This window comes from Comamonas nitrativorans (assembly GCF_042654765.1).
GTDB lineage: Bacteria > Pseudomonadota > Gammaproteobacteria > Burkholderiales > Burkholderiaceae_C > Comamonas > Comamonas nitrativorans.
This window is the reverse complement of sequence record NZ_JBHSEW010000005.1, coordinates 56,253-170,593: the sequence shown is the minus strand read 5'-3', so window position 1 is coordinate 170,593 and position 114,341 is coordinate 56,253. Positions and strand designations below refer to the sequence as shown.

Annotated in this window: 102 protein-coding genes, 1 pseudogene and 1 CRISPR repeat array (2 of these 104 cut by a window edge); of the genes and pseudogenes, 56 read left to right on the top strand and 47 right to left on the bottom strand. The window is 63.3% G+C overall.

Features of this window, described 5'->3' with window-relative positions:
• A protein-coding gene (locus ACFO3A_RS07310) for a MurR/RpiR family transcriptional regulator (protein WP_377725275.1) crosses the window boundary here: on the bottom strand, positions 1-670 show its 5' portion. The gene continues 179 nt to the left of window position 1, outside the view; only the first 670 of its 849 coding nucleotides appear in the window; its start codon is at positions 668-670; the stop codon falls past the left edge of the window.
• 235 nt (positions 671-905) lie between these two features.
• Here ACFO3A_RS07310 and ACFO3A_RS07305 point away from each other — a divergent pair, with 235 nt between their 5' ends.
• From ACFO3A_RS07305 to ACFO3A_RS07290, 4 genes are all read left to right on the top strand, one after another.
• On the top strand, positions 906-2,021 hold the full coding sequence (locus ACFO3A_RS07305) for a type II asparaginase (RefSeq protein ID WP_377725272.1): 1,116 nt from the start codon (positions 906-908) through the stop codon (positions 2,019-2,021).
• Positions 2,022-2,132: 111 nt separating this feature from the next.
• A complete protein-coding gene (locus ACFO3A_RS07300; protein ID WP_377725270.1) occupies positions 2,133-4,187 on the top strand; it encodes an ATP-dependent helicase in 2,055 nt (684 codons plus the stop codon).
• A 26-nt stretch (positions 4,188-4,213) separates the two neighbouring features.
• Positions 4,214-5,395 (top strand): phospholipase A, encoded by a 1,182-nt coding sequence (locus tag ACFO3A_RS07295; RefSeq protein ID WP_377725269.1) that lies wholly within the window; start codon positions 4,214-4,216, stop codon positions 5,393-5,395.
• 144 nt (positions 5,396-5,539) lie between these two features.
• Positions 5,540-6,850 carry a Glu/Leu/Phe/Val family dehydrogenase gene (locus ACFO3A_RS07290; protein WP_377725267.1) on the top strand — a complete coding sequence of 437 codons (1,311 nt, stop codon included), beginning with the start codon at positions 5,540-5,542 and terminating at the stop codon, positions 6,848-6,850.
• A gap of 50 nt (positions 6,851-6,900) precedes the next feature.
• On the opposite strand, the gene glmS is transcribed toward ACFO3A_RS07290, so the two are convergent.
• A complete protein-coding gene (glmS, locus tag ACFO3A_RS07285; protein WP_377725265.1) occupies positions 6,901-8,799 on the bottom strand; it encodes a glutamine--fructose-6-phosphate transaminase (isomerizing) in 1,899 nt (632 codons plus the stop codon).
• A gap of 141 nt (positions 8,800-8,940) precedes the next feature.
• On the opposite strand from glmS, the gene ACFO3A_RS07280 reads away from it, so the two are divergent.
• Complete coding sequence (locus tag ACFO3A_RS07280; RefSeq protein ID WP_377725264.1) at positions 8,941-9,438, top strand: Lrp/AsnC family transcriptional regulator; 498 nt, start codon at positions 8,941-8,943, stop codon at positions 9,436-9,438.
• 7 nt (positions 9,439-9,445) lie between these two features.
• Here the strand turns inward: ACFO3A_RS07280 and ACFO3A_RS07275 are convergent, their stop codons facing one another.
• The gene (locus ACFO3A_RS07275; RefSeq protein ID WP_377725262.1) at positions 9,446-10,438 is read right to left on the bottom strand and encodes a DMT family transporter; all 993 of its coding nucleotides are present in this window, start codon (positions 10,436-10,438) and stop codon (positions 9,446-9,448) included.
• Positions 10,439-10,508: 70 nt separating this feature from the next.
• On the opposite strand from ACFO3A_RS07275, the gene ACFO3A_RS07270 reads away from it, so the two are divergent.
• Complete coding sequence (locus ACFO3A_RS07270) at positions 10,509-11,597, top strand: LysR family transcriptional regulator (RefSeq protein WP_377725260.1); 1,089 nt, start codon at positions 10,509-10,511, stop codon at positions 11,595-11,597.
• 24 nt (positions 11,598-11,621) lie between these two features.
• On the opposite strand, the gene ACFO3A_RS07265 is transcribed toward ACFO3A_RS07270, so the two are convergent.
• From ACFO3A_RS07265 to flgB, 18 genes are all read right to left on the bottom strand, one after another.
• On the bottom strand, positions 11,622-15,842 hold the full coding sequence (locus tag ACFO3A_RS07265; RefSeq protein WP_377725258.1) for a PilC/PilY family type IV pilus protein: 4,221 nt from the start codon (positions 15,840-15,842) through the stop codon (positions 11,622-11,624).
• An 11-nt stretch (positions 15,843-15,853) separates the two neighbouring features.
• Positions 15,854-16,534, bottom strand: a complete 681-nt coding sequence (locus ACFO3A_RS07260) for a hypothetical protein (RefSeq protein WP_377725256.1) — start codon at positions 16,532-16,534, stop codon at positions 15,854-15,856.
• Between the two features lie 15 nt (positions 16,535-16,549).
• Positions 16,550-17,479 (bottom strand): PilW family protein, encoded by a 930-nt coding sequence (locus ACFO3A_RS07255; protein ID WP_377725255.1) that lies wholly within the window; start codon positions 17,477-17,479, stop codon positions 16,550-16,552.
• 393 nt (positions 17,480-17,872) lie between these two features.
• A complete protein-coding gene (locus ACFO3A_RS07245) occupies positions 17,873-18,307 on the bottom strand; it encodes a type IV pilus modification PilV family protein (RefSeq protein ID WP_377725254.1) in 435 nt (144 codons plus the stop codon).
• Positions 18,308-18,319: 12 nt separating this feature from the next.
• A complete protein-coding gene (locus ACFO3A_RS07240; RefSeq protein WP_377725253.1) occupies positions 18,320-18,949 on the bottom strand; it encodes a pilus assembly FimT family protein in 630 nt (209 codons plus the stop codon).
• The gene (locus ACFO3A_RS07235; protein ID WP_377725251.1) at positions 18,943-19,464 is read right to left on the bottom strand and encodes a type IV pilin protein; all 522 of its coding nucleotides are present in this window, start codon (positions 19,462-19,464) and stop codon (positions 18,943-18,945) included. Before ACFO3A_RS07235 ends, ACFO3A_RS07240 begins: the two co-directional genes overlap by 7 nt.
• Positions 19,465-19,621: 157 nt before the next feature.
• Positions 19,622-20,842 carry an HDOD domain-containing protein gene (locus tag ACFO3A_RS07230; RefSeq protein WP_377725249.1) on the bottom strand — a complete coding sequence of 407 codons (1,221 nt, stop codon included), beginning with the start codon at positions 20,840-20,842 and terminating at the stop codon, positions 19,622-19,624.
• Positions 20,843-20,907: 65 nt separating this feature from the next.
• The gene (flgL, locus tag ACFO3A_RS07225) at positions 20,908-22,128 is read right to left on the bottom strand and encodes a flagellar hook-associated protein FlgL (RefSeq protein ID WP_377725248.1); all 1,221 of its coding nucleotides are present in this window, start codon (positions 22,126-22,128) and stop codon (positions 20,908-20,910) included.
• 30 nt (positions 22,129-22,158) lie between these two features.
• Positions 22,159-24,138 (bottom strand): flagellar hook-associated protein FlgK, encoded by a 1,980-nt coding sequence (gene flgK, locus ACFO3A_RS07220; protein WP_377725247.1) that lies wholly within the window; start codon positions 24,136-24,138, stop codon positions 22,159-22,161.
• A gap of 38 nt (positions 24,139-24,176) precedes the next feature.
• On the bottom strand, positions 24,177-25,163 hold the full coding sequence (gene flgJ, locus ACFO3A_RS07215) for a flagellar assembly peptidoglycan hydrolase FlgJ (RefSeq protein WP_377725245.1): 987 nt from the start codon (positions 25,161-25,163) through the stop codon (positions 24,177-24,179).
• Positions 25,160-26,320: a flagellar basal body P-ring protein FlgI gene (locus tag ACFO3A_RS07210; RefSeq protein WP_377725244.1), complete on the bottom strand. Its 1,161-nt coding sequence runs from the start codon at positions 26,318-26,320 to the stop codon at positions 25,160-25,162. The genes flgJ and ACFO3A_RS07210 overlap by 4 nt, the downstream gene beginning before the upstream one ends.
• A gap of 21 nt (positions 26,321-26,341) precedes the next feature.
• Entirely contained in the window at positions 26,342-27,055 is a 714-nt protein-coding gene (locus tag ACFO3A_RS07205) for a flagellar basal body L-ring protein FlgH (protein ID WP_377725243.1), read from the bottom strand.
• Positions 27,056-27,161: 106 nt separating this feature from the next.
• The gene (gene flgG / locus ACFO3A_RS07200; protein ID WP_377725241.1) at positions 27,162-27,944 is read right to left on the bottom strand and encodes a flagellar basal-body rod protein FlgG; all 783 of its coding nucleotides are present in this window, start codon (positions 27,942-27,944) and stop codon (positions 27,162-27,164) included.
• Between the two features lie 57 nt (positions 27,945-28,001).
• Positions 28,002-28,742 (bottom strand): flagellar basal-body rod protein FlgF, encoded by a 741-nt coding sequence (gene flgF, locus ACFO3A_RS07195; protein ID WP_377725240.1) that lies wholly within the window; start codon positions 28,740-28,742, stop codon positions 28,002-28,004.
• 34 nt (positions 28,743-28,776) lie between these two features.
• The gene (gene flgE, locus ACFO3A_RS07190) at positions 28,777-29,997 is read right to left on the bottom strand and encodes a flagellar hook protein FlgE (RefSeq protein WP_377725239.1); all 1,221 of its coding nucleotides are present in this window, start codon (positions 29,995-29,997) and stop codon (positions 28,777-28,779) included.
• Between the two features lie 36 nt (positions 29,998-30,033).
• Complete coding sequence (locus ACFO3A_RS07185) at positions 30,034-30,744, bottom strand: flagellar hook assembly protein FlgD (protein ID WP_377725238.1); 711 nt, start codon at positions 30,742-30,744, stop codon at positions 30,034-30,036.
• A gap of 31 nt (positions 30,745-30,775) precedes the next feature.
• The gene (flgC, locus tag ACFO3A_RS07180; protein WP_377725236.1) at positions 30,776-31,180 is read right to left on the bottom strand and encodes a flagellar basal body rod protein FlgC; all 405 of its coding nucleotides are present in this window, start codon (positions 31,178-31,180) and stop codon (positions 30,776-30,778) included.
• Positions 31,181-31,214: 34 nt separating this feature from the next.
• Positions 31,215-31,640, bottom strand: a complete 426-nt coding sequence (gene flgB, locus ACFO3A_RS07175; RefSeq protein WP_377725235.1) for a flagellar basal body rod protein FlgB — start codon at positions 31,638-31,640, stop codon at positions 31,215-31,217.
• A 207-nt stretch (positions 31,641-31,847) separates the two neighbouring features.
• Here flgB and flgA point away from each other — a divergent pair, with 207 nt between their 5' ends.
• From flgA to ACFO3A_RS07145, 6 genes are all read left to right on the top strand, one after another.
• On the top strand, positions 31,848-32,585 hold the full coding sequence (gene flgA / locus ACFO3A_RS07170) for a flagellar basal body P-ring formation chaperone FlgA (protein WP_377725233.1): 738 nt from the start codon (positions 31,848-31,850) through the stop codon (positions 32,583-32,585).
• A 104-nt stretch (positions 32,586-32,689) separates the two neighbouring features.
• On the top strand, positions 32,690-33,022 hold the full coding sequence (gene flgM / locus ACFO3A_RS07165; RefSeq protein ID WP_377725230.1) for a flagellar biosynthesis anti-sigma factor FlgM: 333 nt from the start codon (positions 32,690-32,692) through the stop codon (positions 33,020-33,022).
• A gap of 117 nt (positions 33,023-33,139) precedes the next feature.
• Positions 33,140-33,508: a hypothetical protein gene (locus ACFO3A_RS07160; protein WP_377725229.1), complete on the top strand. Its 369-nt coding sequence runs from the start codon at positions 33,140-33,142 to the stop codon at positions 33,506-33,508.
• Positions 33,509-33,538: 30 nt separating this feature from the next.
• Positions 33,539-34,741: a deoxyguanosinetriphosphate triphosphohydrolase gene (locus ACFO3A_RS07155; protein WP_377725227.1), complete on the top strand. Its 1,203-nt coding sequence runs from the start codon at positions 33,539-33,541 to the stop codon at positions 34,739-34,741.
• Positions 34,742-34,776: 35 nt separating this feature from the next.
• Complete coding sequence (locus ACFO3A_RS07150; RefSeq protein ID WP_377725226.1) at positions 34,777-35,403, top strand: DUF1415 domain-containing protein; 627 nt, start codon at positions 34,777-34,779, stop codon at positions 35,401-35,403.
• Positions 35,390-36,280 carry a class I SAM-dependent methyltransferase gene (locus tag ACFO3A_RS07145; protein ID WP_377725225.1) on the top strand — a complete coding sequence of 297 codons (891 nt, stop codon included), beginning with the start codon at positions 35,390-35,392 and terminating at the stop codon, positions 36,278-36,280. Before ACFO3A_RS07150 ends, ACFO3A_RS07145 begins: the two co-directional genes overlap by 14 nt.
• A gap of 89 nt (positions 36,281-36,369) precedes the next feature.
• Here the strand turns inward: ACFO3A_RS07145 and ACFO3A_RS07140 are convergent, their stop codons facing one another.
• The 7 genes and pseudogenes from ACFO3A_RS07140 to groES form a co-directional block, all read right to left on the bottom strand.
• The gene (locus ACFO3A_RS07140; protein WP_377725224.1) at positions 36,370-37,827 is read right to left on the bottom strand and encodes a DASS family sodium-coupled anion symporter; all 1,458 of its coding nucleotides are present in this window, start codon (positions 37,825-37,827) and stop codon (positions 36,370-36,372) included.
• A gap of 155 nt (positions 37,828-37,982) precedes the next feature.
• Positions 37,983-38,420 (bottom strand): annotated as a pseudogene (locus ACFO3A_RS07135) (TOBE domain-containing protein); the annotation flags it as partial.
• A gap of 69 nt (positions 38,421-38,489) precedes the next feature.
• Complete coding sequence (locus ACFO3A_RS07130) at positions 38,490-39,401, bottom strand: M48 family metallopeptidase (protein WP_377725221.1); 912 nt, start codon at positions 39,399-39,401, stop codon at positions 38,490-38,492.
• Positions 39,394-39,861: a YbjQ family protein gene (locus tag ACFO3A_RS07125; RefSeq protein WP_377725219.1), complete on the bottom strand. Its 468-nt coding sequence runs from the start codon at positions 39,859-39,861 to the stop codon at positions 39,394-39,396. Before ACFO3A_RS07125 ends, ACFO3A_RS07130 begins: the two co-directional genes overlap by 8 nt.
• A 15-nt stretch (positions 39,862-39,876) precedes the next feature.
• Positions 39,877-40,200, bottom strand: coding sequence for a YbjQ family protein (locus ACFO3A_RS07120; RefSeq protein ID WP_377725217.1), 324 nt, complete (start codon positions 40,198-40,200; stop codon positions 39,877-39,879).
• A gap of 228 nt (positions 40,201-40,428) precedes the next feature.
• Positions 40,429-42,072 carry a chaperonin GroEL gene (gene groL / locus ACFO3A_RS07115; protein ID WP_377725215.1) on the bottom strand — a complete coding sequence of 548 codons (1,644 nt, stop codon included), beginning with the start codon at positions 42,070-42,072 and terminating at the stop codon, positions 40,429-40,431.
• A 90-nt stretch (positions 42,073-42,162) separates the two neighbouring features.
• Positions 42,163-42,453 carry a co-chaperone GroES gene (gene groES, locus ACFO3A_RS07110; RefSeq protein ID WP_377725213.1) on the bottom strand — a complete coding sequence of 97 codons (291 nt, stop codon included), beginning with the start codon at positions 42,451-42,453 and terminating at the stop codon, positions 42,163-42,165.
• A gap of 252 nt (positions 42,454-42,705) precedes the next feature.
• Between groES and ACFO3A_RS07105 the strand changes: the two genes are divergently transcribed.
• From ACFO3A_RS07105 to cas2, 14 genes are all read left to right on the top strand, one after another.
• Positions 42,706-43,788, top strand: a complete 1,083-nt coding sequence (locus ACFO3A_RS07105; RefSeq protein WP_377725212.1) for an RAMP superfamily CRISPR-associated protein — start codon at positions 42,706-42,708, stop codon at positions 43,786-43,788.
• A gap of 10 nt (positions 43,789-43,798) precedes the next feature.
• Positions 43,799-46,852, top strand: a complete 3,054-nt coding sequence (gene cas10 / locus ACFO3A_RS07100) for a type III-B CRISPR-associated protein Cas10/Cmr2 (RefSeq protein WP_377725210.1) — start codon at positions 43,799-43,801, stop codon at positions 46,850-46,852.
• The gene (locus ACFO3A_RS07095) at positions 46,849-48,351 is read left to right on the top strand and encodes an ATP-binding protein (protein WP_377725208.1); all 1,503 of its coding nucleotides are present in this window, start codon (positions 46,849-46,851) and stop codon (positions 48,349-48,351) included. The genes cas10 and ACFO3A_RS07095 overlap by 4 nt, the downstream gene beginning before the upstream one ends.
• Positions 48,348-49,484, top strand: a complete 1,137-nt coding sequence (locus tag ACFO3A_RS07090) for a type III-B CRISPR module-associated Cmr3 family protein (protein ID WP_377725206.1) — start codon at positions 48,348-48,350, stop codon at positions 49,482-49,484. The genes ACFO3A_RS07095 and ACFO3A_RS07090 overlap by 4 nt, the downstream gene beginning before the upstream one ends.
• Before the next feature lie 29 nt (positions 49,485-49,513).
• A complete protein-coding gene (gene cmr4 / locus ACFO3A_RS07085) occupies positions 49,514-50,410 on the top strand; it encodes a type III-B CRISPR module RAMP protein Cmr4 (protein WP_377725204.1) in 897 nt (298 codons plus the stop codon).
• A 4-nt stretch (positions 50,411-50,414) separates the two neighbouring features.
• Positions 50,415-50,774, top strand: coding sequence for a type III-B CRISPR module-associated protein Cmr5 (gene cmr5 / locus ACFO3A_RS07080; RefSeq protein WP_377725203.1), 360 nt, complete (start codon positions 50,415-50,417; stop codon positions 50,772-50,774).
• A 187-nt stretch (positions 50,775-50,961) separates the two neighbouring features.
• Positions 50,962-52,119, top strand: coding sequence for a type III-B CRISPR module RAMP protein Cmr6 (gene cmr6 / locus ACFO3A_RS07075; protein ID WP_377725201.1), 1,158 nt, complete (start codon positions 50,962-50,964; stop codon positions 52,117-52,119).
• Positions 52,116-52,997, top strand: a complete 882-nt coding sequence (gene cas6 / locus ACFO3A_RS07070; protein ID WP_377725199.1) for a CRISPR system precrRNA processing endoribonuclease RAMP protein Cas6 — start codon at positions 52,116-52,118, stop codon at positions 52,995-52,997. The genes cmr6 and cas6 overlap by 4 nt, the downstream gene beginning before the upstream one ends.
• A gap of 227 nt (positions 52,998-53,224) precedes the next feature.
• On the top strand, positions 53,225-53,518 hold the full coding sequence (csx16, locus tag ACFO3A_RS07065) for a CRISPR-associated protein Csx16 (RefSeq protein WP_377725197.1): 294 nt from the start codon (positions 53,225-53,227) through the stop codon (positions 53,516-53,518).
• Between the two features lie 5 nt (positions 53,519-53,523).
• Positions 53,524-54,681, top strand: a complete 1,158-nt coding sequence (locus ACFO3A_RS07060; RefSeq protein ID WP_377725195.1) for a Card1-like endonuclease domain-containing protein — start codon at positions 53,524-53,526, stop codon at positions 54,679-54,681.
• Complete coding sequence (csm6, locus tag ACFO3A_RS07055; RefSeq protein ID WP_377725193.1) at positions 54,678-55,781, top strand: CRISPR-associated ring nuclease Csm6; 1,104 nt, start codon at positions 54,678-54,680, stop codon at positions 55,779-55,781. The genes ACFO3A_RS07060 and csm6 overlap by 4 nt, the downstream gene beginning before the upstream one ends.
• A 358-nt stretch (positions 55,782-56,139) precedes the next feature.
• A complete protein-coding gene (locus ACFO3A_RS07050; RefSeq protein ID WP_377725192.1) occupies positions 56,140-56,418 on the top strand; it encodes a CRISPR-associated endonuclease Cas2 in 279 nt (92 codons plus the stop codon).
• Positions 56,419-56,466: 48 nt separating this feature from the next.
• Entirely contained in the window at positions 56,467-57,462 is a 996-nt protein-coding gene (cas1, locus tag ACFO3A_RS07045; protein WP_377725189.1) for a CRISPR-associated endonuclease Cas1, read from the top strand.
• A gap of 53 nt (positions 57,463-57,515) precedes the next feature.
• Positions 57,516-57,848 carry a CRISPR-associated endonuclease Cas2 gene (gene cas2 / locus ACFO3A_RS07040; protein ID WP_377725188.1) on the top strand — a complete coding sequence of 111 codons (333 nt, stop codon included), beginning with the start codon at positions 57,516-57,518 and terminating at the stop codon, positions 57,846-57,848.
• A 191-nt stretch (positions 57,849-58,039) separates the two neighbouring features.
• Positions 58,040-60,513: direct repeats of the CRISPR family, unit length 36 nt; unit sequence GTTTCAAGCTTGCCCTGATCACAAAGGGATTAAGAC.
• 236 nt (positions 60,514-60,749) lie between these two features.
• Here the strand turns inward: cas2 and ACFO3A_RS07035 are convergent.
• On the bottom strand, positions 60,750-61,232 hold the full coding sequence (locus tag ACFO3A_RS07035; RefSeq protein WP_377725187.1) for a winged helix-turn-helix transcriptional regulator: 483 nt from the start codon (positions 61,230-61,232) through the stop codon (positions 60,750-60,752).
• Positions 61,233-61,360: 128 nt separating this feature from the next.
• Here ACFO3A_RS07035 and ACFO3A_RS07030 point away from each other — a divergent pair, with 128 nt between their 5' ends.
• Both ACFO3A_RS07030 and alr read left to right on the top strand, forming a co-directional pair.
• The gene (locus tag ACFO3A_RS07030) at positions 61,361-62,662 is read left to right on the top strand and encodes a D-amino acid dehydrogenase (protein ID WP_377725185.1); all 1,302 of its coding nucleotides are present in this window, start codon (positions 61,361-61,363) and stop codon (positions 62,660-62,662) included.
• Positions 62,659-63,717: an alanine racemase gene (gene alr, locus ACFO3A_RS07025; protein ID WP_377725183.1), complete on the top strand. Its 1,059-nt coding sequence runs from the start codon at positions 62,659-62,661 to the stop codon at positions 63,715-63,717. The genes ACFO3A_RS07030 and alr overlap by 4 nt, the downstream gene beginning before the upstream one ends.
• Before the next feature lie 27 nt (positions 63,718-63,744).
• Here alr and ACFO3A_RS07020 read toward each other — a convergent pair whose 3' ends face one another.
• The gene (locus ACFO3A_RS07020) at positions 63,745-64,710 is read right to left on the bottom strand and encodes a LysR family transcriptional regulator (protein ID WP_377725182.1); all 966 of its coding nucleotides are present in this window, start codon (positions 64,708-64,710) and stop codon (positions 63,745-63,747) included.
• A 109-nt stretch (positions 64,711-64,819) separates the two neighbouring features.
• On the opposite strand from ACFO3A_RS07020, the gene ACFO3A_RS07015 reads away from it, so the two are divergent.
• From ACFO3A_RS07015 to ACFO3A_RS06995, 5 genes are all read left to right on the top strand, one after another.
• A complete protein-coding gene (locus ACFO3A_RS07015) occupies positions 64,820-65,323 on the top strand; it encodes a cyclophilin-like fold protein (protein ID WP_377725180.1) in 504 nt (167 codons plus the stop codon).
• A 130-nt stretch (positions 65,324-65,453) separates the two neighbouring features.
• A complete protein-coding gene (locus ACFO3A_RS07010) occupies positions 65,454-66,536 on the top strand; it encodes an alpha/beta hydrolase (RefSeq protein ID WP_377725178.1) in 1,083 nt (360 codons plus the stop codon).
• Complete coding sequence (locus ACFO3A_RS07005) at positions 66,533-67,735, top strand: MFS transporter (protein ID WP_377725175.1); 1,203 nt, start codon at positions 66,533-66,535, stop codon at positions 67,733-67,735. The genes ACFO3A_RS07010 and ACFO3A_RS07005 overlap by 4 nt, the downstream gene beginning before the upstream one ends.
• Positions 67,736-67,748: 13 nt before the next feature.
• On the top strand, positions 67,749-68,738 hold the full coding sequence (locus ACFO3A_RS07000) for an aldo/keto reductase (RefSeq protein WP_377725173.1): 990 nt from the start codon (positions 67,749-67,751) through the stop codon (positions 68,736-68,738).
• A gap of 105 nt (positions 68,739-68,843) precedes the next feature.
• A complete protein-coding gene (locus tag ACFO3A_RS06995) occupies positions 68,844-69,890 on the top strand; it encodes an NAD(P)-dependent alcohol dehydrogenase (RefSeq protein ID WP_377725171.1) in 1,047 nt (348 codons plus the stop codon).
• Positions 69,891-69,898: 8 nt separating this feature from the next.
• On the opposite strand, the gene ACFO3A_RS06990 is transcribed toward ACFO3A_RS06995, so the two are convergent.
• The 4 genes from ACFO3A_RS06990 to metK form a co-directional block, all read right to left on the bottom strand.
• Positions 69,899-70,963 (bottom strand): bifunctional nicotinamide-nucleotide adenylyltransferase/Nudix hydroxylase, encoded by a 1,065-nt coding sequence (locus ACFO3A_RS06990; RefSeq protein WP_377725169.1) that lies wholly within the window; start codon positions 70,961-70,963, stop codon positions 69,899-69,901.
• A 364-nt stretch (positions 70,964-71,327) separates the two neighbouring features.
• Positions 71,328-72,749: a hypothetical protein gene (locus ACFO3A_RS06985; protein WP_377725168.1), complete on the bottom strand. Its 1,422-nt coding sequence runs from the start codon at positions 72,747-72,749 to the stop codon at positions 71,328-71,330.
• An 86-nt stretch (positions 72,750-72,835) separates the two neighbouring features.
• Positions 72,836-73,954 (bottom strand): helix-turn-helix transcriptional regulator, encoded by a 1,119-nt coding sequence (locus ACFO3A_RS06980; RefSeq protein WP_377725166.1) that lies wholly within the window; start codon positions 73,952-73,954, stop codon positions 72,836-72,838.
• 32 nt (positions 73,955-73,986) lie between these two features.
• Entirely contained in the window at positions 73,987-75,168 is a 1,182-nt protein-coding gene (metK, locus tag ACFO3A_RS06975) for a methionine adenosyltransferase (RefSeq protein WP_377725164.1), read from the bottom strand.
• Between the two features lie 125 nt (positions 75,169-75,293).
• On the opposite strand from metK, the gene ACFO3A_RS06970 reads away from it, so the two are divergent.
• Both ACFO3A_RS06970 and ACFO3A_RS06965 read left to right on the top strand, forming a co-directional pair.
• Positions 75,294-76,154: a lysophospholipid acyltransferase family protein gene (locus tag ACFO3A_RS06970; RefSeq protein ID WP_377725163.1), complete on the top strand. Its 861-nt coding sequence runs from the start codon at positions 75,294-75,296 to the stop codon at positions 76,152-76,154.
• A complete protein-coding gene (locus tag ACFO3A_RS06965) occupies positions 76,151-77,026 on the top strand; it encodes a lysophospholipid acyltransferase family protein (protein ID WP_377725161.1) in 876 nt (291 codons plus the stop codon). The genes ACFO3A_RS06970 and ACFO3A_RS06965 overlap by 4 nt, the downstream gene beginning before the upstream one ends.
• A gap of 84 nt (positions 77,027-77,110) precedes the next feature.
• Here ACFO3A_RS06965 and yihA read toward each other — a convergent pair whose 3' ends face one another.
• Entirely contained in the window at positions 77,111-77,833 is a 723-nt protein-coding gene (yihA, locus tag ACFO3A_RS06960; RefSeq protein WP_377725159.1) for a ribosome biogenesis GTP-binding protein YihA/YsxC, read from the bottom strand.
• 73 nt (positions 77,834-77,906) lie between these two features.
• Between yihA and ACFO3A_RS06955 the strand changes: the two genes are divergently transcribed.
• The 6 genes from ACFO3A_RS06955 to ACFO3A_RS06930 all read left to right on the top strand — a co-directional run bounded on the left by ACFO3A_RS06955 (position 77,907) and on the right by ACFO3A_RS06930 (position 83,957).
• Positions 77,907-78,509: a c-type cytochrome gene (locus ACFO3A_RS06955; RefSeq protein WP_377725157.1), complete on the top strand. Its 603-nt coding sequence runs from the start codon at positions 77,907-77,909 to the stop codon at positions 78,507-78,509.
• Between the two features lie 128 nt (positions 78,510-78,637).
• A complete protein-coding gene (locus ACFO3A_RS06950) occupies positions 78,638-80,755 on the top strand; it encodes a cytochrome c biogenesis protein ResB (protein ID WP_377725155.1) in 2,118 nt (705 codons plus the stop codon).
• A gap of 1 nt (position 80,756) precedes the next feature.
• Positions 80,757-82,109, top strand: a complete 1,353-nt coding sequence (gene ccsB / locus ACFO3A_RS06945) for a c-type cytochrome biogenesis protein CcsB (protein WP_377725154.1) — start codon at positions 80,757-80,759, stop codon at positions 82,107-82,109.
• A 102-nt stretch (positions 82,110-82,211) separates the two neighbouring features.
• On the top strand, positions 82,212-83,132 hold the full coding sequence (locus ACFO3A_RS06940; RefSeq protein WP_377725152.1) for an SPFH domain-containing protein: 921 nt from the start codon (positions 82,212-82,214) through the stop codon (positions 83,130-83,132).
• A complete protein-coding gene (locus ACFO3A_RS06935) occupies positions 83,129-83,422 on the top strand; it encodes a hypothetical protein (RefSeq protein ID WP_377725150.1) in 294 nt (97 codons plus the stop codon). The genes ACFO3A_RS06940 and ACFO3A_RS06935 overlap by 4 nt, the downstream gene beginning before the upstream one ends.
• A gap of 40 nt (positions 83,423-83,462) precedes the next feature.
• Positions 83,463-83,957 carry a YbhB/YbcL family Raf kinase inhibitor-like protein gene (locus ACFO3A_RS06930; protein WP_377725148.1) on the top strand — a complete coding sequence of 165 codons (495 nt, stop codon included), beginning with the start codon at positions 83,463-83,465 and terminating at the stop codon, positions 83,955-83,957.
• A gap of 300 nt (positions 83,958-84,257) precedes the next feature.
• Here the strand turns inward: ACFO3A_RS06930 and ACFO3A_RS06925 are convergent, their stop codons facing one another.
• Positions 84,258-84,899, bottom strand: a complete 642-nt coding sequence (locus ACFO3A_RS06925; protein WP_377725146.1) for a histidine phosphatase family protein — start codon at positions 84,897-84,899, stop codon at positions 84,258-84,260.
• Positions 84,900-85,199: 300 nt separating this feature from the next.
• On the opposite strand from ACFO3A_RS06925, the gene bioB reads away from it, so the two are divergent.
• Positions 85,200-86,204 (top strand): biotin synthase BioB, encoded by a 1,005-nt coding sequence (gene bioB / locus ACFO3A_RS06920; protein WP_377725144.1) that lies wholly within the window; start codon positions 85,200-85,202, stop codon positions 86,202-86,204.
• On the opposite strand, the gene ACFO3A_RS06915 is transcribed toward bioB, so the two are convergent.
• Together ACFO3A_RS06915 and ttcA are read right to left on the bottom strand one after the other, a co-directional pair.
• Entirely contained in the window at positions 86,179-86,874 is a 696-nt protein-coding gene (locus tag ACFO3A_RS06915) for a DUF4136 domain-containing protein (protein ID WP_377725141.1), read from the bottom strand. The genes bioB and ACFO3A_RS06915 overlap by 26 nt on opposite strands.
• Before the next feature lie 26 nt (positions 86,875-86,900).
• Entirely contained in the window at positions 86,901-87,872 is a 972-nt protein-coding gene (gene ttcA / locus ACFO3A_RS06910; RefSeq protein WP_377725139.1) for a tRNA 2-thiocytidine(32) synthetase TtcA, read from the bottom strand.
• A 198-nt stretch (positions 87,873-88,070) separates the two neighbouring features.
• Between ttcA and ACFO3A_RS06905 the strand changes: the two genes are divergently transcribed.
• Entirely contained in the window at positions 88,071-90,896 is a 2,826-nt protein-coding gene (locus ACFO3A_RS06905; RefSeq protein ID WP_377725138.1) for a bifunctional diguanylate cyclase/phosphodiesterase, read from the top strand.
• On the opposite strand, the gene ACFO3A_RS06900 is transcribed toward ACFO3A_RS06905, so the two are convergent.
• Genes ACFO3A_RS06900 through ACFO3A_RS06890 form a run of 3 tightly spaced genes read right to left on the bottom strand, consistent with a single transcriptional unit; the run spans position 90,868 to position 92,545 of the window.
• Positions 90,868-91,254 (bottom strand): dihydroneopterin aldolase, encoded by a 387-nt coding sequence (locus tag ACFO3A_RS06900; protein ID WP_377725135.1) that lies wholly within the window; start codon positions 91,252-91,254, stop codon positions 90,868-90,870. The genes ACFO3A_RS06905 and ACFO3A_RS06900 overlap by 29 nt on opposite strands.
• 56 nt (positions 91,255-91,310) lie before the next feature.
• Positions 91,311-91,724, bottom strand: coding sequence for a dihydroneopterin aldolase (locus ACFO3A_RS06895; protein WP_377725133.1), 414 nt, complete (start codon positions 91,722-91,724; stop codon positions 91,311-91,313).
• Complete coding sequence (locus tag ACFO3A_RS06890; RefSeq protein ID WP_377725132.1) at positions 91,721-92,545, bottom strand: SDR family oxidoreductase; 825 nt, start codon at positions 92,543-92,545, stop codon at positions 91,721-91,723. Before ACFO3A_RS06890 ends, ACFO3A_RS06895 begins: the two co-directional genes overlap by 4 nt.
• 44 nt (positions 92,546-92,589) lie before the next feature.
• Here ACFO3A_RS06890 and ACFO3A_RS06885 point away from each other — a divergent pair, with 44 nt between their 5' ends.
• The gene (locus tag ACFO3A_RS06885) at positions 92,590-93,684 is read left to right on the top strand and encodes a class I SAM-dependent methyltransferase (RefSeq protein ID WP_377725131.1); all 1,095 of its coding nucleotides are present in this window, start codon (positions 92,590-92,592) and stop codon (positions 93,682-93,684) included.
• Between the two features lie 17 nt (positions 93,685-93,701).
• Entirely contained in the window at positions 93,702-93,914 is a 213-nt protein-coding gene (locus tag ACFO3A_RS06880; protein WP_377725130.1) for a DUF2905 family protein, read from the top strand.
• Positions 93,915-93,940: 26 nt separating this feature from the next.
• Here ACFO3A_RS06880 and ACFO3A_RS06875 read toward each other — a convergent pair whose 3' ends face one another.
• Both ACFO3A_RS06875 and ACFO3A_RS06870 read right to left on the bottom strand, forming a co-directional pair.
• On the bottom strand, positions 93,941-95,275 hold the full coding sequence (locus tag ACFO3A_RS06875) for a heavy metal sensor histidine kinase (protein ID WP_377725128.1): 1,335 nt from the start codon (positions 95,273-95,275) through the stop codon (positions 93,941-93,943).
• A gap of 2 nt (positions 95,276-95,277) precedes the next feature.
• Positions 95,278-95,958 (bottom strand): heavy metal response regulator transcription factor, encoded by a 681-nt coding sequence (locus ACFO3A_RS06870; RefSeq protein ID WP_377725127.1) that lies wholly within the window; start codon positions 95,956-95,958, stop codon positions 95,278-95,280.
• Between the two features lie 146 nt (positions 95,959-96,104).
• On the opposite strand from ACFO3A_RS06870, the gene ACFO3A_RS06865 reads away from it, so the two are divergent.
• From ACFO3A_RS06865 to ACFO3A_RS06845, 5 genes are all read left to right on the top strand, one after another.
• On the top strand, positions 96,105-96,443 hold the full coding sequence (locus ACFO3A_RS06865) for a DUF4148 domain-containing protein (protein ID WP_377725125.1): 339 nt from the start codon (positions 96,105-96,107) through the stop codon (positions 96,441-96,443).
• A 639-nt stretch (positions 96,444-97,082) separates the two neighbouring features.
• Complete coding sequence (locus ACFO3A_RS06860; protein WP_377725123.1) at positions 97,083-98,336, top strand: TolC family protein; 1,254 nt, start codon at positions 97,083-97,085, stop codon at positions 98,334-98,336.
• On the top strand, positions 98,303-98,923 hold the full coding sequence (locus ACFO3A_RS06855; RefSeq protein WP_377725120.1) for a hypothetical protein: 621 nt from the start codon (positions 98,303-98,305) through the stop codon (positions 98,921-98,923). The genes ACFO3A_RS06860 and ACFO3A_RS06855 overlap by 34 nt, the downstream gene beginning before the upstream one ends.
• Positions 98,920-100,032 carry an efflux RND transporter periplasmic adaptor subunit gene (locus ACFO3A_RS06850; protein ID WP_377725117.1) on the top strand — a complete coding sequence of 371 codons (1,113 nt, stop codon included), beginning with the start codon at positions 98,920-98,922 and terminating at the stop codon, positions 100,030-100,032. Before ACFO3A_RS06855 ends, ACFO3A_RS06850 begins: the two co-directional genes overlap by 4 nt.
• Positions 100,033-100,041: 9 nt before the next feature.
• A complete protein-coding gene (locus ACFO3A_RS06845) occupies positions 100,042-103,161 on the top strand; it encodes an efflux RND transporter permease subunit (RefSeq protein ID WP_377725116.1) in 3,120 nt (1,039 codons plus the stop codon).
• Between the two features lie 81 nt (positions 103,162-103,242).
• On the opposite strand, the gene ACFO3A_RS06840 is transcribed toward ACFO3A_RS06845, so the two are convergent.
• On the bottom strand, positions 103,243-104,490 hold the full coding sequence (locus ACFO3A_RS06840) for a multifunctional CCA addition/repair protein (protein WP_377725114.1): 1,248 nt from the start codon (positions 104,488-104,490) through the stop codon (positions 103,243-103,245).
• Positions 104,487-105,188, bottom strand: coding sequence for a glutathione S-transferase family protein (locus ACFO3A_RS06835; protein ID WP_377725112.1), 702 nt, complete (start codon positions 105,186-105,188; stop codon positions 104,487-104,489). Before ACFO3A_RS06835 ends, ACFO3A_RS06840 begins: the two co-directional genes overlap by 4 nt.
• Before the next feature lie 68 nt (positions 105,189-105,256).
• Between ACFO3A_RS06835 and queC the strand changes: the two genes are divergently transcribed.
• A complete protein-coding gene (gene queC / locus ACFO3A_RS06830; RefSeq protein WP_377725110.1) occupies positions 105,257-105,952 on the top strand; it encodes a 7-cyano-7-deazaguanine synthase QueC in 696 nt (231 codons plus the stop codon).
• A 24-nt stretch (positions 105,953-105,976) separates the two neighbouring features.
• On the opposite strand, the gene ACFO3A_RS06825 is transcribed toward queC, so the two are convergent.
• Entirely contained in the window at positions 105,977-107,227 is a 1,251-nt protein-coding gene (locus ACFO3A_RS06825) for an HD-GYP domain-containing protein (protein WP_377725108.1), read from the bottom strand.
• Between the two features lie 96 nt (positions 107,228-107,323).
• Between ACFO3A_RS06825 and recG the strand changes: the two genes are divergently transcribed.
• The 5 genes from recG (at position 107,324) to ubiA (ending at position 113,794) form a co-directional block, all read left to right on the top strand.
• On the top strand, positions 107,324-109,456 hold the full coding sequence (gene recG / locus ACFO3A_RS06820) for an ATP-dependent DNA helicase RecG (protein WP_377725106.1): 2,133 nt from the start codon (positions 107,324-107,326) through the stop codon (positions 109,454-109,456).
• Between the two features lie 71 nt (positions 109,457-109,527).
• Positions 109,528-110,490 (top strand): LysR substrate-binding domain-containing protein, encoded by a 963-nt coding sequence (locus tag ACFO3A_RS06815; protein WP_377725105.1) that lies wholly within the window; start codon positions 109,528-109,530, stop codon positions 110,488-110,490.
• 158 nt (positions 110,491-110,648) lie between these two features.
• Positions 110,649-111,236, top strand: a complete 588-nt coding sequence (locus ACFO3A_RS06810; protein ID WP_377725103.1) for a Dps family protein — start codon at positions 110,649-110,651, stop codon at positions 111,234-111,236.
• Positions 111,237-111,463: 227 nt separating this feature from the next.
• Positions 111,464-112,795 carry a porin gene (locus tag ACFO3A_RS06805; protein ID WP_377725102.1) on the top strand — a complete coding sequence of 444 codons (1,332 nt, stop codon included), beginning with the start codon at positions 111,464-111,466 and terminating at the stop codon, positions 112,793-112,795.
• A 114-nt stretch (positions 112,796-112,909) separates the two neighbouring features.
• Positions 112,910-113,794, top strand: coding sequence for a 4-hydroxybenzoate octaprenyltransferase (gene ubiA / locus ACFO3A_RS06800; RefSeq protein ID WP_377725100.1), 885 nt, complete (start codon positions 112,910-112,912; stop codon positions 113,792-113,794).
• A gap of 106 nt (positions 113,795-113,900) precedes the next feature.
• Here ubiA and ACFO3A_RS06795 read toward each other — a convergent pair whose 3' ends face one another.
• On the bottom strand, positions 113,901-114,341 hold the 3' portion of the coding sequence (locus tag ACFO3A_RS06795; protein ID WP_377725099.1) for a helix-turn-helix transcriptional regulator. 351 nt of this gene lie beyond the right edge of the window; the window shows 441 of its 792 coding nt (coding positions 352-792); the start codon falls outside the window, past its right edge; it ends in the stop codon at positions 113,901-113,903.

Genomic DNA, 114,341 nt, shown 5'->3' with positions numbered 1-114,341 from the left:
GGATGGTGCAGGCCCGGGCCAGCGGGGAGTTGCTGGCCGTAATCGCAATGGTGGTGGCCCCGGCCTGGGACGCCAGTTCGGCGGCAGCGATCAGGTCGCGCGTGAGGCCGGAGTTGGAAATGATCACCGCGCAATCGCCCCGGCGCAACAGGGCGGCGTTCATCAGCTGCACGTGGCCGTCGCTGCAGCTCATGCTGGTCAGGCCCAGGCGGAAGAATTTGTGCTGCGCATCGTCGGCCACGATGCCGGAATTGCCCGCGCCGAAGAACACCACGCGCTGGTGCTGGCGCCAGGTTTGCAGAATGGCCTGCGCCGCCGCCTCCAGCGCCTTGGGCGCAGCAGCGTTGCGGTATTCGAGGAAGGCAGCGACGGAGTTGTCCACCACCTTGACCAGCACGTCGGCGGGTTTGTCGTCCACGTCCACGCTGCGGTGGATGAAGGGCACGCCTTCGCTGACGCTGCCGACCAGCTTGAGCTTGAAATCCGCCAGCCCGTCGTAGCCCATGCTGCGGCAGAAGCGCACCACGGTGGGTTTGCTCACCTGGGCCTGTTCGGCCAGGGTGCGCACCGGCAGGCGGGCAAAGGCCGACGGGTCGTGCAGCACCAGACGGGCCACGCGCTGTTCCGCCGGGGCCAGAGAGGGGAGAGAGGCAGCAATACGCTCAAGCATGGGGCAACCAAAGAATCATCGGCAGGGCAGCCGCAATCAGGAAATGGCCGCCATTGTGCGGCCAAGCAGCAGCAAACCGGGCCAAACGGCGGCAATTCCGGCCCCACCGGGCCGCGAATCCCGCGAATCGCCTCTCCACACCGTGCGCGGGTTTGTCCTAGTGAACGAGAAGCAATCCTTCAGGCATCTTCCGCCCCCTTGGTCCACAAGATCGCTTTTTTTGTAAGGAATACCCATGACCTTCCCCCGTTTTCAAAAATCCCTGCTGGCCGCCGCCGTGGCCCTGGCCGGTTTTACCGCTGCCCCGGCGGCCCTGTGGGCGCAAACCGCAGCGCCTGCCGCTGCTGCGGCAGCACAGACGGCCAAGCCCCATGTGGTGGTGCTGGCCACCGGCGGCACGATTGCCGGTGCCGGCGCATCGGCGGCCAACAGCGCGACGTACACCGCCGCCAAGGTGCCGGTGGACAAGCTGCTGGCCGGGCTGCCCGAGCTGGCCAACGTGGCCAACGTGACGGGCGAGCAGGTGTTCCAGATCGCCTCCGAAAGCTTTACCAACGACAACCTGCTGACGCTGGCCAAGCGCGTTTCGGCCCTGGCCAAGCAGCCCGACGTGGACGGCATCGTGATCACCCACGGCACCGATACGCTGGCGGAGACGGGCTATTTCCTGAGCCTGACGGTGCATACCGACAAGCCGATCGCCATGGTCGGCTCCATGCGTCCGGGCACGGCACTGTCGGCCGACGGGGCGCTGAACCTGCTCAATGCCGTGAGCGTGGCCGCCTCCAAGGATGCCCAGGGCAAGGGGGTGCTGGTCACCATGAACGACCAGATTCAAAGCGCCCGCGACACGAACAAAGACGTGAACATCGAAACCCGCGCCTTCCAGAGCCAGTGGGGTTCGCTGGGCATGGTGGTGGAAGGACGCAACTACTGGTTCCGCGCCCCGGTGAAGCGCCACACCACCGGTTCGGAATTCAATATCGACAACATCGCCAGCCTGCCGCAGGTGGACATCGTCTACGCCCACGGCAATGTGCAGCCCACCGCCGTGCAGGCGCTGGTCGCCAGCGGGGCCAAGGCCATCATTCACGCGGGCACGGGCAATGGCTCGGTGGCCGACCGCATGGTCAAGCCCCTGCAGGATGCGCAGGCCAAGGGGGTGACCATCGTGCGCTCCTCGCGCGTGCCCTATGGCTTTGTGCTGCGCAATGCCGAGCAGCCCGATGACAAGTACGACTGGGTCGTGGCCCACGACATGCGCCCGGAAAAAGCCCGCATCCTGACCATGCTGGCCCTGGCCCAGGGCGCGGACACCAAGACGCTGCAACGCATGTTCTGGGAGTATTGAACCCGCGCCGCGCCGCCAGCGCGACAGCCACAGAAGCGCCCCGGCCCGGGGCGCTTTTTCGTTTTCGCTACCATGCGCGGTTTGGTCTTGCTTACGCCCCCCACACTCCCCATGTCTGGTCTGAACCGCGCCCAACTCCAAGCCGTGCATTTCATCGATGGCCCCTGCCTGGTGCTGGCCGGGGCCGGCTCGGGCAAGACACGGGTGATCACGCACAAGATCGCCCACCTGATCGACACCGGCCTGGCCCCCCGGCGCATTGCCGCCATCACCTTCACCAACAAGGCCGCTGCCGAGATGCGCGAACGCGCCAGCGGGCTGATCGGGCGGCGGGCCAAGGAGGTGCTGGTCTGCACCTTCCACGCCCTGGGCGTGCGCATGGTGCGCGAAGACGGCCATGCGCTGGGGCTGAAGCCCAACTTCAGCATCCTGGACGCCGACGATGTGACCAGCATCCTGAAGGACTGCGCGGGCGGCACCACCGACGCAGCCACGGCCCGGCAGTGGCAATGGGGCATCAGCGCCTGGAAGAACCAGGGGCTGAACGCCCGCCAGGCGCTGGCCCTGGCCAAGGACGACCATGCCCGCAGTCTGGCCATCATCATGCAGCGCTACGAAGAGCGGCTGACCGCCTACCAGAGCGTCGATTTCGACGACCTGATCGGTATGCCCATGCGCCTGTTGAAAAACCACCCCGAGGTGCGCGAGAAGTGGCAGAAGCTGCTGGGCCACGTGCTGGTGGACGAATACCAGGACACCAACGCCACGCAGTACGCCCTGCTCAAGCTGCTGGTGGGCGAGGCCGCCCGCTTCACCGCCGTGGGCGACGACGACCAGAGCATCTACGGCTGGCGCGGCGCCACGCTGGACAACCTGAAACGGCTGCCGCAGGACTACCCGCAACTGCAAGTCATCAAGCTGGAGCAGAACTACCGCTCCACCAGCGCCATCCTGCGGGCGGCCAACCACGTCATCGGCCCCAACCCCAAGCTGTTTCCCAAAACCCTTTTTAGCGAGCTGGGCGAGGGCGAACCCGTGCGCGTGCAGGCCTGCGACAACGAGGAACACGAGGCCGAACGCGCCGTGGCCCGCATCCTGACCCTGCGCTCGGCCAGCAACCCGCCGTCGGCGTGGAAGGACTTCGCCATCCTCTACCGCGCCAACCACCAGGCCAAGCCGTTCGAGAAGGCGCTGCGCAAGGCCAATATTCCGTACAAGGTTTCGGGCGGCACCAGCTTTTTCGACCGGGCGGAAATCAAGGATTTGTGCGCCTGGTTCCGCCTGTGGAGCAACAACGACGACGACCCCGCCTTCCTGCGCTCCATCACCACGCCGCGCCGGGGCATCGGCCACACCACCCTGGGCAAGCTGGGCGAGTTTGCCGCACTGCACAAGGTGAGCATGTTCGGCGCCCTGTTCAGCCCCATGTTGCCTGCACTGCTGCCCAAAAAAGCGCTGGATGGCCTGATGGAATTTGGCCGCAGCATGAACGACCTGGAATACCGCGCCCGCCACTGCCTGGGCCACGAGGCCAGCCGCCGCTTTCTGATGGACTGGCTGACCGACATCGGCTACGAGCAATACCTGTACGACAGCGAGGACAGCGAAAGCGTCGCCGCCGCCCGCTGGAGCAACGTGCTGGAGTTCTGCGACTGGATGGCGCAACGCGCCGGCGGCCAGATCGAGGATGCGGCGGGCACCACCACGCAGACCGAAATCAAAAGCCTGCTGGAAGTGGCGCAGAACATCGCCCTGCTCTCGACCATCTCCGAACGCGAAAGCGAGCAGGACCAGGTCGTGCTGTCCACCCTGCACGCCAGCAAGGGGCTGGAATGGCCGCACGTACAACTGGTGGGCGTGACCGAAGGGATGCTGCCCTTCAAGCTGGACGACGACGAGGGCCGCCAGGAAAAAATCACCGACGACACCGCCGCCCGCCTGCAGGAAGAGCGCCGCCTGATGTACGTCGGCATCACCCGCGCCCAGCGCACCCTGGTGGTGAGCTGGACCAAGCGCCGCAAAAAGGGCCGCGACACCGTACCCTGCCAGCCCAGCCGCTTCATTGCCGAAATGCAGCTCGATGCCCGCACCGCCACCGAAAACCCGCGCGACAAACTGCGCCAGCTGCGGGCCGAATTTGCCGCCCGCCAGACCGACCCGTCCTGACCCCTGCGCACCTGGACCCCATTCTTATGACTGCCTGCCGCTTGCTTCTTCACACCCTGGCGTGGGCCGCCGGCCTGACCGCCCTGCCCCATGCCCAGGCCGCCGCCGTGACCCCGCCGCCGCCCCTGGAGCCGGACACCTGGCGCCTGTGCGCCGCCACCACCGACAACCAGGCCCGCCTGGCCTGCTTCGACGAATGGGCGCAGCAGCAGCAACCGCTGACGCCCCCGCCCGCCACCCAGTGGAGCCGGCCCGATGCCACGGCACAGGCGGCCAGTGCGAATGCCGATACCGATGCTGCCGACATGGCCGCCGCCCCGGCACTGGCCCTGCCGGCCACGCCCACCAACGGCGGCTGCCGCGATGCCCGGTACAGCGAAATCTCCCGCTACTTCGAGCTGGAACCCGGCTCGGACTGCGGCACCTTCAACCTGCGCGGCTACCGGCCCCTGACCGTCTCCGTGGTACAGGGCAGCCGCGTCGACGGGCAGCCGGTTTCGCCCAGCCGGGGCGCGGCGACGGCGCGGGACTACCAGCGCCACGAAATGCGCATCCAGGTCTCGGCCCGCACCAAGATCGCCCAGGGCCTGCTCACCGGCCCGCGCTCCAGCGGCAAGGATTCGCTGTGGTTCGGCTACACCCAGCAGTCGTACTGGCAGTTGTTCAACGGGGGGCTGTCGCGGCCCTTCCGCTCCACCGACCATGAGCCTGAGGTGTTCTACGTCTACCCCACCGACGCTCCCCTGCCCGGAGGCGGGCGCTGGCGCTACAGCGGCATCGGCCTGGTGCATCAGTCCAACGGCGAGAGCAATCCCCTGTCGCGCAGCTGGAACCGCTGGTACCTGATGACCGGCGCCGAGTGGCGCAGCGGCTGGCAGCTGCACCTGAAAGCCTGGAAGCGCGTGGCCGAAAAGGCCGAGAACGACGACAACCCCCACATCCAGGACTTCGTGGGCCGGGGCGAGGCCCGGCTGTTCTGGAACGTCAATGACCGCCACACCCTGGGCCTGACCGTGCGCGGCACCCCGGGCCGGGGCCGGGGATCGGGCCGCCTGGAATGGCTGCACCCCCTGGGCGAAGGCTGGAACGGCCACAAGAGCAACCTGCGCCTGCACGTCCAACTGTTCAGCGGCTACGGCGACAGCCTGCTGGACTACAACTACAAGCGCACGGTACTGAGCGTCGGCCTGAGCCTGCTCGATTTCTAGCCCCCGCCTGCAGCGGCGCGAAATTGACAGATATGTGCCAGCCGCATAACCCTGAAACACACCGGCCTTGGACAGCGTGCGAGCGCAGGCATAAGCTCTCCGGCCTGTTCAATGCCTGAACTGACTTCCTACAAGGAACCCTCCATGTCTTCACACGCTTCCACGCCCGCCGCAGGCTCCGCGCACACCCTGCCGTCGTACCTGCAGGCCGACAACCTCGGCCCCTGGGGCATCTACCTGCAACAGGTCGATCGCGTCACGCCCTATCTGGGGCACCTGGCCCGTTGGGTCGAGACACTCAAACGCCCCAAGCGGGCGCTGATCGTGGACGTACCGATCGAACTGGACAACGGCACCATCGCCCACTTCGAGGGCTACCGCGTGCAGCACAACACCTCGCGCGGGCCGGGCAAGGGTGGCGTGCGCTTCCATCAGGACGTGACGCTGTCGGAAGTGATGGCCCTGTCGGCCTGGATGAGCATCAAGAACGCCGCCGTCAACGTACCCTACGGCGGCGCCAAGGGCGGCATCCGCGTGGACCCCAAGACGCTCTCGATGGGTGAGCTGGAACGCCTGACGCGCCGCTACACCAGCGAAATCGGCATCATCATCGGCCCCACCAAGGACATCCCCGCGCCCGACGTGAACACCAACGGCCAGATCATGGCCTGGATGATGGACACATATTCGATGAACGTGGGCGCCACCGCCACCGGCGTGGTCACGGGCAAGCCCGTGGACCTGGGCGGCTCGCTGGGCCGCGTGGAAGCCACGGGGCGCGGCGTGTTCACCGTGGGCGTGGAAGCGGCCAAGCTGACCGGCCTGGCCATTGAGGGCGCACGCGTCGCCGTCCAGGGCTTTGGCAACGTGGGCGGCACGGCGGGCAAGCTGTTCGCCGAGGCGGGCGCCAAGGTGGTAGCCGTGCAGGACCACACCGGCACCATCTACAACGGCAAGGGCCTGGACGTGCCCGCCCTGCTGGCCCACGTGAAGGCGAACGGCGGCGTGGGCGGCTTTGCCGGCGCCGACAGCATGAACCCCGGCGAGTTCTGGGGCGTGGACTGCGAAATCCTGATCCCCGCCGCGCTCGAAGGCCAGATCACCAAGGACAACGCGGGCCAGATCAAGGCCAAGCTCGTCATCGAAGGCGCCAACGGCCCCACCACCCCCGAGGCCGACGACATCCTGCACGACAAGGGCGTGCTGGTGCTGCCCGACGTGATCGCCAACGCGGGCGGCGTGACGGTGAGCTACTTCGAGTGGGTGCAGGACTTCTCCAGCTTCTTCTGGAGCGAGGACGAGATCAACGCCCGCCTGGTGCGCATCATGCAGGAGGCCTTTGCGGGCGTCTGGCAAGTGGCCCAGGAACACAAGGTGAGCCTGCGCACCGCCACCTTCATCGTGGCCTGCCAGCGCATCCTGCATGCCCGTGAAATGCGCGGACTGTATCCATAAGCCTCCAAACCGCGCCATTCGGGCGCTACGCGCCCCAAGCGCGTGCCGGTCTACTCGACCGTCACACTCTTAGCCAGGTTTCTGGGTTTGTCCACATCCGTCCCGCGTGCCACGGCGGTGTGGTAGGCCAGCAGTTGCAGCGGCACGACGTGCAGGATGGGCGACAGCGCCCCGTAATGCTCCGGCATCCGAATGACGTGCAGGCCCTCGGCGCTTTCGATGTGCGTGTCGGCATCGGCCAGCACGTACAGCACGCCGCCGCGTGCCCGCACTTCCTGCATGTTGCTTTTGAGCTTTTCCAGCAGTTCGTCGTTGGGCGCCACGGTGACGACCGGCATGGCGGCATCGACCAGGGCCAGCGGGCCGTGCTTCAGCTCCCCGGCAGGATAGGCTTCGGCGTGGATGTAGCTGATTTCCTTGAGCTTCAAGGCCCCTTCCAGCGCAATCGGGTAGTGGCGGCCCCTGCCCAGGAACAGGGCGTTCTGGCGCTTGGCAAAGTCTTCGGCCCAGCTGACGATTTGCGGCTCCAGCGCCAGCACGGCCTGCAAGGCCATGGGCAGGTGGCGCATGGCGGTCAGGTACTCCTGCTCCTGCGCCTCGGTCAAACGCCCTTTGCTTTGCGCCAGCGCCAGGGTCAGCAGGAACAGGCCGGCCAGCTGCGTGGTGAAGGCCTTGGTGCTGGCCACGCCGATTTCCACCCCGGCGCGGGTGATGTAGCGCAGCTTGCACTCGCGCACCATGGCGCTGGTGGCGACGTTGCAGATGGTCAGCGTCTGCTCCAGCCCCAGGCTTTGCGCGTGGCGCAGCGCCGCCAGGGTGTCCGCCGTTTCGCCCGACTGGCTGATGGTGACGACCAGGGTGCGCGGCTCGGGCACGCTGGTGCGGTAGCGGTATTCGCTGGCCACTTCCACGCTGCAGGGGATGCCGGCGATGGCCTCCAGCCAGTATTTGGCGGTGCAGCCGCTGTAGTAGCTGGTGCCGCAGGCCAGGATCAGCACGCGGTCGATGTCCTTGAACACCCGCCAGGCGGCGTGACCGTCCGCGCCGTCGAACAGCTCGGGCACGATGGCGCTGATACCGTCCAGCGTGTGGGCGATGGCGTCGGGCTGCTCGAAGATTTCCTTCTGCATGTAGTGGCGGTACGGCCCCAGTTCCACCGCGCCGCTGAAAGCCTGCACGGTTTTCACCGGGCGCTGCTCGGGCAGCAGGACGTAGCCGGTTTTGTCAGCCAGCCAGTAGCGGCCCGGTTGCAGATCGACCAGATCGCCTTCTTCCAGATAGACGATCTGGTCGGTGACGCCGGCAATCGCCATCGGGTCGCTGGCCAGGAAGAACTCGCTCAAATCCCGGCCCACGCCCAGCACCAGGGGCGAACCGGCGCGGGCGCCGACCACGCGGTGCGGCTCGTCCTTGTGCAGCACGGCAATGGCATACGCGCCACGCAGCTCGGCGCGGGCGGCTTTCACGGCCTCGAACAGGTCGCCGTTGTACAGGCTGTCGACCAGATGACCGATGACTTCGGTATCCGTCTGGCTGGCAAACACATAGCCCTTGGCCTGCAACTGGCGGCGCAGTTCCTCGTAGTTTTCAATGATGCCGTTGTGTACCAGGGCAACGCGGGGGGGCACGCCGCTGCTGGCATCCAGGCCGGGGCCGTAGCTGAAATGCGGATGGGCGTTGGCCACGGCCGGCGCCCCGTGCGTGGCCCAGCGGGTGTGGGCGATGCCGGTCAGGCCCTGCAAATCGTCCTGCCGCACCTGCTCCAGCAGCTCGGCCACCCGCGCCGTGCTGCGGGCGCGGTGCAGGCCCTGGCTGATGGGCGAGCCGGTGACCATGCGATGCACGGCCACGCCGCAGGAGTCATAACCCCGGTATTCCAGGCGCTGCAAGCCCTGCACCAGCAGGGGCACGATATTGCGATTCGAGACGGACGCGACGATGCCACACATAAAAAACAATCCCTTCAAGCACGATAGGCAGATGCCGCCATCCTAGAAGCAGTGAAAAGAAATAATTTTTCTTATTTCATAAAATTATGAAATTTATCAATACACGTAATAGTATTTGAAAAATTATTTCATAATTAAACGATGAATGAAATCAAAATCATCGATCTTGACCCCGTCGATTTGCAATTGCTAACACTGCTGCAAACCGACGCCAGCCGCAGCAACCAGGACGTGGCCGCCGCCCTGGGCATCTCCGCCCCCACCTGCCTGCGCCGCACGCGGCGGCTGGTGCAACTGGGGGTGATCGAAAAGCAGGTTGCCATCGTCCAGCCGCAGACGCTGCCCGGCTACGGGCCGGGCCTGCAGGTGCTGGTGGAAGTGACGCTGGAGCGCCAGTACACCGAAGCGCTGGACGCCTTCGAGGCGCTGGCCTGCGCCCACCCGGCCGTGCAGCAGTGCTGGCGCGTCAGCCCCGGGCCGGACTTCATGCTGGTGCTGGCCTGCCGGGACATGCCCGATTACCTGCGCGTCAGCCAGGAACTGTTCACCCAGCCCGCCAACGTGCGCAACGCCAAGGCGTTTTTCGCCACCAAACGCGCCAAGTTCGGCACGCAGTGGCCGCTGCACCCGGCGGGGTAAGCCGAACTCAGCGGCAGGCTGTAGAAGCAGGCGGCGCAGACGCCGCCTGCGGTGCCGCCGGGTCGCATGGACGGCGCTGCTGGCCCTTGGTCATGCCGATCAGCAGCACGCCCGACAGCACCAGCGCTGCGCCGCCCAACTGCCACCAGGACAAGCCCTCGTCCAGCAGCCAGGCGCTGAAGAAAATCGTCATCACCGGCCCCAGCGAACCGACCAGCGCCGTGCGCCCCGCGCCGATATGGCGGATGGCCGCCGAGGTCATCAGCACCGGCAGCACCGTGGAGAACACCGCCATGCCCAGCGCATGGCCGTACACCGGCAGCGGCTGCTGCAAGGCCGCCAGCGGCTGGGTGGCGGCAAAGTGCAACAGGGTGGCAAAGGTGGACACCAGCAGCGCCAGGGCGCTGAAACGCATGGCCCCCAGCCGGGCAATCGCCGGTTCGCTGCCCGCCTGATAAAAAGCGTAAGACAGGGCCGAGCCCAGCACCAGCGCTGCGCCCAGCAGCACGGTGCGCATGTCGGCAGCCAGATGCAGGTCGTGGGCAAAGGCCAGCCCGATTCCGGCATACGACAGCAGCAGCGCCGCGCCCTCCTGCCAGCGCAGGCGCTTGCCCAGGAACAGCACGCCGATCAGGATGGTCAGCGTCGGGTAGGTGAACAGAATCAGCCGCTCCAGACTGGCGCTGATGTATTGCAGGCCCAAAAAGTCCAGAATGCTTGCGCCGTAATAGCCCAGCAGCCCCAGCGCCAGCACCCACAGCAGGGTGCGACGGTTCAGCTCCGCGCCGCCCGCAGCCCGGTGCGCACGCCAGCCCATCCAGGCAAAAAACGGCAGCGAAAACGCCATGCGCAACGCCAGCAGCGTCACCGCATCCACGGCCACCGGCTGAGGCGCGGCATAGGCCAGCTTGACAAAAATCGCTTTGAACGAAAAACCCAGCGCCGCCAGCACGGCAAGCGCCAGCCCGAGGCGTTCGGCAGACCAATGTTTCCAAGGCATACGAAAAAATGCAAAAACAATCCGGAAAACATCCGCCTGCAAACCGGCGGATATACGATGGAAACGAATGGTGCCCGCCCGCCACCCACCGCACAATTGCGAATCGCCCAGCACAGGATTCGTCAACACCGAACGATCAAAAACCGCCATGCACTACGACCTGACCGACCTGCGCCTGTTCGTCGCCATTGCCGAAGAAGGCAACCTCACGCGCGGCGCAGCGCGGGCGTTTCTGGCCCCGTCCTCGGCCAGCCACCGCCTGCAGCGGCTGGAAGCGGCGCTGGGCGCCCAGCTGTTCGAACGCCGGGCCCGGGGCGTGGCCCTGACCCGCGCCGGTGAAACCCTGCTGTGCAACGCCCGCCAGGTGCTGGCCGCGCTGGAGCAGATGCACGCCAACCTCTCGCCCTTTGCCAGCGGCATTCGCGGCCACGTCAGCCTGTGGGCCAACACCCACGCCACGCATACCTTTCTGCCGGACGATCTGGCCAGCTTTTTGCGCCAGCACCCCCAGGTCAGCGTGACGCTGGAAGAGCGCACCAGCGGCGACATCGCCCTGGCCGTGGCCCACGGCGAAATCGAACTGGGCGTGCTGGCCGACAGCAGCACGATCGACGCCAGCAGCGTCGATCTGCTGTCGTACCGACGCGACCGGCTGGTGCTCATCACCCCCCAGGGCCACGCCCTGGCCGGGCACGGCCCGCTGCGCTTTGCCCAGGTGCTGGAACACCCCTTCGTCATGCTGCATACCGGCTCGGCCATCCACACCTTCACCATGAACGCCGCCGCCGCACTGGGCCAACATCTGGACGTGCGCATCCAGGTGCGCAGCTTCGAGGCCGTCTGCCGCATGGTCAGCGCCGGCGTAGGCATCGGCATGGTGCCGCGCAGCGCCCTGCCTGCCACCAGCGTGCGCGAGCAACTGGCCGTGCTGGCGTTGCAAGAGCCCTGGGCGCAGCGCGACCTGCATATCTGTACGCGCAAAGGCCACCAGCTTGGCGGGTTTGCCGCCACGCTGGTGGCCCACCTGCGTGCCTGTGCGCAGACACAAGGGGCAGCCCGGAATGAGCAACCTCACCGCGCTCAAGAAAAAACAGCGCCGTTGCGGGGCTCCCACTTGCGTGGGAATGACGGCGGAGGAATAACCGTACGAAAAAAATAATTATTTTTAGCCATTCACCCTTACTCAATCGACCGTAAAAGTTTCTCGCCAGTTGAGTATCTGTAGCGCCGTTCCGCCCCCCGAAACGATATCAGGAAGAGCAACCGGAGCGCCATCATTGTTGGGATCGCGGCCAGCGGCATTCACACTCAGTTTTCCATCTTTGTTCACCAGTTGAACACTGATCAAACTGTAGCCGTACTCCAGAAAACTCTCGCCGCTTGACCATGCAGTCCGCCCACTCCCGAACTGCACGGCATACAAGCGACTACGGCCACTGGGATTGCAGGCATCGCCGCTGGTCAGCGTGCTGATAAAGGCCACGACGCCATTGGCCGCATCCATCTCATCGACCATGCGCCAACCAATCCCGGTGGCATTGTCTTTGCCCAGATCGTGGTACCAGCCCTTTACGTCCAGCGCTGTCTCCCCCGTCCCCAGCGTATAGCCCTGGGTCAGATCGGTCACGGCCTTGAGAGCGCTGCGCGTCACTGGCGTGTCATGCGCAGCAAAATGTGCGATACCGCCATCCTTGATGGCAAAGAACGATTGCACCTGGGTGGATGCAATATCCACCGTATCCAGCAATTGCCCGGTTCCCACCATCACATAGCGCACCCGCGTTGCAGGATCGATCACGACCAGGGGAGGAGTGGTAATGGGCAAGGCATTACCGGCTGCATTGTTTAACTGGGCAATTTTCTTGCCCGCGGGATAAGCAGCAGCGCTATCCTTCTGCGTCAAATCAAAACGCCATAGCTGTCCGTTCAAATCACCGGCATAGACAGCGCTGACCGTGCCATCGCCCACATCTGCGCCATATGCCGAAGCATGGGTCAAACCAGGGGCTGCCGCGCTGGTAGCGATCTTTTCAATCAACGCTCCGGTTTTTGGATTGATCAGAAATATCAGCCCCGCAGTCGAACTGCTGCCATAACCCGAGGTCAGGATAATTACCCAACCATATTTGGCGGTTTTCACTGCCCAGGGTCGCCCAAAGCTATACCCCATTTCAGACAGATCGGTTTCCCACAGTACCTTGCCTGCGACGGCGGCCTCTGTCGTCATGGCTGACGGGTCGGTCACATCCAGTGCGTAATAGCTTTTACCACCTTTACCCAAGCCGCCAATCAACACGGAGCGCCAATCCGGATCTGCACCTTCCGCGCTGCCTTGTATTTTGCTGAAATCCACATCGACCACCACGGGGGCTGCATCCACCATATAGCGGTGTTCGTAATTGGGATTGCCATAATTGGCCAGCAGGCTATCGGACAAGCCGCCTGCCGCCTTGAACATATCCCCCGGTACATAGGCAAAAATCTCTTGGCCATCCGCCCCGTTGAAAGCATGGAGCATCCCGTCATTGGCACCGGCATATACCACGGTAGCGCGGGCCTTGTAGGTATTCTTGAATGCCCCGTAGCCAGGGTTGCGGGCTGTAATCAAAGGAGCGCTGGGCGGGCCAACTGCCGTCAGCTTGGCATTGACAATATCGCCCAGCAAAGTATCGCGGGCACGATATCGATGCAGGCTGTCCGCTGCGGTCGAATTGTATTCATCCTTGCGACTGCCACGCAGATAGTTCAAATACACTGCACCATCATCCTCCGCCACATAACTGGTATTCAAACTGCTTTTTTGTGTGGCACTGAGCTGGTCATAACGGAAAGGCACCCCCTTGGTATCGCTCCCGCCCCAGGTCACGATACGCCGCTGGGTATTCCAGCCCGCGCCGCTATCCGCCGCCACCTGCTGGGCCAGGGTGGTGTCGGTTCGCCACACCTCCGTGACGGTCGGATTGCCTGTGGCCGGGTAGCTAATCGTGCGCCCCAGAACAGTCCCCGACCAATTATTGGAGTCGTATTGCGAAGCATAGGCCATATCCCCGGACGTAATATTTGGACTGGTATACGCCAGAGCAGTCGTATAGGATTTCACCGCCGCTGCAATGCTCTGAAATGCCTCGCGCAGCCCTGCCACCATGTCATCGGGCTGGCCTGCCGTAAAATAATTGTTCGGTTTATCTTGGCCACCAATTTTCTTTCCATTGGTACTCCACCAGTCCAGGGGAATTTCTCCATCGAACGTATAAGGATCAAACCCTGTCGGCAGTTTACTGCGATCCAGCCCCCCAAATTTTCCCGTCAGATAAAACTTGTTGTTGGTCACAAAGCCATTTTCCAGCACGTCCACCCAATAAGTCTGCACGGTTTGCTTGCCAATCGAGTTCGGTGTGTTGGCATTGTCCGGGCGAATATCACGAGTATTGGCTTCAAACGCTAACCCGGCCATATAGTCGTTGGACATATTCGAGCCGGTGCTGGCATTTGCCTTATTGCTTCCCATGCCTTGGAGCTTTTTCAGATTGTTGGTGGATCGGAAGGCATCGAAGAACGTGGCATCCGCACCAAAGTCCGGAGTGCTCGGTGTGCCGTCCGGGTCGGTCGTACCCGGCACGTTTTTATCGCTGTGGGTGTTGATATCGCCAATACCCAATACAAAATTGCGCTGACAGGAATAAAGAATCGGATCCTGGGCTGTCCAGTCCCGGACGATGGGAAAACCGTCCAGCCATTTCTTTTTGTCGGCGGTGGAAGTACCGTCGGCAATATTGCTCCAAGCATCGATATTGTCCAGCCCCCGGAAGTAACGCAAGGTGGCATAGTACAACTCATTGACGGGGTCGTTGCTTTTGTAATTGCCATCGATGATTTGGCCGAATCCATTCAGATAGCCAATCACCCCGCTGTCCTGCACCCGGTCATTGCCGGTCAACCCCGCCCAGGTATTCGTACTGGTGGCATCGGCGGAATCGGGATTCCTGACAAACGTTCCATCCGTTGCACTCCATTCTTTCAGCGTATTGGCAACGGGGTTTTGTCCAGGCTCGGGTTTGGTCGGCCCGACAAACTTCTGACGAGCCCGCAATACACCGCCATCGCGGCCATTGCCGTCCTGGTTCATATAGCCAAAAGCCGAGAAGCGCATCCGCTGTGCATATTCCTGCACCAACCCTTCTGGCTTCCAATTGCTGCCATATTGAACGCAATTTGCTTCTACCCCGCCTGCGGCGGCTGAGGGGTCGCAGACTTTGACACGCACCACAGCGTCATAAATGCTTTGCAGAGTGCTGCCACCGTTGTAGTTCGCTTCGGTATAGCTGATGCTGCCATAGGAGAAATCCTGCCAATCATTCCAATGGCTGGCTGTGCCGGTATTGCAGCTATTGGCACTGGTGTTCTTGCACCGGCGCCATTGCAGGTAGAGGGAAGCGCCACCACCGGTATCGACGTGTTCGATTTTGAAATTCACCGTACCGGACTTGGGCCCGACACGATTGGAGGTAGTCCAATTACCGCTGTCGATGCCCTTCCAACCGACAGCTTTGATGACTTCATCACCGCCGACATACAGGGTGGCATTATCGTCCTGAACCATCCGGAACTGGTAATAACTGTCATTTGGAGCAGTGAAGCTACCTGTCCAGCGCGAGGAAAAATCGTTGCTTACGCCTGCACCTGGCGAGCCAGGCCACGATATTTTGATAACAGGCTGGCGCTCGGTATAAACCGGCGTACCGTTAAAGTTACCACTGGTGTTGTTGAAGTATTCGACCTGGAAGCCGACGATGGGCCAGAAGCGCATTTTGTAGCCCCGTCCGTTCACGGAAATACGCATCCCGCCGTCTGCATCGCTCGAACTAAATGGCGTGGCCCCTGCGATCAAGCCGGCAGGCAGGGTGCGGTCTGGAAACAAGTTGCCCTGGCCCGAGTGACGGCCTTTTTCCAGAATGGTTTCGGTGGCTGTATCGACCACGCGGCGGCCCCCGGTCATGGCCCAGCGAAACGGGTCAATGGCAGCGTGGGTGGCCCAGTTCAGAAAATTCCCACTCCATTTACCAGTGCACGTATGGTTGTTGGCCAAGCCCGCAGGGGCAAAGTAGCTGGTCTCCGGACTACTGGTATTGGCTTGGTAGGTGTAGCACTTCTTGGGGTCAAAGTGGCCTAGAAATTCTTTGTCGGGAGTGTAAACATCGGTATGGGCTACGCGAGTGACCGTGGGATATTCCACAGACAGCGCCAATGCCAGATTACCCGCCACCTGAGAAGAGGCAAACACCGGCTGATCGGCCAATGAGACCGTTTGTGCAGCTGCCCCCAATGCTGTACCTGCCAGCCATACCGTCAGCGTATGGCGTGCAAAGGCCGCTAACATAGAAAACATTTTGTATTTTCCCAACATAATGAAATCTCTCATTCTGGCTTGATGATCGATGCTTGAATAAATACCTGAGTATCGCGCGGCCCGGTAACACGAATATTCACACGGTAAACAATATTTGTTGGCACATCGAGCTTAGGCCCTCCCGTCAGCATCCCTGCATTCTCGCCACCACCTGCCGCAGATGATCTAATACAATAATTTTTGCTTTCAGCCTGGGAAAATTCACCGGCATCCTCACACAGACGCTCAATCAAATAGCGGATCGTCGTTCCACGCAATCCAGCTTTGATTGCATCATCCAGTCCGGCAGTATTTTCTGTGATGTCATTGTTGGCACTACCCCGCGTCGCAAATTTAGTGTCGTCCAGCAAAGCCTCTGGAATACCTTCTGCATTGCCAGGCAGCATGACGGCAGAATAATTAAGGCTGGCATTGCTGCTACCTCCCAAATTATCCAAGGTACCCCCTGGCTGCATACGGCTCATCAGGTCGGCCAATACCAGTTCCCCCTGATTGACCATATCCCGGCGAAACGCCAGATTCCCGGCATTGACCATCGAGGTATTCATGGACTTGACGACGGCAGCAGCACCGATGAACAAAATCACCATCACCATCAGCGCAACAATCAAAATCACGCCGTGCTGACGGCGTATCTGTTGACGGCGGCATCTACGAAAAGCAAGGATTGGCTGACTGAAAAAAGACATGGCAATAAGCGTTCTTTAAAACCGTGGATCTGTCGCCAGCAGCGCATTGCGCAGGGGAATCGTGGCCTCATAAACCCGGTGGCGGTAATGGCGGGCGTCGGCCAGCCCGGTGTTGGCTTGGGTCAGTTCAAAATCCTCTTCCAGCGTGTCATAGCTCTGAAACAGGGTCAGGCTCTCAGGAGCAACCTCCTCCTTTTCGCGGATGGGGCTGCGCACCACCAGCGCAATGCGCAGGGCCATGATGCGTTTGAGTCTGTCTAGCCGAGCCGTGTTGGCTGGACTGGTCAGCTCGCTCAGCGTGTAGTCTTCTCCGCCGGCCTGTTGCGGGGATACCCAGGCATCCAGGACGCCATCGTCGTCGGAGTCAATGCCATAGGCAGCACGGAAAACCACCACACCGTCGGCCAGAATCAGGTCGTTGTCGGCTTCGGTATCACCGGCCAGTTTCAGCAAGTCATAACGGTGCAGGTTGGCGCCTTGGTCTATCCCCAGCATGTAGAACTGCACGTTGGAGCCATCCCCCGTACCGGTCGGCTCCAGGCTGCCTAGCGCAGCCATGTACCCCTGGTTGCCTCCAGCCGTCTTCACCGCCCCCAAAGTGGTAGTGACTACGCCACGCTGGACGCTCGGGGTGTAGTAGCGGGTGTTGGCTGCCGTCTCCAGCTCAACGCTGCGATCGCCTGGCAGGGCTTTGACCTGCTGCAACAGGCAATCGGTATGGTCGGGATTGCCGACCACCACCAGATCGTGGACGCGGAAACCCAAGTCGGTCGCCAGCATCCATTCATGGTCGGCCCCTAGGCTGGCATCCTCCACAGTGCGTACAACATCTCCGGCCCCGGCATTGCCGCGCATGGCAATCAGCACATCGGAGTTGCGCGGCCCGACATCTTCGGCAATCAGCAGTGGGGCCAGTGTCAGGTTACCGGTTGCGCCTTCCAGCACTTTATCGAAAGGTGCCGGCCACGCCGCTGTACGTGGCAATATGGCGTCAGCCCCATTTCCCGCCGCCAGATAACAACCCAACAAACCACTTTGCAAATAACCGGAACCCGCGCTGCGCAGCATGGCGTCCAGTTGCACCAAGGCATAATTGGCGCCGATTTCCATGTCATTGGTGGAAGTTAATTGGCGCTTATGCCGCTCCCCAAAAATAACAAGATTACTAATAATTGCCGCAATGACCAGTGATATAATCAGTGCAACCAGTAATTCAACTAACGATAAACCACTGGCTTTATTTAGCGGGTAGCGGGTAGCGGGTAGCGGGTAGCGGGTAGCGGGTAGCGGGTAGCGGGTAGCGGGTAGCGGGTAGCATTATGACTTTATGAAAAATAATTAAGGAATAATAGCTACCGTCGTATGACGCGCAGGCTGGTCCGGGGTATTTGTAGGCGTCCACTCCACCGTCACTGCGACAATGTTGTCGGCTACTTCATCAATTTTAAATTCACCGTCCGGCAAACCGCCCGTCAAAGTATCTGCAGCACGCTCCTGCAACGCATCCAATACGGTACCCTCCGGTATTTGGCGCATTAGCTGCATGGTGCTGACAAAATCATTTACCAACAATGCTGCACGACTGCGGTCTTCCGCCGAGACCGACATGCTGGTGGCCTTGGCCTGCAGTCCCACCAAACCCAAAAGGCCGAGAGAGACGATCAAGACGGCCACCAGCACCTCCAGCAAGCTGGAGCCATGCTGATGACGAAGGCTGGACTGCCAGAAGCGGCAGCTCTGCGGCAATGGTGTGGGCATATTCTTGCTGTCCATGCGTTGAAGAGATCAATCAGGGCAGGCGTCCAGGCGGTCTGCGGCTGCATTGGGATCACACATCAAAATCCGCCCGCCTACGCCCACTTCCACCCGAAGGCTGCGGGCATCGACGCCGTCCATGTCCACAACGTACCGGGCCGGAATGTCGGCGCTGTCGCAACTGGCGTCTCCCACCCCTGCTGCTGCATTGGTGCGCGTCACCAGCCGCCCAAGGGAGTTGAAGCAAATGGCGGCGGGCCCGGTGATACGGGCGGCCCGGCCCGAATTGTCCTGCAAACCGGCTTCGATAAATTCGGCGTCGGCCCCTGTACGCCGGGTGGCGAATATGCCCCAGTGGGGGGCTTCGGTCGCTACCTCCAGGTCATCGGGGTCTGCGCTTTCGGCAAATGTCGTGGTGCCGGTCAATGCGAACATGACGGTACGGCTACGGCGCGTAGCCTCGGCCTGCGCTTGGCGCAAACCGTTTTGCAACACGTCGGCGGTGCTGCGTACACGGTTGTTGTTGATCCACTCCTGCATCGGATACATGGCCAACATGGCCAATGCCACCAGCAACGCCAGCATCACCATCAGTTCAATCAGCGTAAAGCCTTGAACATGCTGGCGTGCTGGAACGGCAGCAGATCGGGAGGTCAACATGCCTGGCCTTTTTTGCTCATCCACCGCGTGGCGCACGTATTCCACCCGGAACCGGTAGCCACCGCTGTGGTGCTGCGCTGATTGGCTTGATTGACCTTGAAGGTAAAGCCATTGGTCGGGCCGCTGCCGACGGCTTGCAAGACATAGGCCGTTCCGGTCGGTGTACCGTCGCACGACAACTGGAAAGTCCCCATCTTGCGCTGGGCTGCATTCACCAGGCACGGAGAGGTAAAGTCTCCAGTACTGTTATAGGTCCGATTGTCCTGAAAATAGCGTTCCATATCGGCACGCATCGCATCAAGGCTGGTATGCGCTTCTACGATTTGCCCGCGCAGCACATAGTCGCGGTAACTGGGTAATGCCACCGACGCCAGAATACCGACAATGGCCACGACAATCATGACCTCAATTAAGGTAAAACCTGTCATTCGGCTACGCAAAGAAAAAAGGCGGACTGGATAATTCATAAAACGGGGCATAAGAAGAAAAAACGAGAAAACCAAACCAGCAACCATGACCCCGGGTGATTTGACAGGAAACCGCACCTGCTGTCTACCGTCGGCTGCTGGTTCCGAATGCAAAAGTAGAGTGTTTTCCGCTGGTATTGGCTGCGTGGCGCAGTTAATCCGCCAGCGCCATATTCGGCGTCCAAAGCTCTGTATTTTGAAGCACTCACCAGCGCGGCTGCTGACTGTGCCAGCTGTTCATCAGGCGCAGCAGGGTGCGGTTGACGGTTTCCAGGTTCATGCCGTACTGCGTGCACAGGTCACGCACGGCCTCGGCGCCGTTTTCGTTTTCCAGGGCGATGGCCATTTCCAGGCTGGAGGTATACGGCCCTTCCTGGCGCAGCGCGGCGTCGGGAATGCGTTCGGACAGGGGCAGGCGGCCCAGGCTGTCTTCCAGGGGCTCGCCCAGGATGTCGTCCAGGCGGGAGAACAGGCCGCACAGGTAGACCTCGCTGCGCAACTCCTGGCTGACGCCGGCATCCAGCAATAGCGAGGTGAGCTGCGCCCGATGCACCATGGACTGGCGCACGGGCTGCAAGTCCGGCTCCTCGCAGGCATGGACAAGAACATTGCTCAGCCACTTTTGCAAAGGCCCGTAGCCCATCAGCACCAGGGCGCGGCGCAGGGAATCGATGGGATGGCGGGCGCCCAGGGCCGCCGAGTTGGCAAACAGCATCAGGCGGTAGGCCAGCAGGGGGTCTTCGCTCAGGATGTCCTCGAAACTGTCCAGCGGCTGGTCGGCATCGACGGCCTTCATCAGGCGCAGCACGTGGGCATGGGAAGGCTGCAAGGCCTTGGCCCCACGCAGGTTGAAGAGTACGTCCTCATCGGGCCAGCCGGCAATGGCGCTGGCGTTGTAGCGCTCCAGGCAGCAGCGCAGCATCATCTGGCTGTGCAGATCCTCGTACATCTGGCGCTCCAGCAGAAAGGCACAGACCTGGGGCTGGGCGGGAGTACGCAGAAACTCCAGCGCATCTTGGGGATCAACGCTGAGCAGTCCGCTGGCAAACAGGTTGGCGATAGCGGTATCGGGCAGGGCGTCGCGGCGGCCGCGCCAGATCAGGTGCACCTGCTTGCGGGCAGCGTTCTCGACGTAGGCCAGCAGGCTGGCATCCCAATTGAGCCACTCGCCGCGCACTTCCAGCGCCCAGAACGGGCACGGCTGGATGTGTGCCAGCAGGTTCTTCAGCAACCCGGGCGACTGCGGCGACAGCAGCAGCCGGGGCGCGGTGGGCGACCAGGTTTCCCGCAGGATGCGCAGCAGGTGGGCGACATCGACCGGCTCGTCCGGGCTGTCGTGCAGAAACAGTTGCACCCCGGAGAGCAGGCGGTCGCTGCTCCACAGCGGACGGTACCCCATGACCAGTGCGTTCAAAGCGTATTGCACGGCAACCTCGTCTTCGGCCCCAAGCCAGGCCCAGTAATAGTTAAGGATAGATCGTAGATACGTTCTTAGCTGATGTAGTTGAACAACGACAGCTTCTGGATCGAAGCATACGACTGTAGCGCCGCCGATACCGCCGTTTGCTGCGTCTGCATTTGCGCGATGGCCCGCACCATGCCTTCGGCGTCGTACTGCTCGGCCGCCACGCGCTGGGCTTCGGTCTGCTCCTCGCGGGCCAGCAGGGTGGCGCCCATGCGTTCGGCCTGGACGAGCAGGTCGCCCGCCAGCCCGCGCACGGTGGAGACGCGGTTGAGCGCCGTATCCAGCTCGGTCAGCGATTGGGTGATGCCGTGGGCCAGCGTGCCGTAGGCGGTGCTGCCATCGGCATTCGCATTGTCACGCACGGCGGCAATGGCGCGATCCAGCGCCTCGAAGGTGGAAATGGTGGTGCTGGGCTTGATGGTGAAGCCGTCGCCTGCAGCCGGTTCGCCCTTGATGACCACTTCCATCCCGGCCACTTCGATGGCCCCCCCGTTTTTGTAGGCCGCCCAGGTCGTGCCGCCATCCACGGAATACTCCATCACGCCGGCGTTGTCCTGGAAGGTGATTTCGATCGGCGTGGTCACCGCCGCAGCCGCAGCCGGGTCTTTGATGACGCCGATGTCGGCATGGGCCTTGCCCTGGTTGGGCACGCCTGCGGCATGGGAGTAGGGGTCGATTTCCAGCACGCCGTTGCCGGTTCTGCCGCTGAAGAAGGCTTGCACGCCATTCAGGGTATTGGCGATGAAGAACTCGCCATTGTTGGCCTGGCCGGACTGGATGCCCTCCTGGTCGTTGGGAAAGGGCATGCCGGTCGCGGTGTCCAGCCCCCGGAACAGGGGCAGGCCGTTGCTGTCGGTGCGATTGGCGTATTTGGCGATCTGATCGCGCAGGCTGGTGAGCTGCTCGACCAGGGTGTCGCGCTGCACCTGGTTGTAGACGCCGCTGCCGGCCTGCACCATCAGCGCACGAAATTCCTGCAGCGCATCGTTGATTTCGCCCAGCGTCGATTCGCCATAGGTGATGGTGGCCGTCTGGGCATCCAGCCCACGCTGGTCGCTGGCAATGCGCTCCAGGCGGTTGCGGGCACGCTCGGCCTGGGCGGCGGCCACCGGGTCGTCGCTGGCGCGAATGACGCGCATCCCGGCCGAGGTGTGTTCCATCTGGTCGGCCAGCTCGCTTTGCTGCTTGTTGATGTTGGTGATGGTACGGTCGTACATATTCGCCGTACCCAGGCGTGAAATCGACATGGTTGAACTCCTTGAAGCGATTGGCGACTATCAGCGGCCGACAGCGTTCAACACGCTGTCGAACAGGCTCTGGGCGATTTGAATGACCTTCGACGAGGCCTGGTACGCCTGCTGGTACTGCAACAGGCGGGCGGCCTCTTCGTCCAGGTTCACCCCGGAAACGGCGGTGCGGTCCAGCTCCAGGTTCTTGGCGACGGTGCTGGAGAGCTTGGCCGCCAGCTGGGCGCTTTGCGTGCGCGTCCCCACCACGGCCATGGCAGCAGAGAAGCCGTCCGTCAGGGTGGTGCCCTCGTCGAACAGCACCTGGTCGCGCATGTTCAGGAACGCCCCGGCATTGCCCGCATTCAGGCGGTAGGCCTGATCGAAGTCCCGGGCATTGGCCACATCGACCGTATCGCCTGCTGCGGGGGTGCCGGTCAGGACGATGCTCCAGCCGTTGATGGTCAAGGGCTGGCCGGGGGTGTAGTCCATCGGGGCGGACGCCGCGCTCCAGGTGCTGGACGCACTGTCGTACACCTGGTAGCTCACCTGGCCCGCACCGTCAAAGGTCAGGCGCACCGGGTCGTTCGGCGCGGGAATCCCGGCAAAGTCGTTCGCCCCCACCCGGCTCAGTTGCAGGGTGCCGGTATTGGCCTTGCTGATATTGGCCGTCAGGGCGCTGGCCACGGCCAGTTCGTCGGGGTTGTGCACCAGCGCTTCGATGGCGCTGGCCGCCGTGCCGAAGGGCTTGAACAACATGCTGTCGCCGTTTTGCGCCGCAGCGATGGTGGCTGCCGGCACCTGGAACTGCAGGCCATCGGCGGCATAGCCTGCGGCCAGGCTGGCAGCGTCCAGTGGCGGGGTGGAGGTGCTGTCGAACACCTTGCCGTCCGTCAGGCGGATCAGGCTGGGGTTGCCGCCCTGGAACACGATTTTGTAGTCGGAAGGCTTGAGCTTGGTGGCGTCCACCACGGTGGTGGTGCCCGCGCCGGGGCCGACATTGCTGTACCCGGCGATGTTGCTGTAGCCAGTGCTGGTGGTCGGCAGGTTGAACAGCAGGCCGCCCTGCAAACCGTTCAAGGTCAGGCCGCGCTGGTTCTGGGCATTCAGCTCGGTGCCGATGGCCATCGCCAGCCGCCCCAGCAGGTTGCGCCCTTCGGCCAGGTCGTCGTTGCGGAATTTCAGCACCCCGGCGATCTCGCCGCCGCCGACCATGGCCGCCGTCAGCTCCAGCTTCTGCCCGCCGGGCTGGCTGAAATACAGCGCCATGCGCTGGCTGCCGGGGTATTCCCTGGTTTCTTCCACGCTGAGCTGGCCGCTGCTCATGCCCAGCACCAGCGCCTGGCTGCCGCCGACGAACAGGCTGACGGTGCCGTCGTCGGCCTCGACCTGGCTGGTCTGCACGTACTGGTTGATGTCGCGGATGATCTGATCGCGGGCATCGAGCAAATCGTTGGGCTGGTGCCCCGAGGCCAGGGCACGGCTGATTTCCGAGTTCAGCTTGGCGACCTGCCCGGCCATGTCATTGACCAGCAGCACGTCGTTGCGCAATTGCTGTTCGCTGGAATAGTCCTGCTCTTCCAACATGCTGGAGGCGGCGTTGAAGCGCTTGGCCAGCTCGCTCATGCGCGTGAGCACGACGTTGCGGGCCGTGGCATCCGAAGGCGCGGCCTGCACGTCGGTGAAGGCATTCATCACGTTGTTGATGGCGTTGCCCAGGCTGCCGTCGCCGCCGCTGAACACGTCCTGCATCTGCATCAGGCCCTGCAGGCGGCTGCTGTCGGCGGCATAGGTGGCGTTGGCGACGTTGGACTGGCGGTTGAGCAAGGCGCTGTAGTTGCGCATCACGGTAGCCACCTGCACCCCTTTGCCGATGAAGCCGTTGCCCAGGTTCTGCCCGACCAGCGCCTTGGTGTAGACGGTCTGGCGCGAATAACCGGGGGTATTGACGTTGGCAATGTTGTGCCCGACGGTGGTCAGGGCTTGCTGATTGGCGTTGAGGGCAGAGACGCCGACGTTCAGGAGACTCATGACAGGTGCTCTTTCTTAAAAGAAGAAGACGGTTCGGTTCACGCCTGCCCGCTGCGCTGCACGGCGCGGGCGCTCTCGATGGCGCGGGAGAGCTTGTTGGCGTATTCGGGGTCGGTGGCGTAGCCGGCCTTTTGCAGGGCGCCGGCGTAGTCTTTGGCGTTGCCGGTGGCTTGCATGGCCTGGGCGTAGCGCGGGTTCTGGCTGATGAGGCGGGCGTAGTCGCGGAACGATTCCTCGTAGGAGTCGTAGGCGCGGAACTTGGCCTTGACCTTCTGCGGCTGGCCGTTCACGTATTCGGTGGTGGTGATCTCGGCCACCTTGCCCGTCCAGCCGCCAGTGGCCTTGATGCCGAACAGGTTGAACGAATTGGCCCCGCCCGCACCGCGAATCTCGCTTTGGCCCCAACCGGTTTCGTGCCCGGCCTGGCCCAGCATGTAGTGGGCGGGAATGCCGCTTTCGCGGGCCACGCGCTGGGCGGCGGCCTGGTGCGACTGCACGAAGTTCTCGCGCCCCTTGGGCGAAGGCGCGTAGGCGTCCAGCGCCTGCGCATTGGCCGCCGTGCCCAGCAGCCCGGCGCTGCCCGCCCATTGGGCGAAACGGCCGCTGCGGCTGGCCAGATTGACGGTGGAAGGGATGGAGAAGCTGCCGCGCTCGACACCGCCCACGGGGGGCTGCAAGCCGGCCAGCGCTTCCTTTTCGTCCACGCCCATGGAACGGGCGATCTGCGCCGTGATGGCGGCGCTCAGGCCGCCGGGCAGGCCGGCCATGTTCACCGACAGCTGCTGGTCGTACATGTCGCGGGCCAGCTCGCCACCGCCGCCTTCCTCGTCGAGCAGGCCGCTTTTCATGGTGGCCTGGCGCATGCTTTTGATCATCTCGCGCATGAACAGCGATTCGAGCTGCTTGGCCGCTTCGCGGGCGGCCTGTGGAGTTTTGTTGTTGGCTTCGTTTTTCAGGCCGTTGAGCGAATTGACGTCCGCCGCCAGCGCATTGCTGGCATTGAAGCCCATGATCTGGTTGCTCATAGCACCTCCAGCTCCGCGTCCAGGGCGCCTGCGGCCTTGAGCGCTTGCAAAATCGCCAGCAAATCCTGGGGCGTGGCGCCCAGGGCGTTCAGGGAGCGCACCACGTCCGCCAGATTGGCCGACGAGGGCATGTTCACGATGCTGCCCGGCTCCTGCGTGACCTGGATGTTGGCTTTCTCGCGCACCACGGTCTGGCCTTGCGAGAAGGCATTGGGCTGGCTGACGACCGGGGTCGAGTCGATGGTGATGGCCAGGTTGCCGTGGGCGATGGCACTGGGCCGCAGGGTGACGGCCTGGTTCATGACGATGGAGCCGGTGCGCGGGTTGATGACCACCTTGGCCGCCGGTTTGCTGCCGGTCAGTTGCAGCTCCTCGATGTCGGCGATGAAGCCCACGCGGGCGCTGGGGTCCATCGGCGCCCGCACTTCCACGGTGCGCCCGTCCAGCGCTGCGGCCGTGCCCATGCCGTGGCGGCTGTTGATGGCCTGCACCACCTTGCTGGCGGTCTGGAAGTCGGTGGCGTTCAGCCCCAGGTGGATGGTGTCGCTATCGTTGAGCGGGGTGGGCACGGCGCGTTCGACCTGCGCCCCCAGGGGGATGCGCCCGGCGCTCAGGTGGTTGATCTGCACCTTGCTGCCGCCGGCCGAGGCACCGGCGCCGCCGACGACCATGTTGCCTTGCGCCAGGGCGTAAATCTCGCCATCGGCGCCACGCAGCGGCGCGGCGATCAGCGTGCCGCCCTTGAGCGATTTGGCGTTGCCCATGGAGGACACCACCACGTCGATCTGCTGGCCGGGCCGGGCAAAGGCGGGCAGCTCGGCGGTGACGACCACGGCGGCGACGTTCTTGAGCTGGATGTTGCGGGCATTGATGTTGCCCGGCAGGGTGATGCCCATCTGCTGCAAATAGTTTTGCACCGACTGGGTGGTGTAGGGCATCTGCGTGGTCTGGTCGCCCGTGCCGTCCAGGCCGACCACCAGCCCGTAGCCGGACAACTGGTTGCTGCGCACGCCCTGGACGGCGGCGACTTCCTTGATGCGCAGCGCGTGCGCGGGGTGCCAGGCAAGGCCGGCTGCCAGGGCGGCCAGCACGGTCAGGCTACGTGCTGTACCGCACAGGAAAACGCGCAGTGAATGGGGCATGGACAGTATCTTCATACTGCCCGATTCTGGAGATTCCTAGAAAGGCAGAACGCTCAAAAAGAAGGACGCTAACCAGCCAATTGACTGGGCTGAACCCTGCTGGCCGCGGCTGCGCGACTCCACGCGCACGTTGGCCACCTGCTGCGAGCTGATGACGCTGCCCGGCTGCATGAGGTAGGGATCGACGGTGCCGGTAAAGCGCAGCACCTCCACGTTGTGGTTCACGCCGATCTGCTTCTCGCCCGCGACGACCAGGTGCCCGTTGGGCAGCACGTCCACCACGCTGGTGGTGATGGTGCCGCTGAAGGTGTTGGCGCTGCTGGTGCCGCCGCCGCCGGAGAATTTCGCATCCGACTCCACCCCCAGCCCCAGGCGCGGAGTGATGCGGCTGTTGGTCGAACCGGCCAGCAGGGGCAGTTGCGTGGCGCTGGCGCTCATCTCGTTGCTGCGATTGACGTTGGAGCTTTGCTTCTGGCTGGCCGCGACTTTCTCGACGATGCTGATCATCACCGTATCGCCCACCATGCGGGCACGGCGGTTCTCGAACACCGGGCGGTAGCGGCTGGCCTGGTACAGGCTGCCGCTGTTGCTGACCGCCTGCGCCGGGGGCGCGATGGCCGCTGCCGTCACCGGCGCGGTGCTGCCCATGTCCACGGGCGGGGGGTTGTTGAGTGCGCAGCCACTGAGCACAGCGGCGGCGGCCAGCCAGACGCAGGCCGGGCGCACGTTCAAGGCAGTCAAGGGGTACATGGCACTCTCCATAAAAAAGGAGCTGTTTGCGCTGATGAATCAATGATTTCAGATATAAAAATATCTGAAAATCAATAAATACCAGCGCAAACAGCTATCAAGATAATCAAAGCTGCACCAGACGGCCCAGCATCTGGTCGCTGGTGGAAATGGCCTTGGAGTTCATCTCGTAGGCCCGCTGGGTCTGGATCATGGTGACCAGTTCATTGACCACGTTCACGTTGGACGATTCCAGGTAGCACTGCAACACGCTGCCCATGCTGGTTTCGCCCGGCGCCCCGGTCTGCGGAGCGCCCGAGGCGGGCGTTTCGCGGTACAGGTTCTCGCCCACCGGCTCCAGGCCGGCCGGGTTGATGAAGCTGGCCAGGTTGAGCTGGCCGATCTGCTGCGGCTCGGTCTCGCCCGGGGCCAGCACGGTGACGATGCCGGTCTTGCTGATGGTGAAGCTGCGCGAATCGGGCGGCACGGTGATGCCGTCCAGCAGCGGGTAGCCGCCCGAGGTGACCAGCGTACCGTCGCCGTTCAGGGCAAAGGTGCCGTCGCGGGTGTAGGCGGTGCTGCCGTCGGGCATCTGGATCTGGAAAAAGCCGTCGCCGTTGATGGCCACGTCGTAGGCCTTGCCGGTTTCCAGCGGCGTGCCCTGCGAGAAGGTGCGCGTGGTGGCGACGGAGCGCACGCCCAGGCCCATGTGCATGCCGGTGGGCAGCTGGTTCTGCTCATCGACCTGCGAGCCGACCTGGCGCAGGTTCTGGTAGATCAGGTCTTCGAACACCGCTGTCTGGCGCTTGAAGCCGGTGGTGGTGACGTTGGCCAGGTTGTGCGAAACCGTGTCCATATTCGTCTGCTGGGCGTTCATGCCGGTCTTGGCAATCCACAGGGAATTCATCATGGCGGGAGTCCTCCTTCGCTTGTTGCGGGGCTGTGCGGGGCGGTGCGGGCGGCGCCGTCAGCCGTTCATGCCCAGCAGCTGGGCGGCGGTTTTGTCGTTGGTTTCGGCGGTGGTCAGCAGCTTCATCTGCGACTCGAACTGGCGCGAGGCGGCGATCATGCCGACCATGGTCTCCACCGCATTCACGTTGGAACCTTCCAGCACGCCGTCGGCCAGGCGGGCCGTGGCATCGGTGGGCAGGGGGTTGCCGTCGGCGGCGCGAAACAGCCCGTCGTTGCCGCGCACCAGCGGGGCGTCCGCTTCGGGCGTGATCATCTTCAGGCGGCCGATGTTGATCGGGTCCTGCCCCGGCTCGGTGGCCGAGATGGTGCCGTCCGCGCCGAAGCTGACCTTGGCGTTCTGCGGCACGTCGATCGGCGTGCCGCCGTCCGACAGCACCGCCAGCCCGTTGGCCGTGAGCAACTGGCCCTGCTCGTTCACTTCCAGGGCGCCGTTGCGGGTGTAGGCCTCCAGGCCGTCGAGGCCCTGCACGGCAAACCAGGCATTGCCCCGGGCCATGACGTCGGTCGGCTTGCCGGTGGTGATGGCCGTGCCCGGCAGGTCGGAATAGCCCGAGGTGGCATCCAGCCCGAACACCCGGGTGCTGGCCCCCGCCCCTTCCAGCGGCACCGAGCGGAAGGTCGTCAGCTCGGCACGGAAACCGGTAGTGGTGGCATTGGCCAGGTTGTTCGACAGGATGGCCTGGCGCTGCATGGCAGCGTTGGCCCCGGTCATGGTGGTGTAGATGATGCGGTCCATGGCGGGCTACTCCTTCTCTGTCACAAGCGCTGCATCAGCGCAGGTTCACCAGAGTGGAGAACACCTGGTCCTGCGTCTTGATGGTCTGGGCGTTGGCCTGGTAGGCGCGTTGCGCGGTCATCATGCCGACCAGTTCGGCGGTCAGGTCGACGTTCGATTCCTCCAGAGCGCAGCCCTGGACTTCGCCAAAACTGCCCGAACCGGCCGAGCCGTACAGCACCGGGCCGGAATCATTGGTCTGCACCCAGTTGTTGTTGCCGCTGGGCGCCAGGCCCTGGGGGTTGGTGAAGCGGGCCAGCGCCACCTTGCCCTCGGCGCGGGTCAGGCCGTTGGAGTACGAGGCCATGAGCGTCCCGTCCTTGGAGACGTTCACCCCCGTCAGCTCGCCGGAGGCATAGCCGTCCTGGGTCATCTTGTCCACGCTCCACTTGCGGTCGTTCTGCGTCATGCCGCTCAAGTCCAGCGCCACGTTGAAAGGCACCGGCGGGTTGTTCGGATTGGCGGCTGCCGGGTCGACATTCAAGGTCAGCGCAGCGGGCGTCGTGGACGTGAACTTGCCTTCGCCATCGAACTGCACCTGCCCGACCGGCGTGGCCGCCGGGTCCAGGCTGTCGTACACATCCCAGGTATTGCTGCCGTTCTTCACGAAATAGACCTCCACCGGAATCGCCACGCCCTGGCTGTCGAACACCTGCACCGAGCTGCCATAGGTATGGCGCGGAGTAACCGGCGTCTGGCTGGCGGCATCCGGCGCCGTGGCCGGCAGGTTGGCCGCCTGCATCTGCAGGCTGGTGGTCTGGCGACCAGGAATCCCGGAGCCGGTGGGAAACTGCAAATCCACCGGCTGGGTGCCCGTGGCGCTGGCATCGGCCCAGCCCTGCACCTTGTCGCCGTTGGCGGTGATGAGGTAGCCGTCCTTGTTCAGCTGGAACGCGCCGTTGCGGGTGTAGGCCACGCCGTTCGGGGTGTTCACGACGAAGAAGCCGTCGCCGTTGATGGCCATGTCCAGCCCGTTGGCCGTGGGGGTCACCACACCCTGGCTGAATTGCTGCGTGACGGCGGCAATGCCCACGCCGATCCCGGCGCCGGCGCTGCCGGGGCACTGCCCGGTGCCCATGGCGCTGGCCACCATTTCATTGAACTCGGCCCGCGACTTCTTGAAGCCGACGGTGTTGCTGTTGGCAATGTTGTGGCCGCTGACGTCCAGGCTTTTGCTGGCGGCGTTCAGGCCGGAAAGTCCGTGATAGAAACCCATGGTGCTGCTCCTTGCAGGTGCGAAATACCGAAAAACTTAGAACACAGCCTTGACGCTGCTGTAGCCGATGCTGCTGCCATTGGCCAGCTCCAGCACCATGCCCTGGTCGGTGATGCTGGTGGCCACGACCGCATTCGGCGCCAGCGAGGTGGACTTGACCACCTCGCTCCCATTGGTGGCCGTGACCTTGAAGCGCAGGTCGCTCAGGTCGCCCTCGTAGGCCGAACCGTCCCAGGTGAAGTAGTTGCGCCCCGGGTTGGCGCTGCCCAGCTGCATGGTGTCCACGAGCTGGCCGCTGCTGGTCATGATCTGCACCTGCACGTCGCTGGCCAGCCCGTCCAGGTCGAACGCCGCCGTGCCGCGTGCCGTGGGGACTTTGTTGCCGTCTTCGTCCTCGGTCTCGCCCACGACCATGCCCAGCTGGTCGCCTTCGGACAGCACGGTGCGCCCGATCAGGTTGCTGCCCTGCAGCATCTGCATGGTGGAGAACTGGCTGGTGACGCTGTTGACGGTGTCGTTGAGCTTTTCGATGCCGCTGACGGTGCTGATCTGCGCCATCTGCGAGGTCATCTGCGCGTTGTCCATCGGGCTGGTCGGGTCCTGGTTCTTGAGCTGCGCGACCAGCAGGGTCAGGAACTGGTTCTGCATCTCTGCGGCATTGGAGGCCGTGCCCCCGGTGCCGGTGGTGCTATCGGTAGTGCCTGCGCCGTTCAGGCCTCGGGTATAGACGCTCGTGCTATCAATCATGGAAATACTTTCTACGCTCCGGAGAACGTGCTTATTGGCCCAGTTGCAGCGTCTTGAGCAGCAGCGTCTTGGCCGTGTTCATGACTTCGACGTTGTTCTGGTACGAGCGCGAGGCGGAAATCATGTCCACCATCTGATCGACCGCATTCACGTTGGAGTGGCTGACGTAGCCCTGGTCGTCGGCCAGCGGATGCTCGGGCGAATACACCTTGCGCCCAGGGGTGTTGTCCTCCTTGATGCCCACGACCTTGACGCCGGCGGCCCCCTCCTCGCCCATCGGCGCGGTCTGGAACACCACCTGGCGGGACTTGTAGGTTTCGCCATCCGGCCCGGCCACGGCATCGACGTTGGCCAGGTTGGACGCAACCACGTTCAGCCGCTGGGACTGGGCGCTCAAGGCACTGCCCGAGACACTGAAAATAGAAAACATTGACATGGTGGCTTACCTCCAAAAATTCTTGCTGGCGTGCTTACTGGCCGGTAATGGCCGAAAGCAGCGTGCGCGACGAGCCGTTGACAAAGCGCAGCGTGGCCTCGTAGCGCACGGCGTTGTCGACGAAGTTGGCCCGCTCGCGGTCCATATCCACGGTGTTGTTGTCCAGCGCGGGCTGGGCCGCCAGGGAATAGCCCAGGCGCTTGTCCTTGTCCTGGCCAAAGCTGACCGTCGGCACCGGAATGTGCTTGGCATCGGTAGTGCTCAGGGTCCGCAGTTGCTCCTGCAAGGCGTTGGGGCCTTGCCTGGCGGCCTTGAGGGTCTTGGCAAAGTCGAAATCCCGCGCCACATAGCCAGGGGTGTCGGCGTTGGCGATGTTGCTGGAGATGATCCGCTGGCGCTCGGCACGCAGCACCAGTGCGTCGGTTTGGAAATCCAGGTTACCGGTGATTTTGTTGAGCATGGGATTCTTCCTTTCAGGCAATGTCCTGCACAGCCAGCCACTGTCCGGCAGGCTCCTGGACGTGCAGCGATTATGGAAATTCACCCCACCGACGAAAGCGCGAAGAAAACGCCCTTGCCCCTGTTTTTCCCGGCTTTGGCACACGGCAGGCGCACTACAGTTGCCCCAAACCAAGCGCTTGAACGACCTTTGCCCGCACCTGTCCCCATGCCTGAACCCAGCCGCCCCAGCCATCCTCTGCTTCGCCCGTTCGCACTGGCACTGCTGGGGGCGGCGGCGTGCAGCGGCGCGGCGGCGCAAAACAGCCTGCCCGCGCTCAATGCCCTGGGCGAGCAATGGGTGCAGAACGCCATCGCGCAGGAGGACGGCGGGCAAAGCCTGCCGCTGCGCCTGGAGGTCCAGGTCGGCAAGCTCGACCCCCGCCTGCAACTGGCCCCCTGCAACCAGGTGGATGCCTACCTGCCCGCCGGCTCCAAGCTGTGGGGGCGCACCCGCATCGGGCTGCGCTGCGTCGAACAAGGGGCCCGGCCCTGGAACGTGTTCCTGCCCGTCACCGTGCAGGCCTGGGGACCGGGCTGGGTACTGGCCACGAATGTCAATAGCGGCGAAACGCTGGACGCCAGCAGCGCCGTGCAGGCCGAGGTCGATTGGGCGGCCGACCTGTCGCCCATCCTCGTGAATCCCGGCGACTGGATCGGCCAGACCGCCACCCGCAACCTGATGGCGCGGCAGGTGCTGCGCCAGTCGATGGTGCGGCCTGCCGCCGTCTTCCAGAAGGGCGCAACCGTCAAACTCCTGTCCAGAGGGGCCGGGTTTGTCGTCACTTCCTCAGGAAAAGCCGTCACCGGCGCAGGCGTGGGCGAAACCGTCAAGGTCAGGATGGATAATGGGCAGCTCGTCTCCGGTACGGTCAATGCCCAGGGCGATGTGGAAGTCGGGCCGTAGCCGCCAAGCGGCACATCCCGTTGCAAAGAAACTGCTCAAGTTCCCCCACCCCCTGCCGATACCACTAGCAAATCAGCGATAAAACGCTCTACGGAGAAAAGAACATGAAGGTCGGAATCAACAACAACGTCGAAATGCTGGCAGGCAAGCTCCAGCAAGGCGCAGCCCAGAGCGCCCAGCAAAAACAAACCGGTACGGCCGCCGAAGCCGTCCAGGCCAGCGGTCGCACCGCCCAGGCCGGGGTGCCGGTCACCGTCTCCAAATCGGTACGCTCGCTTGACCAGGGCAGCAAGACCTCGGCGGACATCGACCTGGCCAAAGTCCAGGCCATGCGCGAAGCCATCGCCAACGGCAGCTTCAGCGTCAATGCCGGCGCCATCGCCGACAAGCTGCTGGCCGATGCCGGCATGTTCCTGGGCACCGCTGCCCGCACCTGATCGCCCCCCGCTATTCCTGGCCCCGCTGGCCTGCACACCGCCTTTCCGACCTTCGGCGGGCGTGCAAGGACAGCGGGGCTTTACTATTGCGGCTGTCTTTGCTTTGAGTGACCGACCATGCAACTGGAACAAGCCCTGGGCCAAATCGACGGCCTGCTCGACCTCATCACCCCCATGCTTACCGAGGCGTCGCCCGACGCCATCGCCCAGGCGATGGAACAGCTGCGCGACAGCATGACGGCGTTTGCCGGCCTGGCCCAGCGCTTCGAGGCCAGCGCCTTCACGCCACAGGCCGTCACGCACATGCAGCGCATCTCCGAGCGGCTGGCGCAAATCCGGGAATACATCGTCAAGATCGGCGCCATCAGCAACCAGCAGTTGCAGGCCCTGGTGCCCCAGCAGGGCAGTACCCACACCTACGGCGGCAGCAAGCTGCCTCCCGGGGCCGCCGCATCGGTGGCGCGGCTGTACCATGTCAGCGGTTAATCCCTGAATACACCGCCGATGCCGCTGGACTTGCACAATTTGCCCCCGCTCTCCCCCGCCCCGCTGGCCCCCTGGGCCTGCCACCCCTCTGCCACACGCGGACGCCGCTACCCGGAAGCGCCCACCCCCACCCGCAACGACCACCAGCGCGACCGCGACCGCATCGTGCATAGCAGCGCCTTCCGCCGCCTGGTCTACAAAACCCAGGTGTTCGTGAACCATGAGGGCGACCTGTTCCGCACGCGCCTGACGCACTCGCTGGAAGTGGCGCAGATGGGCCGCAGCATTGCCCGCCCGCTGGGGCTGAACGAAGACCTGGTGGAAGCCATCTGCCTGGCGCACGACCTGGGCCACACCCCGTTCGGCCATGCGGGCCAGGATGCGCTGAACGACTGCATGCGCGACTGGGGCGGCTTCGAACACAACCTGCAAAGCCTGCGCGTGGTCGATCGCCTGGAAGAACGCTACCCCGATTTCGACGGCCTGAACCTGACCTTTGAAACCCGCGAGGGCATCCTCAAGCACTGCTCCCAAACCAACGCGCAGTTGCTGGAGCAGCAGGAGCCGGGCGGCGTGGGCCGGCGTTTTCTGTTGAAGCAGCAGCCCTCGCTGGAAGCCCAGCTGGCCAATCTGGCCGATGCCATCGCCTACAACGCCCACGATGTGGACGACGGCGTGCGCTCCGGCCTCATCACCCTGGAGCAGTTGCAAGACATCCCCCTGTTCGCCCGGCACTACCGGCAGGTGCTGCGCGACCACCCCGCGCTGGCCGCGCCCGATGCCCAGCGGCGACTGCTGTACGAAAGCATCCGCCGGATGCTGTCGGCCCAGGTCTACGACGTCATCGCCACCACCCAGGCGGGGATTGCTGCGGCAGGCGTCGCCAGCGTGCAGGACGTGCGCGAGTGCGGCCAGCGGCTGGTGTCCTTCAGCGCCGAGATGCACTACGGCAGCCAGGCGCTGAAAACCTTTTTGCTGCACCAGCTCTACCGCCACCCGCAGGTCATGCAGACCATGACGGCGGCGCAGCAAGTGGTGCGCGAGCTGTTTGCCTACTACCTGGAACACCCCCAGGCCATGAAACCGCGCTTTGCCCAGCGTGCCCAGCAGGCCGCAGCGGCCGGGGATGCCACCGCCCGCGCCCGGGCCGTGGCCGACTTCGTCGCCGGCATGACCGACCGCTACGCCGCCGGGGAACACCAGCGCCTGACCGGGCAAAGGCTGTTGGCCTGACAATACGTTCCCCCTCTGTTGGAGAAACCCCGCCCATGAACACCCCCGCCCCCGGCTCCGAAGCACCGTCCTACCCCGAGGACATCGTCATCGCCGACACCGTGCGCTGGCTGGAGCAGGCCGTCATCGGCCTGAACCTGTGCCCCTTCGCCAAAGGCGTCCACACCAAGGGGCAGATTCACTATGCCGTCAGCCAGGCGCAGGACGGCGAGGGCGTCATCCTCGACCTGCACCGCGAACTCGAAGCCCTGGCCGAAGCCAACCCCGAGCAGCGCGACACCACCCTGCTCATCCTGCCGCAAGCGTTCGCGGACTTTCTGGACTTCAACGACTTCCTGGAAGTGGCCGACGCCATGATCGACGAGCTGGAGCTGGGCGGCATCCTGCAAGTCGCCTCCTTCCACCCGCGCTTCCAGTTCGAGGGCACCGAGGTGGACGACGTGACCAACTGCACCAACCGCGCCCCCTACCCCACGCTGCACCTGCTGCGCGAAGACAGCATCGACAAGGCCGTCGAGGCCTACCCCGAGGCCGAAATGATCTACGAGCGCAACATGCAGACGCTGGAAACCATCGGCCTGGAAGGCTGGCTGGACCTGGACGTCGGCCCGCGCTGCCCGGTCACCGGCCGCACCCTGCACGACACGCATGAAGAAAAATAAACCTGCAAAACCTGCCGCCCCCGTGCAGCAGGACATCGCCGCGCAGCTCGGCCTGCAACCCGGCCAAAGCCTGGAGCTGCTCAAGGCGCTGCACATCCTGACGCGCGAAGGCAAGCTCAACCAGGATTCGCGCCGCAAGCTCAAGCAGGTCTACCACCTCTACCAGTTCATCCAGCCCCTCCTTGAAGAACTGGGACAGGGCGACCACGCCGTCACCCTGGCCGACCACGGCGCGGGCAAGTCCTACCTGGGCTTCATCCTGTACGACCTGTTTTTCAAGAACCTGGGCCGGGGCACCATCTACGGCATCGAAACCCGCGCCCCGCTGGTCGAGTCCTCGCAACGGCTGGCGGCCGACCTGGGCTTCGAGCGCATGGTGTTCCTGAACATGTCGGTGGCCGATTCCACCCGCGCCGACTTCATGCCCGAGCGCTTCGACATCGTCACCGCCCTGCACGCCTGCGACACCGCCACCGACGATGCCATCGCCTTCGGCCTGGAAAAGCGTGCCAGGGCGATGGTTCTCGTCCCCTGCTGCCAGGCCGAACTGGCCGCCGCCATGCGCCAGAACAAAGCCCTGCACCTGGCCCGCACCCCGCTGGCCGAGCTGTGGCGCCACCCCATCCACACCCGCGAAATCGGCAGCCACCTGACCAACGTGCTGCGCTGCCTGTACCTGGAAGCCTGCGGCTACCAGGTCACCGTGACCGAACTGGTGGGCTGGGAACACAGCATGAAGAACGAACTCATCATCGCCCGCTACACCGGCCAGAAAAAACGCAGTGCTGCCCAGCGCCTGCACGAGCTGCTGGCCCAGTTCGGGCTGACCGAAGCGCTGGCGCAGCGCTATCCCGCGATTCAGGCGGAAGATCAATAAAAGGAGAGCTGCTTCCGCTGTCTACGCAAGGATTTCATATGTAAAACCATCTGAAATCCTGATGAATAAAGCGGAAACAGCTCCCAATATCACCAATACCCCAGCACCTTCCACCACAGGCTGCCCACCACCAGCCAGATGAGGATCAGCACCACGCTCATCACGAAACCGGTTTTCCACCATTCGCCCAGCGTGGTGTAGCCCGAGCCGAAGATGACCGGCGAGGTGCCGGTGGCGTAGTGGGTCAGCGTCATCATGATGTTGGACGCCGCCGCCATCATCAGCGCAAAAGGCAGCGCCGGTGCGCCCAGGGCCAGGCCCGCGCCGTAGAAGGCGGCGAACATGGCGGTGATGTGCGCCGTGGTGCTGGCAAACATGTAGTGGGCGTACAAATAGGTCAGCATCAGCAGGGCGCTGGCCCCCATCCAGCCCAGGCCCAGGCTGCCGATGCCGGTTTCAATGCTCTGGGCAAACCAGGCGATCAGCCCCAGCTTGTTCAGGAAGGTGGCCATCATCACCAACGCGCCGAACCAGACGATGGTGTCCCAGGCGCTCTTTTCCTTGATGACATCCTCCCAGGTCAGCACGCCGGTAATCAGGCACAGCGACAGGCCGATGAACGCCGTGGTGGTCGGATCGACCGCCGCGCCGGGGCCGAAGATGAAGGCCGGAACGCCCGCCCACAGCACCAGCAGCACCGCGAAAACGCCGAACATCGTGATCTCGCCCCGGCTGATGGGCCCCAGCTCCCGGAGCTTCTCGCGGGCGAACTGCATGGCGTTGGGCGTGCTTTTGATTTCCGGCGGGTGCAACAGGTAGATGATGAGCGGCATCAGCGCCAGCGCCACCAGCCCCGGCAGCAGCATGGCCAGCGCCCAGGTGCCCCAGCTCAGGCTGATCTGTGCGCCCGTGGCATCGGCAATCAGTTTCACCACCAGCGGATTGGGCGCGGTGGCGGTGATGAACATGGCCGAGGTGATCGGGTTGGCGTGGTAGTTGGTCAGCGCCAGATAGCGGCCCATACGCCCCTGCGTGCCCTTGTCGGGGTCGGAGTCGTAGCTGCCCGCAATGGCCCGCATGATGGGGTGGATGATGCCGCCGCCACGGGCCGTGTTGCTGGGCGTGACCGGGGCCAGGATCAGCTCCGACAGCGCCAGCGAATAGGCGATGCCGATGGTCTTCTTGCCCCACACGGCGATGAACAGGTAGCCGATGCGTGCGCCCAGCCCGGTCTTGATGATGCCGCGCGAGATCATGATGGACACGCCGATCAGCCAGATCAGCGAATTGGAGAAGCTGCTGAGCGCATCGTTGATCGCACCCGCCGCCTTGTCGTTGGTCACGCCCGTGACCGCCACCAGCGCAATGGCGATGATGGACAGCGCCCCGATGGGCAGCGCCTTGCCGATGATGGCCGCGATGGTGCCGACGAACAGCGCCAGCAGATGCCAGGCATTGGGCGTGACCCCTTCGGGCACGGGAATGACGAAGCCGATGATCAGCCCCAGGGCCACCGCAATGGCGGTGGGAACAGGTTTGAAGCCCATACATGCTCTCCTTGAAAAATACGTACCGAGGATAAAGAAAAGGTCTGGGAACAGGTTCTGATGGCCCATGAATAAAAAAACTGCGCCGGCAGCAACGCCAACGCAGTTTCTTCCGACGCATGACCGGGCGGCACGGGCCGCCCGGGCGTTGCCCGCTAGGCAGGCACGCCGATGATCACGTTCGAGGCCTTGAACAGCGCCGACGCGGCGGCACCGGGCACCAGCCCCAGCGCCGCGCAGCTTTCGTTGGTGATGATGGCCGCCACGGCGCCGCCGCCGGGCAGGCCGATGACCACTTCGCTATTGACCGCGCCGGTTTGCACCTGCGTGACCGTGCCTTGCAGGCGGTTGCGGGCGGAAAAGCGGGCACCTTCGGCATCCGTCACCACGATCACCGACGAGGCCTTGACCAGTGCAAACGCCCGGGCGCCCGGCACCAGGCCCAGCTCCACCGCGCTGCCGTGGGTGACGATGGCGACGATTTCGGCATCCATGCCCGGCACGACCAGGGCCACCTCGTCGTTCACCGCGCCGGCAGTGACGCGCGAGACGGTGCCGGAAAATTGATTGCGTGCGCTGGTTTTCATGCCGATACCTCAAAGAAAAAAGAAGTGGTTATTGTCTTCCGATCGCCTACCGCAGAAAAGATCGTGAACAGGTTCTCAGGAAGCCGGGCCATCGCCGCGCCTTCCCTTTTTCTCCGCGCTGCGCATGAATGCCGGCAGCGGCACGGCAGCGGCGGCATGGCCATTGGCTGCCGCACGGATGGCCTGCACGCGGCTGGCCGTGTCGGGGTGGGTGCGCAGAAACTCGGGCACGCTGCCGCTGCGCTCCTCGCGCAGCATCCGGGCAAAAAAGGCATCGGCATCGGTCAGGTGGCCGTAGTGCGCCTGCATGGCCGCCAGCGCGGCGGCATCGGCCGCACGCTCCTGGTTGCGCGAAAAGCTCAATTGCGACAGCGCTGCCGCCGCCTCCCCTGCCACGCCGCCGGAACCCAGCAGACTGCCGCCGCCCAGCACCGCCTGCAAGCTCAAGCCCACCACCAGGCCGCCGCCCAGGGCAACGATGGGGTCGCGGTGCCGGATGTGCGCCATTTCGTGCGCCAGCACCATGGCCAGGGCGTTTTCGCTGTCCACCCGGTCGATCAGGCCCTGGTGGATGAAGACATGGCCGCCCAGCGTGGCAAAGGCGTTGGGCACGTCGCTTTGCAGCCAGTGGACGGTCAGCGGCATGTCGGCCGGCCACTGCATGGCCGGGCGCAGGCGGTCGGCCAGGGCTTGCAGCCAGACGCGGCGCTGGCGGGCCGCTGCAGATTCCTGGGCCGTAGTGCCGCGCCATTGCGCCAGGATGGGCTGCACCATGCGCTGCTCCCACGTCGGCGGCACCAGCGGCGCCAGCCAGCGGGCGCCCAGAAACACCGCCCCCACCAGCAGCGCCACGGCCAGCATGAGCCACAGGCTGAGGCTGAAAAACTCGCGCAGCGGCGAGCCTGCGCCGACGTTCACCGAGTGATCGACCTCGGGGTTCTCGTAGGCCGGGCGGGCGGGATGGGCGGGGCGGTTGCCGTCAGGCATGGGCGGGCGGCATCTCGAAGGCCGTGCCGTAGGCCAGCACTTCGCAACTGACGATCTGGCTGCGCCCGTTCTGGTTCAGCGTGCTGGTTTCAAACAGCACGCCCACCACCATGTGGGCGCCGCGCTCGTCGGCCTGCTGCTTCAGCCGCAGCATGGCCTCGCGCCGCGCACGGTCGAGCAGGGTTTCATAGGTTTTCAGGTTGCCGCCGAACAGGCTGCGCAGCCCGGCAGCCATGTTCTTGAAATAGTCGCTGGACACCACGACCGAGCCTTGCACCAGATGAAAGGGCTGGCCGGCGACGATGGACGGCGGGCGCTTTTCGTTGAAGACCAGGATGTGGCGGTATTGCGCCTCGCGCTCGCGGATGGAGCGGTAGTGCCTGCGCTCGCTCAGGGTGCCGAAGACCAGCCCCGACAGCCCCAGCAGCACGACGATGGCCAGGTTGATGAGCAGTTCCATAAGCCCTCGCCGCGCTCAATGGCCCGCTTCGATCACCACGGCCGTGCCGTAGGCCAGCAGCTCGGACGCGCCGGACGCGATATTGGAGGTGGAAAAGCGGATGTTGATGACCGCATTCGCCCCCAGTTGCACGGCCTGCGCCTGCATGCGCTCCAGCGCTTCCTGGCGCGATTCGTTGAGCAGCTCGGTATAGCCCTTGAGTTCGCCGCCGACGATGTTCTTCAGCCCGGCCATGAAATCGCGCCCGGCGTGCTTGGAGCGCACGGTGCTGCCTTGCACCAGGCCCAGGTGGCGGGTGACGTTGTGGCCCGGAATGTATTCGGTGTTGCTGAGCAGCATGGCTTCCCTCTCGATGTCGGATGGTTGGAACGGGCGCCATTTTGCTGCATTGCAACGTCTCTAAATGCGAATAAATACAAATACGCAAAAACAGCCCGTGAAGCGGCACGGGCCGCAGAGCGGTGGCCGGAAACGACAAAGGCCGCTTGCGCGGCCTTTGCAGTGTGCGGTGGCTGGCCCTTCTGCCCGCAGAAATCCACGGGCCGGGGCCAGACGGCAGGGGCTGGATTACATGCCCATGCCGCCCATACCACCCATGCCGCCCATGTCGGGCATGGCGGGGGCTGCGTCAGCCTTGGGGGCTTCGGCAACCATGCACTCGGTGGTCAGCAGCAGCGATGCGACCGAAGCGGCGTTTTGCAGCGCGGTGCGGGTCACCTTGGTGGGGTCCAGAATGCCCATTTCCAGCATGTCGCCGTAGGTGTCGTTGGCAGCGTTGAAGCCGTAGTTGCCCTGGCCGTTCAGCACGGCGTTCACCACCACCGAAGGTTCGCCACCGGCGTTGGCGACGATTTCGCGCAGAGGCGCTTCAATGGCCTTGAGCACCAGTTGCACGCCAGCGTCCTGCTCGGCATGGCCGGTGGTCAGGTTGCCGACAGCCTGCTTGGCACGCAGCAGGGCCACGCCGCCGCCAGCGACGATGCCTTCTTCCACCGCAGCGCGGGTGGCGTGCAGGGCGTCTTCCACGCGGGCCTTCTTTTCCTTCATTTCGACTTCGGTGGCTGCGCCGACCTTGATCACGGCCACGCCGCCGGCCAGCTTGGCCACGCGCTCTTGCAGCTTCTCGCGGTCGTAGTCGCTGGTGGCTTCCTCGATCTGGATGCGGATTTGCTTGACGCGGGCTTCGATTTCATCGGCCTTGCCTGCACCGTCGATGATGGTGGTGTTTTCCTTGCCGATTTCCACGCGGGCAGCCTGGCCCAGGTCTTCCAGGGTCACTTTTTCCAGCGACAGGCCGACTTCCTCGGCAATCACCTTGCCGCCGGTCAGGATGGCGATGTCTTCCAGCATGGCCTTGCGGCGGTCGCCGAAGCCGGGAGCCTTGACGGCCACCACTTTCAGAATGCCGCGGATGGTGTTCACCACCAGGGTCGCCAGGGCTTCGCCTTCGACGTCTTCGGCGATGATCAGCAGGGGACGGCCCGCCTTGGCGACGGCTTCCAGCGTGGGCAGCAGGTCGCGGATGTTGCTGATCTTCTTGTCGAACAGCAGCACGAAGGGGTTGTCCAGCAGGGCCACCTGCTTTTCGGGGTTGTTGATGAAGTAGGGCGACAGGTAGCCACGGTCGAACTGCATGCCTTCCACGACATCCAGTTCGTTGGCCAGGCTCTTGCCTTCTTCCACGGTGATCACGCCTTCCTTGCCCACTTTGTCCATGGCTTCGGCAATGATGGTGCCCACGGATTCGTCCGAGTTGGCGGAGATGGAGCCGACCTGGGCGATTTCCTTGCTGGTGGTGGTGGCCTTGGATTGCTTCTTCAGCTCTTCCACCAGGGCGGTCACGGCCTTGTCGATGCCGCGCTTCAGGTCCATGGGGTTCAGGCCGGCGGCCACATATTTGCTGCCTTCGCGCACGATGGCCTGGGCCAGCACGGTGGCGGTGGTGGTGCCGTCACCGGCGATGTCGTTGGTCTTGGAAGCGACTTCCTTGACCAGCTGGGCGCCCATGTTCTGCAGCTTGTCTTTCAGTTCGATCTCTTTGGCGACCGACACACCGTCCTTGGTCACGGTGGGGGCGCCGAACGAGCGCTCCAGCACCACGTTGCGGCCTTTGGGGCCCAGGGTCACTTTCACGGCGTTGGCCAGGATGTTCACGCCTTCGACCATGCGGGTGCGGGCGTCAGTACCGAAAACTACGTCTTTTGCTGCCATTTTTGGCTTCCTTCAAAATTGGGGACAAATCAGGTGCTAACGCTTGTACATCAAGCGCAAGCAGCTATGAAATTGGAAATGCTTCGGCGATTACTGCTCGACCACGGCGAACAGGTCGTCTTCCTTCATGACCAGCAGTTCTTCGCCGTTCATCTTCACGGTCTGGCCGCTGTATTTGCCGAACAGCACGCGGTCGCCCACTTTCACGCTCATGGCAATGCGATCGCCGTCTTCGTCATGCTTGCCCGGGCCCACCGCCAGCACTTCGCCCTGATCGGGCTTTTCGGCGGCATTGTCGGGAAGGACGATGCCAGAAGCCGTCTTGGTTTCGTTTTCCAGGCGTTTGACGATCACGCGATCGTTCAGGGGACGCAGGTTCATGGGAGAACTCCTCAAATACTCTATGGATGGAACAAAAAACATCGACCACAGGCCGATGGAGCTTGATCTGGGGTCGAATTGTTAGCACTCAACCCCAACGAGTGCTAATGATAAGGGCAGCTTGAGAGGTTTCAAGGGGTGGGGGTGTTGGTATTTGTTGGGAAATAGGCCGCGCCGCAAGCTTGCCGCAAGTAAAAAACTGCAACTTGAGACGATACTTGCCAACAAGTTTCCTTTCGATCGCCACGTGCCATGCAGACCCACCAGTACCAACTTTGCTTTACCACCCCAGCCTTTCTAGGCAATGCCCAACAACAAGCACAGTGGCGCACACCCCCCATCAAGGCGCTGCTGCGCCAGTGGTGGCGTGTGACCGTGGCGCAAGAGCTGGGGTATGACGTGGCCCGCCTGCGCCAGCGCGAGGCGGCCCTGTTTGGCACAGCCGCCGATGATGGTTATTCACGCCAAAGCCGCATTCGCATCCGATTGAACCATTGGGACGAGGGCAAGCTCAAGGATTGGCCACGCGATGACACGGTAACGCACCCAGAAGTCTCGGCCTCGGTCGGAAGTGACCTGTACCTTGGCTTTGGCCCCCTGGAATACAACAAGGCCAGTCGCGGCACAGCCCTGAAGAACAACGCCGCCATTCAGGCCGGTGCCAACGCTTCCCTGAGCCTGGCTTTCCCCGAAGCCAACACCCCCACCCTGCAACACGCCCTGTGGCTGATGGATCGCTACGGCACGCTGGGCGGGCGCAGCCGCAATGGCTGGGGGTCTTTCTCGCTGCAGCCTGCCGATGCACACACCGCTGCGCTCGAAGGCAAAACCATCACGCGCGACTGGCAGCAGGCGCTGCAACTGGACTGGCCCCACGCCCTAGGCAGCGACACGCATGGGCTGCTGGCCTGGCAAACCCGCCCTTTCGACAACTGGCCCCAACTGATGCAGGAATTGGCACGCTTGAAGATCGGATTGCGCACGCAGTTCACTTATGAATTGGATGCCGCTGCAGGCGATAAACAGCTCTACAACAAAAAAGGCGAAGAAGTGGGCATTGCACATGGTCACCCACAGCAACGCCACTGGCTAGCCTACCCCGTCACCCACCACAGCGTCAGCGCCTGGGGCAACAACGCCCGCCTGTCCAACAGCCTGCGCTTCAAGGTACGGCCCGCGCCACACAACCCAAAGCAGCTCGTGGGCGTCATCTTCCATATGCCCTGCCTACCGCCGCCTTCATTTACCCCAAAGCGGGATGCCATCGCAGCCGTCTGGCAACAGGTACACGCCTATCTGAACAGCAACGACAAGCTGACCCGCATTCCTGCCTGAGAGCTGCACCATGACCAACACCATCAACACCCTCTGGCAAACCAAAGTCGCCGCCCGCCTGCACGACCCGGCGGAAAAAGCCCTGGTGCTGCTGCGCGACCCCGCAGGCCACGAAAACGGCACCAGCCGCGCACTCACGCGCCTGCTGGGCTTCCACGCCATCGGCACCGACACCCTCGACCCGGACAACGACGAGGCGCTGGTACGTACCGTATTCAAAAAAGGCATTCCCGCCGACATGTACCGCCATGTGCAGCGTGCCGACTGGTGGGCGGCAGCGGCAGACCGCCCGCAATGGCCGATGGAAGAGATCACCGTTTCCACCAAGAAAGGCGATGAACGAACCTTGAAGGTTGCCCCGTGGGCACAGGTGCGCTGGACGCAAGAACCGGTGCTGATCCACCCACTGACGAAGGATCAGTACGACCTGGGCAAGCACGGCGGCCTGTCGGACACGGACTTTCACGACATCAAGGAACGCAACTTCAGCCACCTGTCATCGCTGATCACGGCGCTACACAAACAAAGCCCCGAGGTGCATGACTGGCGCAAGACTTTGCTCACCCTTTGGCGCTTCGGCCCCGAACTCAGCGAAGAAAACGACAACGGCAAGCTCGGCGAATTGTGGAAGCTGCTGCCCGCCGACACCCGCATACCCGATCACTCCATCTGGGATCACCTCGACCTCACCAGCGCTTTCTCCGGCGCGTTCGCCGCCGACCCGAACGGCGAAGCCGCGCTGCTCACCCTCGCCATCGGCCCGGTGCAGTCCTTCATCGCCGCCGCACGCAAGATGGAAGATTTGTGGGCTGGCTCGCACCTGCTGGCTCGCCTGTCGTGGGAGGCGATGAAACCGGTGTGCGAACGCCTGGGGCCAGACGCCATCCTGTTCCCGCGCCTGCGTGGCGTGCCGCAGGTAGATTTGTGGCTGCGCGATGAATGCGACCTGCCCGCGCAGTTCTTTGAAAGCTGCGACTGGCAAAAGGGCGGCACCGACGCCAACCCGCTGTTTGCCGCCGCCCTGCCCAACCGCTTTGTCGCCGTCGTGCCCGCCAGCCAGGCCCGCGAGATCGCCGAACAGGTACAAACCGCCGTGCGCGGCTGGCTGCAAGCGCTGGGGCAAACCGTGCTGACGGAGCTGCTGGAAGAAGCCGGTTTGACTAACGATGGCAATCTGCACTGCCACCAGCAGATGCGTGAGCAACTGTCGGGCTTCCCCGAAGTGCATTGGGCTGCCGTGCCGTTCTCGCTGATCGGCATCGGCAACAAGGAGCGGCAAACCGGCCTGGACACCACGCAACTCTCCGCAGCCATGCAGCCCTTCTTTGGCGGCGATGGTGATCCAGGATTTCTGGGCACGAACGCCTGGAAGCTGCTGCAAAAAGAGCTGCAACTGGACGACGCAGGCAAAAAATCCACCTTCTTCGCCCCTAACCCTGGCGTTCTCTACCCTGCTGTGCATGAACTGGCCGAGCGTGCCCTGGCCGCTGCCAAAACCGTGCGTTCGTTCGCACAAACGGAGCAGAAGGGCTGGCGCTGCACCCTGGGCGGCGAAACCGAATGGCTGACCACCGATGCCGCGCAACTGAAACTGCCCGCCGGGCAGCGCACCGACACGTTGTGGACGCGCATTGCCGCCAAGCGGCCCGCCTGGGCCAAGAAGGGCGAACATCTCGGCGCACTGCCTGCCATCAAACGCCTGTGGCCCACACTGTTTGCCGACGAGGTGGGCAAGGCACTGGACAAGGACATTGGCCGCTTCGTCGTCTCCACCCACACCATGGCGCTGGCGCATCAACTCGACCAGTGGCTGGCGCATGGCGGCCAATGCACACCCGAACTCAGCCGCCGACTGGAACGCTATCGCAAGCAATTGGACACGGCGGCCCTGCCACGCAAGCTGATGCGCCATGCCAGGAACGCAGATGCCGAGGTGGTCAAAACCGCAGCCCTGCTGCCCGCCCTGCTGGATTTGTCGAGCGACGAAAGCATCAGCGAGACCGAAGAAGCGGCCCTCATGCGCAGCGCCGTGCGCCAGACCCTCGCCAGCGTGCGCGAGAACCAGAACGACGACCGGCTGGAAACCTACTACAGCCTGCTGCTGATGGACGGCGACCGCATGGGCGCATGGCTGTCAGGCGGCGATGATTACGCCATTACCTACCGCGAGAGCTTTCACCCCCAGGTGCAAACCGGCTTTGACAAGCACGCCCAAAGCCAACCACAGATCAGCCAATACGGTCAGCAAAAGCGTGCCCTATCGCCCAACCGCCACCTCGCCATCTCGGGTGCGCTCAACGATTTCTCGCTCACCGTCGTGCGCCATGTGGTTGAAAACGAGCATTTGGGCCGACTGATCTACGCAGGCGGCGACGACGTGTTTGCCATGCTGCCCGTGGCCGACCTCCTGAGCGCCATGCAGCGCCTGCGCCACGCCTATTCCGGCCACGACCCCGAACACAAAGGCGGACGCCATGCCGGGCTGACCCTGCACCAAGGCTTCGCCATCCTGGACGGCAAGCTCATGCGCATGATGGGCAGCAAGGCCACGGCATCGTGCGGCGCGGTCATCGCTCACCACCAGGCCCCACTGGCCGCCGTGCGGCGCGAACTGCATGTGGCAGAGCAGCATGCCAAGAACGAGGGCGGACGCGACGCCTTCTCCGTCACCATCGTCAAACGCTCGGGCGGCGCATTGCAACTCACCGCGAAATGGGGCGAACCGCTGCATGCACTGCAAGACCTGCGCGTCTTTCTGCAAACAGACGGCGTCTCGCGCCGCGCTGCCTACCACACGCTGCAATGGCTGAACGGCCATGAACTGCCGCAGCCCGAAGGTGACGGTGCCATGCTGCAAACCCTGCTGGCCTACCAGCTTGCCCGGCAAGCCCAGGGCAAAGCCAAAACGCAGGCCGAGCCGCTGGCCCAGCGCCTCACGGCCCTGACGCTGGAACAGCCCACCGACAAGCGTATCGACTGGCTGCGCAACTTCATCAGCGTGGCCGAGTTTCTCGCCCGCGAGGTACGCAGCAACAGCGGCAACGCCAGCGAGGCAGGCGAATGACTGCCACCGCCCACCCGCTGCTGACGCAGCCCGAAGGCAAGACGCTGGAGTTCAAACGCGATCTGTCGTCGCCGCGCAATGTGCTTAAAACGCTGGTGGCCTTTGCCAACTCAGCGGGCGGCAGGCTGGTGATCGGCGTCGATGACGCACGCAACGTCATTGGCGTTCATGATCCGCTGGCCGAGGAAGAGCGCATCTGCAACCTGATTGCCGACGGCATCGCCCCGCGCCTGCTGCCCAACGTCGATCTGCTCAGTGTGGTGCGCCCGGACATGGAGACGGCCACCGTGCTGGTGATAGAAGTATTCCCCAGCAGCGCACGCCCGCACCACCTGTGCGCTCAGGGGCCGGAGCAAGGCGTTTACCTGCGCCTGGGTTCCAGCAACCGACAGGCCGGGCCGGATTGGATTGCCGAAACACGCCGCGCCGCCCTCGGCCAGGTATTCGATGAGCAGCCCATGCCTGGCCTTACCCGGCAAGACTTGGACATGGACGCCATGGCGCGGCTGTTCGGCCCGGATCGTCCGCTGGATACCAACCGCCTGCAAACCCTAAAACTGCTGCGCCCCGACCAGGGGCATCTGGTGCCCACGCGGGGCGCGGTGCTGCTGTTTGGCAGGGCACGCGAACAGCACTTCCCCGATGCCTGGGTGCAGTGCGGGCGCTTTCGTGGGCGCGACAAGGTGGACATCTTCGACCAACAGGACATCCACGCCCACCTGCCCGATGCCGTCGCAGACATCGAACTGTTCCTGAAAAAACACGCCTTCAAAAGCGCACGCTTCGGTGCCATGCAGCGCGAGGACGTGTGGAGCATTCCGCTGACCATGCTGCGCGAAGCCATCATCAACGCGCTGGTTCATGCCGACTACGCGCAGCGCGGCACGCCCATGCGGGTGGCCTTCTTCGACGACCGCATCGACATCGAAAGCCCCGGCCTGCTGCTGCCGGGCATGACGCTGGACGATATGAAGAGCGGCATCTCGCGCATCCGCAACCCGGTCATTGCGCGTGTGTTCCGTGAACTGCGCCTGAGCGAACAATGGGGCAGCGGCGTCAAGCGCATCTTTGCCGAAGCCGCTGCGCTGGGTCTGCCCGAACCGCTGCTGGAAGAAATCGCCACCGGCGTGCGCCTGCGCATCTGGCTGGAGTCCGCGCAGGAAGTGCCAGCGGAAGAAACACGGCAAGAGTCACAGCCCGAACCAAGTGAACGGCTAGAGTCACGGCTAGAGTCACGGCTAGAGTCGAGCCTGGCCGCTCAGGTCTTCACCCTTCTCTCCACCCGTGAGGCAGGCAAGGCCGAGCTGGCCCCCTTGCTAGGCCACCGCAGCGTATCGGGCGAGCTGCACAAGCAAGTGCGCCGCATGTTGGACATGAACCTGATCGAAATGACCCTGCCCGACAAACCCAACAGCCGCCTGCAACGCTACCGCCTCACCGCACACGGGCGTGCCCTGCTGGCGCAAGCCGCTGACAGCGCCCCCAAGGAAAACCCATGACCACACCCGACACCACCACCTGCTTCATCACGCCGCTGGACGTGCTGTTCCTGCGCGGCAACCAGTCCTTTGGCGACCCCGGCAGCTACGGCGACAGCATCATGCCGCCCTGGCCCTCGGTGGCTGCGGGCGCCATTCGCTCGCGCATGTTGGCCGACAGCGGTATTGACCTGGCCGCATTTGGCCGGGGCGAAGCTGCCCATGCAGAGCTAGGCACCCCCTCGGCCCCCGGCAGCTTCGTGCTGCACGCCTTTCACGTGGCGCAGCGCGTGGGCGGCAAGGTAGAAATCCTCATCGCCCCGCCTGCCGACCTGTTCATCACCGCAGAGGCGAACACACCCAGCGCCCAGCGGCTCACCCCGACCGCGCCCGCCCCGGGCATCGCCACCTCCAGCCCGCTGCCGCTGCTGCCCGTGCTGGCACAAAACGAGCGTAGCAAGGCAGCAGGCGGCTGGTGGCTCACGCACGGCGGCTGGGAGAAATACCTGCGCGGTGAAACACCCGTCGGCGCGGACATGGTGAAAACCAGCGACCTCTGGGGCATGGACGAGCGCGTCGGCGTCGGCCTGTCCGAAGCCACGCGCAGCGCCGAGGACGGCAAGCTGTTCACCAACCGCGCCGTGGCGATGCAACCCGGTGTAGGCTTTGCCGCCGCCATCAGCGGCGCCACCCTGCCCGCCCACGGCCTGCTGCGCCTGGGCGGCGATGGCCGCGCCGCCAACATCGAAAGCACCGCCGTTGCATGGCCCGAACCGGATTACGAAGCCATCGCCGCCCAAGGCCGCTGCCGCCTTGTGCTAACCAGCCCCGGACTGTTCACCCAGGGCTGGCTGCCCAATGGCTGCGCGGGGGATAACCGCGATTTCCGGTTTGAACTGCATGGCGTCAAGGCCCGCCTGGTAGCCGCCAGCGTGGCACGCAGCGAAGTCGTCTCCGGCTGGGACTTGGCTCGCTGGCAGCCCAAAGCCGCGCAGCGCATCGCCCCCGGCGGCAGCGTCTATTGGCTGGATGACTTGCAAGCCAGCCCCGATGCCCTGCGCAAGCTTGCCGCGTGCGGTTTGTGGGGCGAGCCTTGCGAAGATGCCGCACGCCGCGCCGAAGGTTTCAACCGCTTCACCCTTGCCGTTTACTGATCTGTTTTGCCTCAAAGGACACCCTCACCATGTTCGAAAAACAAGCCGCCGTATTCCTCTACGCCGTCAGCCCCGTCCACATGGGCGCGGGCCAGGCCATCGACGTGATCGACAACCCCATCCAGCGCGAACGCCACACCCGCCACCCCAGCTTTGCGGGCAGCGGCATCAAGGGCGCGGTGCGGCACAGCTATGAATCACTGGGCGGCAGGCGCGAAGACATCGACCGCCTGCTGGGGCCGGATTCCAACAGCAGCAACCTGCACGCCGGAGCTGTCAGCTTTGGCGACGCGCAACTCGTCGCGCTGCCCGTGCGCAGCCTCAAAGGCGGCTACGTATACGCCACCTGCCCGCAGGCGCTGGCGCGTGCACAGCGGCTGCTGGCGCTGACCGGCAAGCAGGCCGATTGGCAAATCCCAACCGTCGATGATGGTGCCTGCCTGTTCTGCAACCCCGCCCTGCTCTCGGGCGACAAACTACATCTAGAAGCTTTCGAGTACAGCGCCACAGAATCCAGCAGCGTAAAAGCAATCGCCGCCGACCTCGCCACACGCGCCCTGCCCGTGGGTGCCAGCCACGACTTCTTCCGCAGCAAACTCGCCGCCGACCTGGTCGTACTCTCCGACACCGACTTCGGCTACTTCGCCGAACACGCCATGCTGGTCGAGCCTCATGTGTGTATCGACGAGAAAACCGGCACCGCCAAAGATGGCGGCCTGTTCTACACCGAGAACCTGCCGCCCGAATCCCTGTTGATCGCGCCGCTGATGGCAAGCAAGACGCGCACCGGCAAAGACCGAGATGAAGAACTGCCTGCCGAGGCCGTACTCGGCCAGATCAAGACCTTGATCGATGGCCGCCTGCTGCAAATCGGCGGCGACGCCACCACGGGCCGTGGCCTGGTCGTCGCCAAGGTGGAGGGCTGACACCATGGCACAAACGCTTGAACAAAAACGCGCACAAGACGCTTGGGACGTTTGCGGGGCGTACACCAAGGATCACGTCAACTTCGCCAAGGGCCTGCCCGCGCTCATCATGAACAGCGGCCTGATGCAAGTGCTGGCCTTTTGCCATGAAAAAGGCAAGGTGAACGAAGAAGTCGCCGCCCACCTGCGCACCTGGCTGAACCAACGTTTCAACAACGCAAAAGGCGACCCGGGTTTCGCCGTCTTCATGCAGGCGTTGATGCAGGCCACGCCCTCGCAGTACCAGGCCATCAACGCCGAAGCCTTCGCCTGGCTCAAATGGCTGCGCCAGATGGCCGCCGCCCGCAACAAGGGAGGCAACTGACATGCCCATTGCCGCCGTACCCGCCTATCTGGGCAAAGACTTCAGCCAAGCATCGCCAGGGATGCGTTTTGGCATGTATTTGCCCATTTGGACAGATCGCCAGGACCAGGAAAAAGAAGTCAAAAGCCGCGCAGAGAAAAAAAGCCGTGAAGGCAGTGAAATAGCCTATCAGCTCCAACGACAAGGCATGGATGCCACTATCCGCGACATGCAGTCGCTCCAACGCAACCCTCTAGCAGGACTTTGGGAGAAAAACGACTTTGCCGCCAAGCAAGCATGGCAGAAGATCACGACACTAAACAAAGACGACAAGGCCCGCATGGCAGCCATTGCCCAGCGCCAAGCCGTGCTTGCAGGCACCACCTCCCACACCTTCACCCTGGACGCCATCGCCACCGCCCCCTTCACCACCGGCCTGGGCAACGAACACCCGTTGGAAAACGGCTTCGCCTTCCTCAACCCCTACGGCCTGCCCTACCTGCCCGGCAGCGGCATCAAGGGCGTGCTGCGGCAGGCGGCACGCGAACTGGCAAGCGGCGAATGGGGCGATACAGGCGGCTGGTTGGACGAAAAAATCCACCAACTGCCAATCGCCGACAGCAGGCTCATCGACCTGTCCATCCTCGACGTGCTGTTCGGCCTGGAATCCGGCGATGGCGACAAAGCACACGTGCGCGGCGCCCTCAGCTTCTGGGATGCCCTGCCGCAAATCCCCGGCGACAGCCTGGTCGTGGACATCATGACCCCGCACCAGGGCCACTACTACCAGCAGAAAAAAGACCGCAAAAGCGGCGACAGCATCACCCCGCACGACAGCGGCCAGCCCAACCCCATCAGCTTTCTGACCCTGCCGCCCGGCACCCAGTTCGCCTTCCACGTGCAATGCGACCTACCGCACCTGCAACGCCTGGCCCCCGATCTGGCCGAAAACAACCGTTGGCAAACCTTGCTCACCGCCGCCTTTGAACACGCCTTCGAGTGGCTCGGCTTCGGCGCAAAAACCGCCGTGGGCTACGGCGCGATGGAATCCGCCGCCCAAAAGCAGCGCAAGCAGCAAGAGCACGCCGAGCGCCAGCAAGCCGAAAAAGCCCGCCTTGCCGCCGAAGCCGCACAGCGCCAGCAAGAAACCGCCCAGGCATGGCCCGGCGCACGCATCAAATACAACCGCGCCAACGGCTCCCTCAGCGTTGAAAAAAGCGGGCAAACCGCCATTGCCCTTGCACCCAAAGGCGAAGAACTGCTCGCCGCTCTGCCCGCAGCCGTCCAACAAAAGGTCAAAACCAACCAGTTCATCAAAGTCACCGCCTACGTAGCAGAAGGCGTTCTGGTCAAGGTCGAGGCATGACCCAGCCCCTGCCCATCACCCGCCTGCACCTCACCGCACGCGCTGAAACCCCGCTGCACCTGCCGCCCTACGCAGGCTCCATGCTGCGCGGCGCATTCGGCCACGCGCTGCTGGCATTGGCACCGCTGCCGCACGCCGATGGCAAGCCCTGCACCCTGCACGCCTCCTGCCCTTATTGCCAAGTCTTCGCCACGCCCCCGCTGCCTGCGCACAGCCTGCAAAAGTTCAGCCAGATGCCGCCACCCTACGTCATCGAACCGCCCAGCGGCGGTGCGCAGCGGCTGCAAGCAGGCCAGACCTTCGGCTTTAGCCTGGTGCTTATCGGCAAGGCCATCGCCCACCTGCCCGCCATCACCCTCGCCTGGGAACGCGCCCTGCGCACCGGCCTGGGCACGCAGCACAGCCGCTGCACCCTGCTGGACGTGCAACGCGAGAACGGCCAACACGGCAACACCCTGCCCCCCGCCCCTGCGCCAGGCCAGCACGCCACGCTGCACCTGCTCACCCCCCTGCGCCTGCAATACCAGGGCAAGCCCAGCCGCCAGCACAACATCAGCGCCCGCACCCTACTCATCACGATGGCGCGGCGCTACCAACTGCTGCAAGACATCCACCTGGGCGCCGCCGCCCCGCAGCAGGACTTCGCCACCCTCGGCGCCCAGGCCGAAGCCGTGCAGATCGCACACGCCGACCTGCGCTGGTTCGACTGGGGCCGCTACTCACAACGCCAGCAGCAGGAGATGAAACTCGGCGGCCTGCTCGGCAGCCTGCAACTACACGGCGACCTGACCCCGTTCGCCGAACTGCTGCACCTGGGCCAATGGCTGCACGTGGGCAAGAACACCAGCTTCGGACTCGGCGGCTACCGGCTGGCATAAATATCAAAAATAATAGCTATTACCGCTTTATATATAACAATTTCAATATTATTTATGCTTAAAAACGTTTAAACCCATACGGTAAAAGCAGCTTAATTAATAGCAATTTCGCCCAGAATAGACAAAGGCCAGAGTTGGTATCAAGCAGGCACCACTGTCTGACAATGTGCCAATCCGGCAAGCTTGCGGATACCCGCCTGACTGCCGCCCCAACACACAATGCCCGCATGACTACCTGGTTCATCACCCGCCACCCCGGCGCATTGCAATGGATGCAGCAATGCGGCCCCACGTTTGACCGCCATGTCGAACACCTCGACCCGGCCCAAGTACAGCCCGGCGACCGCGTTATCGGCACCTTGCCGGTCAATCTGGCAGCAGAGGTCTGCACACGCGGTGCCGACTATTGGCACCTGGTGCTGGACTTACCCGCCCAGGCACGCGGACGGGAACTCAGTGCGCCGGAATTGCTGGCGTTGGGTGCTACGCTGCAACGCTTCAATATCCAACCACTCACCTGAACACCATGACCACCTTGCACCTGTGCATCGCCACTGGCCAGAACGCTGCCAACTTCATCCCCCTCAAACAGCTCCAGGCGCAAAACATCTGGGTACTGGAAACACCTGACATGCAAAAACAGCAAAGCGCCAAAGCCTTGCACATGGCGCTCAAATCCGCGCTGCCCGAAGCGCAAGTGCGCATCCTGCCATTCGACGACAGCACCCCCCAGGCCATGCAGGCCGCCGCCCTGCAACTGGCCTGCGAAGAACTCGACGGCAAGAACGTCATCTTCCACGCCACCGGCGGCACCAAGCTCATGGTGCTGGCCATCCACCAGCAACTGCTCAACCTAGGCAGCTACCGCCTGCTGTATGCCGACACTGCACACCAAACCCTGAGCTGGCTGGATGACGAGCCACGCCAGGAACCCATGGTCGACAACGTACTTACCCTGAACGAACAGCTATTGCTGCGCGGCTACCGCTCCAGCAACGACACCCGCCCCGCGCACATCCAGCAGCGTGCCAGCGAACGCGCCAAAACCACCAAATTCATGGGCGAGAAATCGGCCCAGCTCAAAGGCTTTCTGGGCACGCTCAACTACCACGCCCGCCACGCCGCCGACGGCAAGGGCCTCACATGCGAACTCAACTACCTGCCACGCGCACAAAGCCCGGCAGGCAACGTACTAGAGCTGGCCCAGCAGCAAGGGCTGCTCACCATCAACGAGGCATACAACCAGATCACCTTTGCGAGCACAGAAATTGCTGAATACTTCTGCGGCGGCTGGGTGGAGGAATACGTCTTCCTCAAATTCACCGGCACCCTGCCCCCCTCCCAATACACCCTGGGTGTCCAGCTAACGCAAGCCAGCAGCAAAACCCAAAACGAAATCGACGGCATTGCCGTTGCTAACAACCGCGCCCTCATCATCGAGTGCAAGGCCAAAAAACAAGACAAGGCACAGGACGCTATTTACAAACTCGGCCAACTGGTGCGGCAAGTGGGCGGGCTGATGGCACGCGGCCTTTACATCAGCGCCATTGAAGTCAGTGACACCGACCGCAACCGCGCCAAGGAATACGGCGTGGACGTACTCGCCGCCGAAGAACTCGCCGACCTCAGCAAATACCTACGCGACTGGCAGAACAACCCCTCAACAGCCAAAACGCGCCCATGACCCACCCCCGCCGCATCCTCCTGGCCGTCACCGGCCTATCCCCACAAATCCTCACCGAAACCCTGTACGCCCTGGGCGTGGCCGTGCCCAAAGACGACACCCCCTTCATCCCCACCGAAATCCACCTCCTCACCACCACCGAAGGCGCCAAACTCGCCCGCACCGCCTTGCTGCACCCCGACGGCGGCCAATACCACGCCCTGCTGGCCGACTACCCCCAACTCGGCCACCCCGCGTTCGACGATGCCCACATCCACGTCATCCACGACGCCGCAAGCCAGCCCCTGGCCGACATCCGCACACCGCAGGAAAACGCCGGCGCCGCCGACAGCATCACCGCCCTCATGGCCCAGCTCACCCGCGACCCACAGGCGGCGTTGCACGTCTCCATCGCCGGGGGCCGCAAAACCATGGGCTTCTATCTGGGCTACGCCTTCTCGCTCTTTGCCCGGCCACAGGATGAGCTATCGCACGTTCTCGTCTCCAGCCCATTTGAAAACCACCCCGAGTTCTTCTTTCCGCCAGCTACCCCAAAACGCCTAGCCACCCGGGACGGCCAGCACATCGACACCGCCGATGCCACCATCACCCTGGCACGCATTCCCGTGGTGCGGCTGCGCCACGGCCAGTCGCAGAAGCTATTGGAGGGAAAAATTGGCTTCAGTCAAACCGTGGCCGCCATCCAGCAAAGCCTGGAACCACCGCACCTGTATATCAATCTGCATGCGCAGCAAGTCAAATGCGGTAATACAGCGGTGAAGCTGTCTCCGGCCCTTATCACCTGGCTGGCTTGGTGGGCGCAGCAAGCCCTGCAAGGCAAAGGCCCGCAACACTGGCGTACTGCCGATGCCAGCGAATATCTGCGCCTGTATAGCCGCATCGTCGGCCTCCACTCCAGCGCCCGGATCAATGCCGAAACACGTTTGCAAGACGGTATGGAGCAACAGTTCTTCGAGCAAAACAATTCCAAACTCGAACGCGCACTGAAAACGCAACTCGGCCTGGCAGCCGCCCCCTACCTCCTGGCTACCAACGGCACACGCCCCAACACTACGCGCAGCCTCAGCCTGCCGACCCAGGCCATTGAATTGCACGAGTAAGCTGCTTTATTGATAGCAATTAGCGATTTATACACAGGCAATACCGCTGCTTTTATCCCGATCGCCCCACAAGCTTGCAGCAAGCTTGTGGGGCGAATTTTTTTGCCGTCCCATCGGCAGAATTCATTCCATCGACGCGCTACTTGCCAATCCCGGCTTAACCCACAAGAAAGGACGCAGCCATGAGCTTTGTTGAAATTCTGGTCGCTGCTGCGGCAGCCGCTGCCGCAGCAGCGGCACGGGCCATCGCAGAGGCCCTGCTCGAGGACTAAGTCCTCGACCGTGCGGGAGCTGACGGACACCGCCTTAAAAACCGTCATATCACCTCATCCCAAAAACCACCCCCTGGGCAGGCCCCATGTCCCGCACCCTCTACCTCATCGCCTACGACGTACGCTGCCCCAAGCGCCTAGCCAAGGTGGGGCGCTACTTTCACAGCTACCGCGTCGCGGGACAAAAAAGCGTGCCGGAGATTTGGGTCACGCCCGCCGAATTGCAGCGCATCCAGCACGACCTGCAACACCTGCTCAACACCCAGGTCGATCACCTGCAAGTGATTGCCCTTGACCCGCGCCAGCAGCGCCACTGCCTGGGGCAGGGTCACACATTCACCACCCCATTTTTCAGCGTCGTGTAACGCTAATAACACCAGCCCCCCATAACGCCACATAGGAGAGCCGCCGCCATGACCAGCCTGTACGTAGACCGGCGCGACGTGCATCTGCGCTATGACGCAGGGGCCATCGTCTTTTACGAACACAACCTGCGCAGCGCCACCGTCCCTCTGGCGCCCCTGACACGCCTGATCGTGCGCGGCAAAGTCACGCTGGAAGCCGCCCTGCTCGGCCACCTGGGCCAGCGCGGCGTAGGCGTACTGTTTTTATCTGGCCGCAACGGCGATCCGCACCTGCTGCTTGGCCCCAGCCATAACGACATCCAGCGCCGCGTCACACAAACCCGCATGAGCCTGGACAGCCGCTTCTGCCAAGCCTACGCCCGCCACCTGGTAGGGGAGAAACTGCAACAGCAAATCACATCGCTGAACGAACTGCGCCAGCACTACCCCGCCCAACGCCTGCCGCTGACCAGCGCCATGCACCAACTGCAAACACAACAACAACGCCTGCCCCAAGCCCCCAACCTGGACAGCCTGCGCGGCATGGAAGGCGCCGCCGCTGCCGCCTACTTCACCGGCCTGCGGGCCATCGTCCCCGCCAGCCTCGGCTTTCAAGAACGCAACCGCCGCCCCCCGCGTGACCCGTTCAACGCCCTGCTGTCACTGAGCTACACCATCGCCACCGCAGAAATCGCCATGGCCCTGCACATTGCCGGGTACGACCCCTGCATCGGGTACTACCACCAAATCAGCCACAGCCGCCAATCCCTGGCCTGCGACCTGCTGGAACCCCTGCGCCCCTTGATCGACCGCCTGTGCCTGCGCATGGTGGCCCAGCAAACCCTGACGGCCCAACATTTCAGCACCGCTGGCCCAGCCTGCCTTCTCGGCAAAGCCGGGCGCGTGCGCTACTACCAGGCCTACGAAGAAAACGCCCGCCCGCTACGCCGCGCCATCAGTGCCCAGATAAAAACCCTGGCCCAGCGCCTGAACCCCGACATGCCCGAACCCGCTACCGTATTGGAAGCACCTACCGCAGACAAAATAAGCGATTGGGATATATAAGAACAAAAAATCAATGATCTATATGCGCTACAAGCTATGAAAGTAATCATTTCATGCCGGAATACATCATCTGCTACGACATCACCTGCCCCCGGCGGCTAGGCAAAATCCATCGCCTGCTCAAGCAACACGCCCTGCCGCTGCAATACTCGGTATTCCTGTTCAACGGCACCGAAGGGCAGCTACAACACTGCCTGAAGCGCTTGACCGCCCTGATGAACGAACACCGCGATGACATCCGCGCCTACCCCCTTCCCCAGCGCGGCCTGCGTTGGGTACTAGGCCCAAGCCAATTGCCGACAGGAATTACCTTGGGCGCCATATCCGCCCCCTGGCAAGCAGACACCCCATTACCAGACGATGGTGATGACGATGATGGCGAATAAACCAGGCCACATCCCAAAATCCCGGCCTCCAGTCACTACAATCGCCACCAGCTTGAAACCCGGACGCTGCAAAACTCACCCGCATGAAACCGCTAAACAGGGTTGTTTACAAAGACATCTTTCGTAAACCAAGAATTTTCCATAACACCACTTGCAAGTGGTTGTTTCAAAAAGAAAATTTCCCCTCAGCGGTTTCAAGCTTGCCCTGATCACAAAGGGATTAAGACTGTGCCTTCTTGTTGCCTTGCGCAGCACCCATCAGGTTTCAAGCTTGCCCTGATCACAAAGGGATTAAGACCTCATGTTCTTCCGCCGCTTCCGCTTGCTCCTTGTTTCAAGCTTGCCCTGATCACAAAGGGATTAAGACTGTTTACTTCTTGAACTTCGCTTCGAGGGCAGCGGTTTCAAGCTTGCCCTGATCACAAAGGGATTAAGACCCTAGCTAGTGGTTAATGGGAAGGGGTGGTTGAGGGTTTCAAGCTTGCCCTGATCACAAAGGGATTAAGACGGAGCCAGGATGCGGATCGTGTAGGTCCAACGAGTTTCAAGCTTGCCCTGATCACAAAGGGATTAAGACGCCTTAAAAACCAATACGTCGATCAGGATTGTAAGTTTCAAGCTTGCCCTGATCACAAAGGGATTAAGACGCACGCGCCTGCGCCGAAGGGCTGTGTGCTGCACGTTTCAAGCTTGCCCTGATCACAAAGGGATTAAGACGGTTGTCCGCCGTCCAGTATGCGTGAGTGCTTGTTTCAAGCTTGCCCTGATCACAAAGGGATTAAGACTGCTCTGTGGTGGCGTTGTGCTGGGTCAGGTTGGTTTCAAGCTTGCCCTGATCACAAAGGGATTAAGACGCCCGGATGTGCTTACCTTCGGCGATTGCGGCGTTTCAAGCTTGCCCTGATCACAAAGGGATTAAGACGTCTGGATCAAAGGCGGTCTATCGACGTAGTCGCAGTTTCAAGCTTGCCCTGATCACAAAGGGATTAAGACCGGGCTTTGGTGGCAGAACCGAACAGGTTCCCTGTTTCAAGCTTGCCCTGATCACAAAGGGATTAAGACACGAGCAGACGCCGCCCACATACTTCAGGAGTTCGTTTCAAGCTTGCCCTGATCACAAAGGGATTAAGACGCTTGGCACCAGCACGGGCCATGAAGGTATATTGGTTTCAAGCTTGCCCTGATCACAAAGGGATTAAGACTCCCCGGGGTGGACAAATCGAGTAGTTGGTTTGGGTTTCAAGCTTGCCCTGATCACAAAGGGATTAAGACGGTTACCGAACTGAACAACGGTGGGTTCGTTCAGTTTCAAGCTTGCCCTGATCACAAAGGGATTAAGACTCTTTGAGGAGCTGCTCTTCAAACAGCTCTTCGTTTCAAGCTTGCCCTGATCACAAAGGGATTAAGACGTTGGTAGCTTTGGACATGATATTTCCTTGTGGGTTTCAAGCTTGCCCTGATCACAAAGGGATTAAGACGGTAATTGGTACGAGGATAACCATTGGCGAAGTGTTTCAAGCTTGCCCTGATCACAAAGGGATTAAGACGCCATCACGCCCCGAGCCTTGGTAGCGGAACCGTTTCAAGCTTGCCCTGATCACAAAGGGATTAAGACGGTGGTGATCCTTCACAATGCGCCAATCAGTGACGTTTCAAGCTTGCCCTGATCACAAAGGGATTAAGACCTTTACCTTGCACATTAACCAACCAATCGTTAAAGGTTTCAAGCTTGCCCTGATCACAAAGGGATTAAGACCTTATCAACCAACTGTACTTCAAGGAACGTTGCCGTTTCAAGCTTGCCCTGATCACAAAGGGATTAAGACGCGATAACGGTTGCAGTCATGATGTTTTCCTTGTTTCAAGCTTGCCCTGATCACAAAGGGATTAAGACTCAAGATGCAGCGCAATTTTATCAAATCCTTGTCGTTTCAAGCTTGCCCTGATCACAAAGGGATTAAGACCTAATACGATGATGTTGTTGATGAAAAATATAACGTTTCAAGCTTGCCCTGATCACAAAGGGATTAAGACCGGCGAGCTCAGCACGTTCGTCTTTACTAATGGTGTTTCAAGCTTGCCCTGATCACAAAGGGATTAAGACACGATGGCAGCCAGCAGCAGTTGGACGAAGCCCAGGGTTTCAAGCTTGCCCTGATCACAAAGGGATTAAGACCTCTGCAAGTGTCACCAGTACTTCTGTTTGTAAAGTTTCAAGCTTGCCCTGATCACAAAGGGATTAAGACCCGTCATACTCACTATCCCGCGACCTTAGCCCGGTTTCAAGCTTGCCCTGATCACAAAGGGATTAAGACCGGTGTTTTTCAAAAATTCCGGAAAAACATTTGAGTTTCAAGCTTGCCCTGATCACAAAGGGATTAAGACAGCAGCTTGCACAGGGATAACGTTGAGAACATGTTTCAAGCTTGCCCTGATCACAAAGGGATTAAGACCCAATATCGCGAGCATGATTGCACTGATGTTCACGTTTCAAGCTTGCCCTGATCACAAAGGGATTAAGACATAAACTGGGGATGACGCATCATCGAACGAGTCTCGTTTCAAGTTTACCCTGATCACAAAGGGATTAAGACGGCTAACCCCGCCTCTGCTTCCTGTTGGCTTTACCGTTTCAAACTCGCCCTGATTTTAAAGGGATTAAGATTTTTTATCCTACCACTAGACCGCTGCGGTGCGGCTTCAAGCTTATCCTGATTAAAAGGGATTAAGACAGTCCAACTATTGCTATTTGGGTAGTGATGATCCGTTTCAAGCCTGCCCTGACTTCAAAGGGATTAAACCGCACACGCACGTCCACTCAATGCAGTCGTGGTTTTTTATATTTCAATGCTTGCTCTGATTTTTCCGTGCAAAAACCAAAAATAATTTAACCAAAACCTCTCAACCAAGTTTTTTGTGCCGTTCTATCTTCAACCGCGTGCTTTCCTTGACCTCCTCCATCACCACATAGCTGTTCGATTGCGCGGGCACCGGCATCTGCGCCAGCATGGTGCCCAGCAGGCGGCGGTACTCGTCCATCCCGCCCAGGCGGGCCTTGACAAGGTAGTCGAAGCGCCCGGCAATCAGGTGGCACTCCTGCACCTCGGGGATGTGCGCCAGGGCGTCGCGCACTTTTTTGAAGATCAGTTCCGATTTCTCGGTGAGGGTGATTTCCACGAACACCAGCAGCGCCTTGCCCAGCGCCTGCGGCTCGACACGGGCGTAGTAGCCGGTGATCACCCCCGTCTGCTCCAGGCGCTTGACGCGCTGCGAACAGGGGGATGTGGAAAGGCCGACACTCTCGCCCAGTTCCGTCATGGTCAGGCGGCCCTGCTGCTGGAGCAGGTCGAGGATACGAAGGTCTATGGCATCCAATTCATACATTGCTGATACCTGCGGCAAAATTCAAAAGAAACAGCAATTATTCCTGCACGGACAGCAAAAAACAAAAAAACCTGTTTCATGATCTGGCTACAGTTGCAGCAGTTTTATTGTTTCTGGAGACATCCAAAATGAAAGTTGTCGTACTCGGTGCGGGGGTGGTCGGCGTGGCCACGGCGTATTACCTGGCCCGTGCGGGGGCTGAAGTCACGGTCATCGACCGCAATGCCGGCCCGGCGCTGGACACCAGCTTTGCCAACGCGGGGCAGATTTCCTACGGCTACTCCACGCCCTGGGGGGCGCCGGGCATCCCGACCAAGGCCGTCAAGTGGATGTTTGAAAAGCACGCGCCGCTGGCCATCCGCCTGGACGGCAGCGCGTTCCAGCTCAGCTGGATGAGTGCCATGCTCTACAACTGCTCGCCCGAGCGCTACGCCATCAACAAGGAGCGGATGCTGCGCGTCTCCAACTACAGCCGCCAGTGCCTGGCGCAGTTGCGTGCGGACACCGGCATCCAATTCGAGGGGCGCAGCGCGGGCACGCTGCAATTGTTCCGTTCGCAAAAACAGGTGGATCAGGCCCAGCGCGATATGGAGGTGCTGAAGGAATGCGGCATTGCCTACGAGCTGCTGGACAAGGCCGGCGTGTGCCGTGCCGAACCGGCCCTGGCGCAGTCGGGCGCGACGATTACCGGCGGCCTGCGCCTGCCCGACGATGAGACGGGCGACTGCTTTCTGTTTACCAATGCCCTGGCCAAGCTGGCCGAAGGGCTGGGCGTGCAGTTCCGCTGGAACGTGGAAATCGACCAGCTCGAACAAGGCGCCGACGGCAGCATCGGCGGCGTGCGCATCCGCAGCGCGGGCGAGCCGCAGGCCGAGGTACTCCAAGCCGACCGCTATGTGCTGGCGCTGGGCAGTTTCTCGCGCCCGCTGCTGCAATCGACCGGGCTGGATTTGCCGATTTACCCGGTCAAGGGCTATTCGCTGACCATTCCCATCGTGGACGAGGCCCTGGCCCCGATCTCCACCGTGCTGGACGAGACGTACAAAATCGCCCTGACCCGCTTCGACCAGCGCATCCGCGTCGGCGGCATGGCCGAGCTGGGCGGTTTTGACCGCGCCCTGCGCCCCGAACGCCGCGCCACGCTGGAGATGGTGACGCGCCAGCTCTTCCCCGGCGGCGATCTGCCCAGGGCCGAGTTCTGGACGGGCCTGCGCCCCATGACGCCGGACAGCACGCCCATCATCGGCCCGACGCCGATCGCCAACCTGTACCTGAACACCGGCCACGGCACGCTGGGCTGGACCATGTCCTGCGGCAGCGGCAAGCTGGTGGCCGACATCGTGCTGGGCCAGCCCACCGACATCGCCACCGATGGCCTTTCCATCCAACGTTATCTGCGTGCAGGCAAGGTCTGCACCCGCGCCACATGAGCCGTCCTGCCTGGGTCGAAATCGACCTCTCCGCCCTCCAAGCCAATTACGCCGCCGCCCAGGTTGTCCACGGCGGACGCGTGTTTGCCGTACTCAAGGCCAACGCCTACGGCCACGGCGCCCTGCCCTGCGCCCAGGCGCTGGCTGCGCAGGCCGACGGCTTTGCCGTGGCCTTTGTGGAAGAAGCCCTGCCGCTACGCGCTGCCGGCATCACCGCCCCCATCCTGGTGCTGGAAGGCGCGTTCGATGCCGACGACGTGCAGCAGGCCGCCCGGCACCAGCTCTGGCTGGTCGTCCACCAGGCCCGCCAGATCGAACTGCTGGCCCAACACGGCGGCGCACCGCTGCACGCCTGGATCAAAGTCGATAGCGGGATGCACCGCGTCGGCTTTGCGCCGCACGAAGTCGCTGCCGTGCAGGAGCGCCTCGCCGCCTGCCCGCAGGTGACGCAGATCAGCTTCATGACCCACCTGGCCCGCGCCGACGAGCTGGAGCAGCCTCTGCACACCCTGGCGCAGTTGCAGCAGTTCGATGAGGCCGTGGGCGCCTTGCCCGGCTGGCGCAGCGTCTCCAACTCCGCCGGCATCGTCGCCTGGCCCCAGACCCACCGCGACTGGGGCCGCGCCGGGCTGATGCTGTACGGTGCCGCGCCCTGCGCCAGCGATACCGTGCTGCGCCCCGTCATGCGCCTGAAAAGCCGCATCTTTGCCGAGCGCTGGCTGGAGCCGGGCCAGAGCGTGGGTTACGGGGCCATCTTCACCGCACCGCGCCGCACCCGCGTCGGGCTGGTCGCCATGGGCTACGCCGACGGCTACCCGCGCACCACGCCCAACGGCACGCCGGTGGCCGTCGATGGCCAGCGCACCCAGACCCTGGGCCGCGTGTCGATGGACATGATGACGGTGGACCTGACCAACCTGCCCAATACCGGCCCCGGTTCCGAAGTGGAGCTGTGGGGCGATCTGGTGCCGGTCGGCACCGTGGCTGCGGCCAACAACACCATCGCCTACGAGCTGCTGTGCCATGTGCAGCGCGTGCCGCGCAAGGTGATGTAGGAACGTGTTTACGTTCTGGAGACCGGCTCATTGCGCGGCAGCTTTCCTCTGCGGCCGGGCCTTTTTTCTGGGAGTGCCGATTGGTGCCTTGCCCGGACGGCCCTCGCTGTAGCGCAGCGCGTCGACCACCAGCGCGAATGCTGGCGACGGCTGCCTGCGGCTGGGGTAATACAGGAAAAAGCCGGAAAACGGCTCGCACCACTCCTCCAGCACGCGCACCAGGCGGCCTTCCTCGATGTGCGGTGCAAATTCCTCTTCGGGAAGGCTTGCCACCCCCAGCCCGGCCAGCGCGGCATCCACGATGTTGGGCGAGGTGTTGAAGATGAGTTGCCCATCCACGCGCACGTTGAGCTGCTTGCCGCGCCGCTGAAATTCCCAGACAAAAATCCCGCCGCTGCTCTGCATCCGCATGTTGATGCAGTTGTGGTTCAGCAGGTCGTGGGGTTGCCTGGGCATGGGGTGTGACTGGAAGTACTCGGGCGAGGCGGCAATCGCCATGCGCAACGGCGGCCCGATGGGCACCGCGATCATGTCCTTGTCGATGGTGTCGCCCAGCCGCACGCCTGCATCGAAGCGGTCCGCCACGATGTCCCGGAAGCCGTAGTTCACATCGAACTCGATCTTGATGTCCGGATACTCTCGCAGCAATGGGACGAGCTTCGGAAAAATCGTGGTGCGCAGGATCGGGTCGCCACAGGTGATGCGCACCGTGCCTGCGGGCTTGTCGCGCAGCTCGGTCAGTTCGTCCAGTTCCGCCTCGATCTCATCGAAGCGATGGCCGATGGCGTTGAGCAAGCGCTCGCCCGCCGCCGTGGGCGAGACGCTGCGCGTGGTGCGGGTCAGCAGCCGGATTTGCAGCCGCGCCTCCAGGCCGTTGATGGTCTGGCTCAGTGCCGATTGCGTCACGCCCAGATGCGCCGCCGCACGGGTGAAGCTGCCTTCGCGTGCGATGGTGACGAAATACAGAAGGTCGTTGAGGTTGCGTCTGGCCATGCTGCCCAGTCTCCCACGCATTGGAAGCATCATTGATTAGCATATCTTATAAGGCTTTTAAGCATTCATTAGCTAGTCAAAGCACCCCGCCATCCGGAAGATAGCGGGCATGAAAAAGCCAACCCCAACTTCCCCTTGGCAGCGCGGCGTGCTGGCGCTGCTGGCCGGCACGTGCGTCGGGTTGGCAGCTTGCGCCCCTGGCAACGCGGTTGCCCAAACGTCGGCGGGTGTTGCGCCTGCGCCTTCCAAGGATTTCACGATGAAGATTCGCCTGATCGTCGGTGCGCAGGTTGCCACCGCCACCCTGTACGACAACGCCACCGCCCGGGACTTCGCGTCGCTGCTGCCGCTGTCCCTGACGATGACCGACTACGACACCATCGAGCGCGTGTCCGACCTGCCGCGCAAGCTGTCCACCCAGGGCGCACCCGAGGGCACGGCCCCGGTGGCTGGCGAGCTGACGCACTACGCCCCCTGGGGCAATCTGGCGATTTTCATCAAGCCGCGCTCCTTCTCGCGCAGCCTGCTGCCGCTGGGCAAGATCGATGACGGCCTGGCCATCGTGTCCCAACCCGGCCCCTACAAGATGCGCATCGAGCGCGTCGAACCTTGAAATCAGAATATTAAAAGAATAGCTTTTATCGCTTTATTCATAATTTTTTCAGATAGAAAACTATTGAAAAACTATACATAACAAGCGCTAAAAGCTATCAAATTCAATAAACCCAGGAAAGACATCCGACATGCAAGAACACATTGAAGACACCCGCCGCCACCTGTTGAAGATGGTGGGCGGCGGCATTACGGCCCTGGCCGCTGGTACGGTTGGCACGGCTGGCGCAGCCACTGCCACGGGCCGCGCCGTGGCGCAGCCGCCGCTGGGGACGCAGTGGGACAGGATTTTTGCGCAAAGCGACAAGGTGCGGCATCAGAAAATCACCTTCAAGAATCGCTACGACATCACCCTGGCCGGCGACCTGTATATGCCCCAGAACGCCAGCGGCAAGCTGGCCGCCATCGCGGTCAGCGGCCCGTTCGGCGCGGTGAAGGAGCAATCGTCGGGCCTGTACGCGCAGACCATGGCCGAGCGCGGCTTCGTCACGCTGGCGTTCGACCCGTCCTACACCGGCGAGAGCAGCGGCGAGCCGCGCAACGTCGCCTCGCCGGACATCAGCGTCGAGGATTTCAGCGCGGCGGTGGATTGCCTGGGCCTGCTGCCCAACGTGGATCGCGAGCGCATCGGCATCATTGGCATCTGCGGCTGGGGCGGCATGGCACTTTCCGCAGCAGCGGTGGACAAGCGCATCAAGGCTGTCGTCGCCAGCACCATGTACGACATGACGCGCGTCATGTCCCAGGGCTACAACGACAGCATGACGTCGCAGCAGCGCGCGCAGACGCTGGAGCAGTTGAGCCGTCAGCGCTGGAAGGATGCCGAGGCAGGCAAGCCCGCCTACCAGCCGCCCTACAACACGCTCAAGGGCGGCGAGGCGCCGTTCCTGGTCGAATACCACGACTACTACATGACGCCGCGCGGCTACCACGCACGCGCTGTCAACTCCGGCAACGCCTGGACGCAGACCACGCCGCTGCCGTTCATGAACCTGCCCATCCTCACCCACATCCAGGAAATTTCGCCCCGCCCCATGCTGCTGGTGCATGGCGAGAAGGCGCACTCGCGCTACTTCAGCGAAACCGCCTACGCGGCAGCCGCCGAGCCGAAGGAGCTGCTGATCGTGCCGGGCGCGAACCACGTCGATCTGTACGACCAGATGGACAAGATTCCCTTCGACAGGCTGACAGTGTTCTTCCAGAAGGCGCTATGACCACCACCGCCATCGACGCCCGCCAAGAAAAGCCCGCCGCCTGGAGCGGTGTCTTTGCCATGTCGGTCTGCGCCTTCGCGCTGATCGCCTCCGAATTTCTGCCCGTCAGTCTGCTGACCTCCATCGCTGGCGACCTGCGCGTCACCGAAGGCATGGCCGGCCAGGGCATCGCCATCTCGGGCGCATTTGCCGTACTCACCAGCCTGTTCATTTCGGCCCTGACCGGGAGCCTGAACCGCAAAACCCTGCTGCTGGGCCTGACGCTGGCGATGGGCATCTCCGGCGCCATCGTTGCGCTGGCGCCGAACTACGCCATCTACATGCTGGGCCGGGCGCTGATCGGCGTGGTTGTCGGTGGCTTCTGGTCGATGTCGGCCGCCACGGCGATGCGCATGGTGCCCACGCAGGACGTGCCGCGTGCGCTGGCCATCGTCAACGGCGGCAACGCATTGGCAACCGTGGTGGCCGCGCCGATGGGGGCCTACCTGGGCACCGTCATCGGCTGGCGCGGCGCCTTCCTGTGCCTGGTGCCCATGTCGCTGATCGCACTGGCCTGGCAGTGGCGGGCGCTGCCCTCGATGCCCGCCGCCGCACGCCCCTCCGGCATGGGCAACGTGTTCAAGGTGTTCACCCTGTTCAGGCACCCCGGTGTCGCGGTGGGCATGTTGGCCAGCAGCCTGCTGTTCATGGGGCAGTTCGGGCTGTTCACCTATGTGCGCCCCTTTCTGGAAACCGTCACCAACGTGCATGGCACGACGATTTCGCTGTTCCTGCTCGTGCTGGGGGCCGCCGGTTTCATCGGCACGGTACTCATTGGCCGCGTTCTGCAACATGGCTTCTACCAGACGCTGATCGTCATCCCGCTGCTGATGGCCGCCACCGCCCTGGCCCTGATCGCCTTCGGCGGCTCCGTTGCCATCGTCCTGGTGCTGCTGGCGCTGTGGGGCCTGACCGGCACCTCGGCCCCCGTGGGCTGGTGGGCCTGGATTGCCAAGGTGTTCCCCAGGGACGCCGAAGCGGGCGGCGGCCTGTTCGTCGCCGTGGTGCAGTTGTCCATCGCACTGGGCTCCACCGTGGGCGGCATTCTGTTCGACCACAGCGGCTGGCGCACCACCTTCATCGCCAGCGCCGCGCTGCTGGCGCTGTGCGCCGCCCTCACCATCCTGACCGCTCGCCAGTGCGCACGGTATGACGCCTGAAAGAAACATCGCCATGCACTACACGCACCTGGGCCGCACCGGCCTCAAAGTCAGCCGCATCGCACTCGGCGCCATGAACTTCGGCGAGCTGGCCGACGAAGCAGGCAGCTTCAGGATCATGGATGCGGCGCTGGATGCCGGTATCAACCTCTTCGACACCGCCGACGTTTATGGCGGCCCGCAGTCGCCGGATATGGCCAAGGGCTTCGGCACGTCCGAGGAGATCATCGGCAACTGGCTGGCGCAGGACAAGTCCCGCCGCGACAGGATCGTGCTGGCCACCAAGGTCTACCAGCCGATGGAAACCGGCCCCAACGACAAATACCTGTCGGCCTACCACATCCGCCGCGCCTGCGAGGCCAGCCTCAGGCGCCTCAAGACCGACCACATCGACCTGTACCAGATGCACCACGTCGACCGCGCGACGCCGTGGGAAGAAATCTGGCAGGCCTTCGAGCAGCTCATCCGCGAGGGCAAGATCACCTACGTCGGCTCCAGCAACTTCGCCGGCTGGGACATTGCCACCGCGCAATGCACGGCAGCCTCACGCAACCTGCTGGGGCTGGCCTCGGAGCAGAGCCTCTACAACCTGACCGCACGCACCGTCGAGCTGGAGGTCATCCCGGCGCTGCGCCATTTCGGTATCGGCCTGATGCCCTGGAGCCCCATTGGCATGGGCCTGCTGGGTGGCGTACTGAAGAAAATCGGCGCAGGCCGCCGGGCCACACCGGCCTTGCAGGCGCGGATCGAAGCCCTGCGCCCGCAACTGGAGGCCTACGAGGCGCTGTGCGCAGAACTGGGCGAACCGCCCGCGCTCGTGGCGCTGGCCTGGCTGCTGCACAACCCGGCAGTGACCTCCGCCATCAGCGGGCCGCGCACCGCCGAGCAACTGCTGGAAAACCTGCAAGCGCTGGAGCTGAAGCTGTCCAGCGAAACCCTCGCCAGGCTGGACGCCATCTGGCCTGGCCCGGGTGGCGAAGCACCCCAGGCCTACGCCTGGTAATACCATGAGGAAAGTCATTGTCCTGGACGCCAACGGCAACGGCGACCGGCCCGCTGCCTGCCACGCCCGCCAATAATCCATAGCCATTCACTGGAGAGAACACATATGACCATCCAAGCCTACGGTGCCTACGCGGGCGACCTGCCGCTCGAACCGATCGCCATCACCCGCCGCGCACCCGGTGCGCACGACGTGCAGATCGACATTGCCTTTTGCGGCGTCTGCCACTCCGACTTGCACCAGGTGCGAGCCGAATGGGCGGGTACGCTGTTCCCCTGCGTGCCGGGGCACGAGATTGTCGGGCGCGTGTCGGCAGTAGGGGCGCATGTTTCGCGCTACCAGCCGGGCGACCTGGTCGGCGTGGGCTGCATCGTCGATAGCTGCCAGCACTGCGCGGAGTGTGACGATGGGCTGGAGAACTACTGCGACCACATGGTCGGCACCTACAACGGCCCCACGGCAGATGCACCTGGCCACACGCTGGGCGGTTATTCGCAGCGCATCGTGGTGGATGAGCGCTATGTGCTGCGCATCGGCCACCCGGCAGAGCAACTGGCCGCCGTCGCACCGCTGCTGTGCGCGGGCATTACCACCTGGTCGCCGCTGCGCCACTGGGGCGCAGGGCCGGGCAAAAAGGTGGGCGTGGTCGGCATTGGCGGACTGGGGCATATGGGCATCAAGCTGGCGCACGCTCTGGGCGCACGGGTGGTGGCGTTCACCACGTCCGACAGCAAGCGCCAGGCCGCGCTGGCGCTGGGTGCGGATGAAGTGGTCGTCTCGCGCAACCGGGCGGAGATGAAAGCGCACACCAAGAGCTTTGACTTCATCCTCAACACCGTGGCAGCGCCGCACGATCTGGATGCTTTTCTGGCGCTGCTGCGGCGCGACGGCACGATGGCGCTGGTTGGCGCACCCGCCACGCCGCACCCTTCGCCCAACGTGTTCAACCTGATCATGAAACGCCGCAACCTGGCCGGCTCGCTGATCGGCGGCATCTCAGAGACGCAGGAGATGCTGGACTTCTGCGCCCAGCACGGCATCACTGCCGACATCGAACTGATCCGCGCCGAGCAGATCAACGCCGCCTACGAGCGCATGCTGCAGGGCGACGTGAAATACCGCTTCGTGATCGACTGCGCGACGCTGGGGTAAGACCGTATTTACGGCAACTTGGGCAGCGGCCCGCCGCCAAAGCGCTCGAAACAGGTGCGCAGAATGTGGAAGTGGTCTTCGAAGAACTGCGGCTCCAGCTCCCACAGCTCTTTGAGGGGCACCCAATCCGCCGCCGCCGCATCGTCGCCGCCGTTGACTTCGGGCAGGGTGTCGCCCGGCAGGTGCAGCACGTAGACGTGGGTGATCGTGCGCCCACGCAGGCTGCGGTCGGGGTGGTCGAAAATTTCCACGCCTTGCAGGGCGGCTTGCCAGGCATCGGGCGTCAGGGTCAGGCCGGTTTCTTCCTGCAATTCGCGCTGGGCCGATTCCTCGATCGTGTCGCGCTGTTCGACGAAACCGCCGGGCAGCGCCAGCAGCCCCTTGCCCGGGCTGTGGCCGCGCTGCACCAGCAGCACATGCTGGGCGCAGACGACCAGGGTATCCACGGTGACGAACACTGGCGCAAAGGCCGCACACGACCAGGCCTCGCGGTACGCAGCCAGGGCCTGCGCTTCCTCGCGGACGGCGGCGTAGACCGGGGTTTCCCGCCAGGCCGTCAGGATTTGCAGCACGGGTTCAGGCAGCGCTGCGGCCAGGGCAGCCTGCACCTGGGCAGCCGGCTGGTTGTCCAGATTCCAGAACTGGTCACGCAGCGGCGTGGCATCGACCTCGCCCTGGCGTGGCAGTTCGATGACCTGCCATTTGGGGAAGTGGCGCAAATAGACGCTGCTGGCGTCTTTTTCGTGGCTGATCAAGCCGATGCTGGCACCGGAAATAGGCACCAGCGCCTCGACCCAGCGCTGTACCTCGGCCACCCAGCGCGGCAGATCGTAGTAATCGCGGATGGGCACAAACTGCACCCGCCCTTTGACGCGGGTGGGCAGGCAATCGTCAATCATCTTGCGCCGCTCCTCCCACACCCAGGGGTTCTTCGGGCTGCGGGCCTGGTGGGCACTGCCCAGTACCACAATGACCTGCTGCGCCACTTGCAGCGCCTGCTCCAGCAAAGCCAGATGCCCATTGTGAAAGGGTTGAAAACGGCCAATTAAAACAGCGGTGTGGACACGGGTCATGGCAATTGCTCTCAAAAGAATAGCTTCTAGCTGGTTGTGCAAGGGATTGGTGACAGTTTATACCTGAAACACCCTATATATCAGCAGTAGAAGCTATGGTTAGAGGAGTGAAGTTGCGCTTGAGCATAGCCTTGAAGCTGCGCAACTCGCTTTCCTGACCACCTACACCGCCACATACCCACTCAGAATGTCCACTCCTTGCAAAAATAATTTACCCACATAACTGCCGTCACCCGACTCGGGCATCTTGCCTGATGGCCGATTTATTCAGCTTTGCAAGACTGCCGCTACGGCGATCAGCATTCCAGTTTCCAGACTGATTTTCATACGAACATCCTTTCAGTTCGTCTTCCGGTTATTTTCCTTATCTCACGCCACGGGTGCGTGATGATTCAGGAGCAGCTTTTTCTGGTTCGTAACATGCAACAGAAAGAGAAGCGCCCTTCCATATCGGCTCACTCATTACTGAACCACTGGCACCGTGGTTGAAACGGCAGGCAACGAATGTCACGGCAGAGCCATTGCCAGGATAGACTGCTGAAACATGTTTCATTGCGTCAATTTGGACACCCATTGTTCCATTGCCACACACCCTCAGACCCCAGAGACGGATGGTATTTTGGCTGGCTCCTTGCGTACTCTGGTAGCAATATGCAACCTCCACAGGAAAAGAGCAGGAGTTTCTAAAAATTAATGACTTTGCACCATGAGGCGAAGGTGTAAGTTTCACACAATGGTTAACCCCTGGAACCACCTTTTTATTGTCCCCGCTGATCGGCAAAGGCTGAACATTGGCTGCGTTGTAATTTATGGATGGTGTAGTGTCGGCAGCTCCGGCCAGCGCACTCCATGCGGCTGCATTCTTGGGGTCGGCTGCGGCGCCAATCGTGCCAAGTGCCATCAGGGCCGCATTCACACCATTGGAACGGCTTTGGCTGCTGGTGCCGGGGCTTATGGTTTGCTGCGCGTAGGCAGCCTGCTGGCGCTCGTGGGCAACTGCGTCGGCTTCGTCCTGGTTTGCCAAGGCATAGGCGATGCGTACCCGTGTGCTTTGTCCCAAACCCTGTTGCTCCAGCGACTGCGCATATGCACGCCGATATTGGCCTCGTAGCCGTCTCTCTTGGGCATAGTCATAGCCAGTGGAGGTGGAGGATGTCCTGCAATTATCAAATTCGCAATAATAATTATTGGATTGAGTAGCCTGCCTTGCGTGGTCTGTAGCGATTTTTATCTTCGGCAAAAGTGCTTCCAGAGTAGGAAGTGGTTGACCAGAGAAAATCTCCTGGGCCTCTACCGCATCCACATAGTTCCATATGCCGCGCTCTATCATGAGTTGAGCCAAGTCCTGGGCCAAGGGCAGTTTTTCCTTCTCGGCGATGATGGTTGCCTGCCTGATTGAATAGGGATTCAACCGTGCATCGGGGTGGGCCAAGGCATAGTCCCTATATAGCTGCAACAGCGCAGGTTCCTTCTCAAGCTCCTGGAAACTGGTGATGGCAGCGAATCCCAAGGCTCTCAGATTGCTTTCCGGGTTTTCCTCACATGAGGGCATACGGGTTTGAATACCTTGAGCGGCACGTACAACGTCCTTGAGATTGGGCGGTTTTTCCACCGCGGCACGCATAAGCGCAGTTTGGAAATAGTCAATCGCCTTGGAGCAGCTCGTAGCGGCCTCGGCACGTTCAAGATAATCTGTGGCTGTTAAAGTGGATGAGCAACCAGACAGCAGCAAAACTCCGGCCATTCCACTCCAGTAAATTGGTGCTTTGAAATTGAACGTATTCATGGCGCTATCTCCGATTGGCTAATGCAATGGGATGCTAGTCAATCCAAAAAGCCGGCGCATCATCCGATCGGATGAGATGGATCGATTTATGGCAGCTTGGGGCTGCCCAAAGGCAATGCGATGCGGCGCAGCAATTCGGCCTGCCTGTGTGTGCCGGTCTTGGCAAAGAGGTTGCGCAAATGGGTTTTGACGGTGGCCAGACTCAGGTGCTGGCGTGCTGCGTATTCGGCCAGCGTGTCATTGTTCAGCAGGCCCAGGGCCAGACGTGCTTCTGCGGGCGTCAGACCGTAGAAATGCTGCAACTGAAGCACATGCGGCAATGCAGGGCCGTTGCCGTCCTGAATGATGGCGAGGGCATGGGGCGCGTCGCGGCCAGAACTTGGCAGAGCGCCGGGGAGTATGGACAACAGCCAGGGCGTGGGCTGACGGCGGCGCGGTATCTGGAACCAACTGCCTTCGCGCCCTGGCAGTGCGCGAGTGGCACGCTGGACGGCTGTGCATAACTGGCGGTCGAGCTGCGGGTCGGCGCAACGCAGGCGCGAAGCCTGGATGCCCAGGCCATCGGCGGCAGCAAGCAGGGATTCGGCGGACGGACTGATCCAGACGATGCGACTGCCAGCGTCGAGCCAGACAATGCCGTAAGGCAGGCGTTCCAGCGCACCTTGGGCGGCCTGCTGGGCCAGGTCGGCTTGCTTGAGGCGCTGGCGCAACTCGGCAGCGCGAACCAAATGGGAAGAAAAGAGTTGCAGCCGTTTAAGTTCTGCATCCTGGAAGTCGCCAGCGTCATGCGCCCGCGCGATGCTGAGAACCGTGCGTTCGCTACCCTGGGATCGCAACATGCAGACGCTCATGCGCTTGGCCCCGACCGGCCTCAGGAAATCGTTGTAGATTTCCGAGCGCTGGACATAGCGTTCATCAAAGTGGAATTGGTCGCTGCGCCATTCGCCAAGGCTGCCGCTGACATAGAAGGGAATGCGTGGGTCGATATGAACGAAATAGTTCACATAGTCGGCCTCTGCGCCTGCCAGAGTGCCGTCGCTGATCTGGGTATCGAGTACGTTGGCGTGCAGGATATCCACGGTCAGGTGGTGTGCGGCAAAGCCACCGCAACGCAGAGCGACGGCCTTGCACGCAGGCAACAGCAGGGCCGGGTCTTGCGCGGCGGCATAAATCTGATCGACAAGCCGTAAATCAGACAGATTCATGGCTATGCCTGCGCGGGTGAAGGCGTGGTGGCTTACAACCCGGCCGCTGCCCGCAGCACAGCCGCCTTGTCTGTCCGCTCCCACGTAAATTCCGGCTCCTCGCGGCCAAAGTGGCCATAGGCGGCGGTCTTGGCGTAGATGGGGCGCAGCAGGTCGAGCATCTGGATGATGCCCTTGGGCCGCAGGTCGAAATGCTCCTGCACCAGTTGGGCGATCTGCTCATCGGGAATCACGCCCGTGCCTTCGGTGTAGACGGTGACGTTCATGGGCCGTGCCACGCCGATGGCGTAGGCCACCTGCACCTGGCACTGGCGGGCCAGGCCGGCAGCCACCACGTTTTTCGCCACGTAACGGGCAGCGTAGGCGGCGGAGCGATCGACCTTGGTCGGGTCTTTGCCGCTGAACGCACCGCCGCCGTGCGGGCAGGCACCGCCGTAGGTGTCGACGATGATCTTGCGTCCGGTCAGGCCGCAATCACCCTGCGGGCCGCCGACGACGAAGCGGCCGGTGGGGTTGATGAGGTATTTGGTGTCTTGCAGCCACTCGCTGGGCAGCACGGGCTTGATGATTTCCTCGATCACGGCCTCGGTGAAGCTGGCCTTCATCTTGGCGGCGGTTTCGCTCTGGTCAGGGCTGTGCTGGGTGGACAGCACCACGGTGTCGATGCTGTGCGGCTTGCCTTCACGATAACGCATGGTGACTTGCGATTTGGCGTCCGGGCGCAGGAAGGGCAGGCGGCCATCCTTGCGCAGTTGCGCCTGGCGCTCGACCAGGCGGTGCGCGTAGTAGATGGGCGCGGGCATCAGCGTGTCGGTTTCGTCGCAGGCGTAGCCGAACATCAGGCCCTGGTCGCCCGCGCCGGTGTTCAGGTGGTCGTCGCTGGCGTGATCGACGCCCTGGGCGATGTCGTTGCTCTGCTTGTCGTAGGCCACCAGCACGGCGCAGCCTTTGTAGTCGATGCCGTAATCGGTGTTGTCGTAGCCGATGCGCTGGATGGTGTCGCGGGCCACCTGGATGTAATCGACGTGCGCGTTGGTGGTGATCTCGCCCGCCAGCACGACCAGACCGGTATTGGTCAGCGTCTCGGCGGCCACGCGCGAGACGGGGTCTTGCGCCAGGATGGCATCCAGGATGGCATCCGAGATCTGGTCGGCTACTTTGTCGGGATGGCCTTCGGAGACGGATTCCGAGGTAAAGAGAAAGTCGTTCGCCATTGAATAAACTCCTATGCTTTGGCAATCGCGTTGCCCGGGCCGGAAAGCTTGGCGAACGCTTTAGCAGTTTTATTTACCGTCGCTCTGCAAGTTGCTCTGTTAACTCAGCGACGGCGGCCATTCTAATGCACACCCTGTTTCGCTTTTTCTCTGTATTGCCTTTGGGGCTGGCGCACGGCATCGGTGCCGTGCTGGGCTGGCTGGCCTGGCTGCTCTCGCCCACCTACCGGCGCCGCTTTGCCGCCAACAGCGCCCAGGCGGGCTATGCCTTCGACGAGATCAGCAGCGCCATCGGCCATGCCGGGCGCATGGTGACCGAGCTGCCGCGCCTGTGGCTCAAAGACACGCCGGTCAATGCCATCCACGGCGCCGAGGCGGTCGAAGCCGCCTGGGCACGCGGCAAGGGCATCGTGTTCCTGACGCCGCACCTGGGCTGCTTCGAGCTGTCGGTGCAGGGCGCGGCGGCGCAGTGGTCGCGGGCGCACGGCCCCATCACCATCCTCTACCGCCCGGCCAAGCAGCCCTGGCTGGCCGAGATGATGCTGACAGCCCGCAACCGCAGCGGCATCGAGGCCGTGCCCACCACCCTCTCGGGCGTGCGCCAGATGATCAAGGCCCTGCGCAAGGGCCAGGCCGTGGGCCTACTGCCCGACCAGGTGCCGCCCGACGGCCAGGGCCAGTGGGCGCCCTTCTTCGGCCAGCCGGCCTACACCATGACGCTGGCCGCCCGCCTGGCGCTGCAAACCGGCGCCACCGTGGTGCTGGCGCGGTGCGAGCGCCTGCCCTGGGGCCGGGGCTTCGAGCTGTATTTCGAGAACCTGCCCGGCCCGCTGCCGCAGGAGATGGACGCCGCCGTGCTGCACCTGAACCAGGCCATGGAACACCTCATCCGCCAGTGCCCGCAGCAATACCTGTGGGGCTATGGCCGCTACAAGCAGCCGCGCCAGGATGCGTCGGCCGCCGCCTCTTCGGGAGATGCGCCATGAACGCAAGCCGCCTGGGCCTGGCCCTGATGCACGTCCTGGCCAAGCTGCCGCTGCCCGTGCTGCGCGGCATCGGCTGGGCCGTGGGCCGCCTGCTGTTCGTGCTGGCCGCGCCCCGGCGCAGGATTGCGCTGCGCAATCTGGAATTGTGCTTTCCCGACGTGCCCGCTGCCCAGCGCACAGCCTGGGCGCAGCAAAGCTTCGTCGCCTTCTGCCAGACCTTCATCGACCGCAGCTGGCTGTGGTTCGGCAGCGAGGCCCTGGTGCGCCGCCGCGTGCAGCTCACCGGCGCCCTGCACGAACTGGACGGCGACACACCCACCATCGTCTTTGCCCCGCACTTCTACAGCATGGACGCCGGCGGCCTGGCGCTGCCGCTGAACACGCAGCGCGAATTCACCTCCATCTTCGCCACCAATCCCGACCCGGTGCTGGACGCCTGGTTCATGGCCGGGCGCCAGCGCTTTGGCAACGTGCGGATGCTCAACCGCGCCGATGGCGTCAAGCCCATCATCCAGTGCCTGCGCAAAGGCGGCCTGCTGTACCTGCTGCCGGACATGGACTACGGCCCGAGCGATTCGGTCTTCGTGCCGTTTTTCGCCGTGCCGGATGCCGCCACCATCCCCTCGCTGTCGCGCTTTGCCCGGCTGGGCAAGGCCAAGGTCGTGGCCCTGTACAGCCGCATCACGCCCCAGGGCTATGTGGCCGAACTCGGCCCCGCATGGGACCACTTCCCCACCGACGACCACGTGGCCGACACCGCCCGCATGAACCGCGAACTGGAAGCCGCCATCCGCACCATGCCCGCGCAGTATTACTGGGTACACAAACGCTTCAAAACGCGGCCCGAGGGGCAGGATTCTCTTTATAAATAGCTGTTACCGCTGATACACACTGGTTTTCAGATATAAAACTATCCGAAATCCAATATATATCAGCGCAAGCAGCTATTTATTTGATTATTCATCTCCCGAAGGGACGATTTCCACCGTTTCAGGCACCGCATCGGCAGGCTGCGGATGGCACCAGTGCCACAGCAGTTGCGCCACTTCGTCCACGCCCTGTTTTTTCAGGGCCGAGAACAGGCGCACCTCGCCCCCCCCGGCATTCAGCCGCATGATGGACAAGGCCTTGGCCTGCTCCGCGCGGGTCAGCTTGTCGGCCTTGGTCAGCAGCACCAGAAACTTCAGCCCCTGCTCCACCCGGGGGCGCAGGGCGTTCAACAGCGCCTCGTCCAGCTCGGTCAGGCCCAGGCGCGGGTCGCACAGCAGCACCACGGCGGACAGGCTCTCGCGCTGCATCAGGTAGTTCAGCATCACACGCTGCCAGCGCTCCTTGTCGCTGCGCGAGACGGCGGCGTAGCCATAGCCGGGCAGGTCGGCCAGCACCGCATCGGTCACGCCCTGCTTGCCCAGGGAAAACAGATTGATGTGCTGCGTGCGCCCCGGCTTCTTGGAAGCAAAGGCCAGCTGCTTTTGCTGCGTGAGCGTGTTGATCGAGGTGGATTTGCCGGCGTTGGAGCGGCCCACGAAAGCGATTTCCGGCACGCTCACCGGGGGTAATTGTTGTAATTGCGCCGCAGTGGTGAAAAACCGCGCGGTATGCATCCAGCCCATCGCTGTCTTGGGGTCTACCGGCACGAAACTTTGACCGGCGGCAAAGGCTAGGGGGTTTGCAGTCATAGGGAAATAGGAATATCCAGGAGCCTCATTGTAGAATCTGCCCGTTTTTGCCGACATAACCAGACCATTTACTATGAAGTTGCTTGCCTCCCTGCTGACAGCTGCCGTTGTGGCAGCACCCGCTTTCTCCGCCTCTGCTGCAGACTTGGCCAAGGGCCAGGAAAGCTACCAAGGCGTGTGCATCGCCTGCCACGGCGAAGCCGGTAAATCCGTGCTGCCGGACAATCCCGTCCTGGCCCAGCAGCACCCGGAATACATGGTCAAGCAACTCATCGAGTTCAAGAACGGCAAACGCGCCGACCCCATCATGCAGGGCATGGCGGCGATGCTCTCCGATGAGGACATGGTCAACGTCAGCGCCTGGCTGGCCCAGCAAAAAGCCGACCCCGGCGCCGCCACCGACAAAGACCTGATCGCCCTGGGCGAACGCATCTACCGTGGCGGCATCCAGGATCGCAACATCGCCGCCTGTGCCAGCTGTCACAGCCCCAATGGCGCTGGCATCCCCGCGCAATACCCGCGCCTGTCCGGCCAGCACGCCCAGTACGTGGTCAAGCAGCTGAGCATCTTCCGTGACGGCACCCGCGCCAACAACCAGCAGATGATGGATGTGGCCGCCAAGCTCAACGACAAGGAAATCAAGGCCCTGGCCGAATACATCGCCGGCCTGCACTGATCGCTGCCGATCAGCGCGGCAAGTATCCCGCCACCCGGGGGAACTTTTGACCACCATTGATTCCAATGCGGGCGGTGCCTACCCAGATGGGGGCACCGCCCGTTTTTTGTAGCGTCTCCTCATCCCACATGTCCGACTCCCACGTTCGCCAGCGCCTGCGCAGTTTGCTGGAGCTGCTGTCTTCCATGCGCTTTGCCATTGCGCTGCTCACCGTCATCTGCATTGCGTCGGTGATCGGTACGGTGATCCAGCAGCATGAGCCGGTCAACAACTACGTCAATCAGTTCGACCCCTTCTGGTCGCAACTGTTTCTGGCGCTGAAGCTCAACGCGGTCTACAGCGCCTGGTGGTTTTTGCTGATCCTGGCCTTCCTGGTCATCAGCACCAGCCTGTGCCTGACGCGGCATACGCCGAAATACCTGGCCGACCTGCGCAACTTCAAGGAAGACATCCGGGAAAAAAGCCTGCAATCCTTCAGCCTCAAGGCCCGGGCCGATCTGCCGGAGCCGAGCCAGGCCGCCGCCCAGCGCATCGGCCAGGGCCTGGTGCAATTGGGCTGGCGCGTGAAGGTGCAGGAACGCACGACCAAGGATGGCCAGGGCTTCATGGTCGCGGCCAAGAAAGGCGCCGCCAACAAGCTCGGCTACATCGCCGCGCACACCGCCATCGTGCTGATCTGCCTGGGCGGCCTGCTCGATGGCGATCTGGTGGTACGGGCCCAGATGTGGCTGGGCGGCAAAACGCCCTACAGCGGCGTCGGGCGCATCTCCGACGTGATCGACCAGCACCGCCTGTCCGTGACCAACCCCACCTTCCGGGGCAACCTGCCTGTGGCCGAAGGCACGCAGGCGGATACCGCCATCCTGAACCAGTCGGACGGCGTGCTGCTGCAACCGCTGCCGTTTGCCATCGAACTGAAGAAATTCATCGTCGAGTACTACGACACCGGCATGCCCAAGCTGTTTGCCAGCGAAGTGGTCATTCACGACTACGAAACGGGCGAGGCCATTCCCAAGCGCATCGAGGTGAACCACCCGGCCCGCCACCGGGGGGTCGAAATCTACCAGTCCAGCTTTGACGACGGCGGCTCCAAAGTCAAACTCCGGGCGACCCCCTTCACCGCCACCGAAAAACCGTTTGAACTGGCCAGCATCGTTGGCGAAAGCACCCCGCTGCCGAACCTGGAGGGCGGCCCGATGACGCTGGAACTGACCCAGCTGCGCACCATCAACGTCGAGAACTTCAGCAATACCGAGGATGCCGCCGTCGATGTGCGCAAAGTCGATCTGCGCAGTGCGCTGGATGCCCGCATGGGCGCTGGCCACAAGACCAGCACCGAAAAGAAGCTGCGCAACATCGGCCCGAGCATCGGCTACAAGCTGCGCGACAGCGCCGGTCAGGCACGGGAATACCAGAACTACATGCTGCCGGTCGAAATGGACGAGGGCGCCCCGGTCTTCCTGCTGGGCGTGCGCGATTCGGAGGCCCAGCCGTTCCGCTACCTGCGCGTGCCGGCCGACCCCGAAGGCACGATGAATACCTTCATGCGCCTGCGTCTGGCCCTGCAAGACCCGGCCCAGCGCGAAGCGGCCGTGCGCAGCTACGCCAACAACGCCGCGCCCACCGACCGCACCGATCTGCGCCAGGCGTTGGCCGACTCGGCCCTGCGCATTGCCACCCTGTACGCCGGCACGGGCCGCACGCCGGACGGCGGCCTGCAGGCCCTGGGCAAGTACCTGGAAGAGAGCGTCCCCGAGGCCGAACGCGAACGCGCCAGCGAGGTGCTGCTGCGCATCCTGAACGGCACGCTCTACGAACTGGCCCAGCACACCCGCGCCCAGGCCCAGCTGCCGCCCCTGTCGCCCAGCCAGGAAACCCAGCGCTTCATGGCCCAGTCGGTGTTCGCCCTGAGCGACGCGCAGTACTACCCGGCCACGGCAGCCTTCATGCTCGACGACTTCCAGCAGGTGCAGGCCAGCGTGTTCCAGGTGGCCCGCGCCCCGGGCAAGAAGGTGGTCTACCTGGGCTGCTTTTTCCTGATCGTCGGCATTTTCGGAATGCTCTACGTGCGTGACCGGCGCCTGTGGGTCTGGCTGGCCCCGGCAGCCGGTAACGAAAAGAACACCCACGCAACCATGGCCATGTCGTGTAATCGTAAGCTTATCGATATCGACCGCGAATTTGCGCAATTGAACCACCAGTTGCTGGGCGCTGCGGCCCCGGCGCCTGCCGTCCCTGAGGTTTGAGATGAACACTGTCACTGCCCCTTCCTCGTCGCCCGCCACGGTCAGCCTGAACCCCGGTTTCTGGGCCCGCCGCAATGTTCTGGACTGGCTTTTTGCGCTGGTTCTGCTGGCCGGTACGGCCTTCGCCTGGCACAAGTACGGCTACGCGATGGACGAGTACGAAACCGGCATCCTGCTGCTCACCACCCCCGGCCTGATCGCGCTGGGCTGGTTCTGGCGCCCCATGCAGAAGCTGATGCTGGCCGTCGGCGGCCTGTCGCTGCTGGCCATCTGGCTCTACCAGGGGCCGGATGGCGCAGCGCACATCGACCGGGCCGAGACGGTGTTCGGCCTGAAATTCCTCCTCTCCAGCCAGTCGGCCATCCTGTGGATGGGGGTACTGTGCTTCGTCGCCACCGTCTTCTACTGGATCGCCCTGTTCGCCCAGGGCGAGAAAGACACCTTTGGCCGCATCGCCACCGGCATGGTCTGGCTGGCGGTCACGCTGGCCCTGGTCGGCACCATGGTGCGCTGGTACGAAAGCTACCTGCTCGGCCCGGACATCGGCCACATTCCGGTGAGCAACCTGTACGAAGTGTTCGTCATGTTCATCTGGATGACGGCGCTGTTCTACCTGTACTACGAGGAGCAGTACGCGGCCCGCGCCCTGGGCGGCTTCGTGATGCTGGTGGTCAGCGCGGCAGTCGGTTTTCTGCTGTGGTACACCGTGGCCCGCGAAGGCCAGGAAATCCAGCCCCTGATCCCGGCGCTGCAAAGCTGGTGGATGAAGGTTCACGTCCCGGCCAACTTCATCGGCTACGGCACCTTTGCCCTGTCGGCGATGGTCGCCTTCGCCTACCTCATCAAGCAGCAGGCCACCGAAACCAAGTGGTACAAGCTTGCCCCCCTGTGGCTGCTGGGCGTGGCGCTGTGCTTCGAGCCGCTGGCCTTCCGCCAGAGCCAGTCCGGCGGCAGCAGCTACTGGATCGTCTATGCCGGTATTTCCGCCCTGATCGTCGGCGGCATCCTGTCGCTGCGCAAACCCATCGCGGCCCGCCTGCCCGCCTTCGAAGTGCTGGACAGCATGATGTACAAGGCGATTGCCGTCGGCTTTGCCTTCTTCACCATCGCCACCGTGCTGGGCGCCCTGTGGGCCGCCGACGCCTGGGGCGGCTACTGGAGCTGGGACCCCAAGGAAACCTGGGCGCTGATCGTCTGGCTGAACTACGCCGCCTGGCTGCACATGCGCCTCATGAAAGGGCTGCGCGGCACGGTGTCGGCCTGGTGGGCGCTGGTCGGGCTGGCAGTCACCACCTTCGCCTTCCTGGGGGTGAACATGTTCCTCTCGGGCCTGCACAGCTACGGCGAACTGTAAGCACCGCTCTCCTCATAAGAAGCACTGCCTCCCTGCAAAGGAGGCAGTGCTTTTTTTCTTGATAATCCGGGCTTTTTCGGCCCGCAAGGAGGGGGCACCCCGATGACAAAACTGATCAAACCCACCGTCACAGCTTCCTCGTTCAAGAAAACCATCCTGCTCATCGTCGGCGCCGTGGTCGCTGCCCTGCTGGCACTGGTACTGGCGGGCGAGCGCGTGGAGATTCCGCCCGCCCACGTCGGCAAGATCATGACCAAGGACGGCTACCAGGAGGCGCTGATACCCACCTCCAAGTTCCGCCTCTCGCCGTGCTGGGCCTATTGCGACCGGCTGGTGATGCTGGACGTGGCGGACAAGGCCTACCAGGAAAACCTGAGCATCTTCATCCCTGAAGACAAGCTGAATCTGGACGTTACCGTGCGGGCCACCCTGAGCATCAACCCCAAGAAAACCGCCGAGCTGTTCAACACCATCTCCCCGACGGACGGGCGCGGCACCACGGCCATCATCGCCAACGAACAGGTCTACCGCACCTATGCCAGCCAGATCATCCAGGCCGAAGTGCGCGAGTACCTGAGCCAGTACAGCATCAGCCAGATCGCCTCCAGCAACGAAAAGATCAATGCCGACCTGGGCCTGCGCCTGGGCAAGGCGATCGAGGCACGCACGCCGTTCTCGGTGCGCCACGTCGGCATCACCAACCTGAAGTACCCCGACATCATCACCAAGGCGCAGGAAGCCGCCGCCGAACGCCGCGAAGCCATCCAGCAGGAAGAGGCGCAGACGCAAGTGTCCGCCGCCCGCCTGGAGCGCGAGCTGCGCGAAGCCCGCCTGCAACGCGCCATCGAGAAAGAGAAGGCCGAAACCGAAGCCCTGGCCCAGGCCACCCTGGCCGCCTCGGTCGATTCCCGCGTGCTGGAGCTGCGCAAGCTGGAAAACCAGCGGGCCTGGATCGAGAAGTGGGATGGCCAGCTGCCCTCCACCGTCCTGAGCGACGCCGTGCCCATGGTGCCGCTGAAATGATCGCCGCGCTGAACCTGATCCCGCTGGCCCTGCTGGTGCTGGCGGCCTGGGCCGTGTGGAAGAAAAGCCGCGCCGGCCTGATCGGCGTCGTGCTGCTGGCCGCCGTCTATGCGGTGGTGCAGCCGTCCTACCTGCCCAAAGGCGCGGTCGAGCGCAGCCCCGTGCCCGCCTTTACCCCGTCGGATGCCGCCATCGAAGACCGCAACCGCAAACCCACGCCCATCGAGGAACGTGACCAGCGGATGCAGGACGCCGTGCGCAACGGCCTGGATTTCAAAAAATCCAACTAAACCCCGCATACTTGGCTTTTTTCACAGGAGATGAACGCATATGACCGAATTTGTTCTGAGCAGTCCCGACATCCCCGCCAACGGCACCATCCCGCAGGAATTTGAATTCAACAGCTTTGGCTGCACGGGCCGCAACGAATCGCCCGTACTGCGCTGGCAGGGCGCACCGGCGGGCACGCAAAGCCTGGCGCTGACGGTGTACGACCCGGATGCGCCCAGCGGCAGCGGCTGGTGGCACTGGATGGTGATCGACCTGCCTGCCGATACCACCGAGCTGCAACCCAACGCGGGCGCTGCCGACAGCGCCGCCCTGCCCGCCGGTGCGCGGCAAATCCGCAACGACTATGGCAGCTTTGCCTGGGGTGGCGTGTGCCCGCCGCCGGGGGACAAGCCGCACCGCTACGTATTCACCGTCCACGCCCTGTCGGTGCCCAGGCTGGACATTCCGGACGACGCCACGGCGGCGCTGGCCGGTTTCATGATCAACGCCCACTGCCTGGGCACGGCCAGCTTCACCGCGCTGTACGGCCGGTAAGTCAAAACTAAAACCCAAGCCAAAACACAAAAAAGAGAGCTTCTACCGCTGGTATTCATTGGATTTCATGTTAAAAACCATCTGAAATCCTTTGTTTATCAGCGGTAGAAGCTCTTTTTTTAGAACGTGTTTACGATCTCGGCACGAAGGGGTGCGGGAAGCGGATCGGGATGGGCTGCTAGGCGCAAACCGCAGCCATAGCGGTGCTATGGCGAGGATTTGCAACGCCGCAGAGCGCCCGATTGCGTGACTGCACACCCGCGCGGAGATCGTGAACAGGTTCTTAAAACATCTTGGCGATTACGAGAACGATTCCTCCAGCGCCCCGCCCTCCAGGTGCTGCACGTCGCCCCAGCCCACCAGGGTCAGCCCCTGCGGCGTCCACAACAGGCGGTTGATCGCCGTATTCGTCAGCGCCCAGGTGCGCGGCGCCTGCAGATCCTGGCCGGTTGCCAGGCGGTACAGCATGTCCATCACCCCGCCGTGGGCAACCAGGGCGATCTGGGCGCCGACATGTTGCTGCGCCAGTTGCTGCACGGTGGCGGCGATGCGTTCGCGCAGCTGCTCCAGCGACTCCCCGCCCCCCGGAAAGACGAACTGCGGGTCGCGCTTGCGCCAGCGGTAGGCGTCCTCCGGGTGGGACTGCTCCACCTGCGCAAAGCTGCGGCCTTCGAACGCGCCGAAGCAGCGCTCGCGCAGCCCCGGCGCGGCATGCACGGCTGCGCCGGTAGTGTGCGCCAGCGCCTGTGCGGTCTGCCAGGCACGTTGCAGGTCGCTGCTGTAGATGGCGGCCAGGGGTTCCTCGGCCAAAGCCTGCGCCGCCTGCACGGCCTGGGCCTGGCCGGTGGCGTTCAAGGGGATGTCGGTATGCCCTTGAATGCGGCCATCGACATTCCAGGGGGTTTCACCGTGCCGGATGGCGATGATGCGGGTTGCGTCCATGGGGTTTGCGCCGGAAGGGGCGATGTGGGGGGAGACTTCCGATTTTACAAACCCGGATTTCCTTGCGCCGACCGCGCGTGTTTTCCGCCTTCTTCGCTGCAAATGCCGGCGCGATCGCTGCAAAACACGGCATTGCATTTATTGGCACGCAACTTCGGCCAATTTTCGAGAAAAATGGCGTAATTTGGCATTTTTTAGGCGCTGAAAAATCATGCCGACTATTTGGCCCCGGCACCCTGGGCAGGCCGGGCCGAGGCTTTCACAATCGGCCTCCATCGTTGTTTGCTTTGGAGACCTGCCATGTCTACCTGGACTTTGTCCGCCATCGAAGAATTGTTTGCCCAGCCGTGGCTGACGTTGATGCAGCGGGCCACCGCCGTCCACCAGGCGCACTGGCCCACCCCGGATGTGGAGCTGGCGACCCTGCTGTCGGTAAAAACCGGCGGTTGCCCGGAAAACTGCGGCTACTGCCCGCAATCGCAAAGCTTCGACACCGGGCTGCACGCCAGCAAGCTGCTGCCCGAGGACGAAGTGCTGCACGCCGCCAAGGCCGCCAAGGCGGCCGGGGCCACGCGCTTCTGCATGGGGGCGGCCTGGCGCAGCCCGAAAGAGCGCGACCTGGAAAAGATGGCCAGCATGATCGCCAACGTCAAAGCCCTGGGGCTGGAAACCTGCGCCACGCTGGGCATGCTCTCGCCCGAACAGGCGCAGACCTTGCAGACTGCCGGGCTGGATTACTACAACCACAACCTGGACACCAGCCCCGCGCATTACGCCCAGGTGGTGACCACGCGCAGCTACCAGGACCGCATCGACACCCTGGCCGCGGTGCGCGAAGCGGGCATCAAGGTGTGCTGCGGCGGCATCATCGGCCTGGGCGAGCAGCAGGCCGACCGCGCCAGCCTGATTGCCGAGCTGGTCAAGCTCCAGCCCGAATCGGTGCCCATCAACAGCCTGGTGCCCGTGCCCGGCACGGTGCTGGCCAGCAGCGCCCCGGTCGACCCGCTGGACTTCGTGCGCGTCATCGCCGTGTGCCGCATCACCATGCCCAAGGCCCGCATCCGCCTGTCGGCGGGCCGCCAGCAGCTGGGCGAAGCGGTGCAGGCGCTGTGCTTTCTGGCCGGGGCAAACTCGATTTTTTACGGCGACAAGCTGCTGACCACCGGCAACCCGGACACCCGGGCCGACGATGCACTGCTGGAAAAACTGGGGCTGCGCATCGTCGCTCCGCAAGCGCAGGCAGCCCCCGCTGCTGGTTGCGGTTGCGCTTGCGGCACGCCTACTGCGCAGCCGGCGCTGGCGTAGCCGCCGGCGCGGCCTGGGGGGCGGGCGCCTGCGGTTGGGCGGCGGCGTCCTTAGGCGGCGTCGTCACCTGGCGCGGCCCGCTGGGCGGGAAGGGGAAGCCCGTCAGGGCCGCATCGAACAGCGCCGGCCAGATGGTGCTGTCGTCCACGCGCACTTCATCGTACTGGGCCGAGGTTTCGTAGACGATGCGCTGGGTCTGCTGGTCGCGCAACACCAGCTTGACGGCCCGCAGGTACACCCGGGGCGGGGCGTCCATCATCATCCAGTGCATGTTCCAGCCGCTGTACCAGCCCCCGCCGTAGCCCAGGCCCCAACCGAAGCGCGGGCCGTAGTAGTAGGGGTCCCAGGTCGGGTGGCTGGCCCGCCCTTCGCCCGCCGAAGCGCCCACCTGCACCACCAGCCGGGCCAGATCGGGGCGCACATCGCGCTTGAGGCCGACTTTTTCCAGGGCGGCCTCGGCGGCCGCCTCGATCTGGGCAAAGCTGGCCTGCTGGGCCTGGGACGGCAGCACCTCCAGCCGGTAGGTGGCCGGCAGCGTCACCCCCTGCATGCTGGAGTACGACTGCACGTCGCTGGTAATGGCGGTGGGGCCGACGGCGCACCCGGCCAGCGCCAGGGCGCTGCCCAGCACGGCGGCGCAGCGCACCACGGTAGTTTTCAGTTGGGGCATCAGGACCTCCTTGCCCGCGAGGGCGATTACTCGACAGAAGAACGGCTGCGCTGTACGACCTGCGGCACGGGCAGAGGTTCATCGTCGAACGCAATATCGCCATTGGGGTCGGCAATGCCGGTGGCCTTGGCGTTTTTGAAATCGTGCAGTTTGGGATCCATCATATGCGTGGTCACCACGTGGCCCATGGCGCGGAACATGCTCTCGATGCGGCCCGGGTGCTTCTTCTCCCACTCGCGCAGCATTTCATTGACGGCCACGCGCTGCAGGCCGTCCTGGCTGCCGCACAGGTTGCAGGGGATGATGGGGAACTGCTGGTATTCGGCCCAACTGCGCGTATCGCGCTCGGGCACATAGCACAGGGGGCGGATGACGACGTGCTTGCCATCGTCGCTGACCAGCTTGGGCGGCATCCCCTTCATGCGCCCGCCGTAGAACAGGTTGAGCATCATGGTGGCCAGGATGTCGTCGCGGTGGTGGCCCAGCGCGACCTTGGTGCATTTCAGCGCGTCGGCCACCGAATACAGGATCGCCCGGCGCAGGCGCGAACACAGGCTGCAGGTGGTCTTGCCCTCGGGCACCACGCGCTTGACGACGCTGTAGGTGTCCTGGTTCTCGATGTGGTACTCCACGCCGATGCTGTCCAGGTAGCCGGGCAGCACATGCTCGGGAAAGCCGGGCTGCTTCTGGTCGAGGTTCACCGCCACGATCTCGAACTTGATCGGGGCGCGTTTTTGCAGCTTGCGCAGGATGTCCAGCAGGGTGTAGCTGTCCTTGCCGCCGGACATGCAGACCATCACCCGGTCACCTTCCTCGATCATGTTGAAGTCGGTGATGGCGCGGCCCACTTCACGGCACAGGCGCTTTTCCAGCTTGTGCGCCTCGCGCTCGGCCTTGGACTTGCCACCGCCCGCTGCAACCGCCGTATCGGCAGATGCAAAGGAGGCTGCGGCATCGGTGGTTTCGGCCACCCAGGAAGGGGAAGTAACGGTATTCATACAAGATAAATTGTTGTAAAAGCGCTGCCGGGACACACGGGTTCAGACAACACGGGGCACTGTTGGGGCGCGATTTTCCTCGCATTCGAATGCAGGCCGTCCAAACCGGGCATTTCCATCGCCCGGAGCCTGCCGCCCACACACCACAGGGAGCAACCACTTATGCCCGCGCTATCGTGGCGTTCATTGAAACTGCGCTTGCCGCTCTTGACCGTGCTGCTGTTTCTGGGCGGCTTGTGGGCCCTGGTGCTGTTCGCCAGCCACCAGCTGCGCCAGGACATGCGCACCCAGGTGGAGACGCAGCAGCAATCGACGGCCACCTTCGCGGCCCTGGCGCTGGAGCAGACGCTGCAGGAGCGCCAGGCCGTCCTGCTGCGGGTGGCCCGCCACTTTGGCCCCATCGTCGAACACCAGCCGGAGCAGCTGAGCGCCTCGCCCTCCAGCTTCGCCGCGCTGCGCCAGGCCTTCGGGGAAATGCCGATGGGCCCGAATTCGGCCCAGCTCGGGCTGGTCGTGCTGCAGCAACTGTTCAACGGCGGCACCTTCATCACCAACGCCGAAGGCCTGGCGCTGACCTCGTTTCCGCCCCATATCCTGCGCATCGGGAACAACTATGCCGACCGGGATTTCCTGCGCCGCGCCCTGGCCGGCAGCAGCGTGGTCAGTCCGCCGTTTACCGAAGGGACGACCCCCGTCGTCGTCATGGCCGTGCCGATCTGGGGCGATAGCGGCGTCCCCGTGGGCGTGCTGGCCGGAGTGCTGGACCTGAGCGACCCGAACTTTCTGTCCAGCATCCAGGGCTACTCGTATGGCCGCGACGGCGGCTTTCTGGTCGTCGATACCGCCACGCGCAGCATCATTGCCGCCAGCTCGTCCAACCGCACCCTGCAGGCCCTGCCCGCCCCGGGTGCCGATCCGGTACTGGATGCCCTGGCCCAAGGCGACAGCACCCAGACCGAATACCTGCGCAACGGCACCTCCTGGCTGATCGCCGTACGCTCGATTCCCATCGCTGGCTGGAAGGTCGTCGTCAACACCCCTCTGGCCGAGGCACTGGCCCCGGTCAACGCCCTGAGCCAGAACATCACCCTGGCAGCCATCGTCGTCAGCCTGCTGGCCGCCCTGGGCATGTGGCGGCTGCTGCACCACGAACTGCGGCCGCTGGAGATCACCACCGCTGCATTGGCCGGGATGATGCGCGACGGCGGCACCCTGCAGCGCGTGGCCGTCCCCAAACAGGCCGAAGTGCGGCAGATGGCCCTGGTGTTCAACCACCTGGTGCAGGAGATCGAGCAGCGCCAGCAGGCCCTGCGCGAAAGCGAACAGTTGTACCGCGCAGCCTTCCAGTTCAGCCCCAATGGGCTGGAAATTACCCGCCTGCGCGATGGCCGCATCGTTGACGTGAACGAAGGCTTTACCCGCATCTACGGCTGGCAGCGCGGCGAAACCCTGGAGCGCACCGAAATTGCGCTCGGCCTGTGGTTGTCCCCCCAGGATTGGGAGCCTCTGGTGCAGCACATCGTGCTGGAGCGCAGTTGCCAGGACGTGGAACTGCACCGTCGCCACAAAGACGGCCGCCCGCTGACGGTGCTGCTCTCGGCCAGCTTGCTGCTGCTCGATGGCGAACACTGCATCCTCTGGATCAGCCACGACGTGACCGCCCAGCGCCAGGCCGATGCCCGCATTGCCCACCTGACCTCGACCGACACCCTGACCGGCCTGCCCAACCGCCAGTCCTTCGTCCAGTCCCTGGAACAGGCGCAAATCCAGTGCCTGGACGGGCAGGGCCTGGGTGCCCTGCTGTACCTGGACGTCGACGATTTCCAGGCCGTCAACGACACCCTGGGCCACGAGGCGGGCGACGCCTTCCTGGCCGCCCTGGCCCGGCGCATCCAGGCGGCGCTGCCACCCAATGCCGTCCTCTCGCGCCCCAGCGGCGACGAGTTCCTGGCCCTGCTGCCCGCACTGCCCGCCGTCCTGGGCGATGCCGCCCTGCGCACCGAGCGCGTGGCCGCCGGCCTGCTGGACGCCCTGGAGACGCCCATCGCCTTTGCCGGAGCAGCCCAGCACTGCACCGTCAGCATCGGCGTGCTGCTGTTCGGCCTGCAGCACGAAGCGCCCATGGAGCTGCTGCGCAAGGCCGACCTGACGCTGAACCAGGCCAAGAGCGCCGGCCCCGGCAGCATCCTGTTCTACGAAGCGCAGATGCAGGCCCAGGTCGCCTCCCGCGCCCGCCTGCAGCACAGCCTGCGCGAAGCCCTGCAGCAGCAGAGCTTCCGCCTGCACTACCAGCCCCAGGTCGATAGCGCGGGGCAGGTGGTCGGCGTCGAAGCCCTGGTGCGCTGGTTCTCGCAAGAGCAGGGCTTCATCTCCCCGGCGGAATTTATCCCGCTGGCGGAAAAAACCGGCCTCATCCTGCCCCTGGGCCGGTGGATTCTGCACACCGCCTGCACCCAGCTGGCCACCTGGGCCACACAACCCGGGCGCGGGCACATCGCCATGGCCGTGAATGTCAGCGCCGGCCAGTTCCAGCAGGACGATTTCGTCCAGCAGGTGCAGGAGGTGCTGCAGGAAACCGGCGCCCCCGCGCCGCTGCTGAAGCTGGAGCTGACCGAAAGCGCCATGGTCGAGCAGATCGACGCCGTCGTGCAGCGGATGCAGGCCCTGCGCAGCCTGGGCGTGCGGTTTTCGATCGACGACTTCGGCACCGGCTTTTCGTCCCTGGCCTACCTCAAGCGCCTGCCGCTGGACCAGCTCAAGATCGACCAGGGCTTTGTGCGCGACTGCCTGGAAGACCGCAACGACGCCAGCATCGCCCAGACCGTGATTGCCCTGGGCCACGGCCTGGGCCTGGAGGTGATTGCCGAAGGCGTGGAAACCCCGGGCCACCAGGCGGCGCTGCAGGGCTGGGGCTGCCGCTTCTTCCAGGGCTACGGCATCAGCAGGCCGCTGCCGATCGAGGCGCTGGAGGTGTTTTTAAGCCAGCCCGCCGCCGCTACCACTGCCCCGCTTCCACCCGGATAGCCACTTCGCAGTCGTCGAAAATCTCCAGCTTGGCGATCTTGATGCGCACGCCCAGCACGCCGGGCAGCTGCATCAGGCGCTGGGCCAGCTTGCCGATCAGGCTCTCCAGCAAGTTGACATGCTCGGCCGTGCATTCCTCGATGATGATCTGCCGCACCTTGCGGTAGTCCAGCACGTGCAGGATGTCGTCGTCCTGCGGGCGCAAGGCTTGCGGGCCCTGGTTCAGTTCCGCATCCACCTGGATGGGCTGGGGCGCGGTTTTTTCGTGGTCCAGGATGCCCAGGTTGGCGGCAAAGCGCAGGCCGGTAAGCGTCAGGATTTGGTTGCCGGTTTGCGGCACCGGAAGGTTCTTGGACATATTGATAGCTGCCAGCACCTGCTGGTATTGATTTATAGAATGTTTTTAACCGGAAATCACCACGGTTTCAGCGCAACCCGCTCTACTCCTATCGAAGCGCTGTCCGGGTACACATCGGGCTTGCGCGTGGCCACCCGCACGGCCTGCACTGCCGGGTTGGCCAGCAGCCGGGCGGCAATGCGGTCGCACAGGGTTTCCTGCAGCTCATGGTGCCGGTCGCCCACCACCTGGGCAATCACGGCGCGGATGAAGTCGTAGTCCAGCGTCTGCGCAATGTCGTCGTGCGCAGCGGCGGCCTGCGCCAGCGGCACGCACAGATCGACGTCGAACCACATGCGCTGGGGCGCCTGGCGCTCGAACGCATGCACGCCGATGCGCACCGGCACCTCGTGGCGGCGCAGGCTCAGGGCCCGGCACTCCAGCGCCAGGCGAGGATCCAGGGCGGCAAAGCCCAGCAGGATGGCGGTCATGATCGGGGTTCATCCACGGCGAACATCACATCGCGCGACAACGGCAGCAAATGCTGGCCGTTGTCCACCGGCAGGGTGCAGCCGTTCAGGGCCGGATTTTCCGCCGCAAACACCACGCTGCGGGCCACCTGCGCCGGGTCGATGGGCACTTGCAGCAGGTTCACCCGGCTGGCGCGGTCGAAATTGTCCTGGGTCTGCGGGCCGCTCAAAAACATCAGCCCCGGCGAGATGCCGCACACCCGCACCCAGGGGGCCAGCGCCTGCGCCTGCAGGGCCACGCTGCGCTCCAGCGCCAGCTTGCTCACGGTGTAGGAAAAGTAATCGGGATTCAGGTTGTGGACTTTCTGGTCCAGGATGTGCAGCACGCTGAACCAGCCCGGCACAGGGGCGCCGTGCTGCTGCGCCTGCGCCAGCAGGCCGTTGCCCAGCAGCAGGGGCGTGACGGTATTGGTCTGCAAATGCGCCAGCAAGCCATCGGCCTGCGCCGTGGCTGCCGTGTCCGCATCGAACTGCGAGGCGTTGTTCACGATGCAGCGCAGCGGCTGGCCATGCAATGCGGGCTGGCAGTCCGCCAACAACTGGCGGGCCGCCTCGGGCCGGGCCAGATCGGCCTGCACCAGTTGGCATTGCCGCCCCCGTGCCTGCACCAGGGCCTGCACCTGCTGCGCCGCAGCCTGCGAATCGCGGTAGTGCAGCAGCACGTTCCAGCCGGCGTCGGCAAACGCCAGGCACAGCGCCCGGCCCAGCCGCACGGCACCGCCGGTCACCAACACCCAGGAAGCGGGCGGTTGCCCCCCCGCCGCCACCGAAGATTGCGTCACGTTCTCCATACAACCCATAACTACTGGTAAAAAGCGTGCCGATTATGGACACACCACACACCCCTCTGACGCAGTTGATCGCCCGGGAAATCCACGCCGCCAACGGCTGGCTGGGTTTCGACCGCTTCATGCACCTGGCCCTGTACGCCCCCGGGCTGGGCTATTACGCCAACGACAGTCTTAAATTGGGAGCTATGCCCGCAGGCGGTAGCGACTTTGTGACCGCCCCGGAGCTATCTTTTCTTTACGGGCAAGTGCTGACAGCTCAGATTATCGAAGCATTGCAGCACACGGCCACCGATGAGATCTGGGAATTCGGTGCCGGCAGCGGGGCACTGGCCGAGCAGGTGCTCACCACCTTGCAGGCGCAGGGCGTGCCGCTGAAGCGCTACACCATCGTCGATGTCTCCGGCAGCCTGCGCCAGCGCCAGCAGGCGCGGCTGGCCGCCTTTGGCGATGCGGTGCAGTGGGCCGACCGCCTGCCCCCCGCCATGCACGGCGTGGTGCTGGGCAACGAGGTGCTGGATGCCATGCCCGTGCAACTGCTGGCCCGCGTGGACGGTGTGTGGCACGAGCGCGGCGTGGCGTTGCAAGGCGACGCTTTCGTCTGGAGCGACCGCCCCACCGACCTGCGCCCGCCGCTGGAGGTGGAAGGCGAGCACGATTACGTCACCGAAATCCACCCCCAGGGCGAAGCCTTTCTCCACACCCTGGGCCAGCACCTGCAGCGCGGCGCGGCGTTCTTCATCGACTACGGCTTTGGCGAGGACGAGTACTACCACCCCCAGCGCTCGATGGGCACCCTGGTCTGCCACCAGCGCCACAAAATGGACAGCGACCCGCTGGCCGACGTGGGCGGCAAGGACATCACCGCCCACGTCAACTTCACCGGCAGCGCCGTCGCCGCGCAGGAGGCGGGCTGGGACATCCTGGGCTACACCAGCCAGGGGCACTTTCTGCTGAACTGCGGGTTTACCGAAAAAACCGATGCGCTCACCCTGGCCCAGCGGGCGCTGGCCGGCAAGCTGGTGCTGGAGCACGAAATGGGCGAGCTGTTCAAGGTGCTGGGCCTGTGCAAGGGCGTGGAACCCTGGCCCGCCCTGGGCTTTGCCCACGGCGACCGCACGCACCGGCTGTAAGACCCAAGGAGAACGCCATGCTGCTGCGCTGGGCCATCGTCGTCTTCATCGTGCTGCTGCTGATCGACAGCACCACCGGCATCCTGGCCAAGTTGCCCAAACTGCCCGGCGATCTGCGCTTCCCCCTGGGCCGGCGCACGCTGCGCCTGCCGTTTACCAGCGCCCTGCTGCTGGCAATACTGCTCCTGGTCGGCCTGAAATCCCTGGCCTGGCTGGCCCAGCAGCTTTGACTTTGGCGACCAGTGCCTCGCCGTGTTCAGCAGGATTCGACAAAACTGGATGCAGCAGGCACCACAAGCCCGATGGAAGTGACGCCATCGTGCGATTCCGCCACGGTGCGCCCTCCGTGCATGCGGGCGATGGCGGCAACAATGGCCAGGCCAAGCCCATGGTTGCGGATGGCGCCCGTACGTGCCGCGTCTACCCGGTAGAAGCGATTGAACAAGTGGGGCAGATGTTCAGTGGCGATGGTGCAGCCTTGATTTACAACACAGAGCGCTGTTTCGCCGTCCAGCCTTTCAATGCGGACAAGCAGCTCACTCTGCGGAAGTGCATACCGGGTCGCATTCCCGATGAGGTTGGACAGGGCACGCTGCAACAGACGAACATCCACCGCACAGGCGGCATCGCCCTCCACACGCAGGTGCAGGCCCGCTTCCTCGATAGCCGCCTCATGCAGACCGGCGACTGCGACTGCAACGACCGCCAGGCTTGCGACGTTTTCGCACCGTGCCTCGGCCCCTCGGTCGGCCTGGGACAGGAACAGCATGTCCTGCACGATCAGCGCCATGCGCTGCAGCTCTTCGAGCTGCTCCCCCAGAACGTCTCTTAACGTATCGACATCCCGAGCCTTGCGCAAAGCGACTTCGGAATTTCCCATCAGGGTCGCCAGCGGGGTAAAGAGTTCGTGGGCGACGTCTGCATTGAAGGCCTCCAGTTGTTCATAGGCTGTATGCAGACGCTTGAGCAAACTGTTGACATGCTGCACCAGCGGCACCAGTTCGTCGGGCTGGGCGGAACCATCCAGGTGCTGGTGGAGAGTGTTGGCCTCCAATGCCCGAATCTGCGCTGAAAGGCCGCGTATCGGTGCCAGACCGATCTGCACCAACGTATATCCGCCAGCGGCAATCACCACGACCCCAGCCAAGGCGGCGACGATCAATGTGCGTGCCAGGTGCTGCAGAACGCGGTCATCGTCGCTGGCGTCCAGACGCAGCAATACCCCGACAAGGCCCGAGTCGGTCGGGATGTCGAACTGCGCCTCAATCGTGCGATGGTCAGGCGGAATGACAGAGCTGGCATAAATGACACGGCCTGCCGCATCGGTCAGGGACATTCCCATGTCCCGCCGCCCGACCATCGCGTCGTCGAGCTTGTGCGCAAGCGCGGAACCAGCGAGTCCTCCTACCTCGGTGACGAGATGACGCACCTGGCTTTGCTGCTGCCGCAGCACGTCCCTTTGCCGCTCCTGGAAACTCAGCACCGTCGCGGTGTAAACGCCAAGGCAGGCCAGGGTCAGCCCCGCCAGTGTCAGAAGGGCAAGCCAACGGGCCAGCCGGTGGCCCAGCGACCCAGCATGTCTTTGCCGCACGGTTACCGCTCTTCGAGCACGTAGCCCATACCCCGGACCGTGTGCAACAAGGGATGCTCGAACGGTTGGTCGAGTTTGCTGCGTAGCCGTCGCACGGCAACGTCAATCACGTTCGTACCATGGTCGAAGTTCACATCCCATACCTGCTCGGCAATCTCGGTGCGCGACAGCACCTCGCCCTTGCGGCGCAAAAGAAGCGACAACAATTGAAACTCCTTGGCCGACAGGTCAATGCGCTGCCCGGCTCGCGTGGCGCGGCGCCTTCCGAGGTCGACTTGCAGGTCGGCAAGCGCCAGGACAAGCGCATCGGGTGCCGGTGCAGTACCGGCTGCGCGACGAAGAAGCACTTCGATGCGTGCAACCAGCTCGGAAAAGGCAAAGGGCTTGACCAGATAGTCGTCCGCCCCCGCCTTCAAGCCGCGTACCCTGTCTTCGATGCGGTGGCGTGCCGTCAGCATGATCACCGGAGTTTGCTTGCTCTGTCGTAGTGCTGCCAAAAGACCAAAGCCATCAATGCCCGGCAGCATGGTGTCGAGGACGATGAGGGCATAGCTTTCGTGCAAAGCCATGTGCAGACCGTCGATCCCGTTTGTTGCCACGTCGATCACGTACCCCTCTTCGGCAAGTCCTTTGCGCAAGTAGCCGGCGATCTTGGCCTCGTCTTCCACGATGAGAAGTTTCATGAGGCACGCCGATTCTTGACCGGCCTATCGCCACCTGTCCAAATTGTCATTTTCACGTTCTACTCCTGTTCGGTGCGGTTTCCTACATTGCAGCCATGCCTTCGGGCATATCGATTTTTCCATCACACACTGCAAAGGATCATGCAATGAAAAAACTCACCCGCCTTGTCGCACTGCAGGCTGTTATTCTGGCGATGGCACTGCCAATGGCAGCCCAGGCCGATTCAATCTGGCATCCTGCAAACAACCAGCAGGGCTATACCTACCACCCGGACCATTTCAAAAGCGCCAAGACCCGCGCTCAGGTCATTGCAGAAGTCGAGGCTGCCCGCAAGGACGGTTCGCTGATGTTGCTCCAGCGTGGATTGCCGCTGCCGGTCGAGAGTTCCGTGGCCCCGAAAACACGCCAGCAAGTGATCGACGAAATGCGCAACGAAACGCCGCAAGCACGGCGTGCGCGGCTTGAGATGTATTCCGGTAGCTGAAGCAATCGCTCCTTGGTCGCCTGCAACCCGCACCATTCGCAAGCCACCAGGAAGGGTATGCCGGACAATTTCCAGGCCATATAGTTCATCGAATCCACCTCGTACCGTTACACTTTCCTCATGCGCCGCTGGCTTGCCATCTTTCTGCTCGTATTGCTGCCTACCCAAGCAACCTGGGCGGTGGTTGCTGGCTACTGTGTCGATAGCCCGGGCGTGACGGCAGGCCATTTCGGGCACCATGACCGCTCCCTGCACGGACATACCCTCACGCCTCCCGAGGCGTCACCGGAAGATGCTCTAGGCTCCGGCAGCAACAACATGGTCAGCACAAGCCCCGATTGCGGGCACTGCCATGGGCATTTCGCTGGCGTCTTGACTGAAGCCTGCCTGCTGCAGCTTGAATCGTCCCACGGACTATCCATCCTTCTTGGCGCAGAGTCATGGTCGGCCTGCACGACTGCCAGACCTGAGCGCCCCAAATGGGCCCAGCTCGCCTGATCGGCGAGTCGGGGCTCCTTCCTTTCCGAATCCCGTTTGTATCGAAGCGCCTGCTTGTGCGGGCACTTCGGTGCGTGACTCCGTCACCTGGCCACAGCCCGCCGATCTCCCATGTCTTCCCACTAAGCACTGGAGTATCGGATGCATCCGAAATCACGAATATTGACCCGTCTACGGCAAGCTGTGCTTGCCATCATCGTTGCAGGCATAGGCACCGGCACCTATGCACAATCGTCGGCGCCGCCGACGAGCCTGAAGGATCTTTTCGACGCAGCCTGGGCGCAACAGCCCGAATTCCAGGCGTTGTCGATACGCCAGGATGCCGTGCATGCACAGCGGCGTGCCGCAGAAGCCTGGACGCCGGAACCTCCGGCAATCGAGGTGGCAAACAAGACCGATCGTTTCAACCGCAACAGTGGTGTACGTGAAATTGAGGTCGGTGTTTCCATTCCTTTGTGGCTGCCAGGCGAACGGCGCAGCAGTCGCACGCTTGCGGATGCAGAAACGGCTGCGCTGGAGAGCCGTGTGGCATCTGCACGGCTGCGCCTGGCCGCCGAAGTGCGTTCAGCATGGTGGAGCTGGCAGCTCGCCCGCATGGATGCGGAAATGGCACGCGCACAAATGGATAGCGCACGTCGCATCGCTGCCGATGTTGCCCGTCGTGCCAAGGCCGGCGACTTGGCTCGGGCGGACCAACACCAGGCCGATGGCGCCGTTGCTGCCGCCGAAGCTGGCGTAGCACAGTTGGAAGCAGACGCTACTGCAACGCTGGAGCAACTCAAGGCATTGACCGGTGGTATTGCTCCCGCGTCACCTGTCGGCCTGTCGCCTACCGAACCCGAGCCTGTGTCGAGGCCCCCCGATCCGCATCCCGCATTGAGCGAGCTGCAGGATCGCGTTACCGTGGCCGAACGCGCCGCAGCCCTGGCGGCCAGGCAGTCACGCGCCAACCCGGAGCTATCGTTGTCCACCACCCGCGACCGTGGGGCATTCGGCGAGCGTTACGACCAGACGGTCACGGTAGGCATTCGCGTCCCGTTCGGTGCGGGACCGCGCCATGACGGCCGTGTCGCTGCCGCGCAGGCAGAGGCACTGGAGGCCCGGGCACAACTGGCGCTAGAGCAGGCGCGTTTGCAGGGGCAGCGGGATACCGCCGTTGCACGCGTCAATGCCGCACGCGCTCAACTCGCTGCGGCAGAGCGCCGTGCCACTTTGGCGCAAGAGGCACGCGGTTTCTTCGAAAAGTCTTTCCACCTGGGAGAAACCGACCTTCCGACACGGCTGCGCATCGAAGCCGAAGCCACGGATGCCGCACGCCAGGCAATACGCAGCCGCGTTGAACTGGCTGCAGCGATTTCCGCATGGCACCAGACGTTGGGCCTGTTGCCGCAATGAAAGCCGTGCAGCAGCCATTCTTTCCTTCCTTCGGATTAACCAACATGAAATTCCCTTCCCTCCTGGCAGTATTGGGGCTTGCAGCCCTGTTGCTGTCTGTGCCGACGCACGCCGATGACGGTCACGGTGAGGCAGCGCCTGTCGCTTCCGGGCCTACGCTGGCACGATTTGCTGCCGTTTCCGATACCTTTGAGCTTGTCGGCGTACTCAACGGCAGAAACATCACGCTTTATCTGGATCGCACCGCCGACAACATGCCAGTGGTCGATGCCCAAATCGAACTCGAAATTGCAGGAGAAAAACATGCAGCCCAGCCGCATGAAGATTTCTACGAGGTGGAGCTGGCTGCGGAACCGGTACCGGGCACGCTGCCCATTGCCGCCACGGTCAAGGCAGGAGAGGCCATTGACCTTCTGACTGGCGAGCTGGATCACCACGACGAGGATGCACAACATGCCGATCAAACCCGGTCCTGGCCCCGCTATGCCGCCTGGGCTGCCGGACTGGCCGCTGCATTTGCCACCCTATTCACTCTCGGTCGCCGCATGGCGTCCTCTCGTTCGCGCCGCACAGGAGGTGCCGCATGATCCCGAAATACGTTCTTCCCACAGTCGTAACCGCACTGTCCCTGGGTATGGCCGTCCCGGCCTTGTCTGGCGAAGGCCACGACCACGGCGACACTCCAGCAGTAGTGAATTCCAATGGTCCACAACGCTTGCCCGATGGGGGGGTCTTCCTTCCCAAGCCCGCACAGCGGCAACTCGGCGTACGCACCCTGCTTGCCCAAACGGCCGGACTGCCCCGCTCGGTCGAATTGAACGGCAAGGTGGTCATGGATCCCAACGCAGGGGGCAAAGTGCAGCCGTTGAACGCCGGTCGCATTGAGCCAGGGCCGCAGGGCCTGCCCAGTCCAGGCCAGACCGTGCGCAAGGGCGAGGTGCTAGCCTATGTCATGCCATCGATAGCTCCGATTGAGCGATCGAACCAGGCTGCGCAACTGGCCGAACTGCAGGCAGCCAGGCGCTTGGCGGACCAGCGCCTGACACGCTTGCAGGAGCTGGCCGATACCGTACCGCGCAAGGATCTCGAGGCCGCAGAGAGCGAGGTGCACAGCCTGGCCGCCCGTATCGCTGCCGTTGGAGGAGGGCTTTCCACCCGTGAACCCCTGGTTGCGCCAGTCTCGGGTGTCGTTGCTTCAACCAGTGCTGTCGCAGGCCAAGTGGTCGATGCCCGCGAACTTGTCTTCGAAATCATTGACCCCAGCCGGTTGCATATCGAGGCACTGGCCTTCGATACAGCAATAGGCGCAGATATCGGCAGTGCCGCTCTTGCCGTCGGCAAGGAGCGCGTGCCACTGACGTTCGTCGGTGCCGCACGCAGCCTGCGTGAACAAGCGCTGCCTCTGGTATTTCGGGCAGAGGGCACCGCATTGTCGGCTCTGGCAGTCGGCCAGCCGGTGCAAGTCTTCGTGCAGGGCAAGGACAGGATCAACGGTATTGCCGTGCCGGTGGCCTCGCTCATGAAGAATCCGGCGAACCAGACCATCGTCTGGGTGAAAGTCGCCCCGGAACGGTTCGAACCTCGCCCTGTGGTGGTCGAGCCGCTGGACGGCGTGAACGTGGCGGTCACCTCCGGATTGAACGCTGGCGACCGCGTGGCAACGCAAGGCGCCACCCTGATCAACCAAGTGCGCTGAGGAGTCTGCATGTTCAAATGGCTTCTCCACAACAGCCTTGCCAACCGGCTGCTGGTGATCATCGCCAGCGTCGTCCTGATGGCCTACGGCGCATTCACGCTCTCCCAAACACCTGTTGATGTGTTCCCGGATCTCAACAAGCCTACGGTCACCATCATGACCGAGGCTGGCGGTATGGCCGCCGAGGAGGTGGAACAACTCATCACCTTCCCGCTGGAAACAACGATGAACGGGTTGCCCGGCGTCGATTCGGTGCGCTCTACCTCGTCGGCCGGTCTGTCCTTCCTTTACGTCACGTTCGACTGGAACACCGACATCTTCCGGGCACGGCAACTGGTGTCCGAACGGTTGGCCTCGATGGAAGAAGGTCTGGCCGAAGGCGTCGTGCCCCGGATGGGCCCGATCAGCTCGATCATGGGGGAAATCATGCAGATCGCCATTCCCGTGGATCCCCAAAAGATCAGCCCGATGGCCGTGCGCGAGTATGCCGACTGGGTGTTGCGTCCCCGATTGCTGTCGGTGCCCGGCGTGGCGCAGGTGATCCCCATCGGCGGCGAGGTACGGCAGTTCCAGGTGCAGCCGAACACAGCCCGCATGGCCGATCTGGGCATCTCGCACGATCAACTCGAAGCGGCGCTCAAGGGTTTTTCAGCGAACACCTCTGGGGGATTCCTGGAACTGAACGGCCGCGAATACCTGATTCGCAACATCGGACGCACGTCACGCCTGGATGACCTGAAAAATCTTGCCCTCACCGCCAGCCAGGGACAACCCATCCTGCTGCATCAGGTTGCCGATGTGACCTTTGCAGCAGCCATCAAACGCGGTGATGCCGGCTTCGAAGGCAAGCCGGCAGTGATCCTGGGCATACAGAAACAGCCTACCGCCGACACGATCACCTTGACCACAGCCATCGAGGAAGCACTGGCCGGACTCCAGACCTCGCTGCCCGTCGGCATGGAGGCACCCCGCGTCACATTCCGGCAGGCCAGCTTCATCGAGGCTTCGATCACCACGCTGCAGGGCAAGCTGATCGGCGCTTCCGTTTTTGTCGCTGTGCTCCTGTTCTTCTTCCTTGGAACCTTGCGGCCAACCATCATCGCGCTGACGGCCATCCCCGTTTCAATCTTCATCACCGCCCTGGTCTTTCGCTACTTCGGCCTGTCGATCAACACGATGACCCTCGGGGGGCTGGCGATTGCAATCGGCGGCTTGGTGGACGATGCCGTCGTCGGTGTGGAGAACGTATTGCGCCGCTTGAAGGAAGATCGGGCGAAGCATTCCGACAAGAGGCTGCTCCCGCTGGAAGTGGTGGGCCGTGCCACGATGGAGGTGCGTTCGGCGATTCTCTATGCCACGGTCATCATCGTGCTGGTGTTCATCCCGTTATTCGCTTTGCCGGGGCTGGAGGGCAAACTGTTCGTACCGCTTGGCATCGCCTTCATCATTTCGACGCTGGCATCGCTCGTGGTATCGGTGACGATCACACCTGTATTGAGCTTCTATCTGCTGCCACGCATGAAAAATCTCGACCATGGTGACACCCGGGTGCTTGCCTGGCTCAAGGTGCGTTATCGCCATGGATTGGAAGCCGTACTGAACCGGCCGAAGGCTGCGCTTGCCGCAGCAGGCGTCGCAGTCGTGGCGGCCATGACGGTCGTGCCATTCTTTCCAACGACCTTCCTGCCTCCCTTCAATGAAGGAACCCTGCTGATCGGCCTGCGGCTCAATCCCGGGGTCACGCTTTCGGAAAGCTCTGCCGTGGCACGCCAGGCCGAAATTCTGGTCAGCCAGGTTCCCGAAGTCACGCACGTCGGGCGGCGCAGCGGACGTGCAGAATTGGACGAACATGCCGAGGGCGTTCATGTCAGCGAACTGGACGTGGGGCTCAAACCGCCAGCCGCACTGACCCGCAGCATGGATGAAGTCCGGGCCGACATCCGGGCCCGCCTGGCGAACCTGCCGGCAGCCATCGAGATCGGACAGCCGATTTCGCACCGGATCGACCATATGCTCTCCGGTGTGCGCTCGCAGATCGCGATCAAGATCTTCGGCGAAGATCTCGATGCCTTGCGGGGACAGGCCGAGGCGCTGCGACAGCAGCTGTCATCCATCCCCGGCATCGCCGACCTGCAGGTCGAAAAGCAGGTGCTTGCGCCACAAATCAAGGTACATGTGGACTATGCCGCTGCTGCCCGATACGGCGTACCTGCCCCGCAGGTTCTGGCCACGCTGCAATCGTTGGTTGAGGGCGAGAGAATTGCCCAGATCGTTGAAGGTGGACGGCGCTTTGCGTTGGTGGTCAGGCTCCCTGAGGAAGCACGCTCGATCAAGGGATTGAACAGGATACTGATCGAAACTCCGACAGGTCGGATTCCCCTTTCGAAGCTGGCAACGATCGAGGACGGGGACGGCCCCAACCAGATCAGCCGCGACGATGGCAAGCGACGCATCGTGCTGTCGGCCAATGCTTCGGAACGGCCACTTTCGGACGTCGTCGCGGATATCCGCCAGGCCATTGCCCAAACCAAGTTGCCGGAGGGGTACTTCATCACTCTGGGGGGCCAGTTCCAGGCGCAGGAAGAAGCATCACGGCTCGTCGGCCTGCTCTCCATCGTGTCGCTGGGACTGATGTTCATAGTGCTGTACAGCCGCTACAAGTCAATCACCCTCTCCGCGCTGATCATGGTGAACATCCCGCTGGCCCTGGTCGGTGCGGTCATCGGTCTGTGGCTGTCTGGCCAGCCCCTGTCGGTAGCCGCACTCGTGGGCTTCATTACGCTGGCCGGTATTTCGGTGCGCAACGGCATTCTCAAAGTCAGCCACTACATCAATCTGATGCGTTTCGAAGGCGAGGACTTCAACCAACGGATGATTATCCGTGGCTCCCTCGAACGGCTGAGTCCGGTACTGATGACGGCACTGGTCACGGCCTTCGCACTGGCGCCGCTGCTGTTCGAAGCAGAACAGCCTGGCACCGAAGTGCTGCATCCAGTGGCCGTGGTGATTTTCTCCGGCTTGATCAGTTCAACACTGCTGGATACGTTCCTGACACCCGCCATGTTCTGGCTGTTCGGTCGCAAAGATGCGGAACGTCTGGAGAACGACAAGGACGCCGAAGCACTATGACTTCCCGGCCTTCACTTGCTCTGCTCAATCGCCAGGACACTTGGTTGCGCAACTTTCACACATCACGTATCCCGGCCTGTGTCAAAGCGGCGGCTTGTTCAGCGTCGCTGCCAACGCCTGCACCCGCACCGCATCCACCGCCTGCCCAATGGCCGCCCCCTTCTTCCCCGCAGCCACGGCCCCCGCCGCAATCGGCCCGGTGGCCACGCCCAGCACCACCGCCAGCGCCTGCTGCAAACGCGCCCGCTGCGGATACGCCGCGTCCTCAAACCCCCAGCGCCCCCGGGCATCGCATTCGCAGGCCCACAGCGCCTGGGCAAAGCGCTCGGGCTTGCGCAGCGCATCGCAGCGCTGCAGCAGGCGCAGCAGGGCAGCCGCCGACAAATCCAGGCTGCGGTGGATGTTGCCGTGTTCGTAAGCCACCAGCTCCGCCAGCTCGGTGCAATCCCTGGGCACACGCCAGCGTTCCCCCACCTGCCGCACCAGCTTGGCCCCGCGCTGCTCATGCCCGATGTGGCGCGGCAGCACCTCGGCGGGCGTGGTGCCTTTGCCCAGGTCGTGTACCAGGCAAGCCCAGCGCACGGCCAGCGGCGCCTGCTGCTGCACGGCCTGGCCCAGCACCAGCATGGTGTGCAGGCCGGTGTCCACCTCCGGGTGGTAGTCGGCGCGTTGGGGCACGCCCCACAGGCGATCCAGCTCGGGCAGCAGCACGGCCAGCGCCCCGCATTCGCGCAGCACGGCAAACATGCGCTCGGGCCGGGCCTCCATCAGCCCCCGGCTGATTTCCTGCCACACCCGCTCGGGCACCAGGTGGGCCGCTTCGCCCGCCTGCACCATGGATTGCATCAGCGCCATCGTCTCCGGGGCCACGGTGAAGTCGGTCAGCCGGGCGGCGAAACGGGCCACGCGCAGGATGCGCAGGGGGTCTTCGGCAAACGCCCCGGTCACGTGGCGCAGCACCTTGGCGTGCAGGTCGGCCACGCCGTGATAAGGGTCGAAAACGGCCTCAGCGCCCGTCCAGTCTGCGGGGGCAGCTATGGCATTGATAGTTAAATCGCGCCGCGCCAGGTCTTCTTCCAGCGTCACGTCGGGGCTGGTGTAGACGGTAAAGCCCTGGTAGCCATGGCCGCTTTTGCGCTCGGTGCGGGCCAGGGCGTATTCCTCGTGCGTTTGCGGGTGCAAAAAGACGGGGAAGTCCCGCCCCACCGGGGTAAAGCCCTGGGCCACCATCTCCTCGGGCGTGGCCCCCACCACCAGCCAATCGCGGTCATGCACCGGCAAGCCGAGCAAGGCATCGCGCACCGCGCCGCCAACTTGGTAAATCTTCATTCCGGCAGTGTAGGGCCGCTGCGGTAGGGTTCCAGGAACGGCACGAAATCGTTCTCTGCCGCAGCATCCGCGCACCACTGCTGCAGGGCAGGCAAGGCCAGCACCCGCTGCACGTAAGCCTGCACGCTGGCGGGCATGGCACAGGGCAGCGCATAGGTTTGCAGGCGCAGCCAGACCGGGGCCAGATAGGCGTCGGCCATGCCGAAGGCGCCGAACAGCATCGGGCCGGAACTGTCTTGCAACAGGCTGGCACAGCGCTCCAGCAGGTGATGTACGTCCTCGCGCAGATCGGCCTGCTCTTGCCACACCCTGGCCCCCACTGCGGGCAGGCGGGCGCCGACGTTCATCGGGCAGTGCTGGCGCAGGGCGGTAAAGCCGCTGTGGATGTCCGCGCACAGCCCCCGCGCCTGGGCACGCTCGGCCGGGGCACCGGGCCAGACGCCCGCATGGGGAAAGGCTTCGGCCAGGGTTTCGGCAATCGCCAGGCTGTCCCACACGGCCACGCCGTCCAGCACCAGCACCGGCACCTTGCCGCTGGGGGTGAACCGGCGCAGGCGCTGCTTGAACTGCGCATCCATCCCGAAGCCGTCGAAGCGCAGCGGCACTTCCTCGAAGGCGATGCCCAGCCCGTGCAGCGCCAGCCAGGGGCGCAGCGACCAGGACGAGTAGTTTTTGTTGCCGATAAGCAGTTGCAGCATGGCTGTCCCTCCCGCAAAAAGCACCTACTCTAGCCAGCGCCCGGCAGCGCGGTGGTGTAATCGCCGCCATGCACACACGCGCTCTGGTTTTATTTTCCGGCGGTCAGGACTCGACCACCTGCCTGGCCCACGCCCTCACCCACTACGCCCATGTGGAAACCCTGGGCTTTGACTACGGCCAGCGCCACAGCGTCGAGTTGCAGGCCCGCCAGACGGTGCTGCAGCGCCTGCGGACGCAGTTCCCGGCCTGGGCCGCGCGGCTGGGCGAAGACCATGTGCTGAACGTCGATGTGATCGGGCAGATCGGCGGCTCGTCGCTTACCGACGACGTGGCCATCGCCATGCAGCAGGACGGCCTGCCCAACACCTTCGTGCCCGGGCGCAACCTGCTGTTCATGACGCTGGCCGGGGCGCTGGCCTACCGCCGGGGGCTGCAAGTGCTGGTCACCGGGGTGAGCGAGGCCGACTTTTCCGGCTACCCCGACTGCCGCGACGACACCATGAAGGCCATGCAGCTGGCGTTGAACCTGGGGCTGGAGCGGCGCCTGCGCATCGGCACCCCGCTGATGTGGCGCGACAAGGCGGCGGTGTGGCAACTGGCCTTCGATCTGGGCGGGCCGGCACTGATCGAGCTGATCGTGCAGGACAGCCACACCTGCTACCTGGGCCGGCGCACGCCCCACGCCTGGGGCGCCGGCTGCGGGCAATGCCCGGCGTGCGCCTTACGCGCCAACGGCTGGGAGCGCTGGCAGGCGCAAAAATAAAAACGTGTTCACGCTCCAGGAATCCTAGGCCACACGGATCGTGGCCGGCCGCGCCGTTTCCTGCGCAGCGGCAGCCTGCCAGATGGCGTCCAGGTCGGGAAAAGACCAGTGCTCCGGGTCTTCGCGCTGGAGGATGCGCAGGTTGGCCACACAGCACAAGTCCGTCGGCTGCGGCGGCGACAGGTACTGGCCGCCCGCAGTGTCGTAAAAGCGCACGACCTTGGGGGCCAGCAGATTGTCCTGGCACGGCGCATAGACCACGGCCAGCTCGCCGTTGCTCAGACGCACCAGGCTGCCGATCGGGTAGACGCCCAAGGCTTTGACAAAAGCGCTGAAAAGATAACTGTCCAGGTGCCCGTTGCACCACTGGGCCATGCGCTGCAGCGCCACGGCCGGGGACCAGCCTTTCTTGTAGGGCCGGTTCGAGGTGATGGCGTCGTACACATCGCAAATGGCATTCATGCGGGCCAGTTCGGAGACTGCGTCGCCTTGCAGTCGATCGGGGTAGCCCCGGCCATCGATGCGCTCGTGGTGGTGCAGGCAGGCGTCGAGGACGGCTTCATCGTGGATGGTGTGCCTGAGCAGTTCGTACCCCGCTGCCGGATGGCGCTTCATGTGCGCGAACTCCCCGTCGGTCAGCGCTCCGGGTTTGTTCAGGATCGCCAGGTTGGAGCGGGCCTTGCCGATGTCGTGCAGCAACCCGGCCATGGCGGCACGGTGCACCTGGGCATCGTCGTAGCCGATCTGGCGGGCCAGCGTCACCATCAGGGCGCTGACCGCCACGGAGTGCATATAGGTGTAATCGTCCGCCGTTTTCAGGCGGGCCACGCTGATCAGGGCGTCCGGGTTGCGCAGCACCGAATTGGTGATTTCCTGCACCAGGATGGTGTTTCTCGCCATGTTCACGGCACGGCCCATGCGGGCCTCGCCAAACATGTCCATGACGGCATCGCGGGCCTCGGCACACAGGGCACGCGCCTGGGCAAGCTCCTGGGCCAGGGGCGTGGCAGCAGTGCCCAGCAGCTCCGGGGCGGCAATCTCGGGCGGAGTCGATTCGATGGGGTGGTCGGGGCTTTGGCTATCGTCCAGCACGTCCAGCCCCTTGGACAGGTCGATCCACACCTCGGGCACCGTGCTGGAGCGCAATTGCTGCAGGTCCTGCGGGTCGTCGAGCACGAAAGTGCTGCGCCAGAAGGGGTGATGAATCCACGCCCCCCCCAGGGCGTGGATATACATCCCCAACCGCAACTGCTGAACGGTGACCTTTTTGAACATGCCACAACCTATGCAAGAGCCTTGAACCGGAAAAACACCTTTCGGCATGGTAGCCTGTGCCCGCATCTTCATGGCGAATGTAATTGTTAAGAATTCATGTCGGTTGCGCCCGATCATCCCCCTGCCCCAGCCGCTGCCAGAAAGGCCGCCAAACCCAGCCCTGCCCAGCAGGCCATGGTCAAGCTCGGGCTGGTGCGCGACATCGACCTGGCCCTGCACCTGCCGCTGCGCTACGAGGACGAAACGCGCATCACCCTGCTGAAAAACGCCCGCGAGGGCGATACCGTGCAGATCGAGGCCACCGTCACCGCCTGCGAGGTGCAATTGCGCCCCCGGCGGATGCTCAAGCTCACCGTCGATGACGGCAGCGCCACCTGCCAGCTCACGTTCTTCAGCTTCTACGCCTCGCAGCAAAAGGCCATGGCCGTGGGCACGCGCTGGCGCATTCGCGGGGAGGTCAAGGGCGGCTTCTGGGGCCGGCAAATGCTGCACCCCACCTACAAGAAACCCGAAGGGGCGCTGCCGCAGGCGCTCACCCCGGTCTACTCCGTGGCCAACGGCCTGCCGCAGGCGTATATCCGCCGCGCCGTGGCCAGCGCCTTGCAGCGGGTGGCCTTGCCGGAAACATTACCGGAGCACGCACCGCCCCCCATTCCTAACTATTGGCAAGAAAATGGCCTGAAACCATTGCCCAATCTGCGCGAGGCACTTCTGTTTTTGCACAACCCCACGCCCGACGTGGCGCTGGACACCCTGCAAGACCACAGCCACCCCGCCTGGCAGCGCCTGAAGGCGGAAGAATTGCTGGCCCAGCAGCTCTCGCAATACCAGGCGCGGCAGGAACGCGCACGCCTGCGTGCCCCGCAGTTGCAGCCCTCGGCGCAGCAGACCGAGGTGGTCACGCAGCTGCTGGCGGCGCTGCCGTTCAGCCTGACGGCGGCGCAGCAGCGGGTCACGCAGGAGATTGCCGCCGACATGGCCCGCGCCCAGCCCATGCACCGCCTGCTGCAGGGCGACGTCGGCTCCGGCAAGACCGTGGTGGCCGCACTGGCCGCCATGCGCTGCATTGCCGCTGGCTGGCAGTGCGCCCTGATGGCGCCGACGGAGATCCTGGCCGAGCAGCACTTCGCCAAGCTGGTCGGCTGGCTGGAGGGCATCCTGGCCCCCCTGGACAAGCAGGTCGCCTGGCTCTCCGGGGCGCAGAAGAAGAAAGAGCGCACCGCCATGCTGGAAGTGATTGCCAGCGGCCGGGCCGCGCTGGTCGTCGGCACCCATGCGGTGATTCAGGAGCAGGTGCAGTTCCACAACCTGGCGCTGGCCGTGATCGACGAGCAGCACCGCTTTGGCGTCGCCCAGCGCCTGGCGCTGCGGCAGAAGCTGGCCCATGCGGGGCTGGAGCCGCACCTGCTGATGATGAGCGCCACCCCCATCCCGCGCACCCTGGCGATGAGCTACTACGCCGACCTGGACGTCTCCATCCTGGACGAGCTGCCGCCCGGGCGCACCCCCATCGTCACCCGCGTGCTGCCCGACAGCCGCAAGGACGAGCTGATCGAGCGCCTGGCCACGCAACTGGCCCAGGGGCGGCAGGTCTACTGGGTCTGCCCGCTGATCGAGGAAAGCGAAACCCTGGACCTGAGCAACGCCACCGCCACCCACGCCGAACTCAGCGAAGCCCTGCCCGGCGTGCTCGTCGGCCTGCTGCACTCGCGCATGGCACCGGCGGAGAAAAAGGCGGTGATGGAAATGTTCGCCAGCGGCCTGATGGGCCTGCTGGTGGCCACCACCGTGATCGAGGTCGGGGTGGACGTGCCCAATGCCTCCCTCATGGTCATCGAACACGCCGAGCGCTTCGGCCTGTCGCAACTGCACCAGCTGCGCGGGCGCGTCGGACGCGGGGCGGTGGCCTCGGCCTGCGTGCTGCTGTATTCGGTGGGCGAGAGCGGCAAACTCTCCGACACCGGCAAGGAACGCCTGCGGGCCATGGCCGAAACCAACGACGGCTTCGAGATCGCCCGGCGCGATCTGGAGATCCGCGGCCCCGGCGAATTCCTCGGCGCCCGCCAGTCCGGCGCGGCCCTGCTGCGCTTTGCCGATCTGGAGCACGATCTGGCCCTCCTGGAATGGGCGCGGGAACTGGCCCCGCAAATGCTGCTCCACCATCCATTGCAGGCCCGGCAGCACATCGAACGCTGGCTGGGCAGCAAAGCCGAGTATCTGAAGGCGTAGCACGGTGGCATTCCATGATTTGTATCCAGATGTGCTATACCCCTGCGTAATTTTGAAATGCGGATGAATCCATGACGCTCACCGAACTGAAATACATCGTCGCCGTGGCCCGGGAAAAGCACTTCGGCCGTGCCGCCGAAGCCTGCTTTGTCTCGCAGCCCACCCTCTCGGTCGCCGTCAAGAAACTGGAAGACGAGCTGGACATCAAGCTCTTCGAGCGCAGCTCCAACGAAGTCACCATCACCCCCCTGGGCGAAGACATCGTGCGCCAGGCGCAAAGCGTGCTCGACCAGGCTGCCGAGATCAAGGAGATCGCCAAGCGCGGCAAAGACCCCCTGGCCGGGGTGCTCACCCTGGGCGTGATCTACACCATCGGCCCCTACCTGCTGCCCGATCTGGTGCGCCAGTCCATCGCCCGCACGCCGCAAATGCCGCTGATGCTGCAGGAAAACTTCACCGTCAAGCTGCTGGAAATGCTGCGCACCGGGGAAATCGATTGCGCCATCCTGGCCGAACCCTTCCCGGATACCGGCCTGGCCACCGCCCCGCTGTACGACGAGCCTTTTCTGGCCGCCGTGCCCAGCACCCACCCGCTGGCGCAGCAAGAGAGCATCAGCACCGCGCAACTGAAAAACGAAACCATGCTGCTGCTCGGCTCGGGCCACTGCTTTCGCGACCATGTGCTGGAGGTCTGCCCCGAATTCGCCCGCTACGCCAGCAACGCCGAAGGCATCCGCCGCAGCTTTGAAGGCTCCTCGCTGGAAACCATCAAGCACATGGTCGCCGCCGGCATGGGCGTCACCCTCGTGCCGCGCCTGTCGGTACCGCCCGGCGCCCTGGCCAGCCCGCGCCGACGCCGCGCGGATGAACCCTACATCCGCTACCTGCCCATCACCGAACCCGACGGCAGCCCGCCGCCCATGCGGCGCGTCACCCTGGTATGGCGCCGCAGCTTCACCCGCTACGAAGCCATTGCGGCGCTGCGCAACGCCGTCTATGCCTGTCCGCTGTCGGGCGTGGAACGCTTGAATTAAAATAGCTGCATCCGCACGTTTCATATAGGAAATCTATATAAAACACCCCATATTTCTTTAGTTGCAAGCGGTAGCAGCTACAGTATTTTCAACCTGCTAGAGTATTTGCAAGGCGCAGCACCATGCCGCGCCCATTTCACGGAAAAAGGAACCCCACCATGGCAACCAAATCCCCCAAGAAATCGGCTGCGGCAGCAGCCCCCGCCAGCGTCGCCAAAGCGGCCGAAAAAACTGCCAAGATCACCAAAGCCGCCGCCCCGGCCCGTGCAGGCAGCAACATCCACATCGGCATCACCGAAAAAGACCGCGCCGCCATCGCCCAGGGGCTGTCGCGCCTGCAGGCCGACACCTACACCCTGTACCTGACCACGCACAACTTCCACTGGAACGTGACCGGCCCCATGTTCAACACCCTGCACGCCATGTTCATGGGCCAGTACACCGAGCTGTGGAATGCCGTCGACCCCATCGCCGAGCGCATCCGCGCCCTGGGCCATGTCGCGCCCGGCTCCTACGCCGCATTCGGCCAACTGTCTTCCCTGCCCGATGCCCCGGCCACCCCGCCCAAGGCGCTGGAGATGGTGCGCATCCTCATGCAAGGCCACGAAGCCGTCGCCCGCACCGCCCGCGAACTGTTCCCCCTGGCCGACAAGGCCAACGACGAACCCACCGCCGACCTGCTCACCCAGCGCCTGACCGTGCACGAACAAACCGCGTGGATGCTGCGCTCCATCCTCGAAGAATAAAAAACACAAGCACCTTTCTCATCCCCCGCCAAGCCCGCTCCTATGCGGGCTTGGCTGTTTTTGCCGCGCTGCAACATGCTTTTATTGCAGCCAAGCTTGACAAAAGATAAGCAATCTAGGGTTTACCAGCGCGGTCAAAAAACAACAAGGTTATTTTTAGCACGCATGTGCTTTTTATACTCGATTTGCATTTCGTGACTGACAGCCAAGGAGACAGAGCAATGCAAATGAAAACCGTAGTCGTGGCCGCAATGGCCGCATGTGGCATGGGCGCAGCCCTGGCCCAATCCACCCCCAGCAAAGTCGAACTGTGGGGTGTCGTTGACGCCGCCGTGCGCCACACCACCAACGAAGGCGCCGACAAAAGCGGCCTGACCAAGATGATCGGCGGCGGCATGTCGCAAAGCCGCTTCGGCATCAACGTCGAGGAAGACTTGGGCGGCGGCAGCAAGGCCATTGCCCACCTGGAGCATCGCTTCAACGCCGACACCGGCATGAAGGACACCACCGCCCCCTTCTTCCAGCTGGCCTATGTGGGCCTGCAAGGCCCCTATGGCCGCCTGACCATGGGCCGCCAGTGGAACGTGCTGTTCGACGTGGTGACCAGCACCTACGCCTCCTTCCCCTACTCGCCCTACATGGATGCCTACAAGCCCGAGCTGGGCATGGCTGCTGGCGCCCGTACCAGCAATGCCTTGAAGTACACCCTGGCTACGCCGGATCGCAAATGGGTGGGTACGCTGCAGTATTCGTTTGGGGAGAAGAACAATACCAAGCCAGTGCAAGATTTCGCTTTCAGGGCTGATCAACTGGGTGCCTACGGCATCAATGCCAACACATATGTTTTCCACCCGGTGACGGGTGCCGCTACTGGCGCTCATGGAGCTATCCAAACAGCTATCCTGAACAATGCAGATCAGGTGGGAACCACCCCGCTGAAACAGACCGTGGAAGATGTCGGCATGGGCGCTATGAAAACCTTTGGCGGTTTCCTGCGCTACTCGGCCAATGGCCTGTCCCTGGGGGCCGGTGCGTTGCGTACCAAGCTGCCCGGTGGTTCTAATCTGGATGCCTACACCCTGGGTGGCTCCTACCGCACTGGCCCGTGGTATTTCAACGCTGGTTATGGCTTGAACAAGTTCAAGCCCGTGGGTACTGGCAATACCGCTGGTTCCTATGTGAACTACCTGACCGACCGCCAGATTCTGAACAAGATGTGGAGCGGCCAGACCAATGGCGGCTTCTATGGCGGTTACTTTGAAAATGGTGCTGACAAGCGCCAGATGTTCAAAGTGGGCTTCGGCTACCAGGCCACCAAACAACTGAACCTGGGCGCCCACTTCTTCCGCGCCAAGCAATCCGGCTCCAGCGATGGTGGCGACAATGGCAATGCCAACTTCATGGTGGTGGCTGCCGACTACGCCTTCAGCAAGCGCACCGATGCCTACGCTGCCATCGACTACACCAAGGTCAGCGGCGGTGATCGACTGGTGATTGACCGGATCAGCAAAGCCAAGACCCGCACCGGCATCACTGTCGGCCTGCGTCACCGCTTCTAAAGCGCTACGCTCCAAGGTAAAACAGCGCCAAGGGACATACCGCAGGGTATGTCCCTTTTTTGTTCCTGGCCCTGCATCGCATGGTCTTTCTGCGCACAATCGGCGCCTATGTCCGTGACTGCTCCCTCTCCTCCCCCCGCGCCGCGCTCCAGGCTGGCGCTGTATCTGGATTTGATTCGTTTCAACCGCCCGGCCGGGTGGCTGGTACTGGTGTGGCCCACGCTGACGGCGCTGTGGGTGGCGGCAGACGGCTTTCCCGGCTGGCATTTGTTGCTGGTGTTCGGCCTGGGCACGGTGCTGATGCGCAGCGCGGGCTGCACCATCAACGATATTGCCGACCGCAACTTCGACAAGCACGTCAAGCGCACCACGGCCCGCCCCATTACCAGCGGGGAATTGGGTGTGAAAGAGGCCGCCCTGGTCGGTGCGGTGCTGGCCCTGGTTTCTTTGGGCCTGGTGCTGACGACCCGTTGGGAGGCCGTGGCATGGTCGGTGCCTGCGGTGCTGTTCACCATTCTTTACCCCTACACCAAGCGGTTTTTTGCCATGCCGCAGGCGTTTTTGGGCATTGCGTTCAACTTCGGCATCGTCATTGCCTTTGCGGCGGTGGTGGGCGAAGTCGGCACCACCGCCTGGGTGCTGTGGCTGGCCAATATGTGCATGGTGCTGGCCTACGACACCGAGTACGCGATGGTCGATCGGGACGATGACCTGAAGATCGGCATGAAAACCTCGGCCATCACCCTGGGGCGGTTCGATGTGGCCGGGGTGATGGCGTTTTTCATCGCCTGCCTGGGGCTGACGGCCTGGGTGCTGCAGCCCTACGGCCTGGGCTGGCCGCTGTGGGCCGGGCTGGCCGTGGCAGCGGCGCAGGTGGCATGGCATTACACGCTGATCCGCAGCCGCCAGCGGCCCGGCTGCTTTACCGCGTTCAGCAAAAGCCACTGGATAGGCGCAGCACTGTTTGCCGGGGTGGCACTGGGGTTTGCACTGCGCTGAAAACTGTATGGCCTCGATCAAAAAACCGTGGCCAGGCAGAAAAAAGGACTTCAGTGGCCGATCTGCCAGCAGGCCCCGGGCCGCCTTCGGTGAGGGCGGGGAGCCATCATCGTTGCATGGCCTTTCGCAATGACCGTGGGGACAGTCCGAACCGGGTCCGAAAGCGGACGGCAAACCGGGAGGGCGAGGCGTAGCCACAGGCCTGTGCGATGGCTTCGATCGGACGCTGGGTCGACTGCACGTAGTGCAGGGCCTGGGCCATTCGGGCGTCCTCCAGGATCACCCGGAATGTATGCCCTTCTGCCGCCAGGTGGCGGCGCAGAGTGGGGGCACTCATGCAGCAATGCGCTGCTACCCGCGCTTGCGACCACTCGCCAGCGAGGTCCGACAGGATGAGCTGCTTGATCCGCTCGGACAGGCCTGCATCCGCAAGATTGAGCAGCGGCGACAACAATCCGGCAAGCCCGAGCATCAGCAACACTTCGTTGAGCCGGTGATGTTGCAGCACCGGGGCATCGCTGGCGGCCAGGCTGCACGACAGCCGCTC

Bases quoted from the DNA above. Each gene is read 5' to 3' on its own strand.
- ACFO3A_RS07305 (WP_377725272.1), top strand. From the start codon at position 906: ATGACCTTCCCCCGTTTTCAAAAATCCCTGCTGGCCGCCGCCGTGGCC.
- ACFO3A_RS07300 (WP_377725270.1), top strand. From the start codon at position 2,133: ATGTCTGGTCTGAACCGCGCCCAACTCCAAGCCGTGCATTTCATCGAT.
- ACFO3A_RS07295 (WP_377725269.1), top strand. From the start codon at position 4,214: ATGACTGCCTGCCGCTTGCTTCTTCACACCCTGGCGTGGGCCGCCGGC.
- ACFO3A_RS07290 (WP_377725267.1), top strand. From the start codon at position 5,540: ATGTCTTCACACGCTTCCACGCCCGCCGCAGGCTCCGCGCACACCCTG.
- glmS (WP_377725265.1), bottom strand. From the start codon at position 8,799: ATGTGTGGCATCGTCGCGTCCGTCTCGAATCGCAATATCGTGCCCCTG.
- ACFO3A_RS07280 (WP_377725264.1), top strand. From the start codon at position 8,941: ATGAATGAAATCAAAATCATCGATCTTGACCCCGTCGATTTGCAATTG.
- ACFO3A_RS07275 (WP_377725262.1), bottom strand. From the start codon at position 10,438: ATGCCTTGGAAACATTGGTCTGCCGAACGCCTCGGGCTGGCGCTTGCC.
- ACFO3A_RS07265 (WP_377725258.1), bottom strand. From the start codon at position 15,842: ATGTTGGGAAAATACAAAATGTTTTCTATGTTAGCGGCCTTTGCACGC.
- ACFO3A_RS07260 (WP_377725256.1), bottom strand. From the start codon at position 16,534: ATGTCTTTTTTCAGTCAGCCAATCCTTGCTTTTCGTAGATGCCGCCGT.
- ACFO3A_RS07245 (WP_377725254.1), bottom strand. From the start codon at position 18,307: ATGGACAGCAAGAATATGCCCACACCATTGCCGCAGAGCTGCCGCTTC.
- ACFO3A_RS07240 (WP_377725253.1), bottom strand. From the start codon at position 18,949: ATGTTGACCTCCCGATCTGCTGCCGTTCCAGCACGCCAGCATGTTCAA.
- ACFO3A_RS07235 (WP_377725251.1), bottom strand. From the start codon at position 19,464: ATGGTTGCTGGTTTGGTTTTCTCGTTTTTTCTTCTTATGCCCCGTTTT.
- flgL (WP_377725248.1), bottom strand. From the start codon at position 22,128: ATGTCGATTTCACGCCTGGGTACGGCGAATATGTACGACCGTACCATC.
- flgK (WP_377725247.1), bottom strand. From the start codon at position 24,138: ATGAGTCTCCTGAACGTCGGCGTCTCTGCCCTCAACGCCAATCAGCAA.
- flgJ (WP_377725245.1), bottom strand. From the start codon at position 25,163: ATGAGCAACCAGATCATGGGCTTCAATGCCAGCAATGCGCTGGCGGCG.
- ACFO3A_RS07210 (WP_377725244.1), bottom strand. From the start codon at position 26,320: ATGAAGATACTGTCCATGCCCCATTCACTGCGCGTTTTCCTGTGCGGT.
- ACFO3A_RS07205 (WP_377725243.1), bottom strand. From the start codon at position 27,055: ATGTACCCCTTGACTGCCTTGAACGTGCGCCCGGCCTGCGTCTGGCTG.
- flgG (WP_377725241.1), bottom strand. From the start codon at position 27,944: ATGATGAATTCCCTGTGGATTGCCAAGACCGGCATGAACGCCCAGCAG.
- flgF (WP_377725240.1), bottom strand. From the start codon at position 28,742: ATGGACCGCATCATCTACACCACCATGACCGGGGCCAACGCTGCCATG.
- flgE (WP_377725239.1), bottom strand. From the start codon at position 29,997: ATGGGTTTCTATCACGGACTTTCCGGCCTGAACGCCGCCAGCAAAAGC.
- ACFO3A_RS07185 (WP_377725238.1), bottom strand. From the start codon at position 30,744: ATGATTGATAGCACGAGCGTCTATACCCGAGGCCTGAACGGCGCAGGC.
- flgC (WP_377725236.1), bottom strand. From the start codon at position 31,180: ATGTCAATGTTTTCTATTTTCAGTGTCTCGGGCAGTGCCTTGAGCGCC.
- flgB (WP_377725235.1), bottom strand. From the start codon at position 31,640: ATGCTCAACAAAATCACCGGTAACCTGGATTTCCAAACCGACGCACTG.
- flgA (WP_377725233.1), top strand. From the start codon at position 31,848: ATGCCTGAACCCAGCCGCCCCAGCCATCCTCTGCTTCGCCCGTTCGCA.
- flgM (WP_377725230.1), top strand. From the start codon at position 32,690: ATGAAGGTCGGAATCAACAACAACGTCGAAATGCTGGCAGGCAAGCTC.
- ACFO3A_RS07160 (WP_377725229.1), top strand. From the start codon at position 33,140: ATGCAACTGGAACAAGCCCTGGGCCAAATCGACGGCCTGCTCGACCTC.
- ACFO3A_RS07150 (WP_377725226.1), top strand. From the start codon at position 34,777: ATGAACACCCCCGCCCCCGGCTCCGAAGCACCGTCCTACCCCGAGGAC.
- ACFO3A_RS07145 (WP_377725225.1), top strand. From the start codon at position 35,390: ATGAAGAAAAATAAACCTGCAAAACCTGCCGCCCCCGTGCAGCAGGAC.
- ACFO3A_RS07140 (WP_377725224.1), bottom strand. From the start codon at position 37,827: ATGGGCTTCAAACCTGTTCCCACCGCCATTGCGGTGGCCCTGGGGCTG.
- ACFO3A_RS07130 (WP_377725221.1), bottom strand. From the start codon at position 39,401: ATGCCTGACGGCAACCGCCCCGCCCATCCCGCCCGCCCGGCCTACGAG.
- ACFO3A_RS07125 (WP_377725219.1), bottom strand. From the start codon at position 39,861: ATGGAACTGCTCATCAACCTGGCCATCGTCGTGCTGCTGGGGCTGTCG.
- ACFO3A_RS07120 (WP_377725217.1), bottom strand. From the start codon at position 40,200: ATGCTGCTCAGCAACACCGAATACATTCCGGGCCACAACGTCACCCGC.
- groL (WP_377725215.1), bottom strand. From the start codon at position 42,072: ATGGCAGCAAAAGACGTAGTTTTCGGTACTGACGCCCGCACCCGCATG.
- groES (WP_377725213.1), bottom strand. From the start codon at position 42,453: ATGAACCTGCGTCCCCTGAACGATCGCGTGATCGTCAAACGCCTGGAA.
- ACFO3A_RS07105 (WP_377725212.1), top strand. From the start codon at position 42,706: ATGCAGACCCACCAGTACCAACTTTGCTTTACCACCCCAGCCTTTCTA.
- cas10 (WP_377725210.1), top strand. From the start codon at position 43,799: ATGACCAACACCATCAACACCCTCTGGCAAACCAAAGTCGCCGCCCGC.
- ACFO3A_RS07095 (WP_377725208.1), top strand. From the start codon at position 46,849: ATGACTGCCACCGCCCACCCGCTGCTGACGCAGCCCGAAGGCAAGACG.
- ACFO3A_RS07090 (WP_377725206.1), top strand. From the start codon at position 48,348: ATGACCACACCCGACACCACCACCTGCTTCATCACGCCGCTGGACGTG.
- cmr4 (WP_377725204.1), top strand. From the start codon at position 49,514: ATGTTCGAAAAACAAGCCGCCGTATTCCTCTACGCCGTCAGCCCCGTC.
- cmr5 (WP_377725203.1), top strand. From the start codon at position 50,415: ATGGCACAAACGCTTGAACAAAAACGCGCACAAGACGCTTGGGACGTT.
- cmr6 (WP_377725201.1), top strand. From the start codon at position 50,962: ATGGATGCCACTATCCGCGACATGCAGTCGCTCCAACGCAACCCTCTA.
- cas6 (WP_377725199.1), top strand. From the start codon at position 52,116: ATGACCCAGCCCCTGCCCATCACCCGCCTGCACCTCACCGCACGCGCT.
- csx16 (WP_377725197.1), top strand. From the start codon at position 53,225: ATGACTACCTGGTTCATCACCCGCCACCCCGGCGCATTGCAATGGATG.
- ACFO3A_RS07060 (WP_377725195.1), top strand. From the start codon at position 53,524: ATGACCACCTTGCACCTGTGCATCGCCACTGGCCAGAACGCTGCCAAC.
- csm6 (WP_377725193.1), top strand. From the start codon at position 54,678: ATGACCCACCCCCGCCGCATCCTCCTGGCCGTCACCGGCCTATCCCCA.
- ACFO3A_RS07050 (WP_377725192.1), top strand. From the start codon at position 56,140: ATGTCCCGCACCCTCTACCTCATCGCCTACGACGTACGCTGCCCCAAG.
- cas1 (WP_377725189.1), top strand. From the start codon at position 56,467: ATGACCAGCCTGTACGTAGACCGGCGCGACGTGCATCTGCGCTATGAC.
- cas2 (WP_377725188.1), top strand. From the start codon at position 57,516: ATGCCGGAATACATCATCTGCTACGACATCACCTGCCCCCGGCGGCTA.
- ACFO3A_RS07035 (WP_377725187.1), bottom strand. From the start codon at position 61,232: ATGTATGAATTGGATGCCATAGACCTTCGTATCCTCGACCTGCTCCAG.
- ACFO3A_RS07030 (WP_377725185.1), top strand. From the start codon at position 61,361: ATGAAAGTTGTCGTACTCGGTGCGGGGGTGGTCGGCGTGGCCACGGCG.
- alr (WP_377725183.1), top strand. From the start codon at position 62,659: ATGAGCCGTCCTGCCTGGGTCGAAATCGACCTCTCCGCCCTCCAAGCC.
- ACFO3A_RS07020 (WP_377725182.1), bottom strand. From the start codon at position 64,710: ATGGCCAGACGCAACCTCAACGACCTTCTGTATTTCGTCACCATCGCA.
- ACFO3A_RS07015 (WP_377725180.1), top strand. From the start codon at position 64,820: ATGAAAAAGCCAACCCCAACTTCCCCTTGGCAGCGCGGCGTGCTGGCG.
- ACFO3A_RS07010 (WP_377725178.1), top strand. From the start codon at position 65,454: ATGCAAGAACACATTGAAGACACCCGCCGCCACCTGTTGAAGATGGTG.
- ACFO3A_RS07005 (WP_377725175.1), top strand. From the start codon at position 66,533: ATGACCACCACCGCCATCGACGCCCGCCAAGAAAAGCCCGCCGCCTGG.
- ACFO3A_RS07000 (WP_377725173.1), top strand. From the start codon at position 67,749: ATGCACTACACGCACCTGGGCCGCACCGGCCTCAAAGTCAGCCGCATC.
- ACFO3A_RS06995 (WP_377725171.1), top strand. From the start codon at position 68,844: ATGACCATCCAAGCCTACGGTGCCTACGCGGGCGACCTGCCGCTCGAA.
- ACFO3A_RS06990 (WP_377725169.1), bottom strand. From the start codon at position 70,963: ATGACCCGTGTCCACACCGCTGTTTTAATTGGCCGTTTTCAACCCTTT.
- ACFO3A_RS06985 (WP_377725168.1), bottom strand. From the start codon at position 72,749: ATGAATACGTTCAATTTCAAAGCACCAATTTACTGGAGTGGAATGGCC.
- ACFO3A_RS06980 (WP_377725166.1), bottom strand. From the start codon at position 73,954: ATGAATCTGTCTGATTTACGGCTTGTCGATCAGATTTATGCCGCCGCG.
- metK (WP_377725164.1), bottom strand. From the start codon at position 75,168: ATGGCGAACGACTTTCTCTTTACCTCGGAATCCGTCTCCGAAGGCCAT.
- ACFO3A_RS06970 (WP_377725163.1), top strand. From the start codon at position 75,294: ATGCACACCCTGTTTCGCTTTTTCTCTGTATTGCCTTTGGGGCTGGCG.
- ACFO3A_RS06965 (WP_377725161.1), top strand. From the start codon at position 76,151: ATGAACGCAAGCCGCCTGGGCCTGGCCCTGATGCACGTCCTGGCCAAG.
- yihA (WP_377725159.1), bottom strand. From the start codon at position 77,833: ATGACTGCAAACCCCCTAGCCTTTGCCGCCGGTCAAAGTTTCGTGCCG.
- ACFO3A_RS06955 (WP_377725157.1), top strand. From the start codon at position 77,907: ATGAAGTTGCTTGCCTCCCTGCTGACAGCTGCCGTTGTGGCAGCACCC.
- ACFO3A_RS06950 (WP_377725155.1), top strand. From the start codon at position 78,638: ATGTCCGACTCCCACGTTCGCCAGCGCCTGCGCAGTTTGCTGGAGCTG.
- ccsB (WP_377725154.1), top strand. From the start codon at position 80,757: ATGAACACTGTCACTGCCCCTTCCTCGTCGCCCGCCACGGTCAGCCTG.
- ACFO3A_RS06940 (WP_377725152.1), top strand. From the start codon at position 82,212: ATGACAAAACTGATCAAACCCACCGTCACAGCTTCCTCGTTCAAGAAA.
- ACFO3A_RS06935 (WP_377725150.1), top strand. From the start codon at position 83,129: ATGATCGCCGCGCTGAACCTGATCCCGCTGGCCCTGCTGGTGCTGGCG.
- ACFO3A_RS06930 (WP_377725148.1), top strand. From the start codon at position 83,463: ATGACCGAATTTGTTCTGAGCAGTCCCGACATCCCCGCCAACGGCACC.
- ACFO3A_RS06925 (WP_377725146.1), bottom strand. From the start codon at position 84,899: ATGGACGCAACCCGCATCATCGCCATCCGGCACGGTGAAACCCCCTGG.
- bioB (WP_377725144.1), top strand. From the start codon at position 85,200: ATGTCTACCTGGACTTTGTCCGCCATCGAAGAATTGTTTGCCCAGCCG.
- ACFO3A_RS06915 (WP_377725141.1), bottom strand. From the start codon at position 86,874: ATGCCCCAACTGAAAACTACCGTGGTGCGCTGCGCCGCCGTGCTGGGC.
- ttcA (WP_377725139.1), bottom strand. From the start codon at position 87,872: ATGAATACCGTTACTTCCCCTTCCTGGGTGGCCGAAACCACCGATGCC.
- ACFO3A_RS06900 (WP_377725135.1), bottom strand. From the start codon at position 91,254: ATGTCCAAGAACCTTCCGGTGCCGCAAACCGGCAACCAAATCCTGACG.
- ACFO3A_RS06895 (WP_377725133.1), bottom strand. From the start codon at position 91,724: ATGACCGCCATCCTGCTGGGCTTTGCCGCCCTGGATCCTCGCCTGGCG.
- ACFO3A_RS06885 (WP_377725131.1), top strand. From the start codon at position 92,590: ATGGACACACCACACACCCCTCTGACGCAGTTGATCGCCCGGGAAATC.
- ACFO3A_RS06880 (WP_377725130.1), top strand. From the start codon at position 93,702: ATGCTGCTGCGCTGGGCCATCGTCGTCTTCATCGTGCTGCTGCTGATC.
- ACFO3A_RS06870 (WP_377725127.1), bottom strand. From the start codon at position 95,958: ATGAAACTTCTCATCGTGGAAGACGAGGCCAAGATCGCCGGCTACTTG.
- ACFO3A_RS06865 (WP_377725125.1), top strand. From the start codon at position 96,105: ATGAAAAAACTCACCCGCCTTGTCGCACTGCAGGCTGTTATTCTGGCG.
- ACFO3A_RS06860 (WP_377725123.1), top strand. From the start codon at position 97,083: ATGCATCCGAAATCACGAATATTGACCCGTCTACGGCAAGCTGTGCTT.
- ACFO3A_RS06855 (WP_377725120.1), top strand. From the start codon at position 98,303: ATGGCACCAGACGTTGGGCCTGTTGCCGCAATGAAAGCCGTGCAGCAG.
- ACFO3A_RS06850 (WP_377725117.1), top strand. From the start codon at position 98,920: ATGATCCCGAAATACGTTCTTCCCACAGTCGTAACCGCACTGTCCCTG.
- ACFO3A_RS06845 (WP_377725116.1), top strand. From the start codon at position 100,042: ATGTTCAAATGGCTTCTCCACAACAGCCTTGCCAACCGGCTGCTGGTG.
- ACFO3A_RS06840 (WP_377725114.1), bottom strand. From the start codon at position 104,490: ATGAAGATTTACCAAGTTGGCGGCGCGGTGCGCGATGCCTTGCTCGGC.
- ACFO3A_RS06835 (WP_377725112.1), bottom strand. From the start codon at position 105,188: ATGCTGCAACTGCTTATCGGCAACAAAAACTACTCGTCCTGGTCGCTG.
- queC (WP_377725110.1), top strand. From the start codon at position 105,257: ATGCACACACGCGCTCTGGTTTTATTTTCCGGCGGTCAGGACTCGACC.
- ACFO3A_RS06825 (WP_377725108.1), bottom strand. From the start codon at position 107,227: ATGTTCAAAAAGGTCACCGTTCAGCAGTTGCGGTTGGGGATGTATATC.
- recG (WP_377725106.1), top strand. From the start codon at position 107,324: ATGTCGGTTGCGCCCGATCATCCCCCTGCCCCAGCCGCTGCCAGAAAG.
- ACFO3A_RS06815 (WP_377725105.1), top strand. From the start codon at position 109,528: ATGACGCTCACCGAACTGAAATACATCGTCGCCGTGGCCCGGGAAAAG.
- ACFO3A_RS06810 (WP_377725103.1), top strand. From the start codon at position 110,649: ATGGCAACCAAATCCCCCAAGAAATCGGCTGCGGCAGCAGCCCCCGCC.
- ACFO3A_RS06805 (WP_377725102.1), top strand. From the start codon at position 111,464: ATGAAAACCGTAGTCGTGGCCGCAATGGCCGCATGTGGCATGGGCGCA.